Annotated in this window: 110 protein-coding genes and 2 tRNA genes (2 of these 112 cut by a window edge); 69 read left to right on the top strand and 43 right to left on the bottom strand. The window is 64.2% G+C overall.

Annotation, left to right across the window (positions count from 1 at the left end; translation table 11 throughout):
• The 4 genes in view from ABIC09_RS21125 to ABIC09_RS21110 are tightly spaced (at most 25 nt apart) and all read left to right on the top strand, a layout consistent with a single transcriptional unit that may run on beyond the window.
• A protein-coding gene (locus ABIC09_RS21125; RefSeq protein WP_354110422.1) for a fumarylacetoacetate hydrolase family protein crosses the window boundary here: on the top strand, positions 1-224 show its end. It extends 637 nt beyond the left edge of the window; the window shows 224 of its 861 coding nt (coding positions 638-861); its start codon lies beyond the left edge, outside the window; it ends in the stop codon at positions 222-224.
• Between the two features lie 3 nt (positions 225-227).
• Positions 228-1,031, top strand: coding sequence for a 2-oxo-hept-4-ene-1,7-dioate hydratase (gene hpaH, locus ABIC09_RS21120; RefSeq protein ID WP_354085691.1), 804 nt, complete (start codon positions 228-230; stop codon positions 1,029-1,031).
• Positions 1,032-1,056: 25 nt separating this feature from the next.
• Complete coding sequence (locus ABIC09_RS21115; protein WP_148749884.1) at positions 1,057-1,449, top strand: RidA family protein; 393 nt, start codon at positions 1,057-1,059, stop codon at positions 1,447-1,449.
• A gap of 14 nt (positions 1,450-1,463) precedes the next feature.
• Positions 1,464-2,339: an amidohydrolase family protein gene (locus ABIC09_RS21110; RefSeq protein WP_148749885.1), complete on the top strand. Its 876-nt coding sequence runs from the start codon at positions 1,464-1,466 to the stop codon at positions 2,337-2,339.
• Positions 2,340-2,514: 175 nt separating this feature from the next.
• On the opposite strand, the gene ABIC09_RS21105 is transcribed toward ABIC09_RS21110, so the two are convergent.
• Complete coding sequence (locus tag ABIC09_RS21105; RefSeq protein WP_354110421.1) at positions 2,515-3,522, bottom strand: LLM class flavin-dependent oxidoreductase; 1,008 nt, start codon at positions 3,520-3,522, stop codon at positions 2,515-2,517.
• A gap of 284 nt (positions 3,523-3,806) precedes the next feature.
• On the opposite strand from ABIC09_RS21105, the gene ABIC09_RS21100 reads away from it, so the two are divergent.
• The 3 genes from ABIC09_RS21100 to ABIC09_RS21090 are packed head-to-tail and all read left to right on the top strand — an operon-like array spanning position 3,807 to position 5,477.
• Complete coding sequence (locus ABIC09_RS21100; protein WP_148749887.1) at positions 3,807-4,310, top strand: peptidase associated/transthyretin-like domain-containing protein; 504 nt, start codon at positions 3,807-3,809, stop codon at positions 4,308-4,310.
• Between the two features lie 35 nt (positions 4,311-4,345).
• Positions 4,346-4,948: a ferric reductase-like transmembrane domain-containing protein gene (locus tag ABIC09_RS21095; protein ID WP_502916395.1), complete on the top strand. Its 603-nt coding sequence runs from the start codon at positions 4,346-4,348 to the stop codon at positions 4,946-4,948.
• A 40-nt stretch (positions 4,949-4,988) separates the two neighbouring features.
• Entirely contained in the window at positions 4,989-5,477 is a 489-nt protein-coding gene (locus ABIC09_RS21090; protein ID WP_354110454.1) for a cyclic nucleotide-binding domain-containing protein, read from the top strand.
• A 1,008-nt stretch (positions 5,478-6,485) separates the two neighbouring features.
• Here ABIC09_RS21090 and ABIC09_RS21085 read toward each other — a convergent pair.
• Positions 6,486-6,560 (bottom strand) — tRNA-Thr (locus tag ABIC09_RS21085).
• A 315-nt stretch (positions 6,561-6,875) separates the two neighbouring features.
• Here ABIC09_RS21085 and ABIC09_RS21080 point away from each other — a divergent pair.
• From ABIC09_RS21080 to ABIC09_RS21060, 5 genes are all read left to right on the top strand, one after another.
• A complete protein-coding gene (locus ABIC09_RS21080) occupies positions 6,876-7,082 on the top strand; it encodes a hypothetical protein (RefSeq protein WP_354085685.1) in 207 nt (68 codons plus the stop codon).
• A gap of 39 nt (positions 7,083-7,121) precedes the next feature.
• Entirely contained in the window at positions 7,122-8,828 is a 1,707-nt protein-coding gene (locus ABIC09_RS21075; protein WP_354110453.1) for an FAD-dependent oxidoreductase, read from the top strand.
• A 179-nt stretch (positions 8,829-9,007) separates the two neighbouring features.
• Positions 9,008-9,316 carry an EthD family reductase gene (locus ABIC09_RS21070; RefSeq protein WP_148749892.1) on the top strand — a complete coding sequence of 103 codons (309 nt, stop codon included), beginning with the start codon at positions 9,008-9,010 and terminating at the stop codon, positions 9,314-9,316.
• 196 nt (positions 9,317-9,512) lie between these two features.
• Positions 9,513-10,022: a hypothetical protein gene (locus ABIC09_RS21065; protein ID WP_148749893.1), complete on the top strand. Its 510-nt coding sequence runs from the start codon at positions 9,513-9,515 to the stop codon at positions 10,020-10,022.
• Positions 10,023-10,050: 28 nt separating this feature from the next.
• Positions 10,051-10,875: an alpha/beta fold hydrolase gene (locus tag ABIC09_RS21060; protein ID WP_354085684.1), complete on the top strand. Its 825-nt coding sequence runs from the start codon at positions 10,051-10,053 to the stop codon at positions 10,873-10,875.
• A 9-nt stretch (positions 10,876-10,884) separates the two neighbouring features.
• Here the strand turns inward: ABIC09_RS21060 and ABIC09_RS21055 are convergent, their stop codons facing one another.
• Positions 10,885-11,538: a TetR/AcrR family transcriptional regulator gene (locus tag ABIC09_RS21055; protein ID WP_354110420.1), complete on the bottom strand. Its 654-nt coding sequence runs from the start codon at positions 11,536-11,538 to the stop codon at positions 10,885-10,887.
• Positions 11,539-11,622: 84 nt separating this feature from the next.
• Here ABIC09_RS21055 and ABIC09_RS21050 point away from each other — a divergent pair, with 84 nt between their 5' ends.
• From ABIC09_RS21050 to ABIC09_RS21010, 9 genes are all read left to right on the top strand, one after another.
• Complete coding sequence (locus tag ABIC09_RS21050) at positions 11,623-12,561, top strand: SDR family oxidoreductase (protein ID WP_354110419.1); 939 nt, start codon at positions 11,623-11,625, stop codon at positions 12,559-12,561.
• Between the two features lie 26 nt (positions 12,562-12,587).
• Positions 12,588-13,247: an NAD(P)H-binding protein gene (locus tag ABIC09_RS21045; RefSeq protein ID WP_354110418.1), complete on the top strand. Its 660-nt coding sequence runs from the start codon at positions 12,588-12,590 to the stop codon at positions 13,245-13,247.
• Positions 13,248-13,329: 82 nt separating this feature from the next.
• Positions 13,330-13,779 (top strand): DUF2948 family protein, encoded by a 450-nt coding sequence (locus ABIC09_RS21040; RefSeq protein WP_187434694.1) that lies wholly within the window; start codon positions 13,330-13,332, stop codon positions 13,777-13,779.
• Between the two features lie 158 nt (positions 13,780-13,937).
• Complete coding sequence (hisD, locus tag ABIC09_RS21035) at positions 13,938-15,233, top strand: histidinol dehydrogenase (RefSeq protein WP_354110417.1); 1,296 nt, start codon at positions 13,938-13,940, stop codon at positions 15,231-15,233.
• Positions 15,230-15,727: a UPF0262 family protein gene (locus ABIC09_RS21030; RefSeq protein WP_354085679.1), complete on the top strand. Its 498-nt coding sequence runs from the start codon at positions 15,230-15,232 to the stop codon at positions 15,725-15,727. The genes hisD and ABIC09_RS21030 overlap by 4 nt, the downstream gene beginning before the upstream one ends.
• 6 nt (positions 15,728-15,733) lie before the next feature.
• The gene (locus ABIC09_RS21025; RefSeq protein WP_148749901.1) at positions 15,734-16,201 is read left to right on the top strand and encodes an arsenate-mycothiol transferase ArsC; all 468 of its coding nucleotides are present in this window, start codon (positions 15,734-15,736) and stop codon (positions 16,199-16,201) included.
• Positions 16,202-16,359: 158 nt separating this feature from the next.
• On the top strand, positions 16,360-16,989 hold the full coding sequence (locus tag ABIC09_RS21020; protein ID WP_148749902.1) for a Maf-like protein: 630 nt from the start codon (positions 16,360-16,362) through the stop codon (positions 16,987-16,989).
• 136 nt (positions 16,990-17,125) lie between these two features.
• Positions 17,126-17,308: a DNA gyrase inhibitor YacG gene (gene yacG / locus ABIC09_RS21015; protein WP_354110416.1), complete on the top strand. Its 183-nt coding sequence runs from the start codon at positions 17,126-17,128 to the stop codon at positions 17,306-17,308.
• 184 nt (positions 17,309-17,492) lie between these two features.
• A tRNA-Phe gene (locus ABIC09_RS21010) sits at positions 17,493-17,568 on the top strand.
• A 97-nt stretch (positions 17,569-17,665) separates the two neighbouring features.
• Here the strand turns inward: ABIC09_RS21010 and eutC are convergent.
• The 6 genes from eutC to ABIC09_RS20980 all read right to left on the bottom strand — a co-directional run bounded on the left by eutC (position 17,666) and on the right by ABIC09_RS20980 (position 24,074).
• Positions 17,666-18,463, bottom strand: a complete 798-nt coding sequence (eutC, locus tag ABIC09_RS21005; RefSeq protein WP_354110415.1) for an ethanolamine ammonia-lyase subunit EutC — start codon at positions 18,461-18,463, stop codon at positions 17,666-17,668.
• Complete coding sequence (locus ABIC09_RS21000) at positions 18,463-19,860, bottom strand: ethanolamine ammonia-lyase subunit EutB (protein ID WP_354110414.1); 1,398 nt, start codon at positions 19,858-19,860, stop codon at positions 18,463-18,465. Before ABIC09_RS21000 ends, eutC begins: the two co-directional genes overlap by 1 nt.
• 11 nt (positions 19,861-19,871) lie before the next feature.
• Positions 19,872-20,699 carry an ABC transporter permease gene (locus tag ABIC09_RS20995; RefSeq protein WP_354032525.1) on the bottom strand — a complete coding sequence of 276 codons (828 nt, stop codon included), beginning with the start codon at positions 20,697-20,699 and terminating at the stop codon, positions 19,872-19,874.
• Positions 20,700-20,704: 5 nt separating this feature from the next.
• Complete coding sequence (locus tag ABIC09_RS20990) at positions 20,705-21,916, bottom strand: ABC transporter permease (protein ID WP_148749906.1); 1,212 nt, start codon at positions 21,914-21,916, stop codon at positions 20,705-20,707.
• A 65-nt stretch (positions 21,917-21,981) separates the two neighbouring features.
• Positions 21,982-23,031 carry an ABC transporter substrate-binding protein gene (locus ABIC09_RS20985; protein ID WP_354110413.1) on the bottom strand — a complete coding sequence of 350 codons (1,050 nt, stop codon included), beginning with the start codon at positions 23,029-23,031 and terminating at the stop codon, positions 21,982-21,984.
• Positions 23,028-24,074, bottom strand: a complete 1,047-nt coding sequence (locus tag ABIC09_RS20980) for an ABC transporter ATP-binding protein (protein ID WP_502917686.1) — start codon at positions 24,072-24,074, stop codon at positions 23,028-23,030. Before ABIC09_RS20980 ends, ABIC09_RS20985 begins: the two co-directional genes overlap by 4 nt.
• Positions 24,075-24,453: 379 nt before the next feature.
• Here ABIC09_RS20980 and ABIC09_RS20975 point away from each other — a divergent pair, with 379 nt between their 5' ends.
• The 6 genes from ABIC09_RS20975 to ABIC09_RS20950 all read left to right on the top strand — a co-directional run bounded on the left by ABIC09_RS20975 (position 24,454) and on the right by ABIC09_RS20950 (position 32,115).
• A complete protein-coding gene (locus ABIC09_RS20975) occupies positions 24,454-25,839 on the top strand; it encodes an aminotransferase-like domain-containing protein (protein WP_354110412.1) in 1,386 nt (461 codons plus the stop codon).
• A gap of 6 nt (positions 25,840-25,845) precedes the next feature.
• A complete protein-coding gene (locus ABIC09_RS20970) occupies positions 25,846-27,093 on the top strand; it encodes an NAD(P)/FAD-dependent oxidoreductase (protein WP_354110411.1) in 1,248 nt (415 codons plus the stop codon).
• Positions 27,094-27,574: 481 nt separating this feature from the next.
• Positions 27,575-28,240 (top strand): response regulator transcription factor, encoded by a 666-nt coding sequence (locus tag ABIC09_RS20965; protein WP_354032521.1) that lies wholly within the window; start codon positions 27,575-27,577, stop codon positions 28,238-28,240.
• 173 nt (positions 28,241-28,413) lie between these two features.
• Positions 28,414-28,698, top strand: a complete 285-nt coding sequence (locus tag ABIC09_RS20960; protein WP_187434695.1) for a circadian clock KaiB family protein — start codon at positions 28,414-28,416, stop codon at positions 28,696-28,698.
• Complete coding sequence (kaiC, locus tag ABIC09_RS20955; RefSeq protein ID WP_246229703.1) at positions 28,695-30,188, top strand: circadian clock protein KaiC; 1,494 nt, start codon at positions 28,695-28,697, stop codon at positions 30,186-30,188. Before ABIC09_RS20960 ends, kaiC begins: the two co-directional genes overlap by 4 nt.
• Positions 30,189-30,213: 25 nt before the next feature.
• Positions 30,214-32,115, top strand: a complete 1,902-nt coding sequence (locus tag ABIC09_RS20950; protein ID WP_354110410.1) for a response regulator — start codon at positions 30,214-30,216, stop codon at positions 32,113-32,115.
• A gap of 111 nt (positions 32,116-32,226) precedes the next feature.
• Here ABIC09_RS20950 and ABIC09_RS20945 read toward each other — a convergent pair whose 3' ends face one another.
• Positions 32,227-33,000, bottom strand: coding sequence for an SDR family NAD(P)-dependent oxidoreductase (locus ABIC09_RS20945; protein ID WP_354110409.1), 774 nt, complete (start codon positions 32,998-33,000; stop codon positions 32,227-32,229).
• A 79-nt stretch (positions 33,001-33,079) separates the two neighbouring features.
• Positions 33,080-33,460 carry a winged helix-turn-helix transcriptional regulator gene (locus ABIC09_RS20940; RefSeq protein ID WP_148749915.1) on the bottom strand — a complete coding sequence of 127 codons (381 nt, stop codon included), beginning with the start codon at positions 33,458-33,460 and terminating at the stop codon, positions 33,080-33,082.
• Between the two features lie 149 nt (positions 33,461-33,609).
• Between ABIC09_RS20940 and ABIC09_RS20935 the strand changes: the two genes are divergently transcribed.
• The 3 genes from ABIC09_RS20935 to ABIC09_RS20925 all read left to right on the top strand — a co-directional run bounded on the left by ABIC09_RS20935 (position 33,610) and on the right by ABIC09_RS20925 (position 36,002).
• Complete coding sequence (locus ABIC09_RS20935) at positions 33,610-33,999, top strand: DoxX family protein (protein WP_354110408.1); 390 nt, start codon at positions 33,610-33,612, stop codon at positions 33,997-33,999.
• Positions 34,000-34,222: 223 nt separating this feature from the next.
• Positions 34,223-35,083 carry an SDR family NAD(P)-dependent oxidoreductase gene (locus ABIC09_RS20930; RefSeq protein ID WP_354110407.1) on the top strand — a complete coding sequence of 287 codons (861 nt, stop codon included), beginning with the start codon at positions 34,223-34,225 and terminating at the stop codon, positions 35,081-35,083.
• A gap of 7 nt (positions 35,084-35,090) precedes the next feature.
• Positions 35,091-36,002 carry an NAD-dependent epimerase/dehydratase family protein gene (locus tag ABIC09_RS20925; RefSeq protein WP_354110406.1) on the top strand — a complete coding sequence of 304 codons (912 nt, stop codon included), beginning with the start codon at positions 35,091-35,093 and terminating at the stop codon, positions 36,000-36,002.
• A 119-nt stretch (positions 36,003-36,121) separates the two neighbouring features.
• Here the strand turns inward: ABIC09_RS20925 and ABIC09_RS20920 are convergent, their stop codons facing one another.
• Genes ABIC09_RS20920 through ABIC09_RS20900 form a run of 5 tightly spaced genes read right to left on the bottom strand, consistent with a single transcriptional unit; the run spans position 36,122 to position 42,987 of the window.
• Entirely contained in the window at positions 36,122-38,434 is a 2,313-nt protein-coding gene (locus tag ABIC09_RS20920; protein WP_354110405.1) for a TIM-barrel domain-containing protein, read from the bottom strand.
• A 20-nt stretch (positions 38,435-38,454) separates the two neighbouring features.
• Positions 38,455-39,534 carry an ABC transporter ATP-binding protein gene (locus ABIC09_RS20915; protein WP_354110404.1) on the bottom strand — a complete coding sequence of 360 codons (1,080 nt, stop codon included), beginning with the start codon at positions 39,532-39,534 and terminating at the stop codon, positions 38,455-38,457.
• 18 nt (positions 39,535-39,552) lie between these two features.
• The gene (locus tag ABIC09_RS20910; protein ID WP_148749920.1) at positions 39,553-40,608 is read right to left on the bottom strand and encodes a carbohydrate ABC transporter permease; all 1,056 of its coding nucleotides are present in this window, start codon (positions 40,606-40,608) and stop codon (positions 39,553-39,555) included.
• Positions 40,609-40,618: 10 nt separating this feature from the next.
• A complete protein-coding gene (locus ABIC09_RS20905) occupies positions 40,619-41,659 on the bottom strand; it encodes a carbohydrate ABC transporter permease (protein ID WP_502916394.1) in 1,041 nt (346 codons plus the stop codon).
• A gap of 35 nt (positions 41,660-41,694) precedes the next feature.
• Positions 41,695-42,987 (bottom strand): ABC transporter substrate-binding protein, encoded by a 1,293-nt coding sequence (locus ABIC09_RS20900; RefSeq protein ID WP_354110403.1) that lies wholly within the window; start codon positions 42,985-42,987, stop codon positions 41,695-41,697.
• On the opposite strand from ABIC09_RS20900, the gene ABIC09_RS20895 reads away from it, so the two are divergent.
• Complete coding sequence (locus tag ABIC09_RS20895) at positions 42,986-44,320, top strand: LacI family DNA-binding transcriptional regulator (RefSeq protein ID WP_354110402.1); 1,335 nt, start codon at positions 42,986-42,988, stop codon at positions 44,318-44,320. The two genes, ABIC09_RS20900 and ABIC09_RS20895, sit on opposite strands and share 2 nt — an antisense overlap.
• A gap of 69 nt (positions 44,321-44,389) precedes the next feature.
• Here ABIC09_RS20895 and ABIC09_RS20890 read toward each other — a convergent pair whose 3' ends face one another.
• Positions 44,390-44,887 (bottom strand): cupin domain-containing protein, encoded by a 498-nt coding sequence (locus ABIC09_RS20890; protein WP_148749922.1) that lies wholly within the window; start codon positions 44,885-44,887, stop codon positions 44,390-44,392.
• A gap of 151 nt (positions 44,888-45,038) precedes the next feature.
• On the opposite strand from ABIC09_RS20890, the gene ABIC09_RS20885 reads away from it, so the two are divergent.
• Both ABIC09_RS20885 and ABIC09_RS20880 read left to right on the top strand, forming a co-directional pair.
• Positions 45,039-45,431, top strand: a complete 393-nt coding sequence (locus tag ABIC09_RS20885; RefSeq protein ID WP_354110401.1) for an adenylate/guanylate cyclase domain-containing protein — start codon at positions 45,039-45,041, stop codon at positions 45,429-45,431.
• Between the two features lie 211 nt (positions 45,432-45,642).
• Positions 45,643-46,863, top strand: a complete 1,221-nt coding sequence (locus ABIC09_RS20880; protein ID WP_354110400.1) for an ABC transporter substrate-binding protein — start codon at positions 45,643-45,645, stop codon at positions 46,861-46,863.
• Between the two features lie 58 nt (positions 46,864-46,921).
• On the opposite strand, the gene ABIC09_RS20875 is transcribed toward ABIC09_RS20880, so the two are convergent.
• The 4 genes from ABIC09_RS20875 to ABIC09_RS20860 all read right to left on the bottom strand — a co-directional run bounded on the left by ABIC09_RS20875 (position 46,922) and on the right by ABIC09_RS20860 (position 51,798).
• Positions 46,922-47,242: a helix-turn-helix transcriptional regulator gene (locus ABIC09_RS20875; protein WP_354110399.1), complete on the bottom strand. Its 321-nt coding sequence runs from the start codon at positions 47,240-47,242 to the stop codon at positions 46,922-46,924.
• Between the two features lie 6 nt (positions 47,243-47,248).
• Complete coding sequence (locus ABIC09_RS20870) at positions 47,249-47,911, bottom strand: AraC-like ligand-binding domain-containing protein (RefSeq protein WP_354110398.1); 663 nt, start codon at positions 47,909-47,911, stop codon at positions 47,249-47,251.
• A 176-nt stretch (positions 47,912-48,087) separates the two neighbouring features.
• Positions 48,088-49,464 (bottom strand): SagB/ThcOx family dehydrogenase, encoded by a 1,377-nt coding sequence (locus tag ABIC09_RS20865; RefSeq protein ID WP_354110451.1) that lies wholly within the window; start codon positions 49,462-49,464, stop codon positions 48,088-48,090.
• 93 nt (positions 49,465-49,557) lie between these two features.
• On the bottom strand, positions 49,558-51,798 hold the full coding sequence (locus ABIC09_RS20860; protein WP_354110397.1) for a TOMM precursor leader peptide-binding protein: 2,241 nt from the start codon (positions 51,796-51,798) through the stop codon (positions 49,558-49,560).
• Between the two features lie 924 nt (positions 51,799-52,722).
• Here ABIC09_RS20860 and ABIC09_RS20855 point away from each other — a divergent pair.
• Together ABIC09_RS20855 and ABIC09_RS20850 are read left to right on the top strand one after the other, a co-directional pair.
• The gene (locus ABIC09_RS20855; protein ID WP_354110396.1) at positions 52,723-53,592 is read left to right on the top strand and encodes a VOC family protein; all 870 of its coding nucleotides are present in this window, start codon (positions 52,723-52,725) and stop codon (positions 53,590-53,592) included.
• Positions 53,593-53,752: 160 nt separating this feature from the next.
• Positions 53,753-54,001, top strand: a complete 249-nt coding sequence (locus tag ABIC09_RS20850; protein WP_354110395.1) for a hypothetical protein — start codon at positions 53,753-53,755, stop codon at positions 53,999-54,001.
• 8 nt (positions 54,002-54,009) lie between these two features.
• Here the strand turns inward: ABIC09_RS20850 and ABIC09_RS20845 are convergent, their stop codons facing one another.
• On the bottom strand, positions 54,010-55,152 hold the full coding sequence (locus ABIC09_RS20845) for a helix-turn-helix transcriptional regulator (RefSeq protein WP_354110394.1): 1,143 nt from the start codon (positions 55,150-55,152) through the stop codon (positions 54,010-54,012).
• 471 nt (positions 55,153-55,623) lie between these two features.
• On the opposite strand from ABIC09_RS20845, the gene ABIC09_RS20840 reads away from it, so the two are divergent.
• Genes ABIC09_RS20840 through ABIC09_RS20830 form a run of 3 tightly spaced genes read left to right on the top strand, consistent with a single transcriptional unit; the run spans position 55,624 to position 58,288 of the window.
• Positions 55,624-56,283 (top strand): FABP family protein, encoded by a 660-nt coding sequence (locus ABIC09_RS20840; protein WP_354110393.1) that lies wholly within the window; start codon positions 55,624-55,626, stop codon positions 56,281-56,283.
• Positions 56,284-56,305: 22 nt separating this feature from the next.
• Positions 56,306-57,010, top strand: coding sequence for a RibD family protein (locus tag ABIC09_RS20835; protein WP_148749929.1), 705 nt, complete (start codon positions 56,306-56,308; stop codon positions 57,008-57,010).
• Between the two features lie 9 nt (positions 57,011-57,019).
• Positions 57,020-58,288, top strand: coding sequence for a flavin monoamine oxidase family protein (locus tag ABIC09_RS20830; RefSeq protein WP_354085659.1), 1,269 nt, complete (start codon positions 57,020-57,022; stop codon positions 58,286-58,288).
• A gap of 34 nt (positions 58,289-58,322) precedes the next feature.
• Here the strand turns inward: ABIC09_RS20830 and ABIC09_RS20825 are convergent, their stop codons facing one another.
• The 6 genes from ABIC09_RS20825 to ABIC09_RS20800 all read right to left on the bottom strand — a co-directional run bounded on the left by ABIC09_RS20825 (position 58,323) and on the right by ABIC09_RS20800 (position 63,393).
• Entirely contained in the window at positions 58,323-58,640 is a 318-nt protein-coding gene (locus tag ABIC09_RS20825) for a hypothetical protein (protein ID WP_354110392.1), read from the bottom strand.
• Between the two features lie 110 nt (positions 58,641-58,750).
• Positions 58,751-59,326, bottom strand: a complete 576-nt coding sequence (locus ABIC09_RS20820; RefSeq protein WP_354110391.1) for a cysteine hydrolase family protein — start codon at positions 59,324-59,326, stop codon at positions 58,751-58,753.
• A gap of 331 nt (positions 59,327-59,657) precedes the next feature.
• Positions 59,658-60,236 carry a hypothetical protein gene (locus ABIC09_RS20815; RefSeq protein WP_354110450.1) on the bottom strand — a complete coding sequence of 193 codons (579 nt, stop codon included), beginning with the start codon at positions 60,234-60,236 and terminating at the stop codon, positions 59,658-59,660.
• Between the two features lie 214 nt (positions 60,237-60,450).
• Complete coding sequence (locus tag ABIC09_RS20810; protein WP_354110390.1) at positions 60,451-61,764, bottom strand: tetratricopeptide repeat protein; 1,314 nt, start codon at positions 61,762-61,764, stop codon at positions 60,451-60,453.
• A gap of 15 nt (positions 61,765-61,779) precedes the next feature.
• Positions 61,780-62,802, bottom strand: a complete 1,023-nt coding sequence (locus ABIC09_RS20805) for an aldo/keto reductase (RefSeq protein WP_354110389.1) — start codon at positions 62,800-62,802, stop codon at positions 61,780-61,782.
• A gap of 165 nt (positions 62,803-62,967) precedes the next feature.
• Complete coding sequence (locus ABIC09_RS20800; RefSeq protein ID WP_354110388.1) at positions 62,968-63,393, bottom strand: PaaI family thioesterase; 426 nt, start codon at positions 63,391-63,393, stop codon at positions 62,968-62,970.
• Positions 63,394-63,460: 67 nt separating this feature from the next.
• Between ABIC09_RS20800 and ABIC09_RS20795 the strand changes: the two genes are divergently transcribed.
• Positions 63,461-64,087, top strand: coding sequence for an NUDIX hydrolase (locus ABIC09_RS20795; RefSeq protein WP_354110387.1), 627 nt, complete (start codon positions 63,461-63,463; stop codon positions 64,085-64,087).
• Positions 64,088-64,156: 69 nt separating this feature from the next.
• Complete coding sequence (locus tag ABIC09_RS20790; RefSeq protein WP_354110386.1) at positions 64,157-65,377, top strand: hypothetical protein; 1,221 nt, start codon at positions 64,157-64,159, stop codon at positions 65,375-65,377.
• A gap of 131 nt (positions 65,378-65,508) precedes the next feature.
• Here ABIC09_RS20790 and ABIC09_RS20785 read toward each other — a convergent pair whose 3' ends face one another.
• On the bottom strand, positions 65,509-65,811 hold the full coding sequence (locus ABIC09_RS20785) for a hypothetical protein (protein WP_354110449.1): 303 nt from the start codon (positions 65,809-65,811) through the stop codon (positions 65,509-65,511).
• Positions 65,812-66,005: 194 nt separating this feature from the next.
• Here ABIC09_RS20785 and ABIC09_RS20780 point away from each other — a divergent pair, with 194 nt between their 5' ends.
• The 5 genes from ABIC09_RS20780 (at position 66,006) to ABIC09_RS20760 (ending at position 71,091) form a co-directional block, all read left to right on the top strand.
• Complete coding sequence (locus ABIC09_RS20780) at positions 66,006-66,485, top strand: hypothetical protein (protein ID WP_187434699.1); 480 nt, start codon at positions 66,006-66,008, stop codon at positions 66,483-66,485.
• A 186-nt stretch (positions 66,486-66,671) separates the two neighbouring features.
• A complete protein-coding gene (locus tag ABIC09_RS20775; protein ID WP_354110385.1) occupies positions 66,672-67,619 on the top strand; it encodes a TAXI family TRAP transporter solute-binding subunit in 948 nt (315 codons plus the stop codon).
• Positions 67,620-67,781: 162 nt separating this feature from the next.
• Entirely contained in the window at positions 67,782-69,893 is a 2,112-nt protein-coding gene (locus tag ABIC09_RS20770) for a TRAP transporter permease (protein ID WP_354110384.1), read from the top strand.
• Positions 69,854-70,273: a DUF1850 domain-containing protein gene (locus ABIC09_RS20765; RefSeq protein ID WP_354032493.1), complete on the top strand. Its 420-nt coding sequence runs from the start codon at positions 69,854-69,856 to the stop codon at positions 70,271-70,273. The genes ABIC09_RS20770 and ABIC09_RS20765 overlap by 40 nt, the downstream gene beginning before the upstream one ends.
• A gap of 11 nt (positions 70,274-70,284) precedes the next feature.
• Complete coding sequence (locus ABIC09_RS20760; protein WP_354110383.1) at positions 70,285-71,091, top strand: SDR family NAD(P)-dependent oxidoreductase; 807 nt, start codon at positions 70,285-70,287, stop codon at positions 71,089-71,091.
• 200 nt (positions 71,092-71,291) lie between these two features.
• Here ABIC09_RS20760 and ABIC09_RS20755 read toward each other — a convergent pair whose 3' ends face one another.
• Positions 71,292-72,869 (bottom strand): cation:proton antiporter, encoded by a 1,578-nt coding sequence (locus ABIC09_RS20755; protein ID WP_354032491.1) that lies wholly within the window; start codon positions 72,867-72,869, stop codon positions 71,292-71,294.
• 70 nt (positions 72,870-72,939) lie between these two features.
• Here ABIC09_RS20755 and ABIC09_RS20750 point away from each other — a divergent pair, with 70 nt between their 5' ends.
• The 4 genes from ABIC09_RS20750 (at position 72,940) to ABIC09_RS20735 (ending at position 77,561) form a co-directional block, all read left to right on the top strand.
• A complete protein-coding gene (locus ABIC09_RS20750; protein ID WP_354110382.1) occupies positions 72,940-73,704 on the top strand; it encodes a tetratricopeptide repeat protein in 765 nt (254 codons plus the stop codon).
• A 68-nt stretch (positions 73,705-73,772) separates the two neighbouring features.
• Entirely contained in the window at positions 73,773-75,149 is a 1,377-nt protein-coding gene (locus ABIC09_RS20745) for a tetratricopeptide repeat protein (RefSeq protein ID WP_354110381.1), read from the top strand.
• Positions 75,150-75,304: 155 nt separating this feature from the next.
• Positions 75,305-77,227 (top strand): propionyl-CoA synthetase, encoded by a 1,923-nt coding sequence (locus tag ABIC09_RS20740; RefSeq protein WP_354110380.1) that lies wholly within the window; start codon positions 75,305-75,307, stop codon positions 77,225-77,227.
• Between the two features lie 64 nt (positions 77,228-77,291).
• Positions 77,292-77,561, top strand: coding sequence for a hypothetical protein (locus ABIC09_RS20735; protein WP_354110379.1), 270 nt, complete (start codon positions 77,292-77,294; stop codon positions 77,559-77,561).
• A 142-nt stretch (positions 77,562-77,703) separates the two neighbouring features.
• On the opposite strand, the gene ABIC09_RS20730 is transcribed toward ABIC09_RS20735, so the two are convergent.
• Positions 77,704-78,399, bottom strand: coding sequence for a DUF1013 domain-containing protein (locus ABIC09_RS20730; RefSeq protein ID WP_187434702.1), 696 nt, complete (start codon positions 78,397-78,399; stop codon positions 77,704-77,706).
• Between the two features lie 264 nt (positions 78,400-78,663).
• Between ABIC09_RS20730 and ispH the strand changes: the two genes are divergently transcribed.
• Genes ispH through rnhA form a run of 3 tightly spaced genes read left to right on the top strand, consistent with a single transcriptional unit; the run spans position 78,664 to position 81,083 of the window.
• Complete coding sequence (ispH, locus tag ABIC09_RS20725) at positions 78,664-79,632, top strand: 4-hydroxy-3-methylbut-2-enyl diphosphate reductase (protein ID WP_148749947.1); 969 nt, start codon at positions 78,664-78,666, stop codon at positions 79,630-79,632.
• 6 nt (positions 79,633-79,638) lie between these two features.
• Positions 79,639-80,622, top strand: coding sequence for a homoserine kinase (locus tag ABIC09_RS20720; RefSeq protein ID WP_148749948.1), 984 nt, complete (start codon positions 79,639-79,641; stop codon positions 80,620-80,622).
• Positions 80,619-81,083 (top strand): ribonuclease HI, encoded by a 465-nt coding sequence (gene rnhA, locus ABIC09_RS20715; protein ID WP_354032487.1) that lies wholly within the window; start codon positions 80,619-80,621, stop codon positions 81,081-81,083. The genes ABIC09_RS20720 and rnhA overlap by 4 nt, the downstream gene beginning before the upstream one ends.
• A gap of 175 nt (positions 81,084-81,258) precedes the next feature.
• On the opposite strand, the gene ABIC09_RS20710 is transcribed toward rnhA, so the two are convergent.
• The 5 genes from ABIC09_RS20710 to ABIC09_RS20690 form a co-directional block, all read right to left on the bottom strand.
• Positions 81,259-81,744 (bottom strand): peroxiredoxin, encoded by a 486-nt coding sequence (locus tag ABIC09_RS20710; protein WP_148749950.1) that lies wholly within the window; start codon positions 81,742-81,744, stop codon positions 81,259-81,261.
• A 206-nt stretch (positions 81,745-81,950) separates the two neighbouring features.
• Positions 81,951-83,636, bottom strand: a complete 1,686-nt coding sequence (locus ABIC09_RS20705) for a long-chain fatty acid--CoA ligase (protein ID WP_354110378.1) — start codon at positions 83,634-83,636, stop codon at positions 81,951-81,953.
• Between the two features lie 195 nt (positions 83,637-83,831).
• Positions 83,832-85,316: a D-alanyl-D-alanine carboxypeptidase family protein gene (locus ABIC09_RS20700; protein ID WP_354110377.1), complete on the bottom strand. Its 1,485-nt coding sequence runs from the start codon at positions 85,314-85,316 to the stop codon at positions 83,832-83,834.
• 188 nt (positions 85,317-85,504) lie between these two features.
• Complete coding sequence (locus ABIC09_RS20695) at positions 85,505-87,313, bottom strand: glucan ABC transporter ATP-binding protein/ permease (RefSeq protein WP_148749953.1); 1,809 nt, start codon at positions 87,311-87,313, stop codon at positions 85,505-85,507.
• A gap of 90 nt (positions 87,314-87,403) precedes the next feature.
• Positions 87,404-88,444: an ABC transporter substrate-binding protein gene (locus tag ABIC09_RS20690; protein ID WP_354085647.1), complete on the bottom strand. Its 1,041-nt coding sequence runs from the start codon at positions 88,442-88,444 to the stop codon at positions 87,404-87,406.
• Between the two features lie 227 nt (positions 88,445-88,671).
• On the opposite strand from ABIC09_RS20690, the gene ABIC09_RS20685 reads away from it, so the two are divergent.
• From ABIC09_RS20685 to ABIC09_RS20655, 7 genes are all read left to right on the top strand, one after another.
• Positions 88,672-89,049: a hypothetical protein gene (locus tag ABIC09_RS20685; RefSeq protein ID WP_354110376.1), complete on the top strand. Its 378-nt coding sequence runs from the start codon at positions 88,672-88,674 to the stop codon at positions 89,047-89,049.
• A gap of 101 nt (positions 89,050-89,150) precedes the next feature.
• Positions 89,151-89,555 (top strand): phosphoribosyl-ATP diphosphatase, encoded by a 405-nt coding sequence (hisE, locus tag ABIC09_RS20680; protein WP_148749955.1) that lies wholly within the window; start codon positions 89,151-89,153, stop codon positions 89,553-89,555.
• A 56-nt stretch (positions 89,556-89,611) separates the two neighbouring features.
• A complete protein-coding gene (locus tag ABIC09_RS20675; RefSeq protein WP_148749956.1) occupies positions 89,612-90,193 on the top strand; it encodes a YqaA family protein in 582 nt (193 codons plus the stop codon).
• Positions 90,194-90,274: 81 nt separating this feature from the next.
• Positions 90,275-90,796, top strand: a complete 522-nt coding sequence (locus ABIC09_RS20670) for a hypothetical protein (protein WP_148749957.1) — start codon at positions 90,275-90,277, stop codon at positions 90,794-90,796.
• Positions 90,797-90,823: 27 nt separating this feature from the next.
• Positions 90,824-92,224, top strand: coding sequence for an aspartate ammonia-lyase (locus tag ABIC09_RS20665; RefSeq protein ID WP_148749958.1), 1,401 nt, complete (start codon positions 90,824-90,826; stop codon positions 92,222-92,224).
• Between the two features lie 261 nt (positions 92,225-92,485).
• On the top strand, positions 92,486-93,454 hold the full coding sequence (locus ABIC09_RS20660) for an NAD(P)H-dependent flavin oxidoreductase (protein ID WP_148749959.1): 969 nt from the start codon (positions 92,486-92,488) through the stop codon (positions 93,452-93,454).
• Between the two features lie 11 nt (positions 93,455-93,465).
• Complete coding sequence (locus ABIC09_RS20655; RefSeq protein ID WP_354110375.1) at positions 93,466-94,239, top strand: thioesterase family protein; 774 nt, start codon at positions 93,466-93,468, stop codon at positions 94,237-94,239.
• A gap of 342 nt (positions 94,240-94,581) precedes the next feature.
• Here the strand turns inward: ABIC09_RS20655 and ABIC09_RS20650 are convergent, their stop codons facing one another.
• Complete coding sequence (locus ABIC09_RS20650; protein ID WP_354110374.1) at positions 94,582-96,144, bottom strand: AMP-binding protein; 1,563 nt, start codon at positions 96,142-96,144, stop codon at positions 94,582-94,584.
• Between the two features lie 124 nt (positions 96,145-96,268).
• Between ABIC09_RS20650 and ABIC09_RS20645 the strand changes: the two genes are divergently transcribed.
• The 9 genes from ABIC09_RS20645 (at position 96,269) to ABIC09_RS20605 (ending at position 104,826) form a co-directional block, all read left to right on the top strand.
• Entirely contained in the window at positions 96,269-97,234 is a 966-nt protein-coding gene (locus ABIC09_RS20645) for an NAD(P)H-dependent flavin oxidoreductase (RefSeq protein ID WP_354032477.1), read from the top strand.
• Positions 97,235-97,357: 123 nt separating this feature from the next.
• Entirely contained in the window at positions 97,358-97,606 is a 249-nt protein-coding gene (locus ABIC09_RS20640; protein ID WP_354032476.1) for a hypothetical protein, read from the top strand.
• A gap of 133 nt (positions 97,607-97,739) precedes the next feature.
• Positions 97,740-98,474 (top strand): hypothetical protein, encoded by a 735-nt coding sequence (locus ABIC09_RS20635; protein ID WP_354110373.1) that lies wholly within the window; start codon positions 97,740-97,742, stop codon positions 98,472-98,474.
• 87 nt (positions 98,475-98,561) lie between these two features.
• Positions 98,562-99,236 carry a hypothetical protein gene (locus ABIC09_RS20630; RefSeq protein WP_354032475.1) on the top strand — a complete coding sequence of 225 codons (675 nt, stop codon included), beginning with the start codon at positions 98,562-98,564 and terminating at the stop codon, positions 99,234-99,236.
• A gap of 132 nt (positions 99,237-99,368) precedes the next feature.
• The gene (locus ABIC09_RS20625; protein WP_354110372.1) at positions 99,369-101,111 is read left to right on the top strand and encodes an alpha-amylase family protein; all 1,743 of its coding nucleotides are present in this window, start codon (positions 99,369-99,371) and stop codon (positions 101,109-101,111) included.
• 10 nt (positions 101,112-101,121) lie between these two features.
• Positions 101,122-101,586, top strand: coding sequence for a hypothetical protein (locus tag ABIC09_RS20620; protein WP_354110371.1), 465 nt, complete (start codon positions 101,122-101,124; stop codon positions 101,584-101,586).
• Between the two features lie 2 nt (positions 101,587-101,588).
• Positions 101,589-103,478, top strand: a complete 1,890-nt coding sequence (locus ABIC09_RS37460; protein WP_502917685.1) for a PQQ-binding-like beta-propeller repeat protein — start codon at positions 101,589-101,591, stop codon at positions 103,476-103,478.
• 247 nt (positions 103,479-103,725) lie between these two features.
• On the top strand, positions 103,726-104,568 hold the full coding sequence (locus ABIC09_RS20610; RefSeq protein ID WP_148749968.1) for a hypothetical protein: 843 nt from the start codon (positions 103,726-103,728) through the stop codon (positions 104,566-104,568).
• Positions 104,569-104,634: 66 nt separating this feature from the next.
• Positions 104,635-104,826, top strand: coding sequence for a hypothetical protein (locus ABIC09_RS20605; RefSeq protein WP_148749969.1), 192 nt, complete (start codon positions 104,635-104,637; stop codon positions 104,824-104,826).
• Positions 104,827-104,896: 70 nt separating this feature from the next.
• Here ABIC09_RS20605 and ABIC09_RS20600 read toward each other — a convergent pair whose 3' ends face one another.
• A complete protein-coding gene (locus tag ABIC09_RS20600; RefSeq protein WP_148755344.1) occupies positions 104,897-105,118 on the bottom strand; it encodes a cysteine rich repeat-containing protein in 222 nt (73 codons plus the stop codon).
• 234 nt (positions 105,119-105,352) lie between these two features.
• Between ABIC09_RS20600 and ABIC09_RS20595 the strand changes: the two genes are divergently transcribed.
• On the top strand, positions 105,353-105,637 hold the full coding sequence (locus ABIC09_RS20595) for a hypothetical protein (RefSeq protein WP_148755343.1): 285 nt from the start codon (positions 105,353-105,355) through the stop codon (positions 105,635-105,637).
• A gap of 136 nt (positions 105,638-105,773) precedes the next feature.
• Here the strand turns inward: ABIC09_RS20595 and ABIC09_RS20590 are convergent, their stop codons facing one another.
• The 5 genes from ABIC09_RS20590 to ABIC09_RS20570 all read right to left on the bottom strand — a co-directional run.
• Complete coding sequence (locus ABIC09_RS20590; RefSeq protein ID WP_354085636.1) at positions 105,774-107,690, bottom strand: sensor histidine kinase; 1,917 nt, start codon at positions 107,688-107,690, stop codon at positions 105,774-105,776.
• Positions 107,687-108,358: a response regulator gene (locus ABIC09_RS20585; RefSeq protein WP_354032471.1), complete on the bottom strand. Its 672-nt coding sequence runs from the start codon at positions 108,356-108,358 to the stop codon at positions 107,687-107,689. Before ABIC09_RS20585 ends, ABIC09_RS20590 begins: the two co-directional genes overlap by 4 nt.
• Before the next feature lie 78 nt (positions 108,359-108,436).
• A complete protein-coding gene (locus ABIC09_RS20580) occupies positions 108,437-111,130 on the bottom strand; it encodes a T6SS phospholipase effector Tle1-like catalytic domain-containing protein (RefSeq protein WP_354110370.1) in 2,694 nt (897 codons plus the stop codon).
• Positions 111,131-111,385: 255 nt separating this feature from the next.
• Positions 111,386-111,637 carry a GCG_CRPN prefix-to-repeats domain-containing protein gene (locus ABIC09_RS20575; RefSeq protein WP_354032469.1) on the bottom strand — a complete coding sequence of 84 codons (252 nt, stop codon included), beginning with the start codon at positions 111,635-111,637 and terminating at the stop codon, positions 111,386-111,388.
• 26 nt (positions 111,638-111,663) lie between these two features.
• A protein-coding gene (locus tag ABIC09_RS20570; RefSeq protein WP_148755338.1) for a hypothetical protein crosses the window boundary here: on the bottom strand, positions 111,664-111,869 show its 3' portion. The gene runs 37 nt beyond the window's last position; only the last 206 of its 243 coding nucleotides appear in the window; the start codon falls outside the window, past its right edge; it ends in the stop codon at positions 111,664-111,666.

Genomic DNA, 111,869 nt, shown 5'->3' with positions numbered 1-111,869 from the left:
GGCAGCAGGACACGACCGCGCGGCTGATGTTCCCGTTCGATGTCCTGATCTCCTATCTCTCGACCTTTGCGACCCTGAAGCCCGGCGACATGATCGTGACGGGCACGCCGACGGGCGCGGGTGCCCGCTTCGATCCGCCGCGTTGGCTGAAGATTGGCGACGTCGTCGAGGTCGAGTCCAGCCGCATCGGCGTGCTCAGAAACACCGTGGCCGCGGAGCAGTAAGTGATGCTTGATACCGTCACGATCGAGCGCCTTGCTGGGCGCCTCGATGAGGCCGAGCGCACCAAGGCGCTGATTCCAATGTTCTCAAAGGACTATCCCGGCTTCAGCATCGAGGATGCCTACGCCGTCCAGCGCGCCTGGACAAAACTTCAGCTCGGTCGCGGCCGCGTCATCAAGGGCCACAAGATCGGCCTGACCTCGAAGGCGATGCAGAACGCGGTCGGCATCTCCGAGCCCGATTACGGCGTGCTGTTTGCCGACATGTTCTATGCTGATGCCACGCCGATTCCGTTCGATCGCTTTCACGCGCCACGGATCGAGGTCGAGCTCGCCTTCGTGCTGAAGGCGCCGCTGCGCGGTCCGGATTGCACCATCTTCGACGTGCTCAACGCTACCGATTACGTCACGCCCGCGCTCGAAATCCTGGAGACGCGCATGCATCGCGTCGATCCCGAGACCGGCAAGGCGCGCAAGGTCGTCGACACCATCTCGGACAACGCCGCCAATGCCGCGCTGGTGCTCGGCGGCCGGCCGTTCCGCCCGCTAGACGCGGATTTGCGCTGGATCGGCGCACTCTTGTTCCGCAACGGCGAGGTCGAGGAGACCGGCCTTGCCGCCGGCGTGCTCAACCATCCCGCCAACGGCATCGCCTGGCTCGCCAATCGCCTGGCACCGCATGACGAGCATCTCGCCGCCGGCGAGGTGGTGCTGGCGGGATCGTTCACGCGTCCGGTCGATATCCGCCGCGGTGATACCTTTCATGCCGACTATGGCGCCTTCGGCTCCGTGTCGTGCCAGTTCGTCTGAACCAATAAAAAAGGAGGAAGCGCACATGACAGGCCCAACGCGGCGCAAGAGCATCCATATCGGCGGCTTCAAGCACGCCAATCCGATCCCGAACGCCTGCCGCATCGGCAATCTTGTGATGTCGGGCGTCATCCTCGGTCGCGACGGGGCTGGCACGATGCCGGAGAGCCTGGACGCCCAATGCGCCAACATGTTCGCGCATATGAAGGCGACCGTGGAGGCTGCGGGCGGCACGACGGACGACATCATCAAGATGACGGTGTGGTTGAAGGACCGCACGCAGCGCGGCCCGGTCAATGTCGAATGGCTGAAAATGTTTCCGGACGAGCATTCGCGCCCGGCGCGTCACGCGCTGCCGATGGACAACATGGACGGCGGCGCACTGGTGCAATGCGATTTCACCGCCGTGATCGACTGAGGGAGTTTTTGCACATGCCGACCTATCTGCCGTTCGATCCGAACCCGCGCCGTCCGGTCAAGGCGCCGCCGCCGAAAACCGTCGACAGCCAGTTTCACGTGCTCGGCCCCGTCGACAAATATCCGGAACGTCCGGGCGCGGCCTATCGGATGCCCACGGCCACCTGGGAAGCGGCATTGCGCATGCACAAGACGCTCGGTATCGAGCGCGGCATCATCGTGCAGACAACGACCTACGGCGCCGATCATTCCGTCGTGCTCGACGGTCTCGCCGCGATGGGCCCGAACTATCGCGGCTGTGCCAATGCCTTGGTGTTTGCTGAAGCGAACGATGCTTATCTTGCCAAACTGCACGACGCCGGCGTGCGCGGCGCGCGCTTCAGTTTTCGACAGGAGCTGGGTGCCGTGCTGTCCGATGCCGATTTCGCCCGGGCGATTGCACGAATCCGCGAGCTCGGTTGGTACGTCAAGATCCAGCCGGAAAAGGACGGCATCGTCTCCAGCGTCGCCAAATACGAAAATCTCGACGTGCCCGTGTTGATCGACCATATGGCGCGCCCCGACCCCTCGCGCGGCAAGGACGATCCGAACCTGCGCAAGATGCTGGAGCTGCTCAAGAAGGGCAATTTCTGGGTCATGCTCTCGCTCGGCGAGAAGACCTCGCAAGCGGGCCCGCCCTATGACGATGTCATTCCGATCGCGCGCAGCTATATCGAGGCCGCGATCGACCGCTGCGTCTGGGCCAGCGACTGGCCGCATCCGGTCTCGGTGAAGCAGCCGCCGAACGACGCCGATCTGCTCGAATTGATGTTCCGTTACGCGCCCGACCAGGCGGAGCTGGAGAAGATCCTGGTGCACAATCCGGCGAAGCTGTTCGGATATACGGATTAGAGCGCTCGAGGCCTGCCACCAATGCATTCCTCTCCCTCTCCCGCCTGCGGGAGAGGGGCGGGGTGAGGGCTCTCTCCTCTTGGAGATTGTCCCATCGCGGATACACCCTCTCCCCAGCCCTCCCCCGCGAGCGGGGGAGGGAGCGCACCTTCATCGTCGCAACAATCGGGCCTGATCACAGCACCGGCTGCTTAGCCAGCCGATCCCGCACCTCGGCTGCGATCTCGAACGAGCGCAGCCGGGCGGCGTGATCGTAGATCTGGCCCGTGGTCATCAGCTCGTCGGCTGCGGTGTCGGCAATCAGCGCCTTCAGCTTCTCTTCGACGACCGCGGGCGAGCCGACTGCGGAGCAGGCCAGCGATTGCGCGACGCCTGCCTTCTCGGCCGGCGACCACAGCGCGTCCATGTCGTCGACCGGCGGCGGCAGCTGGCCGGGCGTGCCGCGGCGCAAATTGATGAACTGCTGCTGCAGCGAGGTCAACATGCGCTGTGCCTCGCCGTCGCTGTCGGCGGCGAACACATTGACGCCGACCATCGCATAGGGCTTGTCGAGCTGCGCCGATGGCTCGAACCGCGCGCGGTATTCGCGCAGCGCCGGCATCATCATCTGCGGCGCGAAGTGCGAGGCGAATGCGAAGGGCAGCCCCAGCATGGCCGCGAGCTGCGCGCCGAACATGCTCGAGCCGAGGATCCAGAGCGGCACTTTCGTCCCCATGCCGGGCACGGCACGGATCGCCTGGTTCGGCTGCAAATCGCCGAGCAGGGCTTGCAGCTCCAGCACGTCATGCGGAAAATTCTCGGCAGCCGTCGCCAGATCGCGCCGCATAGCCCGCGCCGTGAGCTGGTCGGTGCCCGGCGCGCGGCCGAGCCCGAGATCGATCCGCCCGGGATAGAGCGACTCCAGCGTGCCGAACTGCTCGGCGATCACCAGCGGCGAATGGTTCGGCAGCATGACGCCGCCCGAGCCGACGCGGATCGTCCTGGTCCCGCCCGCGACATGCCCGATCACCACGGATGTCGCAGCACTCGCAATGCCCGTCATGTTGTGGTGCTCGGCCAGCCAGAAGCGCTTGAAGCCCCAGGCTTCCGCATGCTGGGCGAGATCAAGCGAGTTGCGAAACGCCTGCGCGGCGTCAGCGCCCTGCCTGATAGGCGCGAGGTCGAGGACTGAGAAGGGGATCATGTGGGGGGGACCGGAATGAAGGATCTGCGCATCTGGAACATCACATGTAGTGTCAGCGCGTAGGATGGGTAGAGCACTTGCGAAACCCATCGTGCTTCGTCATCGCGCAAAGCTCGATGGGTTTCGCTCCCGCTCTACCCATCCTACGAAGCTGCTCGAGCGGCCTGCACTCCCGTTCACAACCCTGTTATTGCGACCCATGGCGCCCTTCGTCTCAACTGGGCCTTTCGCGCCTGTTGTTGTACCCTCCGCGGGTCCACCGCACCGTCGCAGGAGGAATCGACATGACCATCGTCGTACTCAGCCGCCGCAATCTCCTCGCCGCCGGCGGCACCGTCCTCGCAACCGGAGTTTTGACAGTCGGGGCTTCCAGACTCCTGCTGCCGGCCCGTGCGGAGGGCCTCGCGCCGACTGAGTCGATGACGGGCGGGGCGAACAACTACCGCAAGGGCGCGGCGGTCGTGGAGCGGATCGGCAAGGGCGGCTTCTGGATGAGTGGCACCGTCCGCCGCGCCGGCGACGGGGCGCCGCTTGCCGGGCAGCGCATCCAGATCTGGGCGCACACGGTCGAAGGCCAGGAGCACGAGCCGCAGAGCCACGGCGCCACGCTCACCGACAAGGATGGCGCGTTCCGGCTCGAGATGCCGCAGATCATTCCGATCTTCGGCCAGCCGCACGGCCACCTCGCCTATGACAGCGGTGAGTTCAAAACCGTCTTTCTGCGGCCGATCATGCGGAGCGCGAAGGAAACCAGCCTCGAGGCGCACTTCGTGCTTCAGCCGGCTTGACCGCGTTGCAAGTGAAGGCGTGGAGATCGGCCCGGGTGCCCTTGATCTGGGCCGCCCTTGCTTTGGCCATCGGCGTGCCGATCGCGCTCGCTGCGGCAAGCGAGCAGCTCGCATGGCGCGGTCCTGTCTACATCCTCGCTGGATTCGCAGGCATCGTCGCCCTCGGTCTCGTGCTGGTTCAGCCTTTGCTGATCGGCGGATATTTGCCGGGCCTGTCGGCCTATCGCGGGCGGCGTGCACACCATTGGATCGGCGGCGCGCTGGCCTTCGCGGTGGTGATCCATGTCGCCGGCCTCTGGATCACCAGTCCGCCTGATATGATCGACGCCCTGACCTTCGCGTCGCCGACGCCGTTCTCCCCCTTTGGCGTGATCGCGATGTGGGCCATCTTCGCTGTCGCGCTTCTGGCGCTGCTACGCCGGCGGCTGGGCCTGCGACTGCGAACCTGGCGCATCGTCCATCTTCCGCTCGCGATCGTCATCGTCGCCAGCGGCGTGGTCCATTGCCTGCTAATCGAGGGGACGATGGAGACAATCTCGAAAGCGACGCTCTGTGCATTTGTCCTCGCTGCAACCGCCAAGGCGATGATTGATCTCCGGCGAAAGCGGGCGTTGCGCGGCGAGAGCATTGCGAGGTAGTGAACCGGGCAGAATTGATTGCGATTTGCGGGTTGGCGCGATGACTGAAAGTTCTCCCGATCTGAAAGCATTCCTGCTCGCGACGCCGTTCTTCGGCGGTCTCACGGACCCAAGTCTCGACCTCCTGCTATCGATGCTGGTCGAACGCAGCTTCGACGTCGGCGCGACCGTCGTGGCGGAAAGCGAGCCGGGACGCTCGATGTTCATCGTCAAATCCGGTCGTCTCGCGGTGAGCAAACGGGCGAATTCGGGGGACGCCATCCCGATTTCCACCCTTAGGCCCGGCGATTTCTTCGGAGAGATGACGCTGATCGAAATGCAGAACCGCTCCGCCACGGTGGTCGCGGAGGCTCCGACCGTGCTGTACGAGCTGACCGCGCAAAAGCTCTACGCCTGCTACAAGGCCGATATCCACGCCTATGTGATCGTCCTGCAGAACATCAATCGCGAGCTGTGCCGGCGCCTGCGCCGTTCCGACGATCGCCTCACTAGGCATCGAATGGATGAAGAGGGAAACTCTGCGAATTGAATGGTGCGTCCCGGCGATGCCGCGAGTTCGTAGCCCGTAGCCCGTAGGATGGGTAGAGCACTTGCGAAACCCATCATGTTTCGTCACCGGGGAGGGAAGGCCTTGATGGGTTTCGCTTCCGCTCTACCCATCCTACGAGCTACAGCAACGCCAATGAGTGCAGCGAATTTCTATGAAGCCCGAAGGCAACCAAGCCGGAGAGAAGCAGCGCAGTCCCAGTTACGATCAGGCAAAACGCAAACACTATTGAAGCCTTTGGTTCGTCACGAATGACAAGGACGATAATAGATAAAATTTTACCGACAATCGAAAGGAAGAATTAACCTTACTTGCGCCGATCTAACCCGTCGGGCAAAACACCCGGCTCCCACCAAAATCCCGTCAACCCTCCTTCATAAAAATATTCCACTTTACCGAAATTCGGATTTGCGGCACACTCCCACCATCCTGACCCCTGGAGAGGGGCGATCGTACGTCGTCACGAACGTGGGTTGGGGGGCGGTGGACGCGGCAGCGCCGGCGCGGATGTAGGAGCAGGGCGGGGAGAGGATTGAGCCGAACCCCGTGAGCTCTCTGCAAGCCGTGTCGAACGAACGGCGCCTGTATCCCGCGAAGCCCTTGGGCGAAGCGGGATCGCTGCGTACGGCTAAATCGTGTGGTCCTGGCTGTCGTCGCTACAGCCAAGCTTTCGCGGAGGTGTGGAGCGCCCAACCGGGTCAACCACATCGTCAATTCGCTGAAAGCGAGGGAGGCCAGAAGGAACTCGGCTCCCGGGAGAGCGCGGCATACGCCGTCAACCCATCGCGCAGGGAAGGCCGAGTGTTCGGCGTCACCTGTATGCTGCTGTGCGGTCTCCTTGCGCTACACTTTCGCGCAGCGGACCGCGGGTGCCCGTCGGCACCCGGTCTTCCCTGCGCCCTCTTCACGGAGGAGGGCGACGGAAAACAGCAAAACTCGGGCGTTTCGTGCCGCGAGAATGCTGATTCATGCGTACTTCGAGAGATGAAATGGTGCTGCCAGACAGGATTGAACTGTCGACCTCTCCATTACCAATGGAGTGCTCTACCACTGAGCTACGGCAGCATGTGCTGGGATAAGAATCGGCCGCCCGAGGGGCCTACCAAGCGGGCCGATATCTGCCACAGGCCTCCCCGCTGTGCAAGCTTGCAGGACCCGCCAAAGCGAGAAAATCGGGGCGATATCGGGGGTATCACGGCTGCTTTGGCCCGAAACGACCGACTTTCCGTCGATTTTGGTTCCTACTCCCCCGGCCAACTGGCCAGTTGGCCGGTGCGGCGGATTCGACCCATTTTGAGTTTCCACGATCGGGACCGCACGGCCCTCTTGAGCTGCCGCATTCTCCGGGCATGTTATCGCCAACCGCTGTATGGACCCGTGATGGCTGACGAGAACGACAGAAGCGCGAGACAGGCGAAGGGATCGCGGGACGACCGCCTGAAATCGGCGCTGCGAGAGAATCTGAAGCGGCGGAAGCTGCAGGCGCGCGAACGCGCCGCAAGCGCCGACCCCTCGCAAGTCGACGATGGTTCCCTAGATGAGGGGACCGTCGGCAAGACTGGACCAATAGACAGGACCGGCCGCTAAAATCGAGCGGCCAGAATTTTTGGAGTGCATGCAGTGACCATGGGGCAGGACAACTCACACCAAACCGAACGCGATGCGATGATGTCGCGCTTCACCCGCCCCGAGCAGACATTTCCCGCGCTGACATCCGCCGAAATCGAGCGCATGAGACATTTCGGCGAGCTCTGCACCTACACAGACGGCGAGCTGCTGTTCGAGACCGGCAAGCCGGGGCCGGGCATGTTCGTCGTGCTGAAGGGCCATGTCGCCATCACCCAGCGCGACGGGCTCGGCAATATCACCCCGTTAATCGACCAGGGACCGGGGCAATTTCTGGCCGAGCTCAGCCAGCTCTCGGGCCGTCCGGCGCTGGTCGATGGTCGCGCCAAAGGCGATGTCGAGACGCTGCTGTTGCCGCCGGAGCGGCTGCGCGCGTTGCTGGTTGCCGAGGCCGAGCTTGGCGAGCGCATCATGCGCGCGCTGATCCTGCGCCGGGTCAATCTGCTGCAGGCCGGCGTCGGCGGCCTTGTGCTGATCGGTCCGTCGCATTCGGCCGGCGTGGTCCGCTTGCAGGGCTTTCTCACCCGCAACGGCCAGCCGCATCATTTGCTCGATCCCGAGCGTGACCGGGATGCCGCCGAGCTGATCGCGCGCTATTCGCCGAAACCTGAGGATTGGCCGCTGGTGGTCACGTCCGACGGCGCGGTGTTGCGCAATCCCGGCGAGACCGAGCTTGCGCGCGCCATCGGCATGATCGGCGGCCCGCGCAACGACCGCATCTACGATGTCGCGATCGTCGGCTGCGGACCGGCCGGGCTCGCGACCGCCGTGTATGCGGCCTCCGAAGGCCTCTCGGTTGCCGTGCTCGACACCCGCGCTTTCGGCGGCCAGGCCGGCGCCAGCGCGCGCATCGAAAACTATCTGGGTTTCCCGACCGGCATTTCCGGTCTGGCGCTGACGGCGCGCGCCTTCAACCAGGCGCAAAAGTTCGGCGCCGACATCATGATCCCCGTGACGGTGAAGTCGCTCGACTGCACACGCAAGGACGGTGCGTTTTCCGTCGCGCTCGACGGCAGCGATCCCCTGCGCTCGCGCTCGATCGTGGTCGCGAGCGGCGCGCGCTATCGCCGGCCTGACATCGAGAACCTCGACAAGTTCGAGGGCCGCGGCGTCTGGTACTGGGCCTCCCCGGTCGAGGCGAAGCTGTGCGCCGGCGAGGAAGTGGCGCTGGTCGGCGCCGGCAATTCGGCGGGGCAGGCGGCCGTGTTCCTGTCGGGACACGCCAGACGCGTGCTGATGATTATCCGCGGCGGCGGCCTGGGCGCCAGCATGTCGCGCTATCTCATTGAGCGCATCGAGGCGACGCCGAACATCGAGCTTCTCTTCAACACCGAGATCACCGCGCTCGAAGGCGACGAGGCCACGCTGCTGCGGCGGATCCGCTGGAAGAGCCGGCTGTCCGATGACGAGGATTCCGCCGACATCAAGAATCTCTTCTTGTTCGTCGGCGCCGATCCCGCCACCGGCTGGCTCGATGGCTGCGGCGTGACGCTCGATCGCGGCGGCTTCGTCGTGACAGGCGCGCAGTCCGAGCTGAACCAGGGCAAGCTGGTGGCGCCGCTGGAGACCTCCGTGCCCGGCGTCTACGCCGTCGGCGACGTCCGCTCCGGCTCGGTCAAGCGCGTCGGTGGCGCCATCGGTGAAGGCGCGCAGGTCGTGGCCTCCCTGCACGGCTATCTCGGCGACGCCGCAAAACCGGCGCTTTAAAGCACGATCCGGAAAAGTGTGAAGCGGTTTTCCGAAAAGATCGTGCTCAAACGATAAGTCAAGGACAAGACAAGCGAATGGCAAGCCGATTGTGACTTGCCATCCAGCCGTGTCCCACGGACTATCGCCTCGTCGCGACCAATCGCGCGTGGAAGAAAAGATTCACAAGGGAGGACTAAATGGCCGAACTCGTCGTGCTCTACAAGACGCCCAAAGACGTTGCCGCCTTCGACAAGCATTATGCCGAGACCCACATTCCGCTCGCCAAGAAATTGCCCGGCCTGAAGAAATACGCCGTCAGTACGGGCGCTGTCGGCTCGCCGGCCGGACCTTCAGGCGTCCACCTCGTTGCCATTCTCTCCTTCGACAGCGTGGGCGACATCCAGAAGGCCTTCGGCAGCGAAGCGGGCAAGGCTGCCGCCGGCGACGTGCCGAAATTCGCCAGCGGCGGCGCCGACCTCTTGATTTTCGACACCAAAGAAGTGTGATCGCGACGATCGATTCAACTTTCGTCGAAAGCTGCCATCGTTTGTGACAGCGCTGCAAAAAAATCAGCCATGCGTTTGTCGATTCGCACGATGACGCATGGCTGCGCCCGCATATGTGACGTCAGCGCAGGTGGCAATCCGATGAGGAGCGTAATAACAATACTCTGATCTCAATGCAGAGAGTAGGAGAGATGCCATGGTTCTCGGGATGAGCCTGCAAGCCTTCACACTGGTCCATGTCATCATCAGCCTGATCGCCATCGCCGCCGGCCTGATCGTGATGTTCGGCTTGCTCGGCTCGAAGCCGATGCCCGGCCTCACCGCGATCTTCCTCCTCTTCACCATCCTGACCAATGCGACGGGCTTCCTGTTTCCGTTCAAGGAGCTGCTGCCCTCGTACATCATCGCTGGCATCTCGCTGGTGCTGCTCGCGATCGCCTGCATCGCGCTGTACGGCATGAAGCTCGCGGGCGCGTGGCGCCCTGTCTATATCGTGACCGCGATGATCTCGCTCTATTTCAACGTCTTCGTGCTGGTGATCCAGTCGTTCCTGAAGGTGCCGGCGCTGGCCGCGCTCGCGCCGGCCGTGCCGCCCGCGCCGCCGTCGGGCCCTGTGTTCGCCGTGGTGCAGGGCATCGTGCTGGTGTTCTTCGTGCTGGTGACCATCGGCGCCTGGCGCCGCTACAAGCCGATGGCGTTCGCCTGATCGTTTCTGACTAAAGGAGTCCCCCCCAATGCCCATCATCACCACCAAAGACGGCGTCGAGATCTTTTACAAGGATTGGGGTTCGGGCCAGCCGATCGTGTTCAGCCATGGCTGGCCGCTGTCGTCCGACGACTGGGACGCGCAGATGATGTTCTTCGTCACCCGCGGCTATCGCGTCGTCGCCCATGATCGCCGCGGCCACGGCCGCTCGGCGCAGGTCGCCGACGGTCACGACATGGATCACTATGCCGACGACCTCGCGGCGGTGAGCGCGCATCTCGACCTCAAGAACGCCATCCATGTCGGCCATTCCACCGGCGGCGGCGAGGTCGTGCACTACATCGCGCGCCATGGTGAGAGCCGGGTGGCGAAGGCCGCAATCCTCTCCGCGGTGCCGCCGCTGATGGTGAAGACCGAGGCCAATCCCGGCGGTCTGCCGAAGAGCGTGTTCGACGGCTTTCAGACGGCGCTCGCGGCCGGCCGCTCGGCGTTCTACCGCGACGTCGCCGCTGGCCCGTTCTACGGTTACAACCGTCCCGGCGCAAAACCGTCGGAAGCGGTGATCCAGAACTGGTGGCGCCAGGGCATGATGGGCGGCGCCAAGGCGCATTACGACGGCATCGTCGCGTTCTCGCAAACCGACTTCACCGAGGATTTAAAGAAGATCAACGTGCCGGTGCTGGTGATGCACGGCGACGACGACCAGATCGTGCCTTACGCCGATTCCGCGCCGCTGTCGGCCAAGCTGCTCAAGAACGGCACGCTGAAGACCTACAACGGCTTTCCGCACGGCATGCCGACCACGCACGCCGAAACCATCAACGCGGATCTGCTGGCGTTCTTCAAGGGCTGAGCGGATCGCTCACGCCAGGATCGCCCTGATCGCGTCGAAGGTCCGCTTGACGAAGGCCTCCGGCTTGTCGCGCGTGCCTTCGCTGAGCCAGCTCTCGCCGCCGACGCGCATCGCGCCGGTGGCGATCATGGCGACGAGGCGGGCGTTCAGCCGGTCCGACTTGTGCCCCGAGCGTTGCGCAAGTCCGTCCGCGAGCGCGCGCTCGAGCTTTTCGTATTTGAGCTGGTCGCGGGCCTGAAGCGCGGGATTGTCGCGCTTGAGCCGCGACATCGCCGCTGCCTCGGTCGGGTCGATCCGCTTGACCGCGGCTGCGATCGCGTTTTCCGCCGCCGTGAGCATGGACTCATCCGCAGGCCGCGCGAGGATCCCGGCGACCAGCGCGGCGGCCGCATCCTCCTGCCAGGCGGCGACGACGTCCTCCTTCGACGCGAAATAATGGAAGAAGCTCCGGCGCGAGACGTCGGCAGCGGCAGCGATGTCATCGATGGTCGTGGCCTCGAAGCCGCGCTGCAGGAACAAGCCCATTGCCGCGCGCTTCAGCCGCTCGCGGGTTTCCTGCTGCTTGCGCTGGCGCAGGCCGGGGCTGGCAGCGGATTTTGCTCGTGCCGGCAATGGCTTGGCGGCTTTGCTGGCCGATGTCGCGGCGGGCTTCGAAGCCTTCAAATCATTTCACCTCTTGCAAACTTGCACTCAGTGCACATTTAGACCCGTCGCTGGCCTCATTCCAGCCCTGAACGGAGATATGGCATGACCGACTGGACCACGGCAGACATCCCCTCGCTCAGCGGCAAGACCGCCGTCGTCACCGGGGCCACCGGCGGCCTTGGCTACGAGACGGCGCTGGCACTGGCGGGCGCCGGAGCCATCGTCATACTCACCGGGCGCAACGACGCAAAGGGTCTGCGGGCGATCGAGGGCATTTGCGCCCGGTTTCCCAACGCCCTGATTGCCTATGAACATCTCGACCTCGCAAGCCTTGCCTCCGTGGCCGATTTCACCCGGCGCTTTGCCGCCAGCAACGAGCAGCTCGATCTCCTCGTCAACAATGCCGGCGTGATGGCGCTGCCGAAGCGGCGGCAGACCGAGGATGGTTTCGAGCTGCAGCTCGGCACCAATTATCTCGGCCACTACGCCCTGACCGCCCGCCTGTTGCCACAGCTTCGCCGTGCGAAAGCTGCGCGCGTTGTTAATCTCTCCAGCCTCGCGCATCGCTCCGGCGCGATCAATTTCGACGATCTGCAGAGCCAGCGGTCCTATCGTCCCTGGCGTGCGTACTGCCAGTCCAAGCTCGCGATGCTGATGTTCTCGCTCGAATTGCAACGGCGTAGCGATGCGGCGGGCTGGGGCTTGCGAAGCGTTGCTGCGCATCCCGGCTACGCGCGCACCGATCTCATTCCGAACGGACCTGGCACCAACACCCTGCAATGGCGAGTTGGTCGGTTGCTCCAGCCGTTGATCAGCCAGTCCGCTGCGGAAGGCGCGCTGCCCACGCTATTTGCGGCGACGTCGGCGGCCGCTGAGCCCGCTGGCTATTACGGCCCGAACTGGTTCTACGAATTGAAGGGGCCGCCCGTGCCGGCGCGGATCATGCCGCAGGCGAAGGATTTCGCTTCGGCGACCATGCTGTGGGATGTCTCGGCGACGCTGACCGGTGTATCCTTCGACGAGATCGCGGCCGCCGCATGAGCCGTGACTCCGGTGGGGACGTCCCGATGCATGTCATCATTTTCGGCGCGACCGGCATGGTCGGGCAGGGTGTGTTGCGCGAGTGCCTGGTCGATGCCGGCGTCGAGCGCGTGCTGGTGGTCGGGCGCAACCCGACCGGCGTGCGCAACGGCAAGCTGACCGAGATCATCCACGACGATTTCACCGATTATTCGGCGATCGAGGCGCAGCTCTCAGGCTTCGACGCCTGCTTCTTCTGTCTCGGCGTCTCCTCGATCGGCATGAGTGAAGAGCGCTACCGCCATCTCACCTACGACATCACGCTCGCCGCGGCGACGACGCTGGCGCGGCTCAATCCGCAGATGACCTTCACCTATGTCACCGGCGCCGGCACAGATTCCACCGAGCAGGGCTCGCGGATGTGGGCGCGCGTCAAGGGCAAGACCGAGAACGATCTGCTCAAGCTGCCGTTCAAGGCCGCCTATATGTTCCGGCCAGGCGCGATCCAGCCTCTGCACGGGATCCGCTCGAAGACGCCCTGGGTGCAAGCGGTCTATGATGTGACCTGGCCGCTGTGGTCGGTGCTGCGCCGGATCTCGCCTGGGCTCGTCACCTCGACCGAGCAGATGGGCCGCGCCATGATCCATGTCGCCCGGGTCGGCTATCCCAAGAAGCTGCTGGAGATGAAGGATATCAATAGCCTCTAGTCCGCGTGATCGCTAGCTTGCGCGGAAATTTCGGCAGCCCGGCGCGTTGAGCCATATCAGCCCTCGAGGAGAAGAGTCGGTGATGTCTCCCCAGCTCAAACTGATCGCGCTCGATGCCGACGATCTCGCGGTGATCTCGACCCATGTGCAGGATGCCCGCGTGCAGCCTTCCGACATCATCTGGCGGCAGGGCGAGAAGCGCCTCGTGGTCGGCATGAGCCGGCTAGACTGGGAGCAGACGCTGGCGGGCGAGACCGGGCCGCGCCGGCTGGTCTCAGCGCTCCGCTTCGACCGCGTGCTCGCCTGCAAGTCGCGCAACATCGATCTCGCGACACCCGAGGCGGTCCTGGACCTCGTCGGCATCGAGTTTCATCCCCGGGACGGCCGCGATGAGGAGCCCAGCGGCAGCGCGCTCTTGCTGTTCGCCCAGGGCGGCGCCATCCGGCTCGACGTCGAATGTCTGGAATGCGAGCTGACCGATCTGGGCGCGGACGAATTGGGAACGGGGCTGGGGATCGAGGGGGAGGGGTGAGGTTGCCTGTATACCTACCGAACCGGCTCAGGCCCTCGCCGGAACGGTAGCTTCCAAAGGGGGCTGCCAAGGGTTGACGCAGCTTCCCCGCCGCGCCATTGAGCAGGGGGCCGGTGAGCCAGACGGCGCCCCATTGACCAGCAGAAGCCAAGCCCAAAATGCCCGTTCGTCTCGACCGCAGCAGCGCCGATTTTGACCAGCGATTCGCGGCCTTCCTCGCCGCCAAGCGCGAGATCTCGGCCGATGTCGAGGCCGCCGCGCGCACCATCGTCGATGACGTGGCCAGGCGCGGCGATGCCGCCCTGCTCGAGGCCACGGCAAAGTTCGACCGGCTGACGCTGGATGCTTCCGGCCTTCGCGTCTCGGCCGACGAGATCGAAGCCGCGAAAAAGGCCTGCGATGCCACGACGCTGGATGCGCTCAAGCTCGCGCGGGATCGCATCGAGACCTACCATCATCGCCAGCTGCCGAAGGACGAGCGCTTCACCGATCCGCTCGGTGTCGAGCTCGGCTGGCGTTACACCGCAATCGAATCCGCCGGCCTTTACGTGCCCGGCGGCACTGCGGCTTATCCGTCGTCGGTGCTGATGAATGCGGTGCCGGCGAAAGTCGCCGGTGTCTCGCGCCTGGTGATGGTGGTGCCTTCGCCCGACGGCAAGCTCAATCCGCTGGTGTTGGCGGCAGCGCATCTCGGCGGCGTCACCGAGATCTACCGCGTCGGCGGCGCGCAGGCTGTGGCCGCGCTCGCTCATGGTACCGCGACGATTGCGCCGGTCGCAAAGATCGTCGGTCCCGGCAATGCCTATGTCGCCGCCGCAAAACGGCTGGTGTTCGGTAAGGTCGGCATCGACATGATCGCGGGCCCCTCCGAGGTGCTGGTGATCGCCGACGACACCGGCAATGCCGACTGGATCGCCGCTGATCTGCTGGCGCAGGCCGAGCACGACGCCAGCGCGCAATCGATTCTGATCACTGACTCGGCGCGGCTCGCCGCCGATGTCGAGACGGCGGTCGAGGCGCAGTTGAAGACGCTGCCGCGCGCCGCAATTGCCGGCAAGTCCTGGGCCGATTTCGGCGCCATCATCATGGTGAGCTCTCTCGCCGACGCCATTCCGCTCGCGGACGCGATCGCTGCCGAGCATCTCGAGATCATGACCGGTGATCCCGACGCGCTCGCCGCTAAGATTCGCAACGCCGGCGCCATCTTCCTCGGGGCGCATACGCCGGAGGCGATCGGCGATTATGTCGGCGGCTCCAATCACGTGCTGCCGACGGCGCGCTCGGCGCGATTCTCCTCGGGCCTCGGGGTCGCCGATTTCATGAAGCGGACCTCGATCCTGAAATGCGGCCCGGACCAGCTGCGTGCGCTGGGGCCGGCTGCGATGACGCTCGGACAAGCGGAGGGGCTGGATGCCCATTCGCGCTCGATTGGATTGCGCCTCAATCTGTCATGACCCAGCCGCCCGAACAGGACGCCTCGACCAATCGCATCGTCGCGGTCACGCTCGACGAGGACTCGATCGGCCGTTCCGGGCCCGACATCGAGCATGAGCGCGCGATCGCGATCTACGATCTGATCGAGCAGAATTTGTTCGCTCCCGAGGGCGCCGACGGCAAGGGCCCGTTCACGCTGCATATCGGCATCACCGGCAGCAGGCTGATGTTCGACATCCGCCGCGAGGACGGCACGCCCGTGGTCGCGCATCTGTTGTCGCTCGGACCGTTCCGGCGGATCGTGAAGGACTATTTCATGATCTGCGACAGCTATTACCAGGCGATCCGCACCGCGACCCCGGACAAGATCGAGGCGATCGACATGGGCCGCCGCGGCATCCATGACGAGGGATCGCGCACGCTGCAGGAGCGGCTGAAGGGCAAGGTGCGGGTCGATTTCGAGACCTCGCGCCGGCTGTTCACGCTCATTACTGTCCTTCATTGGAAGGGTTAAAAGGGGATGGCTGCGCCCCCACGCGCACGCGATCCGCAATCGGTGCTGTTCGCTTGCGCGATGAACAGCGTGCGCTCGCCGATGGCCGAGAGCCTGCTGCGGCACATGTTCGCGCAGGGTCTCTACGTGAAATCGGCCGGTGCGAGGAAGGGCGAGCTCGATCCGTTCGCGATCGCCGTGATGGCCGAGCTCGGCCAGGACATCTCCACCCACAGGCCGCAGACGTTTGAGGAACTGGAGGACTGGGAGGGGCTGAATTTCGACCTCATCATCACGCTCTCGCCCGAGGCACACCACAAGGCGCTGGAGCTGACCCGCACGCTTGCCGCCGACGTCGAATACTGGCCGACGCAGGATCCCACCACCATCGAGGGCAGCCGCGACCAGAAGCTCGCCGCCTATCGCGAGGTCTGCGACCAGCTCCTGATGCGGATCCGCCGGCGTTTCGCCAAGGTCGGCGCGGCGAGCGGGTAGAATTTGGCGCCCGTAACACCCGCGTCACAGACCAAGGGCACAGGCATATCGGACACCTCGAATCGCCAAAGTCAGGGTTCCCGGGTTGTGAAATCAGCCCCCTTCCGATAGGTTCCGCGCGCAATTCACCCCCTGCCTCGTCTCCCAAAAATCACCTGATGCTCGGCCGCCCCAAATTCGTTCTTGCCTCCGGTTCGCCGCGGCGCCTGTCGCTGCTCAACCAGGCCGGCATCGAGCCGGACGCGCTCCGGCCGGCCGATGTCGACGAGACGCCGAAGCGGGGCGAGCTGCCGCGTGCCTGCGCCAATCGCCTTGCGAGGGCCAAGGCCGATGCGGCGCTGAAATCGGTGCAGCTCGATGACGAGCTGCGCGGCGCCTTCATCCTGTCCGCCGACACGGTGGTGGCGGTTGGCCGCCGCATCCTGCCCAAGGCCAATCTCGTCGACGAGGCCGCGCAGTGCCTGCGGCTGCTGTCGGGCCGCAACCACCGCGTCTACACTGCGATTACGCTCGTGACACCGCGCGAGGCCTTCCGCCAGCGTCTGGTCGAGACCCGCGTCCGCTTCAAGCGGCTGTCGGAAGACGACATCCAGGCCTATATCGGCTCCGGCGAATGGCGCGGCAAAGCCGGCGGCTATGCCGTGCAGGGCATCGCCGGCTCCTTCGTGGTGAAGATGGTGGGCTCCTACAGCAACGTGGTCGGCCTGCCGCTCTACGAGACCACGACGCTGCTCGGCGGCGAAGGCTTTCCGATCCGCTTCGGCTGGCTCAACGCCACGGCCATCTGACCGCGGCCCGACAAAAATCTCGAAAACAACCCCATGCACAGTAGAATCGGCAGGCGGCGCGCCTGCGCCTCCGCCGCAGGAACCCGTTTGCCGAGAGGCTCTTGAACCCTTTCACCTCGTGTAAGTTGCCGCCATCATGGACGACCACATCAAAAAGCCCGCAGCGCCCCTCAAAACCTGCCCGATCTGCGGCAAGCCGCAGGCGGAGGCCACCCGTCCGTTCTGCTCCTCGCGCTGCCGCGACGTCGACCTGAACCGATGGCTGAAAGGGTCCTATGTCATCCCCGGCCGCGACGACGAGACCGATGGCGAAGAATAATAAATAATATCAGTAGCTTATATGGAAGTTCGATGCATCGCGCGCCAGCCGCGGCAACGGCGCCCGACCTTGTACACAGCCGGGCCGCGTCTGGCGAAGCCTGTTGGCGAAGCCGGGTGGACAGGCCGCTTCCAGCCCACTATAAACCGCCCGCTCGATGGGCTTTGGCCCCTCTTTGGAGCACGCCCAGGTAGCTCAGTTGGTAGAGCATGCGACTGAAAATCGCAGTGTCGGTGGTTCGATTCCGCCCCTGGGCACCATTCCTGAACAGATTTACGAAACCTCGCAATGGCTGGAGTGCCGGTCTCGGTTGCTCGGTCATTTGCCAATGACTAGATAGGACATCTTCGTTCGCGCCTATTCTCGCGGCCCGACCGCGCTGATTGCTTCTGTTCCCCGCAAATCGTTGAGTCGGACGCCCGTCGTGGCATGCTTGAACGCCAGCTCCACCACACCGACGATCTGCGCAGCCGCGTCTTCCGGCGACAGTCCAGCGGGACGGATATTGGATATACAGTTCCGGCTCGAATCCATCATGCCGACCCGCGGCCGCCACGTGATATAGGCGCCGAGCGAGTCGGCTGCCGACAGACCCGGACGTTCGCCAATCAGGACGACGGCTAGCTTTGCGCCTAGCAATTCACCGATCTCGTCACCGACCGCGACGCGTCCCTGCCCGACAAGAACAAGTGGTCCCATCGTGAGGCCTTGAGCCAACAAGAGCCGGCGCAGCTGATCGACCAACGGCAGAAGGTTGATCTCGATAGCCGATGCGGAGAGGCCGTCGGCGGCGACGATCGCGACATCGCTGCCGCGTTGCTGGCCAACGATGGCCAGACGCCCTGCGGGCGATAGGCGGCGTCCCAGATCCGGGCGGCGCAGATATTCGGCGCGATCGGCCGCGGTGCTCTGGACATGGACGACGCGCCAGTCTCGCTCGCGAAGCGATTGCCCGATGGTGTCGAAATCAAGCGCGGCGTGAACGGCGTCACGCGCGCGCGCATGATCGAGCATGAACCGAAGGCCCGTGGCCGTCAGTTGCCCGGATCCGGCGCGCCCGAGCGCGATGCGCGCCGGCGTGAAGCGTCGCAGGCGCGCGAGTTTGTCGGTCACTGCGAGCTGGTTGTTCCGATCTGGCGGCTCGTCCGGCATCATCAGGCTTCCATCGTCTCGATCAGCGCAATGGCCGGACCGATCGCTCCAGACGCCGCTTTCTCAAGCAAACGGCCGTCCACGTCGGCGAGGCCCGTCCGCTGCAGCCAATCCTCGAACTCCGGAGCGCATCGCCGACCGAGAGTCTGACGGACGTAGAGGATGTCGTGAAACGCCAGACTCTGATAGTTCAGCATGACGTCATCGGCGCCGGGAACCGCAATGACGAAGGTGACGCCTGCGGCGGTCAGCAGCGTCAGCAGCGCATCCATGTCGTCCTGATCGGCTTCGGCATGATTGGTGTAGCAGATGTCGCATCCCATCGGCACGCCGAGCAGCTTGCCGCAGAAATGGTCCTCAAGCCCGGCCCGCGTGATTTCCTTGCCGTTGTAGAGATATTCGGGACCTATAAAGCCGACGACCGTGTTGACGAGCAGCGGCTTGAAGCGCCGCGCGATCGCGTAGGCGCGCGCTTCCATCGTCTGCTGATCGATTCCAAAATGCGCGTCGGCGGACAGTGCGCTGCCTTGCCCGGTTTCAAAATACATGACGTTCCGGCCGACCGTGCCGCGAGCCAGCGAGAGCGCGGCGTCATTGGCCTCCGCCAGGACGGATAGGTTGATCCCGAACCCTCGATTGGCTTTTTCAGAGCCAGCTATGGATTGAAAGACGAGATCGACCGGGGCGCCGAGATTGATGGCCTGGATCGCGGTGGTGACATGTCCCAGACAGCAGGTCTGGGTCGGAACTTCGAGGCGCTCCCGGACATTGTCGAGCAGGCTGACGATGCGCACATAGTCTTGCAAACTATCGGTCGCGGGATTGACGCCGATCACCGCGTCGCCGACGCCGAACAAGAGTCCGTCAAGAAGGCTGGCGGCAATTCCACGGGAATCGTCGGTCGGATGGTTTGGTTGCAGGCGCGTGGAGAGCCGGCCGGCAAGCCCGATCGTATTGCGGAAAGCTGTAACGACGTTGCATTTGGCCGCGGCCACGATGAGGTCTTGCACGCGCATGATCTTGGACACGGCGGCGGCCATTTCCGGGGTCAGGCCGGGGACCAGCGCGGCCAGATGGCTGGTCGTTGTCCGCGTGTCGAGCAGCCATTCGCGAAATCCGCCGACGGTCAGATGGGACACCGGTTCGAATGCCGTCAGATCATGGCTATCATGGATCAGACGAGAAACCTCGTCCTCCTCATACGGCACGAGATCGATATTCAGGAAGGTCTTGAGAGGAAGATCGGCCAGCGCCATCTGGGCAGCAACACGCTCGATGGCGCTCTGCGCCGCGACGCCGGCTAAAACATCACCCGAGCGGGCTGGCGATGCTTTGGCAAGCAGCGTCTTGAGATCGTGAAAGGTCCAGCGTGTACCGTTGATTGTCGTGTGATAGCACATGCAACAATGCCTCACTCGGCCAGGGCGCTGGCGCTTTGCCGCGATCGACGGGCGAGCAGATTGGCTACGATCAACAACAGGATCGACAGGCCCATCATCAAGGTGGCGGCCGCCGTGATCGCCGGACTCAATTGCTCTCGCAGGCCCGTGAACATTTCGAGTGGCAGGGTGCGCTGCTCGGCGTTGGCGAGGAATTGCACCACGACCACTTCGTCGAACGACGTCACAAAGGCGAAAGCGGCGCCTGACAATACGCCTGGCAGGATCAGCGGCAGCATGACCCGAATGAATCCGGTCAGCGGTCTCGCCCCGAGAATGGACGTCGCTCGCATCAGGTTGCGGTCGAACCCCGTGAGGCTTGCGCCGACGGTCACCACGACAAAGGGGCTCGCCAGAACGGTATGCGCGAGGATGATGCCGAAATAGGTATTGGCGAGCCCGACGCGGGCATAAAACAGATAGGTTCCGACCGCCGTCACGACGACCGGGACGATCAGGGGCGAAATCAGCAAAGGCACGACGAACCGCCGCGCCGGGAATTTCGGATCCGACAGGCCGATCGCGGTCAGCGTTCCCAGCACGGTCGCCAGCACGGTCGATCCCAATCCGATCAGCAGGCTGTTGCCGATGGCGGCGCGCCAGCGCGGCGTCCCGAGCACGACTTCGTACCACCGCGTTGAAAGCCCGGCGAGCGGGAAGGTGAAGAATGAACCGCTGTTGAAAGACAAGGGCACCGGCACGAAAATCGGCACGACGAGGAAGATCAGCACCAGCACGCACCAGAACCAGAGCGCGGTGACGCGGACCCATTCGGCGGTCGTTGGGTATGGCGACAACATGGCGTTCATCCCATCTTGAAGAGATCGAGACCGAGGTACCGCGTCAGGGTGACGTAAAGGCCGAGGGTAGAGGCGAGCAGCACGAAGCTCAACGCCGCCGCCATCTCCCAATTGAGCTCGACGTTGACGTAGTTGGCGATGAAATTGCTGATCAACTGGTCGCTTGCCCCGCCGATTAGCACCGGCGTGATGTAGTAGCCGAGGCACAGGATGAAGGTGAGCAGGCAACCGGCGAGAACGCCGGGCATGACTTGCGGCAGATAGACCCGCCAGAACGCGGTGAAAGGCCGGGCTCCAAGTGATTGGGCGGCTCTGACCAGCGAAGGCTTGACCGAGCGCATGACGCTGTAGATCGGCAGCAGCGTAAAGGGCAGCTGGATATGCGTCATCGCGATGATGAGCCCGGTGCGGCTGTACATCAATTCGAGGCGATCCGACGTCAGGCCGAGCCAGAGCAACAGGTCGTTGAGCAGGCCGAATTTCTGCAGGATCACGGTCCAGGCGGCGGTACGCACAAGGATCGACGTCCAAAACGGCAGCAGCACCAGAACGAGGACCATGCCGGCAACCGCGGGGCGCAGGTTGGTGATTACGAAGGCGAGCGGAAAGGCGAGCGCCAGCGTTGCGAGCGTGACGATCGTTGCGATCAGAAACGTCCGGCCAAAGACCCGGAGGAAGACCGCCTGGTCGGCCGGAACCGCGCCGATGGTCCCCCGCTCGGTCCATCGCAGGTCAAAGGCGCTGAGGAGATAGAACGAGGTGAAGCGGTTTGTGCCGGTGCGAATAGCCGCCCAGCTTTGCTCTTCGCCGAGCAGCGGAGCCGCCTTGATCATCGCCTCCTTGCCCGTCGCCTGATCCTGCGTGGCGATGCGCGCTACGCGGAGCACCTGGCTGCGGGCGCCGGGCAGGCGGGTGTTGAGGGCCTTGGCGAATTCATAAACGGCGCCTGCCGCCTGCGCCTGCTTCAAATCGGCCGCCAAGGCGAGGAAGACGGGCTCGCCGGGCACGCCGGCGCCGCTGTCCTGCCGGAGCGCCGCGATGGTGTGAGGCAGCGCATTGGCAATTGTCGGCTCGTAGACGGCCCGCGACAGCAGCGCGACGATCGGCGCGCCGAAACTGAACAACAGAAGCAGCAGGAGCGGGGCCGCCAACGCAAGCGGACGCAGGCCGTCCCATCGGTCCGTTGTGCCGATTTTCGGTAAGGCGATCGATGACATGAGGCACCCCTCGCGTGGCGTTAGGACCGGGTGGTGCCCGATCGGCGTTCTCGTCGCGGCCTATTCTATTGGGCGAGCCAGGCGTTGAAGCGCTTGACCAAGTCCTCGCCATGGTCACCCCAGAATTCGACGTCGCCGACCAGGTAGCTCTTCATGTGATCGGGCGCGGTGGGGAGTTTCGGCAGGACCTCCTTGGGAACGAACGGCGTCGCATCCGTCAGCACCGGACCATAGGGAATGAAGCGGCCGAGCCGCGCGCCGACTTCAGGATCGGCCGCATAGGCGAGATATTTGTAGGCGAGGTCGAGGTTCTTGGCGCCCTTCGGAATCGCGATCATGTCATATTCGACGATCTGGTTGTCCCAGACGATCGCGAAGGGGCGCTTGTCCTGGTCGATCGCGTTTTGAATGCGCCCGTTCCACGCGGTCGTCATGACCACCTCCTTGGAGGCAAGCAGTTGCGGCGGCTGTGCGCCGGCATCCCACCAGACGATATCCTTCTTGATGGTGTCGAGCTTCTTGAAGGCGCGGTCGACCCCGGCCGAGGTTCCCAGCACTTTGTAGATGTCGGCGATCGGCACGCCATCGGCCATCAGAGCCCATTCCAGATTCTGCGCTGGCGCCTTGCGCATGGCGCGCTTGCCGGGGAATTTCTTGGTGTCGAAAATATCGAGCACGGAAGTCGGCGCCGCTTTCAGCACGGTCGTGTCATAGGCCAACACGTCGCCATAGACATCGATGCCGACGCCGCAATCGAGCGCCGTGCCTGGCAGGAATCGCGAACGATCGGCGACCTTCGAATAATCGAGGCGGATCAGAACGCCGGCGTCGCAGCCTTGCAGGACCGTCGAGGTTTCGACCGTCACGAGGTCGATCGGCACATTGCCGGTCTCGACCATCGCTTTGATCTTGCCGAGCTCGCCGGTATATTCCTGCTCGTTGAACTTGATGCCCATCTTCTTGGCGAACGGCTCGAACCAGGCCTGCCGCAGCGCCGCCTGCCACGCGCCGCCGGTGGCCATGACGGTGAGTTCTTCGGCGCTGGCGGGTTGAAGCTGGCCAACGATCGCGGCGCTCGCCAAGGCAAGCAAGGTCGTCCTGGATACTCGCTTCATGAAACGCTCCCTATGTTCGCTGAGCTGCCGTCCGGGACGGCGCCTGCCGGAAAAGCCCGGCAATCGGATATAGGCCAGCAAAGGTCGATCGCTTCGCCCGCCGCCATCGTTGCTTCAGGTCCGACTTTTACAGTCAGGATCTGCCCGCTCGCCAAACGCGCGAGTACGCGCTGATGGTCGCCGTGATAGATTCGGCCATCGACCGTCGCCTGAAACCGGTTGTCCGAATCCGCGCCGGCGCCCGACAGCCCGATCCGCTCGGGCCGGATCGTCAGATGGACCGGCGCGCCCGGACGAATATCGCCGATCGCCATCGCGGTCGTCTTCAATCCTGTTGGCAGCGCGACCAGACATTGATTGCCGACGACGCGTTCGACGACACCATCCAGCGCATTGTTTTCGCCAATGAAGCCTGCGACGAACGCAGTCGCCGGCTTATTGTAAAGCTCGTCCGGCGTTCCGATCTGATCGATGGCGCCGCTTTCGAAGATGGCGACGCGATCCGACATCGTCAGTGCTTCGCTCTGGTCGTGCGTCACGTATACGATGGTGACGCCGAGCATCTGATGGATCTGCATCAATTCGATCTGCATGTGCTCGCGCAGCTTCTTGTCGAGAGCGCCGAGGGGTTCGTCCATCAGAACGAGGGTCGGCTGGAAGACGAGCGCGCGGGCGAGCGCGACACGCTGCTGCTGACCGCCCGAGAGCTGCGCCGGCTTGCGGTCCTTGAAGCGCTCCAACTGCACCATTTCGAGGGCGCGCACGACGCGCGGCCCGATCTCCGCCCTCGGCAGCTTTCTCACCGACAAAGGGAAGGCGACGTTGTCCGCTACGCTCATATGCGGAAACAGCGCGTAGTTCTGGAACACCATGCCGATGTTGCGTTCATAGGGCGGCAGGCGGTCGACCGACTTGCCATCGAGCGTAATGACGCCCTCGCTCGGACGTTCGAAGCCCGCCAGCATGTTCAAGGTCGTGGTCTTGCCGGAACCTGAGGGACCGAGGAACGTCAAAAACTCGCCCCGGCCGATGCTCAAATTCAACCGGCGGACCGCATGAAAATTGCCGTACGATTTCTCGACGTCAATGAATTCGACAAATTTGGCGTCGCCTTGGCCCGTTGCGAGTCGCGCGCCTGCCGCAAGGGGACCACGAAGCGACGAACTTTGTCCGGTCGAAACCATCGCTCCACCTCCCAAGGTTGCCCACAATTATGTGACCACACAATAGACGATTGAGTGACCGTACAATGCGGAAATCTGAGCGTCAAGGCTATCAAATGATGCAATTTACGGCGTCGACCATGTCATATAATAGGCAGTTGAAGCCGTAAGGAATGCATACAAGTCGGATTGTCCGATTCTTTTCTCCATGTTAAGAATGCCTTGGCCAAGACAAGAACGCTCGGGGCACCCAGCCGAAATGCTCGAAAATCTGGAACTGCCGGACAACGATCGACCGATTTATCAGCGTTTGGCGGATGCCATCGGTGAACGAATTGCTTGCGGCGAACTGGCTGAGGGCGACAGGTTGCCGCCACATCGAGAAATTGCGCGCCTGCTCGGCATCAATGTCACGACCGTCACCCGCGCCTTCTCGGCCTTGCAACAGCGCGGACTCGTTGAGGCGCGCCCCGGCCGCGGGACACTTGTCGCCGCGAAGGAGACGGAGGAAGGTGGATTCAAATCCGCGCCCAGCGATGAGGCCGGTCTGATCGATCTGTCCGTCAACAGGCCGGCGACGTTGGCTTATCGCGACGCGCTGGCGCTTCTTCTGCCGCACATCGCCAAAGATCGCCGATTTGGCGCGTTGCAAGACTATCATCCCCCGGAAGGTCCGCTATGGGCGCGCGCCGCGGCTGCGGATTGGCTCAATGGCGTAGCGGGCGATGGCGATGCCGGTCGCGTTGTCCTGACCGACGGCGCTCAGCATGGCCTTGCCTGCGTGCTACGGGCCCTGACGCAGCCCGACGATGTCGTCCTCGCTGATTCCATCACCTATCAAGGCATCAGCGCGCTTTGCCGGTCACAAGGTGTCGACCTGCGTGGGGTGTCGATCGACCGAGAGGGCATGCGGCCGGATGCTCTCGAGGCGGCTTGCGCGACCTTGCGCCCTCGCGCGGTTTTCCTCGTACCCAGCTTGCACAATCCGACAACGGTTACATTGAGCGAAGAGCGCCGCCGCGCGCTCGGGGCGATTGCGCGGCGCCATAACGTGCTGATCATCGAGGACGATGTCTACCGTCCGTTGCTCGATCGCGCCATTCCATCTTTCGCGGCCCTCGAACCTGAACTCACCGTCCACATCAGCGGCCTATCGAAATGCATCGCACCCGGCCTGCGCTACGGATTTGTGGTCGCGCCACGCGCAGTCTTGGGCAATGTCGCGGCGGCGCTGCGGATTGATTGCTGGAGCATCAGCCCGCTCACGGCATTGGTTGCCACCGTTTTGCTGGAAGAGGGGACCGCGAAGCGGATCATCGAATTCCAGCGCGAGGAACTGCGCCGGCGGCAGGCCATTTTGCGCGACGCCCTCGCGGCATTCGATGTTCAGACGGACGAGACGTCGCCTCACGCCTGGCTGCATTTGCCCGAACCGTGGCGAGGCGCTGCTTTCGCGCGCGCCTGCCGTCAGCGCGGCGTAGGCGTGCTTCCTGCGGACGCATTTGCGGTAGGACGCGAAACGCTCGCCCACGCCGTGCGCATCAATGTGGGCGCGGCGCCTTCAGCCGGCGAATTGCGGCAGGCGCTTTCGATCATGGCTGAACTGCTGAATGCCGGTCATCTCGAAATCTCGGGCGCGGTGTGAGGCGCCGTGGCGGAGTTGATCAAAACAGACGTCGCGATTGTCGGAGCCGGAATCATCGGCCTTGCGATTGCATTTCGGCTGGCGGGAGCTGGCCGTGAAGTCGTTGTCGTCGATCCGAACGAGGCAGGTTCGGGCGCCTCGTACGGCAATGCCGGGACATTGGCTCCTTACGCCTGTGCGCCGGTCGGCAACCCCGACGTTCTCTGGAATCTGCCGAACCTGCTTCTCAAGGCGGACAGCCCTCTCACCGTCAGGCTAGCCGCCTTACCCGCACTCGTTCCCTGGCTGTCGCGGTTCGTTTGGCAATCCGCGCCGGCTCGAGCGCGCCGCAACGGACACGCGCTTGCGGGCTTGCTCAAGGATGCGATGCCGGATTGGCGAGCGCTCGCCGAAGAGGCTCGACTTGCGGACCTGCTTCGCTATGAAGGCTGCCTCTATTACTATCGGGGAAAGCTTCCGCAAAAAGATAGCGAGTGGGGCGCCCGGCTGCGGAACGAGCTCAGCGTCCGACAGGAATGGCTGACGTCGGCAGAGGTCGCAAGGCTGGAGCCCGCGCTTCCTCCCGCGGCCGGCGGCTTTTTTTTCCCCGATGCGGCCCATACCGTCGATCCAGCCGTGATGACCCGCCGACTGGCGGCCGCAGCCGAGGCCAAGGGTGCTACGTTCGAACGCGCCCGCGTGGATCGGCTGGAGCCGCAGGACAGCGGACGCATCCGCTTGATCTGCCGCGACCGCACGATCGAAGCGCATACGGTCGTGCTCGCCGCCGGCGCCTGGTCGCAGTCTCTGGCTGCGCCAATTGGAGAGAATATTCCCCTCGATACGGAGCGCGGCTACCACATTGAATTCGCGATGGATGTCTGTCCGATCAACAGGCCCGTCAGCCCGGTCGATCTGGGCTTCTATATCACACCCATGGCCGGTCGTTTGCGGGTCGCGGGAACGGTCGAGCTTAGTGGCCTCTCGGCACCGCTCAATCAGAAGCAAATTGCTCTCCTGGAGCGAGGCGTCCGCAAGCTTTTCCCGAATCTCGGACCCGTTCAATCGCAGTGGCTCGGCTTTCGCCCCTCGCTTCCGGATTCGCTGCCCGTCATTGGACCGAGCCGACGCTATCCGAACCTGATCCACGCCTTTGGACACGGACACCTCGGCATGACCTTGGCCGGCGTAACCAGCCGCGTTGTTGTAAGCCTGATCGAAAGGCGCAATGATGTTCCGGACCTTTTCGCATTCCGACCTGACCGGTTTGGTTGAGTGATTTTTCGCGGCCGGGCTGTGTCTCGGAGCGCGCTGCACTCGCGACGACGCGAAATTATACAATTATTTCAATTTCGTAAGAGTTCGCAGTTTTATTCTGAATGGCGCACCAAAAGTACGATGCTCTGCGATTTCCTATCGGATCCCGCGATGCGGCTCGCAATCGAGCTCGATTTCCGTCGCCGGCGGATGATTGTCGTTGGTAACCCGAATCGACGAACTTCGCGATCCCGGGCCTCCACTGGCTGGCACCGGGCGAGGCAAATACTTCGCTCCAAAACCGCGCGCTGTCCACGGCTGCCGGCCTGGTGATGTCATCGATCAGGGAGGGCGGCCGAGCGCGCTGGCCGTTTTGATCCGAAATAGTGCTTTTCTACTAGCGGCTTAGTCGGGAGGAACCACACTTCTCGCACGGCGTTGTCAGGGCGAACATTTCAAAGTTCGTCAGCCCCATCACCAATCGCAAAGGGGAAACGCCATGGATGACGTGGTGAATGATCGTTCGCGCCCGCAAGAACAGCTCGAGCGCGTCGTGACTGCACTCGGAACAGGAGCGGTGCTACTCGATTCCAATCGCGAGATCGCGTGGATCGATGAGCGCACCCGCGAGCGCCTGAACGGAGGCATTGACGAGCTCGCCGCGTCGTTGCGCACGCTCGATGCCGGCGCCGCCGTTCATTGTTGTCTCTCTGCCCAACAGATCGTGATCAATGGAGATGCGGTCACGATATGCCTTATTCAGGAACGCGAGCCTTTCCCGGACGAGCATGGACGTGATGCGGTCACGGCACTGGAGGCCGCGTTGGCCGATCCATCCCGGTTTACGCGCTCGATCATCGAAGCGCTCAAGGCGTTCCGCAAGGCCAAGCCGGCGCCAAGAACCTCCGATCTTGACATTCTCTCCGATCGCGAGCGCGAAGTCTTGGGCCTGATCTGCGAGGGCCGCAGCGATACCGAAATGGGGACCATGCTCAATCTTTCACAGAATACGATCCGCAACCACATCGCCTCGCTGTATCGGAAGATCGGTGTGAACCGCCGCAGCGCCGCGATGATTTGGGCACGTGAGCGCGGCATCACGCCTCAGGATGCCTTGTCCGGACGGCGGCGGACATCGCCGCGCCCGAGTCCCTCGGTTGAATAAGGCTTACTAGAAGGTTGGTATTTCTCTCTCTCTTGCGCACGAGGCGAGGAAACGCTCTTACTTTGCGATCCATCGCGCGTGCGGATGAAATCGATCATCCGTACTGAAAGGGGTGGCAGCGGGTCTGCCGTCGCCCGCTGGCGCCCCGCGATGTGCAACCAGGGCCACGCCCCGTGATCGACCCAATTCTACGCCTCTACGTTGCCGGGACCTCGGCAACTGCCCGGCGGGCTGAGAAACAGCTTGCCGAGCTTCAGGCGCGCATCCATCCGGCGTGCAAGGTCGAAATCATCGACGTTCAGGAGAGGCCGGAACTCGCTGAAAAGTCAGGCATCCTGGCGACGCCAACGCTCGCGTACGAAAGCCCTGAGCGCTCGCGGCGCATCGTCGGCGATCTCGGCGACACCAGGCGTGTCCTGGATTTTCTCGGCATAGAACTGAAAGGGAAGTCCGCATGATCGCGCAAGACGAGGACATGGAGGTCTCGGATGTCCTGGACCGGGTGAAGACCGGTGTGAACGCCTTCGATGAACTGGTGATGGGCGGCCTGCCGCGTGGGCGCACGACGGTTGTCGGCGGGACGCCAGGTAGCGGCAAGACGGTGTTCGCGACGCAATTTCTCGCTCATGGCATTACTCACTACGGCGAAAACGGGGTTCTGGTGACGTTCGAAGAGCCGCCCGTCGATATCGAGGCCAACATGCGCAGCTTCGGCTGGGATCTTCCCGCCTGGCGCAAGGAGGGGCGTCTGGCCTTTGTCGATGCGAGCCCTTCGGCGAGCGACGAAATGGTGGTCGGCGATTACGATCTGGCCGGCCTGCTGGCGCGCATCGATCATGCGGTCAAAACCGTCCGCGCCCGTCGCGTGGTGCTGGATTCGCTGACGCAGCTCTTCGATCACTTCATCGGCGACCCGAAGATATTGCGCCGCGAGTTGTTCCGCATCAGCAGTGCCCTGAAGAAATCGAAGCTCGCGGTGCTGATGACCGCAGAGCGCAACAACGAATATGGTGAGATCACGCGTCATCGCCTCGAAGAGTTCGTTGCGGACAATGTCGTGATTTTGCGCAACGTGCTTCACCGCGAAAAGCGCCGCCGTACCATCGAAGTGCTGAAGATGCGCGGCAGCCATCACGCCGAAGGCGAGGCGCCGTTCACCTTACTGGAGAATCGCGGTGTCGTGGCCGTGCCTCTGTCGTCGCTGCGCCTCGAACAGCAGTCGAGCATGGTACGGGTGACCAGCGGCAATCCCGCGATCGACGAGATGTGCGGCGGCGGCTTCTTCCGCGACAGCGTCACGCTCGTCAGCGGCGCCACCGGGACCGGCAAGACGCTCTTGGTGACGAACTTCCTCGCCGGCGGCGTCGCCGCGGGCGAAAAGTCCATCCTGTTTGGATACGAGGAGAGCAGAGGCCAGTTGTTTCGCAACGCAAGCGGCTGGGGCGTGGACTTCGCGCAAATGGAGGCGGAGGGCAAGCTCAAGATCGTCTGCCTCTATCCGGAAGCGCAGGGCTTGCCGGATCATCTCCTCACCATCCAGGGCCTGGTCGATGAGTTCAAGCCGAGCCGGATTGCGATCGACAGCCTCTCTGCGCTGGAGCGAATCGCCCCCGACACGGGCTTTCGCGAATTCCTGATCAGCCTCACGTCCTTTATCAAGAAGCGTGAAATCGCCGGCCTTTGCACGGCGACCAGCAAGTCGCTGGTCGGTGGCGAAAGCGTCAGCGAACAGCACATTTCGACGCTGACCGACTCGATCATTCTGCTGCGCTATATCCAGGAGCAGGACAGGATGCATCGCGGTCTGATGATCCTGAAGATGCGAGGCAGCGAGCACGCCAAGGAGATTCGCCGTTTCACCATCGACAACACCGGCATGCATCTCGGTGATCGTTTCGAGGACGCACCCAACGTGTTCACCGGCGGCGATCCCGAGTACAGACGCTGAGGTCCGGACCGTCGAATAATACCCCATGCGAGACATCACGATGAATGCGGCAAGTCCCCGAGGAAGCGGTGGTATCGATCAGGCGGACATCCGCTTCCTGGTCGAGAAGAATGCCGACGGAATCATCGTTGTCGACGAAAACGGCACCGTGTTGTTCGCCAATCCGGCAGCGGAACAGATTTTCGGCCGCGCGCGCGAGACGCTGACCGGTTCGCCGATCGGGATACCTCTGATCGGCGGCGACACGACCGAGATAGCGATTCATCGTCCGGGCGGCGGTTCGATCGACGCCGAGATCCGAGTTGTCGATACGACGTGGGACCGCCGCCCGGCGCTTCTGGCGAGCTTGCGCGATATATCGGCGCGAAAGGCGATGGAAGAGCGGATGAGGCAGTCGGCCAAGATGGAGGCGGTCGGCCGGCTGACCGCCGGCATCGCGCATGACTTCAACAACCTGTTGACGGTCGTGCTTGGAAACCTGGAAAGCGCGCGGCGGCAGTCCGCCGTGGCGACGACCGAACGGGCTCAGGCCCTTGACAACGCGACGCGCGGCGCACGCCGGGCCGCAGTTCTGACAGAACGGCTGCTTGCCTTCGCGCGTCAAAAGCCGCTGGAGCCGGTCCTCCTCGATGTCAACGAAATCGTGTTGAGTATGTCCGATTTGCTTCAGCGCACTCTGGGCGAGAGCATCAATGTCCGTACCGTGCTCGATCCCGAAGCCTGGAACATCGAGACCGATCCGACCGAACTGGAAGCAGCGATCCTGAATCTCGCCGTCAACGCGCGTGATGCGATGCCGAATGGCGGTGAACTCGTGATTGAAACCTCGAATGTCGAGCTTGAAGCCGCCTATGCCGCAGCCAACGCCGATGTGACGACCGGACCGAATGTGATGATCGCGGTCTCCGATACAGGCACGGGAATGACGGCCGATGTCCTCAAGAAAGTGTTCGAGCCGTTTTTTACGACCAAACCCGACGGCCGCGGGACCGGTCTCGGACTCAGCCAGGTCTACGGCTTCGTGAAGCAGACCGGCGGCCACCTGAAGCTATATAGCGAGCCCGGGATCGGAACGACTGCGAAGATTTACTTCCCAAGAGCATCGGAAGCGCCGCGCAGCCCTAAAGTCGATGGACCCAAAAAGCTGGACCATGTTCCACTTGCCCGCGAGGGCGAAGTCATCCTTGTGGTCGAAGATGACGAGGATGTTCGCAACTACACCGTCAGCAGCCTGCGCGAACTCGGCTATGTCGTGTTTGAAGCCATCGATGGGACCTCTGCGCTCGAGATCGTAGAACGCGAAGCACGAATCCATCTGCTCTTTACCGATCTCGGCCTTCCGGGCGCCATGGACGGAAGGGCGCTTGCGGACCGCGTTCGCGTCATCAGGCCCTCTTTGAGGACACTCATCACGACAGCATACGCCGGCAGTGTCCTTCTCAGCGAGGGAAGGCTTGCTCCTGGCGTCGAACTACTTAGCAAGCCTTTCACTTTGACCGCTCTGGCCATGCGTATCCGGGAATTGCTCGATCGGGACGAAGAAGGTCAGGGCGGACGCATTCTTGTCGTCGATGACGAAGTCCTGATTCGCATGTTGGTTGTGGATACTCTCGGGCGCGAAGGGCTGCAGGCTGAAGAAGCCGGCAGCTTCCATGAGGCTCTCGCGAAGATTCGAAACATCGGCGACAAACTGGTCGGGGCAATCATCGACCTCGGTCTTCCAGACAAGCCCGGCGATGGACTTGTCGCCGACATCAGGGCTTTGCAGCCACATTTGCCGATCATCTTGGCAACCGGCTATGCCAGGGAGAATGTCCGCCAGCGGTTTGCGCAAGATGCGTTGCTGCAGATCGTAGCAAAGCCGTTTGATATGGAAACTCTCATGGCTGCGCTGACAACGATGGGAGTACGAACGCGGAGGATCTGATACGATGCGTTGTCAGATGGCGCGAGAGCGCTCTAGGTGCAAAACCTGCGCTTCCTGGCCGCAGCTCCAACGTCACAAGCTCGCGACTACGCGGAAACACCGGGCGCGGTCCTAAGCCTGAGGAAGCGCGATGCCCGTTAGCTCCTCCAATTTGGCGATGAGCTGCTCCTGGAATTGGAGATCGAGGGCCTCACCGGCCGGCTGCTCCTGCCGGAGATGGTGCCAGTAGCGTCCGCTGACCATTGCAGCCGGTTCGTCGCTGATGGCAAGCCAGGTCTGGGTCCTTTGGCCGGTATCGAGGTCGACCGGCGCACCCGGGCCGCCCATTCTCGTGCGTGCCCAGCCGGGATCGACGGCATTGCTCAAGACCTGCGGCCAGCGTCGCGCCAGGGCGAAAGCGAGCGCGACGACCTGCAGCTTGCTTTCGGCGTAGGCCTTAGCCGGATCCCAGCTCCGCTTCGTCCAGTCAACGTCGCCCAGCGAACCCTCTCCGCCGCGGTGCAGGCCGCTGCTGAGGTAGACCAACCGACCGGGACGCTCGATCAGCGCAGTCAGGATGTACGGCGCCAAGGTGTTCACCGCCAACGTGGAGGCATGGCCCTCGGGCGTCGCGCCGCGACTGCGCTCCGTGTAGACGCCGGCGTTGTGGATGATCGCATCCATTCGCCCGATCGCGTTGACCTGATCCGCGATACCTCTGGTCTCAGCGGCGCTGCGGAGATCGCCGATGACGATTCCTGCGGCCCGCGAGGAGAGCTTGCCGATGGTCGCGACGCGATCCGCCGATCGGGCATGCAGCACCACGCGGTGTCCGTGGTCGAGAAGCGACTCCGCCGCCGCCTGCCCGAGTCCGTCCGTGCTGCCCGTAATAAAAACAATCGCCACTCGCTCCTCCTCTCGATGTCCAGAAGCTCCCAGGATCGCCGCCCTCACGCCAGACCGACGCAAGGCAATGTGTTCGCATTCAGCTGCCCTTGGCTTTCCGCCCGCGGCCGCTCGGCTTTACGGGCACGCTCTTTCCGTGCTCCTTCCACCAGGCGGTCAGTGCCTGCATCATGGGACCGAGCCCCCGCGCCTTGGACGTGATCTCATATTCGACGCGGGGCGGCACTTCCGCGAATACGGTGCGTGACACCAGACCGTCCGCTTCGAGCTCACGGAGCTGTGCCGTCAGCATGTGCTGGGTGATGCCCGGGATCGCCTTTCGCAGCTCCCCGAAGCGGTAGACCCGCTGATTGAGCAGCCACATGATCTCCAGCTTCCATTTGCCTGAGAGCAGCGCGAACGCGCGCCGCATCTCTTCATGCATGTTGATCTGTTTATCGGCCATAGTCTGCTTTTCCATACTAGCAACAGGTTATTCATCCTACTTGCGAATACAGATCTTAGCCGACATTTTCGATGTGCGCTGCGGATGCAGAGACAATCACGCATTTCGAGCAGCCGCGAAGTCGAAGGAGCTGTTGCTGCCGCAACCGCGCTCAGGAAGAGATCATGGCATCGGTCTACATATATTGGGTCAGCACCACGCTTTTGTGCCTGCTGTATCTGACCTCGGGCTACATGTACGCAACAAGAGGGGACTGGGTCCGGAAGGCACTCGCCGACCTCGGTTACCCAGCCTACCTCGTGCCGTTCATGATCGTGGTGAAGATCGCAGGCCCAGTCGCCATCGTGTCGCGTTTCAACGTGGCGCTCAGCGATCTCGCCTATGCCGGTGTCTTCTATCACCTCCTGCTGTCTGGAATGGCGCACATCGGCGTGCGCAGCCTCAAGGGCGCTCTGCCGGCGGCCATTGGGCTGATCTTGCTGGCCGCTTCCTTCGCAACGCAGAACGTCGCTCGTGAAGTCCCGTCACCCTACGTGCAAGCGGCGATGCTCTGACGCACCAGGAAAATATCGAGCACACCATCGAATCGAGACAAGAACGCACGACGGAGCATTCTGGCAGGTTCGCAACGTCAGCGAGCTCGCCCAAAAAATCGGGGACGCGGGAATACCCGCACTTCTCCGGAGCCGCAACGGACGCAATAGGCGCAGAGCTCGTTCGAGCTGAGGCGCGTCATATCGTCATAAACAATTTGTTCTTACCGAAAGAGGATCACTCATGAATGAGCGACGGGTATCTGGCGGCAATTATGTGTTTTTCGGCGGTTCCACCGGCATTGGTCGTGCTGCGGCCGTGGAGCTGGGGCGCCGCGGCGCGAACGTGCTGATCGTCGGTCGGGGTCGAAAGGCCGGCGAGGCGGCAGTCGAGGCCGTTCGCGCAGCGGGCGGCGCGGCCGCCTTCCTGAGCGCCGACCTATCGACCCTCAGGGGCGTCAAGGCGGCGGCCGAGGAGGTCATCGCCTGGCGACCGGTCCTGCACGGGGTGATGCACACCGCCATGGCCGCGTTCAAGGGCAAGACCTTGACGGCTGACGGTCTGGAGTTCGCCTTCGCCCTGCAATACATGGCGCGCGCGGCGCTCAATCGGGCGCTGGCCGAACCGCTCGCCGCCTCGGGCGATGGACGCATTGTTAGCATCTCGGGCAATGTCCCGTTGTCATTCATGCCCGAGCTGGATGACCTGCAATTCGAGCGCCGCAAGTGGAGCTTCTACAAGTCGATCCTGGGTACGCACCTCCTTGGTCATCTGCATGTCCAGGAAGCTGCGCGGTTGTGGCGCGACCGTCCTGTGACCATCGCGGCGGCCTGTGTCGGTTCCACCAAGACCAAGGTCATGGCCGATCCGCTTATGCCCTTGAGTATGAAATTGCTGGGGCTGTTCGGTACAACGCCCGAGGTTTCCGCAGTCAACGCAGTCCGCATTTTGACCCAGGCCTCGCCGGCCGACTTCGATGGAGTCGTCCTGCGCAACCCCAAGCGTTTCGAGCCGGAGCCACTTGCAATGAACTCCGATGCCGCCAGGAAGCTATGGGCCCTGACGGGCGACATTGCGGCCAAGCACGGCTTGTCGTTGGAATAACGAGCCAATGAAAACGAATGTCATCGTAGGGGCCAGTGCTGTCGGAAGCGCTGTCGCGTCCCTGCTCGCTGAACGCGGCGAGAACGTCCGGCTCGTGACACGCAGAGGCGGCGGCCCAACTCATCCTTTGATCGAGCGCATCGCGGCGAACGCGGCCGATGCCGATCGGCTGAGCACAATCGCCGAAGGTGCAGCCGCTCTCTTCAATTGCGCCAGCCCGGCCTATGATCGTTGGCTGATCGGCTGGCCGCCGATCAGTGCGGCAATATTGAAGGCTGCGGAGCGCAGCGGCGCGGTCCTCGCGACACACGCCACGCTATACCCCTATGGTCCGGGCTCCGGCGTCATGTCAGAAGCCACGCCGCTCGCTGCCACACATCCCAAGCTACGCATGCGCGGCGAGATGTGGCAGGAGGCGCTCGCGCTGCACCGGGCCGGCCGCATCCGCGCGACTGAAATACGCGCCAGCGATCATATCCAGCCCCAATCGTTGGTCAGTCTGGCGATGTTCAGACCCATGCTCGCCGGCAAGCGCGTGAAATCGCCGGTACCTGTCGACGTGCCTCGAACCTGGACGTCGACCGGGGATGCGGCCCGCCTTCTGTCGACTGTGGCAGCCGACAAACGCGCTTGGGGCAGAGCATGGCACGTGCCGAGCCATGAGCCGATGACGGCACGCGAGCTCCTCACCCGGTTCGCGAAAGCCAACGGTCTGCCGGAACCGAAGATAACGGTCATACCCTGGGGCTTGGTCTGGACTGTCGGCATTTTCGTCCCGATGGTTCGCGAACTCCGCGCGACACGCTATCAGTTCACCGACCCCTTCATCATGGACTCTCGTATCGCCCGAGAGACTTTCGGGATGGAGCCGGAACCGCTGGAGACCGCGTTGCGCGATGCCGCGCGGATGCTGGAGTGAGATCTCCTTTCGCGCCGGAAACCGTACGCTCTCAAATGCGTCGAGAAGACAGTCGCCGGATCGCGCTCAATCCGTTAGCGGCGGGTGCGATCGAGACCGGCTTCGGTCGCGCGCGCGGCTCACTCTGCCGTGCCGGCAAGACGCAGATTCGGCACGCCGACGCCGCGGGCACGGATTGGTGCGGCCAACTTTCCTCCGCTGACATCGAGAACGAAGCCGGTATCGTCGGGGCGCAGGCGCAATTCAATGGCCATGCCGGTCTTGCGCCAATCTGCCGTCTCGCCATCGTCGACATAGAGGAGGCCGAAGCCACCATGATCGGGCGCTCCGAACGCGATCGCCGTCAGCCCCTCCTTGTCTTCGACCGGAACGATCGCGCCCGCGCGTGCGAAGAGCGGTAGCCGGCCCAGAGGCGCTGCGACAGTAATGGTTCGCCCGCCCTCGAATGGCGTCCCGTCATGCCAGTCGTACCAGCCACCGGGATGGGCGGGCAGGTAGACTTCGCGCGTCGTCGCGCCTTCTTCCAGCACCGGAGCGACGAGGAGATCGGGGCCAAGCATGAAAGCATCCTCGACGGCTCCGGCGGTCGCGTCGGACGCGAAATCCCACAACAGCGGGCGCACCGCCGGCACGTCGTCGGCCGCCGCACGCCACATCTGGGTGTAGAGATAAGGGATGAGGCTGTGACGCAGGTTCATGGCGGATCGGACCTGCGGAACTACGCCCGGATGCATCCAGGGCGTGTTGACGATGCCGCTCGTCTTCCAGGAATTCATCACCATGCGCGGCCACAGTGCGCAGAACTCGACAAACCGGCAGAGCAGCTCCGGGCCTGGCGACGGGCCATGGAAGCCACCGACGTCGTGGCCGATGTTGTAAAGCCCCGACAGGCTCATGTTGAGCCCCTGGGTCAGGTTGTAGCGCAGCGTCTTCCACGAGGTTTCGTTGTCGCCGCTCCAGGTCTGGCCGTAGCGGGCGATGCCGGCGCTGCCGGCGCGCGTGATGGTATAGGGGCGTTTGTCCGGTGCCTGTGCGGCCTGGGTCTCGTAGGCGAGCTTGTGCATCAGGAGCGCCTGCGCGGGACGGGCGAGCCCTTGCGGAAACGGCCGCCCGTCGCCGTCGCAGACCGCATCCTCGTCCCAGATCTCGTATTCGTTGTTGTCGCTCCACACCGCCGTGACCCCATAGGCGAGCAGCGCGTCGCGGATGCCGTCCGCCCACCACTGCCGGCCCTTCGGGTTGGTGAAGTCGACATGAAAGCCGAGGCCGTCCCAGAATTGCGCGACCGCCGGATCGCCGGTCTCGCCGTCAGCGACCAGAATGCCGCTCGCCCTGGCTTCAGCGAGCCGTGGATGATCGTCGAGCAGGCAGGGCTTGATGTTGGTGACCGGCTGCATGCCGGCCGCCTTGAGCCGCGCCATCGTCGCCGACGGATCCGGGAATTTCTCGCGGTTCCAGTTGAAGACGTAGCGACGGTCGCCGATCGAGGTGTAACCCGAGCCGAAGTGAAAGCTGTCGCAACGAATGCCGTAGCGTCTGCAATCCTCGATGAAGCCGGTGATGCGCGCGTCCGCATCCGGCGCGTCGGCAATCGTCATTGTCGTCATCGCGAATCCGAGCGTCCAGCGGGGCGCAAAAGCCTGTCCGCCGGTCAGCCAGGAAAACCGGCGCGTGACTTCCGGCACGGTCGGGCCGGCGAGCACGTAATAGTCGAGGTCGCCGTCCTCGGCGCGATAGCTGCGGAACAGCCCATGGTAATTGTCGAGCGTGCAGCCGAGGTCGACCGAGCCGAGGGCGAGATTGTCGTAGAAGATGCCGTGCGCGCCGCGTGGGCCATCGACGATGAAGAACGGCAGCATCTTGTACAGCGGATCGGAAAGCTCGGCATCGTAGCCGCAGGGGTCGACAGCGTCGATCGCGAAGCGTCGGCCTGTGCGATCGAGCGGACCGGCCTTATCTCCGAGGCCGTAATGGCGTTCGTCCTCGTGCCGTTCCATCGCGTGCAGCGACGCACTGGTCTTGCGCGACAGCAAGTAGGCCTGGGTCGGACGGTCCCGCAGCAATGGCCGATCCTCGCCGTCGCGGTACCAGGCGATGCCGAACGGATCAAGTCGCACTTGCGCGCTGAGACCCGCGGCGGCGAGCGTGACGATGCCGCCGGCCTCCGACACCGTCGAAGCCGGATTGGCAAAGCCGGAGAAATCGTCGCGCAGCCGTCCTTCGAACGGCGGCTCGGTGCGACCAGGCGCGATCGCCCAGCCGCGGTCGAGGCGATAGCCATCCTGCTGGCGCAGGGTGACGCGGCCGATGTCGCTCTCCAGAATTGCGACGCGCAGCGTCGCGAGCGGAGCCGCCGCCGGTCCGGTCGCGAGGTCGAACAGCGCGGCTTGGCCGTCGAGACCGCGGAAGCGGCCGTGGGTCAGGGCTTTCATGAAATCAGGCTCCGGGTCGATCAGGGCCGGGCGAGGGTTGCGCCGGCTGCGTCGAAGATGTGCAGGTGGTCGGCGGCGAAGCGGATCGCGACCGCATCGCCGCGGTGGAACTGTGACTGGCCATCCTCGCGCAGCGTGATCTGCGGCAGGCCGGGGGCCGAGGCATAGATGAAGGTCTCGCCGCCAAGCCGTTCGACGAGGTCGACTGTTGCTGTGAGCATGCCCGTGTCGGGCGTGGCGTCGATATGCTCGGGCCGGATGCCGAGCGTCACGGTCGCGCCGGCGGCGAGGCCGGAAGGGGCGCGAGGTAACGCGACGTCACGTTCGCCGACCGTGAGGCGGAGCATGCCGTCGTCGGAAACCACCACAGCCGGCAGGAAGTTCATCCGGGGCGAACCGATGAAGCCGGCAACGAAGGCGTTCGAGGGGTGATTGTAGAGCTCGAGGGGCGTGCCGATCTGCTCGATCCGGCCAGCTTTCAGCACCACGATCCGGTCGGCAAGTGTCATGGCTTCGACCTGATCGTGGGTGACATAGATCATGGTGCCGCCCAGCTTGGCATGCAGCGCGGCAAGCTCCTTGCGCGTCGCGACGCGCAACTCCGCGTCGAGGTTCGACAACGGCTCATCGAACAGAAAGATCTTCGGATCGCGCACGATGGCCCGGCCGATGGCGACGCGCTGGCGCTGTCCGCCGGAGAGCGCCTTGGGTTTGCGGTCGAGATAGTCCGTGAGCCGCAGCATGGCGGCGGCGCGCTCGACCCGCTCCTCGATCTCCGCAGGCTTCAGCCTCATGTTCTCGAGCGCAAAGGCCATGTTCTTGCGCACGCTCATGTGCGGATAAAGCGCATAGGACTGGAACACCATGGCAAGCCCGCGCTCGGAGGCCGGCAGATGGGTGACGCGCTCGCCGTCGATATGGACCTCGCCGCTGGTTACGTTTTCGAGGCCGGCGATGACGCGCAGCAGCGTCGACTTTCCGCAACCGGACGGTCCGACGAAGACGACGAATTCGCCATCCTTCACGGCGAGATCGATGCCGTGCAGCACGTCGATGCTGCCGAAGGATTTGCGTGCGCCCGTGAGTTTCAGTTCAGCCATGGTGATAGCCCCGATCGGTCATTTCATTCCGGTCGAGCCGATGCCCGTCGTGATGAAGCGCTGGAGGAACACGAAGACGAGCGCGACGGGAATGAGCGTCACGACCGTCATCGCAAGCAGGTAATGCCACTGGGTCTGGAGCTCGCCCTGGAAGGCATTGAGCGCGATCTGCAGCGTGTAGACCTCGGTCTTGGTCAGCACCGCGAGCGGCCACAGGAATTCGTTCCAGCGCCACATGATCGAGAAAATTGCCAGGACCGCCAGCGCCGGCAGGGTCAACGGCATGACGATGCGCCAATAGATCTGCCACTCGGACGCCTTGTCCATGCGCGCGGCCTCGATCAGATCCTTCGGCAAGGTCAGCATGTATTGCCGCAGCAGGAACACGCCCGTCGGCGTCGCGGCACCCGGCAGGATCACCGCCCAAAGCGAGTTGGTGAGGCCGAGCTCGGTCACCACCAGATAGACCGGCACGAGGATGATGGTCACCGGGATCATCAGCGTCCCGATCACCGCCAGGGTGGCCGCCTGCTTGCCGGGGAACTGATAGACGGCGAGCCCGTAGGCGGCCATGGAATTGATCAGCAGCGTGATCAGCGTGGCGATCACCGTCACGAATACCGAATTGTACAGGAAGCGCAGGAAGGCGAAGCGCTGCAGCGGCTCGCTGTAGTTCTCGGTCGCAAGCGCGACGCGGCGCACCGGTTCGCGCTTGTCGATCGCGACGCGGAACTGTTGCGAGGGATCGGCGGGATCGACCATCTGGGCAATGAGCCCGATGCGTCGGACCTGCGCCAATTCGCGGACCGTGCCGTCGGGAAGCTTGGCGCGGAACAGCGGCAGCTTCTGCGGCTGACCTGATACCGTCACTTCGACCTGTGCGAACGGGAGCAGCGACGGGGGAAATTCCAGCAGCGCGCTCTGGGTCTTGAACGATGACAGCACCAGCCATAGCACCGGTCCGAACATCAGGACGACACCGAGCGCGAGATAGACGTAGGCCGCGATGTCGGTCCAGTGCAGCGGACGTCCGGGCCCGTTGCGACGCTGACCGAGCATGCTTGAAAGGCGCATGGTTGCCATCTCAAACCTCTTTGCGCCGCGCGGCGGCGAATTGCAGGAGCGTCAGGACAAAAAGCACGACACCGAGCACGACGGATGCCGCGGCAGCGAGGCCGAAATTCTGCACCTGGCTGGAGAACGCGGTCTCGTAGATGTACTGGACCACCATCAGCGTCGCGGTGCCGGGACCGCCGCCGGTCAGCACGAAGACCTCGTCGAAGGTCTGAGCGCCCTTGATGAGCGCGAGCACGATGACGACGATCATGTTCGGCCACAGCAACGGCAGCGTGATGCGTAACAATACGCGCCAGCGCGGCGTCGCGTCCATCTCCGCCGCCTCGTAGAGATCGGCGGGTATAGCTTGCAGGCCGGCGAGCAGGATCAGGGTGTAGAAGCCCATATGGGCCCACACCGAGACGAATACTGCCCAGAACATCGCCCAGCCCGGATCGACGAAGAACAGGATCTTCTGACCGCCGAGCGTGGTGATGGCGGCGTTGAGGAGCCCGTCGCGCTGCAAGATCCATTTCCAGATCAGTGCGACCACCACGGGCGACAGCAGCACGGGAAAGAAATAGACCGCCCGGAAAAAGCCCCTTCCACGGATCTTCATGTTGAGGACGAGCGCGGTGACGAGCGAAAACAGCACCATCGCCGTCACCTGAAAAACGACGAACTTTGCGGTATTGGCGACGCCGCGCCAGAAGTGGTCCTCGCGGCAGCTCGATGGATCGAGATAGGAGCCGCAGTCGAGCAGATAGGCGAACTGGTCGCCGCCGACATAGGGACGCTGCGAGGGAAACAGCGCCGTACCGCCGGTCACCGAGAACACGACGTTGATGCCGATCGGCAGGAATACGAACAAGCCGAAGAAGACGAAGTTGGGAAGCAGGAACACGTACGCCATGCGCCGCGCACCGATCATGCGCTGCATCCATCGCATCGGCGGATCGAGCAGCCGCAGCGCGACGCCAACCGGCAGGACCGCGACCTGTCCGAGCCGGGCGAGCGCGCCGGTTGCTATGCCGCGCTCAGGTCGGATCGTGGACGAGATGCCCGACATCACACTGATCCTCCGGCCCGATGAAGGCGTTGCCGTCACTTCTTGTTGCGTTCGGCTATCTGCTGCGCGACGTCGGCGGTGATGCGCTTGTAGGCGTCCTCGAGCGTCGTCTCGCCCGAGACCGCCTGCCCGAGCCGGCTGATGACGGCGTTCAGGACGATTCGGCTATTGCTATAGCCCTGGATCCGGTAGGCGATCGGAGAAATCTGGGCCGCGCTTGCGGTGAAGACCTTCAGCGCGGCGGCGGCTTCCGGGCTGGCCGTCGGATAGTCGAGGCCCTTCTTCGCGAGCCCGAGGTGGCCGGGCACGAACAGCGAGCGCGAGTAGAACTCCGCCAGCACCGGTTCGCTCGCGAGATAGTCCATCACCCGCGCGACTTCTTTGGGATGCTGGGTCGTCTTGAAGGCCACAAGACCGGCGCCGCCCGGCATGCTGCTGCACCCGCCCGGCCCGCAGGGGTTGGGGACTGCCACCCAGTCGAAGGCATCGCCGACGGTCTTGGCGAACTGACTAATCTGCCACGATCCGGACAGATACATCACGACCTGCGCATTCTTGAATTCGTCGTTGGCGCCGCGATAGGCCGTGCCGGAGACCGAGCCCCACAGCTCCTTCGACATCACGCCGGACTTATGCCAGTCGTAGACCAGCTGCGCCGCGCGCTTGAAGCCTACGTCGACGACATCGGGCTCGCCATTCGCCCCGAACACCTGCGTGCCTTGCGAGACCGCCAGTGCATAGAAACGATGGCCCGAGCGGTCGAGCGCCAGCGGGAACGGCGCCTGGACCTTGTCCGCCACCTGCTTCGCCGCCTTCGCCCAGTCCTCCCAGGTCGACTTCTCGCCCGGCATCGCGACCCCGGCCTGCTCGAACAGGGTCTTGTTGACGAACGGACCGGTGACGGTGAGCTGGGTCATGAAGCCCGGGATTGCCTTGGTATCGCCGGCCGGGCGCATCCATTCGAGGAAAGGGCCGAAGTTCGTTTCCCAGTAGCCGGGGTCCTTGAGAAAGGGGCGCATGTCGAGGGCGAAGCGCGACAGGCCGCCCATGTCGACGACGCGCGCCATGTCCGGGCCCTGGCCGGAGGCCAGCTGCACCGGCAAGGTCTCGTTGATGGCCTTGAAGGGCACCTGATCGAGGACGATTTCGATGTCCTTGTTCTGCTCATGAAACCGCTTGAGCAGGTCGGCCATCACCTCCCCCTCGTTGCCATCCGAATACCAGGTCATGCGCAGCGTGGTGGTCTCGGCCGCGGCCGGCCCGCCGAACGCAGTGGCGGCCAGCAGGGACAGTGCAAAGGACGCGATGACGGGCGTGGCGGCACGCATGGTCGAATCTCCTCTCCGCTCGCTGACCCGATGCGGGTCCGCGCGAGATCTGGCGCATGGGTCCGTTCTCGGACGGATCCTCAGCGCTGGCGTTTCCTTCAATATCGGCACCTGCTCAGGCGAATGCCTTACTCACGAATTGGGGCGCGTTATCCACAGACTGGGCAGCAGGTGGATAAACCGACATCCCCTTCCGCAAGAGCAAAAACATCTTTGGCAAACGTTTGCCAATCTGTCAATCTTCGTTTTGACGGCCTCCTTGCTTTCGGGGGACGCCCGGGGGGAACCTCGACAGCGGACACTGCGGATGACTATGAAAAGACAGTCGGATCAGACCCTGGGGAGGCCGATGCGGGAAGACGTCTCACTTGCCACCGTTGCGGCCCGCGCCGGCGTTTCGGTTTCGACCGTATCGCGGATCGTCAACGGCCAGACGCGACGCGCCTCCCCGGCCACGGTGGCGCGGGTCCGCGACGCGATCGAGGCGGTCGGCTACCGGCCAAATCCGGTCGGACGCGCGCTCCAGCGCGGCCAAAGTCAGCTCGTGGCGATGATCGCGGCCAATCTCGACAATCCGGCGATGGCGACCATCGCAAGTTCGACCGAAACCGCGCTGCGCGAAGCCGGCTACGTGATGATCCTCTGCGACACGCACGACCGCGCCGAACTTCAGGACGAGTATCTCTTTGCGATGCGGGCCCAGATGGTGCGCGGCTATGTCCTCGTCGCGGCGGTGCCTAGCCCCGGATTAAGCGAACTTTCCACCTCGGGCGCGCCGACAGTGTTCGTGAATCGTCGAAATCCGAGCGGCAGCGGCCCGTTCGTCGGTATCGACGATGCGGCAGCGGGTGCTGCCGTCGCCGACTATTTCGCCGATCTCGGTCGGCGCGTCCCCGCCGTTGTTTTTCCGCGGCTGAGCTCGTCCGCATCGCGGGACCGTGTATCGGGCTTCGTCGCCAGGCTGCGGGAGCGCGGATGGTCCGACGAGGCGATCGTCCGGGCCGACGGGGAGGGACGATCGCACCTCCAGGTCGGCTACGATGCCGGCGCGCGAATTTTCGACGGCCGCGACAGGCCGGACGCCATTCTCTGTGTGAGCGACCAGATTGCCTATGGCGTGAATCGTCGCGCGCTCGAATGCGGCCTGAAAATCCCTGGCGATTGCGAACTGGTCAGCATCGACGGCACGCCACTCAACAAGTGGGTCGCGCCCTGGCTGAAGTCGATCGAAATTCCCTACGCCGTCTACGGGGCGGAGATCGTCTCGGGCTTGCAATTGATCTGGCGAGGCGAACCCTTTGGCGAACGCCTGCTGCCCTGCAAGTTCGGCTGACATACGACCGTTCACGGGGGAGATTTGGCTGCATCTGCGAGCGGCGCGGTCGTGCCGCCTTTCGTCCGCTCAATCAGCCGGCGGATGGATAACGACACCGTACTGCTCGGCAATTGCAGCAATGGTCTCGATTGCCGGCTTATGTCCGCTCCGTTTTCCCAGCTCGTCGAAGGCGGCGAACATCCGATCGAGACCGCCGCCTGGCATCGCCAACACCAGGAGGCGCGCCGTATCGGTGCCCACATTGCGATAGCCGTGACGCCGATGGCGCGGGGCAAAGAGAAATGCGCCGGTGCCGAGACGCAACGGATCGGTCGCGCCTTCGACCTCGACCAGCACTTCGCCACTCAGCACATAGAATGCTTCGTCCTCACGGGTATGCGTGTGCGCCGGCGCGCCGCGGCCCGGCGGCACGATCGATTCCCATACCGAGAATTGCTGACCGGTATCGCTCGCCATTGCCTTGTAGCTGTGCGTCACACCGAGCACGTCGAGCGTAGGTCCGGTGCCGGGCGCCCGAAAGAGCGGGCTCAATCGCGAAAAATCGCGGCTTGCATCGCTGTTCATGGCAGTTCCCTCCGCGATCGGGTTGCGATGCGTTGTCGTCAAGTGGCAGTGAACCCGCCTGACGCGGCAACGTTCCTCGCACAAAGGATGTGATGCGCCTGCTGAGGTTGCGCGATGGTGGAACCGGCCTTGCCCCTTGCTGGAGCACCACTTGTCGCAGCTGCAGCACCTACCAAATGAACGGAGGTGGTCGCACCTGCGCATCGGTATCCATACTGGGCCGGTCATTTCCGGTGTCGTCGGCAACCGAAGGATCACCTTCGATATCTGGGGCGATGCGGTTAACACCGCGTGGTTCATGGGAGCGTTCGGAGTCGCGGGGCGGATCAACGTCTCGGAAACTGTGGCCGGACACGGCCATGGGCTATTCGAACTCGAGTCGCGCGGTCCGATCGAAGCCAAGCACGAACGCGCGCACGAAATGTTCTTTCTCAATGGCTTGACGAAGGAATATTCGCGCAATGGAGACGGCTATTTGCCGAATGACCATTTTTTTGCCGAGTATAACCGTATCGGCGGTTCGCGGTTGGCCCCGGATTGGTGAGGGCCATCACCGTCCCAACGCTGCTGGTTGTTGCTGAGCGCAGGCTTGCCGAAGATCGGGAAGATTTCCCAACGCGCTGTGGGCATGGCTCCTTGGACTGCGCTTGTCCGCTCTGATCCAATCCGGTCGACACTTTCGCGCGGGCTGCGTGATGAGCTCGGTCCTCAGCCAGCGAAGGAGCAAGTTCCGCTCCAGTGACGAGGTTGCAGCGATGAGCAGGAGCTTGCGCACGAATGCTGCCAGAGCGGCAATCCTCGCTGCCGGACTTTTCGTCACGGCTCCTTTGCTCGCGAGTGATCGTCAGCACGGTCAAGGCGCAAGCGATACCGAGATCAGGATCGGCCAGACGATGCCCTATAGCGGCCCGCTTTCGGCATCCTCCGTGATCGGCAAGGTACAGGCAGCCTATTTCCGCATGATCAACCATCATGGCGGCGTCAATGGACGCAAGATCAATTTGATTTCCTACGACGATGCGGCGACGCCGTCCAAGACCGTCGAGCAGGTCCGCAGGCTCATAGAGAGCGACGAAGTGTTGTTCACATTCCAGACGCTTGGCAATGCCTCGAACATCGCGGTCCAGAAATATCTCAACGACCGCAAGATACCCCAGCTTTTCGTGGCCGGGCGGTCGACGCGTTTCGAGGATCCGGTCAACTTCCCCTGGACGACGGGATTTGCTCCCAATCTGCGCACGGAGATTCGCATCTACGCGCGCTTCATCCTGGATAACTATCCGAATGCCCGAATCGGCCTGCTCTATCAGAACGATGAGAGCGGCAGGGATTATCTGAACGGGTTGAAGGAAGCGCTCGGCACAAGAGCAGCCGAACTCATCGTCAGTGACGTTTCATACGATGTGTCGGACCCGACCGTCGACTCGCAGGTCGTGCGCCTCAAGGCGGCCGGTGTCGACGTCCTCGTCAACATGGCTGCCTCGAAATTCGCCGCCCAGGTCATCAGAAAGATGGCAGAGCTCGATTGGAAGCCCGTTCACCTCCTTGGCGTCGGCTCGTCCTCGATCGACGCGGTCCTGAGCCCCGCGGGCATCGAGAACGCAAAGGGCATCATCTCGGCGAGCTCGTTCAAGGAGGCCGATGATCCGAGCTGGCGTGATGACGAAGGCATGAAGCGATGGAGCGCCTTCATGGACGGCTATTATCCGGGAGGCGACCGGAAAAGCATCTTCACGGTCTACGGCTATAGTGCCGCCGAGCTGCTGGTGCAGGTCTTGAAGCAATGCGGCGACAATCTCTCGCGCGAGAATGTCATGGCGCAAGCGACGAGCCTGAAAAACGTGAAGCTTGATCTGCTGCTCCCGGGGCTCTCCGTCAACACCGCCCCGACCGACTATCGTGTGGTCAAGGAGTTTCGAATGATGCGTTTCACGGGCGATCGATGGGAGGCGTTCGGACCGATCGTCACTGATTGATCCGCGCGGCTGCGAGCGATCGCGGTTCGCGCGATGTCCCGGCGATTGCCGCAGTATTTCATGCGTCGCTTTCGCGACGAGCCCGCTCTCTTGCGTCTGATGGGGTCATGCAGAAGCGGCGGCGGAAGGTGCGCGTGAAATAGGAGAGGTCGCCGAAGCCAACCTTGAAAGCGACGTCGGTGATGGCGCGATTGGAAAAACGGGGATCGCTCAGCATCCGGTTGGCTTGGACTAACCGTTGTTCAAGGACATATTCCGTGAACGTGGTGCCTTCGCTCTCGAACAGCTTCTGAATGTAGCGCGGCGTGACGCTATGGTGCAAAGCGACATAGGTGATCGACAGCTCGCGCCGGCCGAGATTTTCGACAATGTTCGACATGATTGCTCACAGCCTTGCCGAGCGTATCCCACGTCCTTCAACGAGAATTGCCGCGTCCTGTGTGGCGCCGAGTGCGGATGCAAGCAGGTCGTGGATATGCGTGACAGCGAGGCGCTGTAACTCGGGGTCGCAAAGCTTGTCAGCTTCGTTGACAATGCCGAGATAGCTCGTGAGCAGCCGCAGCGCTTCGCTGTGCTTCGAAATCGGACGGACGAGCATTGAACCCGCCTCGACGACCATCGGCGATATGGCGTCGCGCGGCACCGAGAGGGTCAGAAAGCGACCTCCCGAATGCAAGGTGCAAATGCTTGGTTCGGTCGCCGACATCAGCAACGCTTCCCCTACTCCTATGGTGGCTTCGCGGCCTCGTTGCGAGATGATGCCCACGCCGTTCGTGACCACGGCAAAGATGAGATTGTCGGCGGATTTGGTTGCGAGCTCGCGCGTCATGCGGTAGTGCGAGTCCGACCTGTGGCCGGCAGCCACTCCCAATCCCGGAAGCGAGCGCAACGTCACGCCCGCGCGAAACGGAGTGTCGTTAATCGGCTCGATGTCGAATTTTGCGATCGTGCGGCCATAGATCTCGCGCCACATCGCCAGACGCCGATGAACCGGAAAGGCGTCGGTCGAAATGTGCATGGGCGCGAACGGGACTGGCGCGTCGGTCATGGCCCTGTTTGTTACATAAGATCGAGCGGGGAGCGAGCCTTCCGAAAGGGCCGTCGGGTATTGAGGCGTCACCACCCGTGTTGCAGGATAGCACCACGCCGCTGGGGAATGACTGCGGGTACGCAGGGGTCCAGACGTCATTCGCTCCAGACCAAGCCGAGCCTCCGCCGGGGCTGCTAGCTTGAGATTGCCGCCTTCCTCCCACGCCCGAGCGCAAACTGCCCGACCGGCCCCTCGACATAAAATTCCAGCCCCGTCATTTTTGCGAACAGATCGATATTGCCGGTGCCGATGGCGCAGCCGCCGAGGCCCATGTCGGTGGCGGCCAGGTAGAACGTCTGGATCAGGCAGCCGACGTCTTTCAGGATCAGCGAATAGGCGATCGAAGAGTATTTCCAGGAGATCCGGCCGAAGCGCGCGGCGATCGTGATCAGGATCTGCGGCGGACCGGATGCTCCCATGGCAAATTCGGCGGCCATCGAAAGCGCCTGGAGTTGATTGGCGGAGGCGTCGATTGCGACCAGTGCGTGGCCGCCGGCGTCATAGTGATAAAGCCCGGGCGCAAGGCCCTCGCAGTTCGAGACCGTCAGGTACAGCTCCAGCTCATAGGCGCTGCCTGCGCCCGGATACGGTCTCGAGCTGTAGGTGACCTCCGGGCCGCCGTCGACATCGGCGCCGCTCTTCCATTCCGACAGCACGCGGGCGGTGGCGTCGAGAAACCGCGCGAGCTCGGCGAGCGTGACGGGATGCTGATCGTCGAAATCCCGTGTCGAGTGGCGCGCGCGTAGCAGTTTTGCGAAGGGCGACGCGGGCTCCGGCGTGGCGAATTTGCCGAGGGAGATTTTCTTGCCGCGCCAGGGCGGGCGCACGGCAGGCAGCGGCGGAATAGCCCCCGCATGCGCGTACGTGCCGCCAACCGGATTGGCGTGCCGGCCCTCCGTGCTCCGCGCGTGAAACACGAGGTCGTGGAAATCCCAGAGAGCGAGGTTGCTGTCGCCGTTTTCCAGGCGAAGGCCGTCTCCGTCTTTCGTGTCGCGCTTGATCAGGATCTCGCTGTCGAGCAGCAGTCCGAGCAGATCGAGGTTCAGGGAGGCCATCTGCTTGCGAAGCTTGCCGATCATTTGCGGTTGCGACAGGGCAGCCAGCGTGGCGGCGATGGCGGGATCGCAAATCCGGAACAGCGCGCCGGCGCGCGGCGATTCCAGCACCATCTCGTTGCCGCGCCGGCGCAGATAGGCGAAGCGCGACAACACGATCGTGTCGGCGCTCGATAGCTTGGCGCGTTGCGGCCAGTATCCGGCGATCTGGGGCTCGATGACCACCAGGTCTTGCGCGTCACGGGGAGAGAACAGGCGATAGTCGAGCAGCCCATGCTGCGCCAACCGCCGCACCAGAGCACGAAGCTGCCGCGCGAGGGTGCTCTTGCCGGCAAGGGAGGTGAGCGGCAGGCCGGTGGCCAGATGCCCCGCGCGCGCGATTGCCGCGGCGCTGAATTGTCCGAGGCTGACCGAATAATCGCCCGAGACCGCGGCAATGCTTCCGTCGGCCTGCATGTGAAGCGAGAAGCGGCCGTTCAGCCGGGCGGCGATGATGGGCGCGATTGTCCTGCTCGGCTTTTTCCGGGGAACGCGCAACGAGACCAGCCTTCAGGTGTGTGGCAGGAACGGAGTGAGCTCGCTTTCCAGCCGCGGGCGGTCCAGCAGCCCAAGCTTCACCGGGACGTCGTAAAGCCGGCCGGGCCCGAAGCGGCGATAGAAATGCCGCAGGCCCGGAACGAGCACCCTGACGACGGGGACCTCGACGTCGGGCCGCGTCTGGTCGAGCACGAGAAAATCATATCCTGCGCGGCCCGCGATCTCCACGCAGGCATTGACCTGGTCGCGCGTGTTGTCGTGAACTGTGATCCCAGGCGCCGGCGGGAGCAGCGGATTGTCGCTGGGGGTCAGGAACGGATAATCGTCCAGCCGCAGCGGTGTGACACCGTCAAGCGACGGCTTCTCGCCGCTGCCGCCGCTCATCATCCCGATCGACATGAACTGGGTCAGCTCGGTAAGCGAACGCAGCAAGGCGATGCGGCGATCGAAATGCGAGCCGGACCCGAACTCGATGTTCTCGTGTCCGTTCTGCATCCAGTGCATGATCGCAACATAGGAGGGAATGCCGAGATCGCTGGTGATGTCGAGCACCCAGAGCCGGCGCCCCGCATCGGCAAACTGGCTCTGGAGATCCCGCACGTAGGAATCCTCGAATTGCGAGAGATCGAGTTCGGCACGCTGCACGCGGTTGTACCACCAGATCGCGTAGGCATCGCGTTCGACCAGTTCGAGGAAACCTTGAACGATGGCCTCCTCGCGGGTGTTGCCGGCAGCGCATCCGTTCGAATCGGTGTGGAAGCCGCCATAGAAGAAATACAGCAAGCCGGTCGGAAGATATTTGAAACGCTTGTCGCGTAACGACCAGACCGGCGACCACTCGGTTTTGGTCGCGGGATCGAACGGCTCGGGAACCGGATGTGAATCGTCCGGCAGCGGGACATGCCTGTTCTGAAACTGCGTGTCACTGAAGAACTGGACGTCGTTGGGAAGAAGCGCGTCACCGGGAGCGAAATCGGCAAAGCGGCGCGTCGTCCTGATCTCGTCGCCCTGGAAGATGCCGGAATAGCGCTCGATCGCCTCCATCAGTGCACTGGCCTCGCCCTGCTCGGCCGTGGAGCCCTTGCCGAAGCTGCCGCCGCTCAGGCCGGACCTGAGCTGGTCGACGTTCCAGGCCGGCGCGGAGAAATTGTGGTGCGCAAAAAAATTGGTGTTCATCGGCAGGTCGACCTCGATCCGCTCGAGCCGCGACACCACGCCGGTCAGCGGGCTGACGTGCTTGCGGAACCGCGCCACGGTCGCTCGCGACGTCACGGTGCGGTATCCGCCGCTGGTCATGACCAGCTTTCTGCCCTCGGCAAGCTCGATCGGCGCTGCTGTTCGTCGCGGATTCCTGAGCTTCCTGCTGCCGCAGGTCGCGCATTGCGGGCGCTTCGCGACGTAGTGCTTGGCGATGGCCGCCCCGGTCAAATCGAAGCTTGCGATGTGATTGGTGAGATCGGTGCGAAATCCGGAGGCGATCGCCTTCGCGATTTCAATAGCAGCGAAATGGATCGCGGTCTCGCCCACGGTGTCGCTGACCAGCGGCGATATAGCCACCGCTTGCGCCGCGCCGCGGTCCAGAAATCCCTTGATCTCGCGATTGCGGATCATGCGATCATGCAGGCAGGTCCAGCAGGCGCTCTCGCCCGGCTTGAACACGGGCCCCACCAGCGGAAACGCGCCGGACGGCTGGACCAGCAGCCAGGGCGTCCCGTCGGCGACGCGCTGGCCGTTCAGTTCGGCGAGCTGCCGTTCGAGGTAGTCGTTCACAAGCGTGATGATGAGCCTGGGCGATCGCCTGGTGATGTGAACCCCGAGCTTGCCCAACGCTGCGCTCAGTTCGCTCGCGCCTTTGACGTCGATTGATTCGACCCGCACAGGCCAATTGCGCAGGTTCTCTTCGGCGACCTCCGGAGGCAGGCCGAGGCTTGCCCAATATCCGGCGACGGCGCCTGCGTGCGATGCTCCGTTGACGACGTAGCGGCGCTCCAGCAGCCGCCTGATTGCTTCCTCGATCCCGGTGACGGGAAAACTCTTCGAGAGCTGGCGGATGATCTCCGGCGCCGTCTTGCCGTTCTTTCCGATTGCGCTTGCCACGGCGCAATAGAGATCGCCGTGCAGGAAGAACTTGCGGTTCTCGGAATAGAGACAGACCGCATTGGGAGGAAGCAGATAGGCGGTGAAGTTTGGTGCGAATCGCAAAATGTCCTTGCGGGTCTGCTTCGCAGCGTTGCTCTTTCGCTTGACTGTCATCGGGTCAGCACGCGGATCCTGTTCCCGTCATGTCCGATTGCCGGCGCACGACGGAGCTTGAAGCGGCCCGACTTGTGCGCCGAATTCGACCGGCCTTCTTCGAACAAGTTGGAACACACTCGCTCGCCATCGGCAAGCTAAGGAGCCGGGCGAAACGAATCCTGTGGCGACAACAGCAAATTGGCCGGGGTCGTTAGCGAACCCGGCCAATGAAATCGCGACCTGTCGATGTCCGGTCAAGAAGCGCCAGCGCCTAGCACCAGCGGCAGCGGCCCCATGATGCGCAGCATCCTGTGCATGCCACCGGCGCAACAACGGCGCAGCCAATGCCAACGCCACAACCGACGCCGCAGCGACAGGCTCTGCAGCCTGCGCAGCCTCGGCAGCCACCGCAACCTCTGCAACCACCGCATCCTCTGCAGCCGCCGCATCCGCGCGCAAGCAGCACGCCGCTGAGAGTCTTCTCGTCACTAGCGAGATGGAAGGTGGCGAGATTGACGTCGGCGAGCTCTTCCTCGCTGAGCGCAGAGAACTGGCCAGGCGAAAAATTCACTCGTTGTTGAGGCTCGTCCGCCGGCACTGCGGACGCCATCGCGCTTCCCGCCATCGAAAAGGTCAGTCCGGCAAATCCGAGCGCCGGTACTGCAGCTTTGGTCATTCGCTTCTTTTTCGAAGCTTGCTTCGCTCGCTGCACGGCTGCATCCTCCATGGTCGGAAGAACGATCTTCTACAATCATCCTACGCCGAGCAATCAAAGCGGGCAAGATTCGCGTGAACACGAAATGTAATGGCGCTGGTTCAGATTGCATTCATCTTCATGAATGGCATTGCCACAAATTCCTGTCCAAATTCCCTATCGATGACACGGGCTGCGGCGCATGATGCAGTGCGCAACCGTCTGTCCGCGCGAACGGGGACACTAGCTTGGTCGTTCAACTCGGACGCTTCGTTTGGTATGAGCTTCTGACGACGGATATGCCGTCGGCGGCTGCTTTTTACGCCGGGGTGGTCGGCTGGGCTGTGAAAGATGCCTCGAGCCCGGAACTGGCTTACACGCTGCTGGCTGCAGGCGACGCTCCGGTCGTCGGGCTGATGGATCTCCCCGAAGAAGGGGTGCGAATGGGAGCAACACCGAGATGGCTCGGCTACGTCGCCGTCGATGACATGGATGCGCGGGTCGCGCAGATCCGCCGGCTTGGAGGCGCGATCCTCGTCGCGCCGACCGACAGCAACATCGGCCGCATTGCGGTGGTCGCCGATCCGCAAGGAGCGACGTTTGCGCTGGTCACCGGGCTGACATATGGCCAATCGCAGCAGAGTGGGTTGGACCAGCCCGGGCGCGTGGGCTGGCACGAGTTGCTGGCTGAAGACCGAAGCAAGGTCTTTCCGTTTTACGGCAAGCTTCTCGGCTGGCAACAGGCCTCCACTGAGGCCGACCCGGCAAGCGTGTACGAATTGTTTTCGGCGGCCGGGCAGACGATCGGCGGCATGCTCACCAAGCTTCCGAGCGTACCGCAGGCGTGTTGGCTCCATTACTTCAATGTCGAGGACGTCGGGGTGGCGGCCCGGCGGGTCGATGCCGGCGGAGGCCGGGTTCTTCAGGAGCCGATCGAGTTGCCCGATGGTTGCTGGATCGTGCGATGTGTCGATCCCCAGGGCGCCCTGTTTGCACTGCAGGGGGCGTGGGATCAAAAGGGCATCGCGCGTTCCTCCGCCCCGGAGGTCACCTGGTCCGCCAAATGGGGTGACATTGCTTCACAGGGCCGGATGGTGCTTCACAAGACGAAGCGCTAGGACGAGACGCTTCGCGGGTCATCGACCTGGTTGTTTCAGGCGCACTTGGCGGGACCGGAGCCCTGCTTTTCGGATCGCGCCCGCTTCCTGGCACTCCGCTTGCTCAGTCAGGGCCAAAGCCCGGCCTCAACTGGGGGGCCGTTTCAGGTTGAGGCAAGCGATGCAGGAAGTGTCCCGTTCTGGTGCAGCTGGAGAGCTCCGGCTTGATGCGTTGATCGCCGATTTGTGGTGGCGTGTCCGGCTGCTCAACACCGACATTCTCGAGGAAGAGGCCCGGGTCGGGGTGTTCGACGCGCAGCAGCCGACCTATCCGCCGCGCGCGGCGAACCTACGCGCGCGCCGCGACAATCTGGTCTCGACGATCGGCATGCTCGAGCAGCGCGCCAAATCGACGTCCGAAGCGGCTTGAGAGCCGCCTCATACCGGAAATATCAGTGATCTCGCGAGCCTGACCAGATCGACTTGGCGGCGGCAGCCTGTCTTTTCGAACACATGAAGCAAATGGCTCTTCACGGTGGCGACGGACACGCCGAGCAGTCCTGAGATCGCGTCGCGGGTATGGCCCTCGCAGATGAGCTCGAAGATGCGAATCTCGGCTGGCGTCAAATCGTAGAGCTGGTTGAGAGCGACGTGAGACATCTGCGGCGGTCCGGAGGCTGACGCCACGAACAGGGCGGCGGCAGCGCGCTGGATCAGGCCGGCGCGCATGTGACCGCGTCGCAGCGGCAGAACGTGGATGACGAGCGGGTCGCCGCTTCCGCGAAGGATCGGGATGCCAATGCCCTTCTGGCCAAGTGCCGCCTCGTCCTTCGCGGCCTGCACGATGGCCGATTGCAATGAAGTGGTCGTCGTCGCCGACTGAACCGCGATGCGGCCATGTCGCGTCAAGATCGGATCGCCGGCCGCGAGCATCGCGGTAGCGACGGCGTTGGTGTGAACGATCTGCGACTCCTCGTCCACCAGGACGACACCGACCGTCAGGGTCTCCACGGTCTCGGAGAATGCCGCGGCTTCGACCGTCTTCATGTCGAACAGATTGCTGATGGTCACGGCGCGGCGGATGTGAGGTGCGAGCAAGCGTAATCCGTTGAGCTGCGCATCGCCGATGGCGCCGGCGGACTCGTGCTGGCTGAAGATCGCGTTGCCGACCATCGTCCCGTCGCGCACGAGGCCGACGGCGACGGCGTCGAACAGGCCCTTGGGCAAGGCCCATTCACGATAGTAGCGATTGCTGGAAATGATGTCCTGCCGGACGGCCTGGGATTGAACGATGGGTTCTCCGAGCGGGTATTGCTGAATGCGCTCGGCGCCGCCCCAGAGCTCGATGATGTCGGGCCCATAGCCGATCGCATTTTGAGACATCTGGGTCAGGTCGGACCCGGAGACGGCATTGACGACGGCCTTCATGTTGGTGAGGCTGGCCACTGAAAGCGCGCCGGTGGCGAATCCGAACTCGGTGCATACCTCGTCCAGAACTCCGGCCCACCGTTCAGGTGCGATCACACAGTCATAGACAGCACCGATGAGATCCGAGAATTTCTCGACTGAAACCCGCTGCATTCCAAACTACTCACTTGAATATCACCGGCGTCAAAATCACCGACGTCGCTTGAAAATCGCTCCCGAGCCGATCGATCCGCCAATGGCGAATGTCTCAGCTGTTGGCTCATGGTCTTACCACCGCGATTCCGCGGCGCAAAAGGGGTACTCCGAGCACAAACTCTTGTGACGCCTTTTGGCCGGATGCCGTGGCTTTCGTGAATGCCGGGAGATCTGCGCTCGACGGCGGAGATCCTATCCTCGGTCTGTGGGATGTCCTGAGTAAAACTTCGGCAGATGTCGCGCTGCGTATGCAGACTAAATCGAGTTGCAGCAGTGGATGATGCAAAAGTCCTTCCTGAAAATGCCATTGAATGATGGCGGGCAAATGACTCAAGGGCTCGCAACGCGCCGGTCCCCTTCCGGTTCCATTCCGCTCGATTCACGCCGCCCTTGTGCTATTGCTGTCCTGCGCAACGATGCGAGGTTTCCATGCTCCCCATTCCCGCTGACATTTTCACCGAGCCCGAGGACGTCTCGCCCGACAGTCTTGCCAATCTCGGGCCGCTCCGCCGGCTCGCCGGCACCTGGCAGGCGGACAAGGGCATCGATATCAATCCGAAGGCGGAGGGGCCGGAGCGGCGGACCTTCATCGAGCACATCCGGATGGACCCGATTGATCCGCAGGCCAACGGGCCGCAGCTGTTCTACGGGCTGCGCTATCACATTCACATCAACACGCCCGAGGAAGACATCACCTTCCACGACCAGGTCGGCTACTGGCTCTGGGAGCCCGCGACCGGGTTGATCATGCAGACGCTTGCGATCCCGCGCGGGCAGGTGCTGCTGGCCTCCGGCCAGGCCAAGCCGGATGATAAAAAGATCTCCGTCACGGCGAAGCGCGGCGACACCGCTTACGGGATCTGCTCGACCGACTTCCTGGAACAAGCCTTCCGCACCGATAGTTACCGCTGCGACATCAGCTTCAACGACGATGGCAGCTGGAGCTACGAGATCCAGACCGAGTTGTTCGTCCGCGGGGCGCCGTTCAACCATCATGATAGTAATACGCTTCTGCTGGTCGCGCCGCCAAAACTCAATCCGCTCGCGGTGATCGTGAACAATCGCGCCAAGGATGGTAAGCCGGCCTGACGAGCGGGCACGGAGAATTTGCATGAAGCCTTACGTCATTTGCCTGATGCACGCGAGCCTCGACGGCCGCACCCATCCCAGCCGCTGGCGCCCGAAGGGCGCCGGCACCGACTGGTTCGAGAAGATCCATGACGAGCTCGGCGGCGATGCCTGGGTGATCGGCCGCGTCACCGGCTCCGAGTTCGCCAAGGGCAAGCCCTATCCCGGGACGGCGCGCGAAATACTCCCGCGCGAAAACTGGTTGGCGCGGCGCGATGCGGAAACCTATGGCGTGGTGCTCGACGCGCACGGCAAGATCGGCTGGGGCCGCTCTGACATCGGCGGCGATCCGATCGTCGTGGTGCTGACCGAGAGCGTACCGGATTCGCATCTCGCCGGCCTGCGTGGCGAGGGCGTGTCTTATATCTTCGCCGGAAAGTCCGAGATCGACCTCGCATTGGCCATCGAGATTCTCAATCGCGAGCTGGGCGTCAAGCGCCTGCTGGTGGAGGGCGGCGGCGTCGCCAATGGCGCGTTCCTCCGCGCCGGCCTGATCGACGAATTCAACCTGATCCTCAGCCCCGCGATCGATGGTGCCAGGGGTGCACCCTTCGTGTTCGATTCGACGGACGCCGACAGCGACAAGCGCGCGCCGCTCGCCGCGATGACGCTGGAGAGCACGCGGCAGCTCGGCGGCGGCGTGCTGCTGCTGCGCTACCTGATCCAGAACGACGCCGCGCGCCAATAAGCAACGGCAATGTCGAACAAGTCAGAGCATATCGTCATCGTCGGCGCGGGCGCGGCCGGCTTGATGGCCGCGCGCGAGCTTGCGCGGGTGGGGAAACGCGTCACAATTCTGGAGGCGCGCGACCGTTGCGGCGGACGCATCCATCCGCTGCCGGCGTCGGCGTTCGGCTATCCCGCCGATGGCGGCGCCGAGTTCGTCCATGGCGAAGCGCCGGTCACGCGCGGTCTGCTGAGCGAGGCGGGGCTGTCGCTGCAGGCCATCGAAGGCACGCAATGGAGCTTTGACGGCACAAAACTCTCGCGTGAAGGCCGGGACAATCCGCATGAGGCCGAGCTTCATGCCGCGCTGAGGGACCTGAAGGACGACCTCACCGTCGCCGAGTTCCTGCACCGACATTTTGCAGGCGATCAATATGCGCGGATGCGGCACACGATCGAACGGATGGTCGAAGGCTACGACGCCGCCGAACCCGAGCGCGCCTCGACGCTGGCCTTGCGTGCGGAGTGGATGGACGGCGGGCACCATTCGCAGGGGCGCGTCGTCGGCGGCTACGGCGCGTTGATTGCGTTTCTGGCGGCCGAATGCTGCAGGCATGGCGTTGTGATCCACCTCAATTGCGCGGTGGTGGCGATCGAAGAGGGCACCACCGTTGCGGTCCGTTGCGCGGGCGGCGAGGCGTTCACCTGTGACAAGGTGATCCTCACCGTACCGCTACCGCTGTTGCGCGAGATCGCGCTGCCGCAAGCCGCGCGCGAAAAGGCGGCCGCGGCGGCCGACATCGGCTTCGGCAATGTCATCAAGATCCTGCTGCGCTTCACACGGCCATGGTGGCGCGACAGGGCGGCGGATCTCGCCGATCTCACCTTTCTGCTGTCGGACGAGACGATCCCGGTGTGGTGGACGCAGAATCCATCCGAACTTCCCGTGCTGACTGGCTGGTTCGGCGGGCCGCGCACCGCCGCGCTGGCCGGACTCAATCGACGGGGCTTGATCGACGCCGGTATCGACTCGCTCGCCGCGATCTTTGGACTTTCACGCAATGATCTCGTAGGCGACCTCGTGGCGGCGGAAGCCGCCAACTGGGCGCGCGATCCCTTTGCGCGCGGCGCCTATTCCTGGGCGACGCCGCAGACGCGGACGGCGCAGGAGAGTCTCGCGCGCGCCGACGGGGTGGTGTTGTTCTCCGGCGAGGCGCTCTATCGTGGCCGCGATATGGGCACGGTGGAGGCGGCACTTGCGAGCGGCTTGGAGACGGCTGGCCTCATCCTGCAGCGTTGAGAAAGAAGGCCCGCATCTCTGCGGGCCTCCCATCTCACCAGCGATTGGCGCCGAAGCCAAACGTCACGCTGGGACCGCCGCCGCCATAATAGCCGTAGGGTCCGCCGCCGTAATAACCTTGGTGTCGCGGATAGTAGCCGTAGCTGCGATAGTGCGGCCGATAGTAGCCGTGATGATGAGGGTGCCAGCGATGATGGCGATGGCCGTAATGGCCGTGCCTGTGCTGCGCGCTGACGTCGGTCGATTGGCTGACTTGCGCGTACGGCTTGGCCTTGCCGCCGCTTGCCGCGTTGGCTGCGGACGCGGTGAGCGCAGCCGCACCGATGGCCATCGCGACAAAAAGATACTTCATGTCATCACTCCAGTTGAGATGTCGAGTGACAACAGATGGGCGTTTGTTGCGTTCCGGCGAGTGCGGGCGTCGAAACGACGCAGACGATCAACGCGCAATCGCGCTGAGATTTATTGTCGCACCGCTGCGAGCGAGCAGATCACGTCGTTCGTGGTCACGATGCGGGCAAATTCACCGTTCAGGTTCGACAGCGTCATCGCGTGGATGGATTCGGCCGAGTGCGTGTCGCCGTCGGGGCCGACGCGATCGAATGTCCAGGTCGCGTCGCGCACGAGGGCCGCTTCGAAGCCGAGATTGCCGGCCATGCGCGTCGTCGTTTCGACGCAATGATTGGTGGTGGCGCCGCAGATCACGAGCGTGGCGATGTCGCTCGCGCGCAGGCGCTTCTCGAGGTCGGTGCCGATGAAGGCGCTGTTGACGCGCTTGACGATCACAGGCTCGCCGGCTTGCTCGCGCGCCTCGTCCTTGACGGCGTAGCCGGTGCGTGAGGGCAAAAACGTCGAGTTCGGCTTGGTGCCTCGGTGGCGGATGTGGAAGATCGGCGCGCCGCTGGCCCTGAACGCCGCGAGCAGATCAACAATGCGCGCCACCGCATCCGGATTGTTGCGCCGCTTGCCCGCTGCCTCCCATTCGTCGAATGCGCGCTGGACGTCGACGACGATGAGGGCGGGGAGGGCATGAGGCATGGCGTGCGGATTCCGGAGCTTGTTTGCTGGGTCAAATATGTCGGGCGATCGGGAAAGAGCACAATGCCAATCTTCCCTCGTTTCGCGACGCTTCTCGTGCCCCGGACGCAGCGCAGCGTCTCTTCGACGGTGCGCCGCAGGGCCTGGGCCCATGTTTCCACGAGTACTCTTTGCAGCCTGGGTCCCGGCTCTGCGGAGCAGCGCTACGCGCTGCACCGCGTCCGGGACACGAGAGTGGATTGCGCGGGCAGCGCCCCCTCATGGATGCGGATCGGGAAAGCCATGCCGCTCGGACAGGGCAGCGAGAATGGCGTCTTTCTCGGCGATGCCGCTACTTGAACGGATCCTGGATCGACGGCGAGGACTGCCTGATGCGGCGCACGCTCACTGGCTTGCCGTCGGAGACGAACAGCAGCTCGTATTTGCGGCCCTCGTTGTCGGTGGCAGAGCAGGTGACGTCGTTGACCTTCTTCGCAGCGAAATTGCCGGTCTGGCGGCAGGTGCCGGTGGAGGTCTGCTCCGCCGGCACCGGCAGGCCGTCGACCTTCGGCCGGGTCTTGGAGTTGAGCAGCATGCGGTCGATCGGCAGCTCATAGGAATTGTCGTCCGCCCGCTTCCCGTTCTCGCCGGAGAACGACACGACGTGGTTCTCGTCGGAGGGATCGTCGACGGCGACCGCGAAATTGACTCGGCCCTTGTCGTCATGGGCGTATGCCACGGTCTTGCAGGCAAAGGCGCGCCCGGCAACCCTGAGCGTTTTGCAATGGCCCGACATCAGCGCCAGCATGTCGATGAAATTATTCAGCCGGATCGGCGGATTGTTCACCGGGATCGTGCTGGAAGATCCGGCAAAACAAGGGCTTGCGAGGGAGAGGAAGAGTGCAGCCAGAACCGGCCGGCTGAGGCGCATCGTCAGGATCATGTGCCAGGGGGCCACGGACAGGCGAAAGTTCCGCCCAATCACCATCGAATCGCAAACTGGTTGCGATCCCGTTTGCACCGCCAAGCGTTCGACAAAGCCCGTCTGGAATACCACCGCGCCACCCATCGGCGATTCGCCCCAATCGCTCCAATCCGTCCCGGCAGGCACTTGCCGCCAGGCCGGTGTTTTTTTCGTGGCAGAATTAGGCCGTCGCCGCCTGCCAGCGCCTATCGCGCAAGGACGGCCGGCGATGCAGGCGGGCGCCGAGCAGGCTGCGGGCACGCGGCAGCTCGCCGCTGCGCATCAGGGCGACAAGGAAAGTGTCCTCGATCAGCTCGCGCTGGGCATGGCTGCCGCCAATGCGCACGACCTCAGGGAGGACAGGCGCGAGCTCGCGCACGCAAACCGCGTAATTCTCGTCCGCGAACGCCGCGAGCGCGCGGCAGATCGCCGGCACCACGGGGCCGGCAGGCAGCATGCCATCGGCAAGGCGCTGCTCGATCACGGTCAGGCGTGCTGCGAGCGCCGCGCGATTTTGCGTCGCGGCCGCAAACAGCGCCATGTGGACGTCGGCGAAGGGCAGGCTCGACTTCGGGAAGAGTTTTTGAGCCGTGGCGTCGGCCTCGACCCAGAGCGCCCTTGGCACGGCGTGGCCGTACGCCGACAGGCGCCAGAGCAGCGAGGCGCCGTCGGTGATGACGTTGAGCGGCGGCGCCTGCGTGGCGGAGGGCTGCAGCACGTCGTCATAGATTTTGAGCGCGCGGGCCGCATCGCCGTGCTCCAGCGCGCCGAGCGCCTGATGCCAGAGGATATGGCCGTGCAGGATGCCGGCGCGGTCGTAAGTCGGAAGCCATTCGTCGACGAGACGGTCGGCGGCCTCGATCGAGCCGTCCTCGAACATCGCATGCAACACGGCATGTGCGGCGTGGGCGTTCGCGCGGCGCAAATTGAAGCCGCGCTCGGTGACGGCGCGGCCGCGGGCGACGTCGCCATTCTCGGTCATCGCCCAGCCGGACATGGTGAGAAACCACCAGTCCTCGCCATAGTGATGCGCGACGCGTTCGCAGAGCTCATGCCGCGCGCGATCGTGATCGGCCATGCCGGAGAAGGCGAACAGGCCGAACGCGCCGAGCGGTAGCGACAGCACCACGGCATCGCGCGGCCAGCTCTCGACATGCTTGAACATCGCGGCGATCGCGTCGGGCCCGCGTCCCTCGATAGCGAGTGCCAGCGTCTCGACATGCGAGCGCTCGCGCTCCGTGCCGCGTCTGGCCACAAGCTCGCGCGCCAGCGATGCCTTCTGCCGTGCAAGATCGCCCTGCTGGTAGAACGCATGCACGCGAGCGCGAGCGATGTGGGCCAGCGCGAAATCCGGATCGGCGGCGATCGCGCGCTCCAGCGTCTCCGTCGTGCCAGTCCAGCCGGCGAGCATAAGATCGATGCCTTCACGATAGGCGCTTGCTGCCTCGTGCGAGGTGGTGGAGAGCGGCAGTCCGTAGCGGTCTTCAAGCGCCATCGTTGTCTCCGGAGTTCAAGCCGTCCACGCGCGGCGTCCCTCGATCGGATAAGCGGGGTCGTTGTAGCCCGGCGTCGATGGATGGCCCGGCACGACCAGGCGGTCGATCAGCGCTTCATCCTCCGCAGTGAAGCTGTAGTCGAGCGCGCTTATGTAGCCGTCCCACTGCTCCTCGGTGCGCGGGCCTGCGACGATCGACGAGACGAAGGCGGAGTTGAGCACCCAGGCCACCGCGAACTGGCCGGCGGTGATGCCGTTCTTCTCGGCGTGGCCCTTTATCTCCTGCGCGAGCTGGAGCGATTCCGGCCGCCATTCGGTCTGCATCATGCGGGTGTCGTTGCGGCCCGCGCGCGTTTCCTTGTCGGGGGCTGCGTCCGGCTTATACTTGCCGGTGAGCACGCCGCGCGCCAGCGGGCTATAGGGCACGATGCCGAGGCCGTAATAGGCGCAGGCCGGAAAGTGCTCGACCTCGGGCATGCGGTTCATCGCGTTGTAATAGGGTTGGCTCGCCACCGGACGGTCGATGCCGAGCCGGTCGCAGATGTTGCAAATCTCGGCGACGCGCCAGGCGCGGTAGTTGGAGACGCCGAAGTAGCGGATTTTGCCGGCGCGGATCAAATCGCCCATCGCGCGCACCGTCTCCTCCAGCGGCGTCGCGTGGTCTTCCTTGTGCAGATAGTAGATGTCGATGTGGTCGGTGCCGAGCCGCTTCAGGCTCTCGTCGGCGGCCTGCAACACCCAGCGCCGCGACAGCCCGGCGCGATTGGGATCGTTGCCCGTCCCAGTGTTCATGGGATTCGCGAGCTTCGTCGCAAGCACCCAGGCGTGACGGTTGTTGCCGATCGCGCGGCCCACGACCTCCTCGGAGCCGCCCTTCGAATAGGCGTCCGCGGTGTCGATGAAGTTGATGCCGGCGCCATGTGCCTTGGCAATGATCCGCGTTGATGCCGCTTCATCCGTTGGCCCGCCGAACATCATGGTGCCCAGGCAGATCGGCGACACTTTCAGGCCGGAGCGGCCGAGCTGGCGGTATTTCATGGGGCCTATCCTTGCTGCTTTTTGTGGGCGTCAGCATATCCGCCTCGCTCCGTCATTGCGAGCGCAGCGAAGCGATCCAGAGATGCGTCCGCGGAGAGATTTCTGGATTGCGTCGCTGCGCTCGCAATGACGCGGAGAGGGCGGTGGCAGCCTGACAGCGCAGGACTACTCCGGCCCCTTCAAAATCTTGAACACACCGTTCGCCATCACGACGCAACGGTCGTCGACGGTGACTTCTGTGCTCATGAAGATCAGGCTGCGCGTCGCGCGCACCACGCGGGGGCGGGAGATCAGGATGTCGCCGATCTTGCCCGCTTCCACGAAATGCGTGTCGAGCTGCACCGTCGCCATGTACTCCTTGCCGGAGACGTAGCGGGCGGTCATGCCGCATGTGCGGTCCGCGAAGGTCATCATCACGCCGCCCTGGACCATGCCGCGGCGGTTGTGGTGCTTGTCTTCGGTGGCGATTGCGAATTCGTATTGGCCGTCGACCTTGCGTTCCCACAACGGGCCGACCAGGTGCATGAAGCCCGTGGTCTCGAGGATGGTCCAGCCGTCTGATTTGAGCTTCGCGGCGGTCTTGCTGGTCATCGCTCCGTCCATCCTTGCAACGCTTGATCTCGTTTCATCGAGCGCGGTCCTGGTGTAGTCAAGCATCATGAGAGCTCTCGGCGATGCCACCAGACGGAATATCGCACAGGCCTGCGCGACATTCGCGCGGCTGCCCGATGCGGCCGAGCCGTCGACGCTGAAGCGCGCCGCGGTGGTGCTGGCGCTGATGGCATCCCATGACGGTGACGACACCGCGTTTCTGCTGACCAAGCGCGCATCGAGCTTGCGCGCGCATCGCGGCCAGTGGGCGTTGCCGGGCGGACGCTGCGATGCCGGCGAGACGCCGGTCGAGGCGGCGCTGCGCGAGCTCGACGAGGAACTCGCGCTCAGGCTTCCGGTCGACGCCGTGCTCGGTCTGCTCGACGACTATCCGACGCGCTCCGGCTATCTGATCACGCCGGTCGTGGTCTGGGCTGCCGAGAGCAATGCGATCACGCCGAACCCGGACGAGGTCGCCTCCGTCCATCGCATCTCGCTCGACACGATCGAGCGCGATGATGCCTTCGATTTCACGGATATCGCCGAAAGCAACCGTCGCGTGATCCGCTTCCATCACCAGATGAGCCTGATCCATGCGCCGACGGCGGCGCTGATCTACCAGTTCCGCGAGGTACTCGCGGGGCGGCAGACCCGCGTCGGCGACCTGGAACAGCCGGTGTTCGCCTGGAAGTGACGCAAGCAACAAAAAGAGGTAAACGGTGCGTTAACGTGACGGTTACCGGATGCCTGCTAAAAGGGCAGCATGCATCATTCGATTCGAAAACAACTGGCGCTGGTTCCACTGGCGTTTGTCCTGCTCATCCCCGCCGCGCGTGGCGGCGAGTCCGATGCGCTGCCGCCCGCCGTCAGCAATGCCAACGCCCAGCTTCTGTCGCAGTTTTTTGCGCAAAGCGGAGGCGGCGCGTCGCCGGCGGTGCTCGAATATCGCCGCAAGCTGGCCGAGTATCAGCAGATCCGCGGCGCCTTCGATGCCGAGGCCGGCGCCTATTGGGGCCAGGTCACGGAAAAGCGCCGCGGCCGCAATGCCAAGCGGCGCGGCGGGCAGCAGATCACGCTCGACGATTACGTGCTGGACCAGCCGCCGGTCTATACCGGGCCGAAGCGGCCGGTGAACCCCGAGCCCGAGGAAACGCCGGAGCGCCCCACGCGCAAGCCGCTTCCAGTGGCCTCCGATCTCTTGCGCGCCGCACAGGATCTCTATCAATTCACGCCGCAGCGTCCGACCAACGAGGTCGAGTTCAAGCGCGCCTATGCGCGCTACGCGCTCTCCTCCGGGCTCACGCGCGAGCAGGCAGTGCGGGTCTATTCGTTCGAGACCGGCGGCACCGGCAATTTTGACGTGCAGGCGGGCATCGAGCACGGCGGCAAGCGCGCGATCTCGACCGCGATGGGCTACAACCAGCTGCTCACCACCAACAGCGTCGAGCTGCTGGCCGAGCAGGGCCATGAGTTCATCCGTGCGCTCTCCGACAAGGTGGCGCGCAGCTCAGGGCCGGAGCGCCAGTCGCTCGAGCACAAGCTCGGCGTTCTGAAGAAGATGGTGGCGCATGCGAAATCGGTGCCTGACACCTGGTCGGAGCATGAGAAGATCGGCGACACCACGCAGGGTTGGGCCATGCATGCGATGGTGCTGGACATCGACATCGGGCCGATGCTGCAGACCCACAAGCTCTTGACCTCGGTGCTGTTCGCACGCGCCAAGGGCTATACCCGTCCGCTCACCGCCGCCGAGCTCGAGATGATGAACCTCACCGGCGACGGTACCGGCCTCGACATGGTGACCATGCCGCAGGCGATGCGCGAGCAGGTGCCGACATCGAACTTCTTCCAGCGCGGCGGCTACGAGCGCAATCCGGTCGCGATCCGCCACAACACGGTGGCGAAGCTGCTCGCGGTGACGGATGCGCGGATGGACAGCAACAGCAACAATTCCGGCGCGCGGGAGCTGACGGCGGCGTTTTGATTCAATTGCTGTCATGCCCCGGCTTGACCGGGGCATCCAGTACGCCGCCGCTTCTCCGTATCCCATCGCTGTCTCGGGAATACTGGATCGCCCGGTCGAGCCGGGCGATGACATCGGATATGTGGCCCGCCCTACCGATCCGACCCGAACTTGAACCTGCCGTCGCCCTCGAGATACTGCCCGCTGCGCATGTAGAGCTGGCCGTTCTGGCCGATGAAGAACAGCGTGCCTTTGGGCACCTTCCTGGCGCCCTTCAGCAGCTCGCCGGCATTGCTGGTACCCATCTTGTAGGAAAACGTCTTGCCTTCCTTGTCATAGGCATAGCCGGTGTCCGGCTTGAGCTCCCACGGCGTCGCCGCGGTTTGCGCGCACGCGGGGGCGGCGAGCGCGCCCAGCGCGGCTGCAATTGCAAATGTCTTGATTGAAAATGCCATCATCCATCCTCCCCGTCGTTGAGGTGCTCTGCTTGAACAAATCACGAACGACGTTTCCGCGTCAATCCGCGATGACGCCGCAGCGCATCACGTCTTGCCCAGCAGTTTGTGATTTTCCCTTCGTCCCCTCGCGACTATGTTCCGCTTTCAGTCTAGAACGCAACACGACAAAGATATTGGTGGGGATGATTCGAATGCGCCATGTCATTAAATTTTGCTGGATTGCCGGGGTGTCGCTGACGGCGCTCGCGCCGGCCGCCCGGGCCGATGATTACCAGCTCAGCCACAACCAGCGGATTTCGTGCAGCCGCGGCCTTGCGCCGGGCAAGCTCAACACCGCGACCTGCAAGTCCTACACCTATCTCTTCAATACCAAGACCTCGGAATATTTCCGCTGTCAGGTCTCGCTGGCGCTGACCCGCGACAACAAGGAAGTCATCAACGTCCAGACCGATGGCGGCTGCACCAAGAAGCCGCGCATCTTCGAGACCGACGGGCACTATGATTTCGACGCGACCGAGACCGAGCCGCCGAACACCAACTCGTTCTTCGGCCCCGGCGGCTACTCGATCTGGGCCGCCGACATGGCCGCGCAGAAGATCCGCGGCTGCATCACCATCTCCTCCGGCCTCGGCTCCGACATCTCCAAGTGCCTGGACATGACCTTTCAGTAACGGCTCTCGAATGACGGCGAGCCGCGGTCCAATGACCCGGCTGCGCCATGTCGCCGCACCTGCCGAGTTCCCTGAAAAATCAAGGCGAATCGGCCGTTTACCGCAGTCCTGTTTTGCCTTTTGGATGGGTTGACCCGCTCCCCTCATCCGGCCAATTTCGCCGCCGGTTTGGGGAGTGAAACAACCATGAAACGGACGATTTTCGGCGTGGCCGCGGCTCTTGCTCTGGCGGCGTCGGCACCTTGCGCGCATGCGCAATCCTTCATCAACGTGCTGACCGGCGGCACCTCCGGCGTCTACTATCCGCTCGGCGTCGCGATCGGGAAGATCTACGGCGACAAGATTCCGAACGTGAAGACGCAGGTGCAGGCCACCAAGGCGTCGGTCGAGAACCTGATCCTGCTGCAGCAGGGTCGCGGCGAGCTGGCGTTCACGCTGGGCGACTCGCTGAAGGCCGCCTGGGAAGGCGACGAGGAAGCCGGCTTCAAGACCAAGCTGGACAAGCTGCGCACCATCGGCGCGATTTATCCGAACTACATCCAGATCGTCGCGACCGCCGAGAGCGGCATCAAGACGCTCGCCGACCTCAAGGGTAAGAGCCTGTCGGTCGGCGCGCCCAAATCGGGCACCGAGCTGAACTCGCGCGCCATCCTTTCGGCCGCCGGCATGACCTACAAGGATCTCGGCAAGGTCGAATACCTGCCGTTCGCCGAATCTGTTGACCTCATGAAGAACCGCCAGCTAGGGGCGACGCTGCAATCGGCCGGCCTCGGCGTCGCCTCGCTGAAGGATCTCTCGAGCTCGAGCGCGATCAATGTGGTGGCCGTGCCGAAGGCGACCGTCGACAAGATCGGCCCGCCCTTCATCTCGACGATCATTCCCGCCAACACCTATACCGGGCAGGACAAGGACGTCCCGACCGCGGCCGTGGTGAACTATCTCGTCACCAGTTCAGCCGTGTCCGACGACCTTGCCTATCAAATGACAAAGCTGGTCTACGAGTCGCTGCCCGAGCTTGCCAACGCGCACGCGGCCGGCAAGGAGATCAAGCTCGAGACGGCCGCCACCGGCAGCCCGATCCCGCTGCATCCCGGCGCGATCCGCTATTACAAGGAAAAAGGGCTGATCAAGTAAGGCGCGCCTTCTCCGTCGACGTCTTGCCCGGGCTTGTCCCGGGCATCCACGTTCTAGGATGAGCTTTAAGCCGTGGATGGCCGGGACGAGCCCGGCCATGACGGTCCGGGTGGATCGTGTTGCTGCTATAGATTGAATGGGCTTGGACTGGGGCGATTTGTAATGCTGGAAAAGGCGGAGAGCTCCGCGGAGCCGATCAAGGTCGAGTTCGACAATTTCGAGCACGGTTTTCCGGAAGGCTTTGGCCCGGGCTGGTGGGGCACGCTCGCCTACTGGATCGGCATCGCGTTCGCGACCTTCCAGCTCTATGTTGCCGCCTTCAACTATCTGCCGAGCCAGGTGGTGCGCGGCGTCCATGTCGGCTTCCTTGTCCTGCTCACGTTCGGCCTGATCGCCAACTTCACCGCGAAGAGCAGTCTTGGCCGCGCGCTCGGCTGGGTGATCGGCGGCGCCGGTTTCTTTTGCGGGCTCTATCAGTGGATCTTCTATGCCGACCTGATCGCGCGCGACGGCGATCCGACCAGGCTTGACCTCGCCGTCGGCACGCTGCTCGCGGTGCTGATCTTCGAGGGCACCCGGCGCCTGATGGGCGCGGCGCTGCCGCTGATGTGCGGCGCGTGTCTCGTCTACTGGTTCTTCGGGCAATATCTGCCGTCGCCGCTGAACCATCGCGGCTATGATTTCGACCAGATCATCACGCATCTCGCCTACGGCACCGAAGGCTTTTACGGCGTGCCGATCTATGTGTCGGCGACCTACATCTTCCTGTTCATCTTGTTCGGCTCGTTCCTGGAGCGCGCCGGCATGATCCAGCTGTTCACCGACGTCTCGCTCGGCCTGTTCGGCCGCACCCGCGGCGGCCCTGCGAAAGTCGCGGTGTTTGCCTCGGGGATGATGGGCACGATCTCGGGCTCGGGCGTCGCCAACGTCGTCACCGTCGGCCAGTTCACGATTCCGCTGATGATCAGGTTCGGCTATCGCCGCGCATTTGCGGCGGGCGTCGAGGCCACGGCCTCGATGGGCGGGCAGATCATGCCGCCGGTGATGGGCGCGGTCGCCTTCATCATGGCGGAGACGCTCGGCGTCCAGTATTCGGAGATCGTCAAGGCCGCCGCCATCCCTGCGGTGCTCTACTTCGCCTCGGCCTTCTGGATGGTGCATCTCGAAGCCGGCAAGCACGGCCTCGTCGGCATGAAGCGCTCGGAAACTCCCAGTGCCTGGAACGCACTGGTCAAGGGCTGGTACCTCGTGCTGCCGCTCGCGGCCCTGGTCTACATGCTGTTCGAGGGCTTCACGCCGCTCTATGCAGGCAGCATGGGCCTCGCGCTGACGGTCGGGTTGATCCTCGGGATCAGCATCGCGGCCGGTGCCTCCTCCATGCTGATCCGCACCATCTTCTGGATCGGTCTTGCGCTCGTCGTCGCCGCGCTGTCGCACGACGGGTTGAAGATCGTGCCGGTCGGCTGCGTCGTCGTCGCGCTGATCGTGATCACGGCTTTCATCCGTGGCGGGATGGCGGCACTGCGCTCCTGCCGTGACTCGCTTGCGGAGAGCGCAAAATCCGCCATCACCGTCGGCATGGCCTGCGCCATCGTCGGCGTCATCATCGGCATGATGTCCCAGACCGGCGTCGGTACCATCTTCGGCGGCTGGGTGATCGGGCTCGGCGAGAAGAGCCTGTTCCTGGCGCTGATCATGACCATGCTGCTGTCGATCCTGCTCGGCACCGGCATCCCGACGATCCCGACCTACATCATCACGGCTGCGCTCGCAGCGCCCGCGCTGGCGAAACTCGGCGTGCCGCTGATCGCGAGCCATATGTTCGCGTTCTATTACGGCATCATGGCCGATCTCTCGCCGCCGGTGGCGCTGGCCGCACTGGCGGCAGCGCCGATCGCGAAGGAGAACCCGGACAAGATCGGCTGGGAAGCGATGCGCATCGCGCTCGCCGGCTACGTCATCCCCTTCATCTTCGTCTATTCGCCGGCCTTGATGCTGCAGGCCGGCGATCCCATGGCCGCGAAGCTCGGCTTCTACGGCGCGGTCGCGCTCGCAAGCTTCAAGGCGCTGGTGGCGATCGCGCTGTTTGGTATGGTCGCAATCGGGTTCCTATTCACGCGACTGACGCTACTCGAGCGCCTGGTGGCGCTCGGCGCCGCGCTGTGCCTGCTCGGCGATTTTCCGTTCAGCGACACCGCGGGCTTCGTTCTCTCGGCGGCGCTGGTGCTGTGGCAATGGCGGCAGCGTCCGCCGGCCGTGGTCGAGGCGGTGTGAGCCTCTGCCTCGCAACAGCCGGGGCTGTGAAGGCGCTGGCGCTGTCCGCGTTCACGCTTGCATGGACGCATTCGATCGCGAAGGTCGAGTGGCAGGAAGACTGGCGCGTCACGCCTGCAGGCCTCGAACTGATGCAGGCCCGCGTCAAGGGCACCGGCCCCGGCATGGAGCCGCCGCCGGAAGCGCGGCTCGTCGACGGCTGGTTTCAGTGGAGGCCTGCGCGCGCGCCGATGCCGGAGGTCGTGCTCGGCAATTCGGGCGCTGCCGGCGAATGGCGGCTATGCCATGACGCGACGTGCCGGACGCTTTCCGAGATTGTCGGCCATCCCGTCGGTGCTAACGTCACCAGGATGAGCATCTGCGACGAACAGCAGAGATAAGGAGACACGCGATGGACCGGCTCAAGGGCAAGGTTGCGATGGTGGTGGGGGCCGGCTCGATCGGGCCCGGCTGGGGCAACGGCAAGGCGGCGGCGGTGACCTTTGCGCGCGAGGGCGCGCAGGTGTTTTGCGTCGACCGCAACGGCGCGGCCGCCGAGGAGACCGCCAAGATCATCACCGGCGAGGGCGGCAAGGCGACCGCGTTCACCGCGGACGTGTCGCGGCCTGCCGAGATCGAGGCGATGGTCGCAGCGTGCCTCGGGGCCTATGGCCGCATCGACGTGCTCGACAACAATGTCGGCATCGCCGAGATGGGCAGCGTGGTCGAGGTGACCGAGGAGAGCTGGGACCGCGTCTTCAGCATCAACCTCAAGAGCGCCTATTTCGCCATGAAGCACGTCATTCCCGTCATGGTGACGCAGGGCGGCGGCTCGATCATCAACATCTCCTCGATCGCCTCGATCCGCCACATGGGCATCTCCTACGTCACCTACGGCGCCTCCAAGGCCGCGATGAACCAGATGACGCGCACCACCGCGATCGAGTTCGCGCGGCACCATGTGCGGGTGAATGCGATCCTGCCCGGCCTGATGAAGACGCCGATGGTGGAGCATTCCGCCGGCCTCGCCAACAGCTACGCCAAAGGCGATGTCGAAGCGATGTGGCGCGCCCGCGATGCGCAAGTGCCGATGGGCCACATGGGCGACGCCTTCGACGTCGCCAACGCCGCGCTGTTCCTGGCGTCGGACGAGTCGAAATATGTGACGGGGATCGAGCTCGTGGTCGACGGCGGGATCACCTGCAAGGCGGGGGCGTAAGCATCGCCTCAAACTCCCTGTCGTCCGGGGCGCGCACAGCGCGAGCCCGGGATCCATAACCACAGGCTGTTGTAATGGGCACGCTGGTGGCTCCAGCTTGGTATCAACAACTGACTTTCGGGGTTATGGGTCCCGGATCGGCGCGCGCTTTGGGCGCGCTTGTCCGGGACGACGAGGAGTTTGCGGGCGCATCGAGCGCATCATCCCCCCGCACTCAACTCCGCCCGATCCAGCTCCTCCTCGAGCCGGTGAAACGCGTCGTCACCGATCACCTCGGTGGCGCGCAGGCTGAAGATCGATTTGCGCGCGGCCTCGATGGCGCGGCGGCGTAAGGGATCGGCGGGCAATTCGCCGTTGGCGATGCCGCCGTGCGGATCGTCGTCGGCCTGCATCAGGATGGCGCGGTATTCGAGCCGCAGGATTTCGGCCTCCTCCGACGGATCGTCCTCGATTGCATCGAGCGCGGCGCGATAGGCGATGGCGCGGGCGCGCGCGACCTCGATGCCAACGGGATCGTCATCCTTGAGGCCGAAAGCGAGGATCAGCGGCCGCAGCGTCAGGCCCTGGATCACCAGCGAGCCCAGCACGACCGCGAAGGCGATGAAGACGATGAAGTCGCGATAAGGAAAATTCTCCGGCAGCGCGAAGGCGGTCGCGAGCGTGACCAGGCCGCGCATGCCGCACCAGGAGATGATGAGGCCGCCCTTGGGCGAAGCGACCTGCTTCGGATCCTTGGGGTGATAGATGCCATGAGCGATCAGCACGCGCAGGGTCGTGCGATAGAATGTAATCCAGAGCAGCCGGACCAGAATGACCGTGAGCAGGATCCACGCCGCAGCCACGCAATATTCCCAGCGCACGTCCGCGTTCAGCTTGGTCCAGATCGGCCGCATCTGCATGCCGATCAGCATGAAGGCGAGCACGTTGAGCACGAACACCGTGGTCTCCCACACCGCGTAGGACGGCACGCGCAGCCGCGCCGGCATGCGCGCCGGCGCCGTCTGCGCGATCGTGATGGCGTAGACGACGATGGTGAGGATGCCGGAAAGGCCGAGATGCTCGGCGGCGATCCAGATCATGAAGGTGGTGGCGAACTGCACGATGATCGCGCTCGGCACTTCCCTGACGCGCTCCATGATGGGCGGGATGATGCGCCCCGCAAGAAGGCCGGCCAGCACGCTGCCGACCAGCGCCAGCGCCATGGTCGGCGCGACCTCGCTCCACGTCAGATGCTCGGTGACGACCGCGCCGACAGCGATGCGGTAGATCAGCAGCGCGCTGGCATCGTTGAGCAGGCTCTCGCCCTCCAGCACCTTCACCATGCGGTAGGGCAGCTTGACCTGGCTCAGGATCGCGACCGCCGCTGCCGCATCCGGCGGCGCCACGATCGCGCCAAGCGCCACCGCGGCGGCCCAGGGCATGTCAGGAAAGAGCCGGTGCGCGACAATGGCGACGCCGACCGTGGTCAGGCCGACCGCGGCCACAACCAGGGTCGAGACCGGAACCCAGTTGTTGCGGAGATCGCGCAAGGAAGTATCGAAGGCGGCGTCCAGCAGCACCGGTGCGACAAAAAGCGCCAGCGCCAGGTCCGGCTGCAGCGCCCAGGTCGGGCTGTTCGGCACGAAAGCGATCAGCGCGCCGCCGACGGCGAGAAAGGTCGGATAGGGGACCTTGATCCGCCGCGCCAGCGCCGATAATGCAACGGCGCCGAGCAGGAGCGCGATGATCCATTCGAATGTCGACACGACGATCCCCGAAACCGATGTGAGCGGCGCCACAAGCTAGCACCAATCCGGCCGTATGATGGATAGTACGGCCTCATGGCAAGACTTTCCGGCTGCAGCGAGCATGCGTTTTCAAAAGCTTCTTCAATTGTCCGGAGCCGTGGCGCTCTCAATGCTTTCGCTCGGTGCCGCTTGGGCCGCGACCGGGGGCGAGCCGGCCGCCACCGCGCAGATCGACGTCGCGGCATGCCTGTCCGCAACCGCGGCCGATGACATGGACAAAGCGGGCCCGGCCTGCGCCGCCGTCATCGACAACGAGAAGACGGCAAAACCCGATCTGATCAAGGCCCTGATCGCGCGCGGTGCGCTGCTGGCGCGGCATGACCAGATCGACCGGGCCATCGCCGACGACAGCCGCGCGTTGTTGCTCGATCCCACGCTCCCCGACGTCTTCAATGCGCGCGGTGAGCTCTGGCTGAAGAAGGGCGACAAGCCCAAGGCGGTGCAGGATTTCGGTGCGGCGCTCCGGATCGATCCCAACCACGAAAAAGCCAAGGCCAATCACCAGGCGATCGCGCGTGAGCTCGAGCGGATCGGCGCGCAGATGGCGGTCGCTGGTAAGCCCAGCTTCAATTGCGCAGGCGCGCGCCGCCCGGTCGAGAAGGCGATCTGCGGAAACCGCGAGCTCGCCGACCTCGACCGCGAGGTCTATGCAGCCAATGCGCGCGTGCTGCGCGAGGCGCACGACACGGGCGAGGCAAGGAAATTCCAACGCGAGCAGGATGATTTCATCGCGCGTCGCAATGCCGGATTTGGCCGGCCGGGGTATGATTTGAAGAAGGCCATGCAGGATCGGCTGCAGCGGCTGAACGGGGTGGACGGATACTAGCCGGCATTTGAACCCTATCCCCGGCCGCCGCGACAATGGTGAACACCTGATGTTACGGAGCCTTCCTCATGTGCGGCACGCGTTCTCCCGCGCAAACATCCAAAATCCCGCTGCGCGCGCTTCTGCTAGGCGCTGCAATGAGCCTGGTTCTCGTTGGCCCAGCCTCAGCCGGCGTCGATTGCGTGGCCGGCAGCAAGGCCGCCCCAGCCGAGCTGATCCCGGCATGCAGCGCCATCATCGACCAGGCCGCAAATCCAAATCCCGAGCGCGTCGCGGCGCTGCTGGTTCGGGCCGATGCCAATGCGCGGACCTCCGGCGGTCTGACGCAGGCGCTGCGGGATATCGACCGCGCCATCGCGCTCGACGGCAAGAACGCCCGCGCCTGGCGCCTGCGCGGCGACCTGTTGCGCGAGGCGGGTGGCGATCTCAACCGCGCCACGTCCGATCTCAGCAAGGCGATCGAGCTCGATCCGCAGGATGCCGAAGCCTATGAGCTGCGCGGCGTGGCCTATACCAATCAGCGCCGGCTCGACCGGGCGCTTGCCGATTACGACCAGGCAATCAAGCTGAAGCCGGATTATGCGCAGGCCTGGTCCGACCGCGGCGCAACCTATTATCTCAACGGCGACAACGACAGGGCGGTGAGCGATCTTAGCGAGGCCTTGCTGCTCGATCCGAACCGGGCGCGCAGCTACACCAATCGCGGTGCGGCCTACAAGAAGCTCGGCCAGCTCGACAGGTCGATCGCCGACGACAGCGAGGCGATCAGGCTCGATCCGAAGGTGCCGGAACATTACGACAATCGCGGGCTCTCCTATGCCGCGATGAAGGACTACGACAAGGCGATCGCCGATTACGACCAGGCGCTGCGGCTGGCACCGCGGCCGAATTTCTTCACCAACCGTGGTGATTCCTACCAGTTCAAGGGCGAGTTCGGCGCGGCGCTCAGCGACTACAACGACGCGCTGAAGCTCGATCCGAATTTCGCCAAGACCTACAACAACCGCGCCGTGCTCTATACCAAGATGGGCGACCGCAGGAAGGCGCTGGCCGATTACGAGACGGTGCTGCGGCTCGACCCCGGCAACACCAACGCCGCGGACGGCCGCCGCACCATGATGGCGGAGATCGAGAAGTTCGGCGCCGGGTCACCGCAGCCGTTGGCTGCGAATTCCGGCAACGGCCCGTCATTCGATTGCGCGGATGCGAAGCGCGAGGTGGAAAAGGTGATCTGCGCCGATCCGCAGCTTGGCATGCTCGACCGCCAGCTCGCCGAGGCCTATGAGCGCGTGCTGAAGTCGATGAGCCGGCGCTCGGCCGCTGATCTGCGCAAATCCCAGCATGATTTCCTCGCCACCCGCGACGCCAGCTTCCGCCGCCCCGGCTACGATTTGAAGAAGGTCATGCTGGACCGGTTGCAGCGGCTGAATGCGATGGAGGGCTAGGAAGGGGGCGACGTCCATCCTTTTCAGCTTGAACCGCGGCCCGTTCCCGGGAAAATACCCCTCAAGCAAGGCCGGCACTTGATCCCTGTCATGGCGGGACTGACATCCCGCGGTCAGGTCGAGGCGAGGCCAATAAAGGGAACGGGAGCGCGGGAATGAATGTCCGAGGAAACGCCGGCGGAAAGAGCCTTTATCACGAGGTCCATGCGCGCTCGCTGGCCGATCCCGAGGGCTTTTGGGCCGAGGCGGCGAAGGAAATCGACTGGATCGAGCCGCCGAAGACAATCTTCGACCCCGCGCAAGGCGTCTACGGCCGCTGGTTCAGCGGCGGCGTCGTCAACACCTGCTACAACGCGCTAGACCGCCACGTCGAACGCGGCCGCGCCGAGCAGGTCGCGCTGATTCATGATTCGCCCCTGACCAACTCGGTGACCAAATTCACCTATGCCGAGCTGCTGGCCGAGGTGCAGGCGCTCGCCGCCATCATGCAGGATTTTGGCGTCGCCAAGGGTGACCGCGTCATCCTCTATATGCCGATGGTGCCAGAGGCCGTGGTCGCGATGCTCGCCTGCGCGCGCATCGGTGCGGTGCATTCAGTGGTGTTCGGCGGCTTTGCCGCAAAAGAGCTTGCGACCCGCATCGACGATGCGCAGCCAAAACTCATTCTCTCCGCAAGCTGCGGCGTCGAGCCGGGCCGCATCGTGCAGTACAAGCCGCTGCTCGACGAGGCGATCAAGCTCGCGTCTGCGAAGCCCAAGGCCTGCATCGTGCTGCAGCGTCCGCAGCTGATCTGCGATCTCACGCCAAAGCGCGACTATGACTGGGCGAGCCTGCGCCGCAAGGCGATGAACGACGGCAAGAAGGCGCCTTGCGTGCCCGTTGCCGCCACCGATCCGCTCTACATTCTCTATACGTCAGGCACGACCGGTATCCCCAAGGGCGTCGTGCGCGACAATGGCGGGCATCTGGTCGCAGTGAAATGGTCGATGTTCAACCTCTATGGCGTCAAGCCGGGCGAGGTCTGGTGGTGCGGCTCCGACATCGGCTGGGTGGTCGGCCACAGCTACATCATCTACGGCCCGCTGCTGCACGGCGCGACCTCGATCATGTATGAGGGCAAGCCCGTCGGCACGCCCGACGCCGGTGCGTTCTGGCGCGTGATCAGCCAGCACAACGCGATTGCCTTCTTCACCGCGCCGACTGCGTTCCGCGCGATCCGGAAGGAGGATCCGGAAGGCAAGTTCATCCGGCAATACGATCTGTCGAAATTCCGCACGCTGTTCCTCGCGGGCGAGCGTGCCGATCCGCCGACAGTGGAATGGGCGGAGCAGCAGCTGAAGGTGCCTGTCATCGACCATTGGTGGCAGACCGAGACCGGCTGGTGCATTGCCGGCAATCCGGTGGGGCTGGGCCAGCTGCCGGTGAAGCACGGCTCGCCGACGGTGCCGATGCCGGGCTATCAGGTCGATGTCGTCGACGACGCGGCAAAACCCGTCGGTCCCAACACCATGGGCTCGATCGTCATCAAGCTGCCGATGCCGCCGGGTTGCCTGCCGACACTGTGGAATCAGGATGCGCGCTTCAAGGAAGCCTACCTCAGCGAATTCCCCGGCTACTACAAGACCTCGGATGCCGGCTACAAGGATGAGGACGGCTATGTCTTCGTCATGGGCCGCACCGACGACATCATCAATGTCGCCGGCCACAGGCTCTCCACCGGCGGCATGGAGGAGATTCTGGCTTCGCATCCGGATGTCGCCGAATGCGCCGTGCTCGGCGTCAAGGACGCGATCAAGGGCGAGGTGCCTTGCGGCTTCCTGGTGCTGAAAGCCGGCGTAAAGCGCCCGCCCGCCGAGATCGAGAACGAGATCGTAGCACTTGTGCGCGACCGGCTCGGCCCCGTGGCCGCCTTCAAGCTCGCCATCACTGTCGCCCGCCTGCCCAAGACGCGCTCGGGCAAGATCTTGCGCGGCACCATCAAGAAGATCGCCGACGGCGAGGTGTGGGCCATGCCCGCCACGATTGAGGACCCCAAGGTGCTTGACGAGATCGGGGAGGCGCTGAAGGGGCGGGTGTGAGCGTGCTGTGACTTATATTCTCCGTATTCCGCGCTAAACAGGGCGGGCCAACAGGGGACCTCGTATGCCACTCGCCACCGCACCGCGCCTGCTTGCAGCCGTCCTGCTCGCCATCGCTCTCTCCGCCTGCTCGGCGCGTTACCAGACGCCGACGGCGATGGGCGGAGACGACGATGATGCGGTGTGCCAGAGCCGCGGCTATGCGTCGGGATCGCCCGAATATGTGGCCTGCCGCAAGGACCGCGACGTGCAGCGCAGTGCCGCCACCTCACGCGCCGATCGTCGCCAGCGCGATCTCGGCGAATACATGCTGAACCATCCCGATCGACCGTAAGGCGGAGCGCTGTCTCGCCTGCAATGTGGTGATGGAGGCACGGTATTTTCCCAAGGACGACACCGGAGAGATCACGCACAAAAAAACGCGGCAAGTCTCCTTGCCGCGTTCTGATGGCGTTCGATAACTGAAAGAGCGAGGCCTACTCCTCCTCTTGCTCCTGCTTCTTGCCGCCGAGGGTCTTCAACTTGGCGAAGACGGCATCGACGTTGAGGTCGTCGCCCGACTTCTCCGACGGCTCGAACTCGTCCTTCTTGGTGGTCTCGGAGGCCGGCAGCAGGGTGGCGCCGCCATAGGCTGCGTCGATCGGCTTTTCCTTGGCCGCACGCGCCACTTCGAAATCGAGCTCGATCTGCGAGCAGAGGCCGAGGGTGACCGGGTCGATCGGGGTCAGCTGCGAGGTGTTCCAGTGGGTGCGGTCGCGGACGCTGGCGATCGTGCTCTTGGTGGTGCCGACCAAGCGCATGATCTGGGCGTCCTTGAGCTCCGGATGGCTGCGCAACAGCCAGAGGATGGCGCTGGGGCGCTCGTGGCGGCGCGACACCGGGGTGTAGCGCGGGCCCTTGCGCTTGGGCTGGGGCGGCAGCACGACCTTGCTCTCCTGGAGACGGAGCCGGTAGTCCTGGTTCTTCTCGCCCTTCTCGATCTCCTCGCGGGTCAGCTGGCCGTTGGAGATCGGATCCATGCCCTTGATGCCTTGCGCGGCGTCACCGTCGGCGATCGCGCGCACCTCGAGAGGGTGCATCTTGGTGAAATCGGCGACCTGGTCGAAGGTCAGCGCGGTGTTGTCGAGCAGCCAGACGGCGGTCGCCTTGGGCATCAGAGGTGCGTTGCTCATGGCAAATCTCCTTTGTGCTTCGCCCACCCCTCTGGAGGCGAAACCGGTGGTCATCAGCGATGACAGGGAATTCGCGCTATATAAGCCCGGAGGGGGTAGCCACGCAATGGTTCTGCTATAGATAGTGCCTTGACAGCGCCCGAAAGGGGGCCCAATTCCCTCTCAAGTCGCTATAAGTCCAAGCAGACCGTTTCAGGCCCTTTTCCATCCATCGACCGTCCCCCGCCAGAAGGCGAGTGGGTGATTCGGTCCCGAGATCGCTCAATGTCAGCCAAACCAGACCTCAAGTTAGTGCTTTGTTCTCCCCGCGGCTTCTGCGCTGGGGTGGTTCGGGCGATCGACACCGTGGAACGGGCGCTCGATAAATACGGCGCCCCCGTCTATGTTCGCCATGAGATTGTGCATAACAAATACGTCGTCGACGGGTTGAAGAAGAAGGGCGCCATCTTCGTCGAGGAGCTCGCCGAGATCCCGGAAAACACCACCGCGCCGGTGGTGTTCTCGGCCCATGGCGTGCCGAAGTCGGTTCCGGCCGACGCCACGTCGCGCAATTTGTTCTCGCTGGATGCCACCTGTCCGCTGGTGACCAAGGTGCACCGTGAGGCCGCGATCCACTTCAAGCGCGGCCGCGAGATCTTCCTGATCGGCCATTCGCATCATCCCGAAGTGGTCGGCACGCTCGGCCAGCTGCCGGTCGGCGCCGTCACCCTGATCGAGACCGCCGAGGACGCCAAGACCATCGCTCCGAAGGACCCCAACAACCTCGCCTTCGTGACCCAGACCACACTGTCGATCGACGACACCGCGGAGATCGTGGCGCTGCTCAAGGAGCGCTTCCCGAACATCAACGGGCCGCACAAGGAAGACATCTGCTACGCCACCACCAACCGCCAGCTCGCGGTGAAGAAGGTGGCGCCGGTGGTCGACGCCCTGATCGTGGTCGGCGCGCCGAACTCGTCGAACTCGCAGCGCCTGCGCGAGGTCGCCGAGCGCGAGGGCTGCAAGGTTGCGGTGCTGGCGCAGCGCGCTGCCGACCTCGACTGGACGCGGTTCGAAAACATCACCAGCCTCGGCATCACCGCGGGCGCGTCGGCGCCGGAAGTGATCGTCGAGGAGATCATGGACGCGTTCGCCGAGCGCTACACGCTGCACGTGGAAACGGTCTCGGCCGCCGAAGAGAACGAGTTCTTCCCGCTGCCGCGCCAGGTGCGCCCCGAAGCCGCCGCCGAGTAAACCTGCATGGCGGTCTACACCGACGTTGCCGCCGACGAGCTTGCGGATTTCCTGAGGCAATACGATCTCGGCGAGTTGCTCTCCTACAAGGGCATCGCCGAGGGCGTCGAAAATTCCAACTTCCTCCTGCACACCACCCAAGGCTCGTTCATCCTCACGCTCTACGAGAAGCGCGTGGCGAAGAAAGATCTGCCGTACTTCCTCGCGCTGATGACGCATCTCGCCGAGCACGGCGTCAGCTGCCCGCTGCCGGTGAAGGCGAAGGACGGCGAAGCGTTGCGCGAGCTGTCGGGACGCCCCGCGGCGATCATCACCTTTCTCGAAGGCGTCTGGCCGCGCAAGCCGAACGCGACGCATTGCGCCGGCGTCGGCGAGGGCCTCGCCCGGATGCATCTGGCCGGCGCCAATTTTGCGATCAAGCGTGCCAATGCGCTGTCGGTCGCGGGCTGGCGGCCGCTGTTCGATGCGGCAGCACACCGTGCCGACGAGGTGCAGCCGGGCCTGCGCGCATTTCTCGCGGCCGAGCTCGACCATCTCTCGGGTGGCCTCTGGCCGAGCAATCTGCCCGAGGGCGTGATCCACGCCGATCTCTTCAACGACAACGTCTTCTTTCTCGGCGACAAGCTCTCGGGGATCATCGACTTCACCTTCGCCTGCAACGACATGCTGGCCTACGACGTCGCGATCTGCCTGAACGCCTGGTGCTTCGAGCCGGACCATTCCTTCAACGTCACCAAGGCGCGCGCCTTCCTGAACGCCTATGGCCGTGTGCGAAAGCTCTCCGAGGCGGAAGAGGCTGCGTTGCCGCTGCTGGCGCGCGGTGCGGCGATCCGCTTCCTCCTCACGCGGCTGGTCGACTGGCTCAACGTGCCGCCGGGCGCGCTGGTCAAGCCGAAGGATCCGCTCGAGTATTTTCGCAAGCTGCGCTTCCACCAGAGCGTCTCCAGCGCGCGCGACTATGGGCTGCTGCCGTCAGGACTGGTCGCGTGAGCGAGCTTCCCAATGTCACGATCTATACCGACGGCGCCTGCTCGGGAAATCCCGGGCCCGGCGGCTGGGGCGCGATCCTGAAGTTCGGCGACAAGGAAAAAGAGCTGAACGGCGGCGAACGCCACACCACCAACAACCAGATGGAATTGATGGCGGCGATCTCGGCGCTCGAAGCGCTGAAGAAGCCGTGCATCGTCGATCTCTACACCGACAGCCAGTATGTCCGGCAGGGCATCACCGGCTGGATCCACGGCTGGAAGCGCAACGGCTGGCGCACCGCCGACAAGAAGCCGGTCAAGAATGTCGAGCTATGGCAGCGCTTGGATGCCGCGCTGAAGGCGCATGAGGTACGCTGGCACTGGGTGAAAGGCCACGCCGGGCATCCCGAGAACGAGCGGGCCGATCAACTGGCGCGCGACGGGATCGTCAAGGCGCGGTTGCAGCAGCGGGTCGCAGAGTAGGGGCATCGACGTCGTCGCCGACGCGACCTCATTCTCAACCGTCATCGCCCGGCTCGACCGGGCGATCCAGCACGCCGCGGCGGCTGTAATGAATCTCGACGTCTCTGGAATACTGGATGCCCCGCTTTCGCGGGGCATGACAGCGTCATTTGTGGCTGAGAGCGGCGCCTCAAGCTCAGAGCTGTCCCAGCAGCGTATCGCCGCCGGATACCTCGACCTTGCCGGGCATCGCCTCCAGGTTCAGCTTCTTGACCACGCCGTCCTCGACCAGCATCGAATAGCGCTTGGAGCGGATGCCGAGGCCGTTGCCGGAGGCGTCCAGCTCCATGCCGATCGCCTTGGCGAAGTCGGCGTTGCCGTCGGCGAGGAAGATCGCTTCGTCGCGCTGGTCGGTGTCGCGCTTCCAGGCGTTCATGACGAAGGCATCGTTGACGGAGACGATCGCGATGGTGTCGACGCCCTTGTCCTTGATGGCATAGGCGTTGAGGAAGATGCTCGGCAGATGCATCTTGTGGCAGGTGCCGGTGTAGGCGCCGGGCACCGCGAACAGCGCCACCTTTTTGCCCTTGAAGATATCGTCGGTGGTCTTCACCTGCGGCCCTTCCGCCGTCATCACGCGGAATTTCGCCTCGGGCAGCTTGTCGCCAATCTGAATGGTCATCGTGAATTCTCCGTGGAAAGGGGCGGGGCTGTTCTAGAGCATTTTACCGACGGAGGGAAACGGCTTCACAGCGGTGTGATGAGCAGTGGCTGCCAATTTTCTCGTCATTGCGAGCGGAGCGAAGCAATCCAGAGCTGTCGCCGCGGTGACACTCTGGATTGCTTCGTCGCGAAGAGCTCCTCGAATGACGGCGGAGAGAGGCGGCACTACGCCGCCTGAGCCTTCTTCTCGTCGCGCAGTTCGCGGCGCAGGATCTTGCCGACATTGGTCTTGGGCAGGTCGGCGCGGAATTCGATCTGCTTGGGCACCTTGTAGCCGGTAAGCTGCTCGCGGCAGAACTTGATGACGTCCTCCGCCGTGAGGTTCGGGTCCTTCTTCACCACGAACGCCTTCACCGCTTCGCCGGACCCGCTGTCGGGAACGCCGATCACGGCGCATTCCAGTACGCCCGGATGGCTCGCGATCACTTCCTCGATCTCGTTCGGATAGACGTTAAATCCGGAGACCAGGATCATGTCCTTCTTGCGGTCTACGATCTTGGTGTAGCCCTTCTCGTCCATGATGCCGATGTCGCCGGTGCGGAAATAGCCGTCCGCGGTCATCACCTTCGCGGTCTCCTCCGGCCTGTTCCAGTAGCCCGACATCACCTGCGGGCCCTTGGCGCAGATCTCGCCGGGCTGGCCGAGCGGGAGTTCATTGCCGTCGTCGTCGCGGATCGAGATCCAGGTCGAGGGCACGGGAATCCCGATCGATCCCGAGAATTCGGTTGTGGTCGCGGGATTGCAAGTCAGCGTCGGCGCAGTCTCCGACAGGCCGTAGCCTTCGGCGATGAAGCAGCCGGTCACGGCTTTCCACTGCTCCGCCACCGGGCGCTGTACCGCCATGCCGCCGCCGTTGGAAATCTTCAGCTTGGAGAAGTCGAGCTTCTTGAAGTCGGGATGGTGCATCAAGCCGTTGTAGAGCGTGTTCACCGCCGGGAAGCTGTTGACCTGGTATTTCGCGAGCTCCTTGACGAAGCCGGCGATGTCGCGCGGGTTGGGGATCAGGAGATTGCAGCCGCCGGCGCGCACCGCGAGTAGGTAGCAGGCCGTCAGTGCGAAGATGTGATAGAGCGGCAGCGCACAGACGACCATGAGCTGATCGACATGCGGCGGCGTGGTCATCGCCGGCTGCAGCCAAGCATCGTTCTGCAGCACGTTGGCGACGATATTGCGATGGAGCAGCGTGGCGCCCTTGGAGACACCGGTGGTGCCGCCGGTATATTGCAGGAAGGCGACGTCGCCGGGCGACAGCTTTGGCTTGTTGAGGGTTGCACCCCGGCCGGCCGAGAGCGCATCGTTGAACGAGACAGCGCCCGGCAGCGACCAGGTCGGCACCATCTTCTTGACGCGGCGGACGACGAGATTGACGATCACGCCCTTGAAGCCGAGCAGGTCGCCCATGCTGGCGACGATGACGTGCTTGACCTGCGTCTTCGCGATCACCTGCTCGACGGTGTGCGCAAAGTTCTCCAGCACGATGATCGCTTCGGCGCCGGAATCCTTGAGCTGATGCTCGAGCTCGCGCGGGGTGTAGAGCGGATTGACGTTGACCACGACAAAGCCGGCGCGCAGCACCGCGGCGGTGGCGACCGGATATTGCAGCACGTTCGGCATCATGATGGCGACGCGCGCGCCGCGCTGCAGGCCGCGTCCCTGCAGGTAAGCAGCGAGCGCCAGCGACATCTGGTCGAGGTCGCGATAGCTGATCGCCTTGTCCATGCAGATGAACGCCTTGCGGTCGGCGAACTTGGCAAAACTCTCCTCAAGGAGGTCGACCAGCGACGCGTATTGAGTCGGCTCGATATCAGCGGGCACGCCGGGCGGATATTGCTTGAGCCAGATGCGCTCCATGGAAACTCCCCTCTCTTGCACCAGAGCCCGTTGTGTCTCGGGCTTGCCTCATTGCCGGCAGTATCGAGCCTGCCGGAACGGCTGGCAAGGCGGTCGAGGCTTAGGGCAAAGGCTGGAGAGTGGCTACTGGAATCGTCGCAGATCGCTGCCGCAGTGCGAAGTGCGGGCGTAGCCAGGCGGGCCTTGAGCCTTAACCTAGCTGTTGTTGGGCGCGGGCTTCGGCTTGGTGGCGGCTTTGGGCTTGGCCGGCTTGGCAGTCTGATCGCCACTCGCCGCCGGCTTCTCCGCAGGCTTATCAGAAGGCTTGGCCGCCGCATCAGACTTGGCCGCGGCACGCTTGCTCGCCGCCGGCTTTGCCGCGCTCTTGGTGTCACTCTTCGCGGCCGCGTCGGGCTTGGTGGCGGCCGGTTTCGCCGCGGCAGTCTTGGTGTCAGTCTTGCCGTCAGTCTTGGCGTCGCTGCCGGCGTCGGGCTTCTTGGCGACGCGCGACTTCTTGCCACGCGCCTTCGGCGGGGTCTGCTGATCGGTGTCGGCTGCGACCGCCGCGACCAGGGCCGCGCCGGTGCGGGTCGGGCCGGTATAGACCACCATGGGCTCTGCGGCTGCAGGCGCCGAGGCCATCAGCTCGGACGCCCTCATCAGCGGCGGCTGGAGCCCTGCGGTGAAGAACGTCACCTGGGCTTCGCCGCCGGTGGCAGACCCGGTCGTGCCGCCGCCGTTGGTCGCGATCAGCGCATCGTCGTCGTCACTGGCCGGCCGCTTGCGGTGACCGCCGCACATCTCCTCGCGCAAATTCGGCGGCGAGGCGTCGACGGGCACGAGGTTCTCGACGGTGCCGAGCGAGGGCCGCAGCCACGACAGATTATCCTGGCTGAAGCCGCGCTCGAGCAGCTGCGCCGCCTTCACCGCACGCGCGGTGCCGGAATTGGCGCCGAGCACCACCGCGATCAGGCGGCGGCCGTTGCGCGTGGCGGAGGCCACGAGGTTGTAGCCGGAGGCGCAGATGAAGCCGGTCTTGAAACCGTCGGCGCCGGGATAGCGGCCGATCAGCTTGTTGAAATTGCCGGTGACGCGCTTGCCGAAGCGGATCGCCGGGATATGCACGAAATATTCGTATTCCGGCAGGTCGCGCAGGAACGAGCGCGCGAGAATCCCGAGGTCGCGTGCCGAGGTGACGTGTCCATCTGCAGGCAGGCCGTTCGGATTGACGTAGTTCGTCTGCGTCATGCCGAGCTTCTTCGCGGTGTCGTTCATCATCACTGAGAAGCCGTCGATCGAACCGCCGAGGCCTTCGGCGAGCACCACGGCCATGTCGTTCGCCGACTTGACCATCATCATCTTCAGTGCGTTGTCGACGGTGAGCTGTGTCCCCGGACGGAGGCCCATCTTCGAGGGCGATTGCGAGGCGGCCGTCGGCGACACCGTCAGCAGCGTGTCGAGCGTGATCTTGCCGTCCTTCACCGCCTTCAGCGTCACATAGGCAGTCATGATCTTGGTGACGGAGGCCGGATACCAGGGAATGGTCGCGTTGTCCGCTTGCAGCACCTTGCCGGTGTCGGCTTCGATCAGAAGCAGCGCTTCAGCATTTGCGACGCGCGGTACGAGCAGCGCACCGACTGCGAGCGCTGCGGCGAACAGGTTGAACAGAGACTTGCGAAGCAGCGGGCGAAAGGCGTGCACTATCCGATTCCGGTCCTTGGAGATCCGCCAGTTCGGACGGTTCTCGTGATCTGATGTTCGGTTCTGAAATCCAGCGCCGCCGCTTGCGGCAGCGCAAACCTATACCGGCTCGTGCGTCGAGAACAGGGGTTTCGGCTGCGTATTCCGCGATGAAATAGGCTGAATTTCGACGGTGCTACGGGGACTTGTTAAGGGGATTTGGCGGCAGAGGCCGCGGCCTCGGCGGCACCCGCGCTGGGCCGCGCATTTGCCTGAGCACTTTCCTGCACCATGAACTGGGCCTTGGCGAGTTCGGCAAAATGGCCGCCTTTGGCCACGAGTTCATCGAAAGTTCCGCTTTCGATCACCCGTCCGTCCTCGAACACCAGGATCCGCGTGGCATTGCGGATGGTGGAGAGGCGGTGGGCGATCACGAAGGTGGTGCGGCCCTTCATCACTTCATCGAGAGCGGCATTCAGCTTGGCCTCGGTGATGGCGTCGAGCGCGCTGGTCGCCTCGTCCAGGATCAGGATCGGCGGGTCCTTCAGCAGCGCGCGTGCGACCGACAGCCGTTGCCGCTCGCCGCCGGACAGCATGCGGCCGCGCTCGCCGGCATTGGTCTCGAAACCGCCGCTACGCTCGATGAACTCGAGCGCCTGTGCGCGCTCGGCCGCCTTGCGCATCTCGGCGTCGGTTGCGTCCGGCTTGCCGACGCGCAAATTCTCCGCGATCGAGCGGTTGAACAGCAGCGCTTCCTGGAACACGACGCCGATATTCCGCCGCAGCGAGGTCAGCGTCACACCGCGCACGTCCATGCCGTCGATCTTGATGAAGCCGGACTGGGGATCGAAGGCGCGATGCAAGAGCGCGATCGCGGTCGACTTGCCGGCGCCGGTCGGGCCGACCAGCGCAATGGTCTGGCCGGGCAGCGCGGTGAAGGAGAGATCCTCGACCGCCGGCCGCTTGCCGTCATAAGAGAACGTGACGTCATTGAACTCGACCAGGCCGGAGAGCCGCCCCGCATCGATCGCGTCGGAGCGGTCGTGCACCGCGGGCACGGCGTCGAGAACGTTGAAGAACTCGCGCAGGCGCGGCGCTTCCATGAATACGCTGTTGATGAAGCTCACGACCTGCTCGAGCTTCTGGATCAAGAGCGTGGCGAAGCTCACGAACATCACGATCTCGCCGACCGAGGTCAGGCCCTGGTCGTGCAGAGCGATGCCGAGCGTGAAGATCGCGAGCACGGTGATGGTGGTGGAGGCGCGTGTGATCACAGTGACGAGCGCCCACCATGACAGCACCGGCATTTGGGCCGCGAGCAACTGATCGGCGACGGAGCGCAGGCCCTGCACCTCGGACTCGACGCGGACGAAGCTCTGCACCAGCGCGACGTTGCCGAGCGCGTCGGAGGCGCGCGCCGAGAGCTCGCTATATTGCTCCTCGACCGCCATCTGCATGCCAAAGGTCCTGCGCACGACGAAGGTCGTCAGTGCGGTGAAGACGATGCAGAGTACGAACAGCAGGATCGCGAGTCGCCAATTCAGATAGAGCGACAGCGGCAGCAGCACTACGACCGAGAGGATCGCGGCAAAATGCTCGCGGAAGAAGCCGAGCCACAGCCGCCACAGCGCATCTGTGCCGTTCAGCATGACCTTCATCAGCCGGCCCGAATGGGTGCCGGAGTGGAAGGTCAGGGGCAGTTGCAGAATGTGCTCGAAATAGCTGGTCAACACCGCCTGGCGCTGGCGGTGGGAGAGCCGGTCGGCCTGCAACGCCACGAGCGCGCTGCAGCCGATGGTGAACAGCCCGAACGCGACCCAGGCGATCAGGAACGGCCAGGCCGAGCTTGAGCCGGCTACCGTCTTGCCGGAGAGCACGTCGACGATGCGGCCAAACAGCACCGGTTCGGCGAATTGCGAGGCGGCAAGCAGGAGATTAGCGACTGCCAACAACCAGCCCAGCCGCGCTTCTTTTCCGAGCAGCTCGAGAACACGGGTGTAGAGGCTGAAAATGGACATGCGAGGTCGGACTCTGGCGGATCAAACGGGACGAGCGGATATTCTAAGCAGGGATCGCCCGCGAGATACAGCAGAAGCTGCCGGTTTTGCTCAATTGATGAGCCGGCTTTCAACCGGCGGCAGGAACCGGCCATCGAAGATGTCGCCCGCCGCCGGACGCTTGTGGAATCTGAAATCCTCGGCGATCTGGTCGATCGAGCGCTCCAGGCGCGCCGGATCGACGCCGCCGAGGCCGTTGCGTCGGACCTCGTCGGTCAGGATGTTGTCGGCGAGCACGGTGCGCAGGCGCGCGAGCTCGAGGTCGCGGTCGCTGTCGTCGATGCGGCCGGCGGCCTCGTCCGCCGCGCGCGCCGGCTCCTTCGCGGTTGTGGTGATGCCCGCAATCAGCGCGCGGACAAAACCCTTCAGCGCGTCCGGCTTCGCCGTGGCGAAAGCGGGACTGGCGACGACGGCAAAACCGTAGGCCTCGCAGCCGTAATCGGCGTAACGCAGCACGGCGAGATCATCGGCCGGCACGCCGCGGTCGCGCAAATTCACCGCGGAGAGATAGGAGAACCCGGCGACGGCGTCGACCTGTCCCGCCGAGAGCACCGGCTCGCGCACCGCCGCACTCATCTTGAAGAATTTGACATGCGAGACGTCGATTCCGTTCTGCCGTGCCAGCGCCGGCCACAGCCGGATCGACAGATCGCTGTCGGCGACGCCGACGGCCTTGCCGTCGAGATCGGAGAGCAAATGGATGCCGCGGCTCTTGCGGGCGACGATTGCGTAGGGCGCGCGGTTGAACAGCACGAACACCGCCTTAACCGGCGGCGCATCGGCCTTGTCGCGAAAACGAATGAGCTCGTTGATGTCGACGAGCGCGAGCTCGCTATTGCCGGTAGCAACGCGCGCAAGTGCTTCCGGCGATCCGGCCGCGCTGTTGAAGGAGACGTTGAGGTGCTCGGCGCCGAACTTGCCGTCCTTTGCGGCCATGAAGAACGGCGCCATGCTCGCATCGACCGGACGGTCGAAGGTGACGTGGATCGCCACAGGCGGCGCCACGGTCTCGGCCGCGTCCACATGGCGCGCGGCAAGCACGATCGCGAGGACCAGCAGGCCGTGAGTGACGATCGTCTTGAATCCAACCATCGGTCGCGCCGGTTCCGCATTGTTGTGGTTTCGTGACGCTCGCAGCGCCGGCCGGCGACGAGTGTGTTCACATCAACATGAACGGCGGATGAGCGGTGGTTGCGTCACGATCACGCAACCACGTTCATCTTCTGTTGGGGTTGGGGAACCCAACATGGAATGCGGATGTTTGAAAGACATGAGCCTGTCTCGAGGCACCAATGCAGGTCCCAAGGAGGGTCCACGCCATGTTTGACCGATTTTCGAAGTTTACGGGCCGCAAGGCCGTTCTCGCCACCGCGGCGGTGCTGGCGCTGACCATCGCCGCCCCCAGCGCATCGTTCGCAGGCGGCCGCCACTGGCATGGGGGCGGCGGCGCGGCCTTTGCCGGTGCAGCCATTGCCGGCGCCATCGGCACCGGGCTCGCGATCGCCGCAACCCGCGATGCGTATGCCTATGATGCCCCGGCCTATTACGGCGGCGGCCCGGTCTATTACGATAACGGCCCGGCCTATTACGGCGGCCCGGGTTATTACAGGAGCGATCGCGAATACCTGGGCACCAATGGCAGTGGCAGTCGCGACCCCTTTGCCACCTGCAGCCGAGGCGGCGCGGGTTGTTGGTAAGTCGTTGACCACGAAAGGCCGGCGCGCTTGCCGCTCCGGCCTTTTGCCTTTTATTGTCAGGCGTTAACGCGTCGACCAATTGTTTAGAGTAGTTTTGCGTAATGAGTGATTCGCTTGAGCGGCTATATCTGGCTGTCCTCGCGGCCAGGGACCTTGATCCGGCAACATCGCGCACTGCCCGGCTGTTTCAGCGTGGGCCCTCCAAAATGGCGAAGAAGCTGGCCGAAGAGGCGATCGAGGTCGTGATCGATGCGGTCAACGGCGACGCCGAGGCCGTGGTCCGGGAAAGCGCCGATCTGCTCTACAATCTCACCGTGCTATGGGCTTCCGCCGGCGTGCGCCCCGAAGACGTCTGGCGTGAAATGTCGCGGCGTGAGGACATGTTGGGCATTGCCGAAAAGCTGCCGAAATCGCCGATGAAGCTGCCCAAAGTCGCGTCACCGCGTATTTCGGCCCGGCGGCCAATTGTCGCGCTCGAGGGCCGCGCGGCGCGCAAACGGCACTAAAGCGTCACAAAACTCCACGATGGACAAATCCGTCCCATGGTGCTTCATCGCGGCGCATGCTGAAACGTATCTACGATTGGTGCATCGACGCCGCCCACAAGCCTTACGCGCTCTGGATCATGGGTGCCGTGGCTTTCGCCGAAAGCTCGTTCTTTCCAGTTCCCCCGGACGTGATGCTGATCCCGATGTCGCTGGCGCGTCCGCAGCGCGCCTGGCTCTACGCCGCGATCTGCACGGCCACCTCGGTGGTCGGCGGTCTGCTCGGCTACGCCATTGGTGCGCTGCTGTTCGACTCGGTCGGCCATTGGCTGATCCAGGTCTACGGCCTCGGCGGCAAGGTCGATGCTTTCCGCGCCTCCTACGCGGAGTGGGGCGCGGTGATCATCCTGCTCAAGGGCCTGACGCCGATCCCCTACAAGCTCGTCACCATCACCTCGGGCTTTGCCGGATACAATCTCGTTCTTTTCATCCTGTGCTCGATTGTCGCGCGCGGCGGGCGCTTCTTCATCGTAGCGATCCTCCTCAATCGCTATGGCGACTGGATCCGCGAGCGGATCGAGCGGCATCTCGCCCTGTGGGTGGCGCTCGGCGCTGCCGTGCTGGTGCTCGGCTTCGTGGTAGCGATCAAGCTGATCTAGGACTTAGATTCCAGGATCTGGATTCCGGGAGTTGGATCCCCAACGCTTTCACGCCGCGCCGGCTTCGGCTACGGTTGCCCCATGATGGTTCGATCCGGAACTCCGGCAGTGCGGCTCGGGACGCTGATCTCGGCGGTGCTGCTGCTCCTGCCCGGTGCTGGCGGGACCGGGTGGGCGCAATCGGCGCCGCCGACGCTCGGTCTGCAGGAGCAGGGGCCGCAGGCCGCGCCGCCGCCATCGACGCCTGCAGCTTCGGAAAACCCCGGACTGATCAACGAAATGGGCAAGCTGTTCGACAAGCTGCCCTCGATCCTGCCGCCGATCAAAAGCCCGAGCGAGACCATGAACGATCTGTCGCGCCTGGCGCGGCCGTCCACCATGGTGTCGGGGCGTGCGGCCTGTCCGGTCTCGCCAAGCGGCGGGCCCGACTGCAAGCTCGCTGCCGATCAGCTCTGCCAGGGCAAGGGCTACAAGGAAGGCAAGAGCTTGAACACCGATTCCGCCGAGAAGTGCTCGGCCAAGGTTCTCATTCCGGGCAGGCAACGCAAACCGGATGATTGCCGCACCGATACCGTCGTCACCAGCGCGCTGTGCCAGAACTGAGGACGTCGCGCGACCAAAGGAGCGCCCATGAGCCGCACTGAGCAGGACTTCCTCGGACAGCGTGAGATCGCCGACGACATCTACTACGGCGTCCAGACCATCCGGGGTAAGGAAAACTTCCACATCACCGGCATTCCGATGAACCAGGAGCCTTACTTCGTGAAGGCGCTGGGTTACGTGAAGAAGGCCGCCGCGATGGCCAATCGCGATCTCGGCGCGATCGACACGAAGGTGGCGGACGCGATCATCGTCGGCTGCGACCGCGTCATCGCCGGCGACATGATGGACCAGTTCGTCACCGACTTCATCCAGGGCGGCGCCGGTACTTCGACCAACATGAACGCCAACGAGGTGATCGCCAACCTCGCGCTGGAATCGCTCGGCTTCAACAAGGGCGATTACCAGCACGTCAGCCCGAACGACCACGTCAATTACGGCCAGTCGACCAACGACACCTATCCGACCGCATTCCGGCTGGCGCTGATCCTGCGGCTAGAGAGCTACATGATGGCGCTGCGCCAGCTCCGGGAGGCCTTCTTCGCCAAGGGCCGCGAGTTCGAACGCGTGCTGAAGATGGGGCGCACGCATCTCCAGGACGCGGTGCCGATGTCGCTCGGCGCCGAATTTCGCGGCTGGGGCACCACGATCGGCGAGGAGGTCGACCGCATCTCCGAGGCGCGCGCGCTGCTGCGCGAGATCAATCTCGGCGCCACCGCGATCGGCACCTCCGTGACGGCAGCGGTCGGCTACCCAAAACTCGCGGTCCGGCATCTCAGCGCGCTGACCGGCGTCGACTTCATTCTCGCCGGCGATCTCGTGGAGGCGACCTCGGACACCGGCGCCTATGTGCAGCTCTCCGGCGTGCTCAAGCGCACCGCGAGCAAGCTGACGAAAATCTGCAACGACATCCGCCTGCTCGCCTCCGGCCCGCGCGCCGGCTTCAACGAGATCAACCTGCCGCAATTGCAGCCGGGCTCCTCGATCATGCCGGGCAAGGTCAATCCTGTCATCCCCGAGGTCGTGAACCAGACCAGCTTCCTCGTCATCGGGCTCGACACCACGGTGACGCTCGCTGCGAGTGCCGGCCAGCTCCAGCTCAACGTGATGGAGCCGGTGATCTCGTTTGCGCTGTTCTTCTCGATCCGCACCATGGAGCGCGCGGTCAACAGCCTGCGCGAGAATTGCGTGGTCGGTATCACCGCCAACGAGGAACACACCCGCAACATGGTGCTGAACTCGCTCGGCATCGTCACCGTGCTGAAGCCGCTGCTCGGCTACAAGCAATGCGCCGAGATCGCGCGCGAGGGTTACAAGAGCGGCAAGTCGCTGCACCAGATCGTGGTGACCGAACGCAAGCTGCTGACGCAGGAAAAATGGGACGAGATGTTCTCGTTCGAGCGGCTGATCAATCCGGATTTGCTTGGGTGATGGTGCCCTTTCCCCTCGTCGTTCCGGGGCGCGCGTAGCGCGGGCCCGGAATCCATTTCGCTATTCGCGCCGACGCCCAATGGATTCCGGGCTCGACGCTGCGCGTCGCCCCGGAATGACGGACAAAAGAATTCCGCGCGTTGGAATTGCGGTAACGGCATCCGCCACGGCGTCAAAACGCAATACTTGACAGTGGAAAGATTGCCTTGTTGGTATGGCTCCCAACCTTCAATGCGTCTGCCAGCAAAGGATCGTTCCGCAATGTCCATGCCTGCTCTGTTCAAGGGACGCCTGTCGATCCCCGTGATCGGTTCGCCGCTCTTCATCATCTCGGTGCCCGACCTCGTGATTGCGCAGTGCAAGGCGGGCGTGGTCGGCTCGTTCCCGTCGCTGAACGCGCGGCCGCCGGAATTGCTCGACGAGTGGCTGGCGCGGATCACCGAAGAGCTCGCGGCCTACGACCGCGCGCATCCCGACAAGCCGTCGGCGCCGTTCGCGGTCAACCAGATCGTGCACAAGTCGAATAACCGGCTCGACCACGACATGCAGCTCTGCGCCAAGTACAAGGTGCCGATGATCATCTCCTCGCTTGGCGCACGCGAGGAGCTCAATCAAGCCGTTCACGGCTGGGGCGGCATCGTCTTCCACGACGTGATCAATCAGAAATTCGCCCACAAGGCGATCGAGAAGGGTGCCGACGGCCTGATCCTGGTCGCGGCCGGCGCCGGTGGCCATGCCGGCACCATCTCGCCGCTCGCTTTCGTAGCCGAAACGCGGAAATGGTTCGACGGCCCGATCGCGCTGTCGGGCGCCATCGGCAACGGCAAGGCGATCCGCGCCGCGCGCGTTCTCGGCGCCGACTTCGCCTATATCGGCTCGGCCTTCATCGCGACCAAGGAGGCCAACGCGGTCGAGACCTACAAGGAGATGATCGCGGGTGCGAGCGCCGACGACATCGTCTATTCCAACCTCTTCACCGGCGTGCACGGCAATTATCTGAAGCCCTCGATCCTCGCCGCCGGCATGGATCCGGAAAACCTGCCGACCTCCGATCCCTCCAAGATGAACTTTGGCACCGACGCCTCCGGCGAGCGCGCCAAGCCGAAGGCCTGGAAGGAGATCTGGGGCTCGGGCCAGGGCATCGGCAGCGTCGATGGCATCGTGCCCGCCGCCGAGATGATCGCGCGTTTCAAGAAGGAATACGACGAGGCGATCGATCCGCCGTTGTGATAGCTCTCGCAATGACCGCCATCTACCGCGTCGACGGCAACAGCGTCGTCACCAGCCCCAATGCCGCAGGGCCGTGGGACCGGCGCATGCAGCACGGCTCGGCGCCATCGGCGCTGGTGACGTGGGCCGCGGAGCGTATTCCGACACAGGTCGCGATGAACATCGCACGCGTCACCATCGACCTGATGCGCCCGGTGCCGGTGGCGCCGCTCACGATCGAGGCCGCGGTGCTGCGCGAGGGTCGCAAGATCCAGCTCTGCGAGGTCAAGCTGCTCGCCGACGGCGTACAGGTCGTCGGCGCCACCGTGCTCAAGATCAAGCAACAGGCGCAGCCGCTGCCCGATGACGTCAGGGAGTTGCCGGTCACGCTGCCGTCGCCCGAGGACTCGCTGGTCGAGGACGGTCACGGCGCGACCAGCCCGTTCGCGGGCATGGTCTCGATGCGCGCCGCACGCGGCCGCTTCGGCCAGGCCGGTGCCGGTGCGATCTGGTTTCGCCTCGACCATCCGCTGGTCGAAGGCGAGGCGGTCTCGCAGGCGATGCGGGCCGTGGTCGCCGCCGATTTCTCCAACGGCACCGCCTCGACGCTCGACTTCCGCACCTGGACCTACATCAACGCCGACCTCTCGGTGAGCCTGGCGCGCCAGCCGGTCGGCGACTGGATCTTGCTCGACGGCGAATCCTGGATCGGCCCGGATGGCGCCGGGCTTGCGATGTCGCGGCTGGCCGATCGCCAAGGCTATTTCGGCCGCGCGGTGCAGAGCCTGGTGATCGAGAAGCGGTGAGTGTGATGGCAGGCGACGTGATCGCTGCTTGTGCCACTTGAACGGCAGGCTTCCGCCGCCGCGGAAGGGATGCTTGGTCGTGTTCGACCAGGGCATCCTGCCTGTTCACACGCCGTAGAAGATCTTGATCTCCCACAGCACCACGATGATGGCCGTGATCAACGTGACCGCGGCGACTGCACTTTCCAGGGAAGCGACTCGCATGTCTTACTCCGCTTCCCAGCCCCATCAGCGGTCTAGTTGATTCCCTGATTCGCCGGCAATCGCGCGGCCCGCGCAGACGCGCACTCTGTCACGCATTGTGGTGCCGGGGCCACACGACCCCGTAGAATTCCGGGGTATTTACCCGACCATCCGGTCCCGTCCGCTCCAGAAGCCTGCGCGCAGCACCTTCTTGTCGACCTTGCCGACGCCGGTCATCGGCAGCTGCTTGACGAACTGGATCTGTTTCGGCGCATGCGCGGAACCCTTACGCCTCCGCACCAGATCGATCAGCTCGTCCGGATCGGGCTTTGTGCCATCGCGCGGCACGACGATGGCCGTGACCGCCTCGCCCCATTTCTCGTCGGGGATGCCGACGACGGCGACCATCGCAACATCGGCATGCTGCGACAGCACGTCCTCGATCTCGCGCGGAAAGATGTTGAAGCCGCCGGTGACGATCATGTCCTTCTTGCGATCGAGGATGAATAGGTAGCCGCGCTCATCCTGGCGCGCGATGTCGCCGGTGTGGACCCAACCGTTCTTCAGTGTCTGCGCGGTGATATCAGGCCGCTTCCAGTATTCCGTCATCACATGCGGCGCGCGCACGCAGATTTCGCCGGCGTCACCGGTCTTCACCTCTTGGTCGCTGTCGTCGAGAATCCTGACCTCGCAGGCCGCAATCGGGAAGCCGCAGGACAGAAACAGCTCCGGCGTCTTGGAATCGTGATCCCTCTTGCGCAGCACCGAGACCGGATAGCATTCGGTCTGGCCGTAGAGCTGCGAGAACACCGGGCCGATGCGCTCGATGCCTTCGATCAGCCGGCTCGGCGACATCGCCGACGCCCCGTAGAGCACAAGCTCGAGCGATGAGAGATCGGTCTTGCCGAGCGCGGGATGGTCGAGCAGCACGTAGATCATGGTCGGCACGAACAGCGTGAAATTGATGCGCTCGCGTGCGATCGTCGCCAGCACCGCCTCGGGATCGAACCCCTTCAGCATGTGCACGGTGCCGCCGCGCATCAGTGTCGGCAGCACCTTGGTGCCCGCGACATGGCTGATCGGGGCCACCGTGAGATAGCGCGCGGCGTCCGGGATCTCGAAATCGGCGAGGATCGCGCCGGCAGCGCCCGCGTTCTCGCGATGATGGCGCAGCGCGCCCTTGGACTTGCCGGTGGTGCCGCCGGTGTAGTTCAGCGTGGAGAGATCGTCGAGACTTGCGAGGCACCGCGCGCTGGCATGTCCCGCGCCCTCGATCGCCTGCAAGAGATCGACACCGTAGTCGGCCGGCCCCATGGTGAAGACCGCCTTGAGCCGCGTTGCTTTTGCAGCGAGCTCTCCACCGCGATCGCGGAAGGCGGCCACGTCGACCACCAGCACTTCGGCCTCGGAATCTTCGAGCTGGAACAGTTGGTCCGTCTCCGATCCCAGCGGATGCAGCCAGGTGATGCAGCATCGCGACAATTGCGCGGCGATACCGGCGCACCAGGTGTCGGCGCGGTTCGCGGTGAGGAAGGCGACGCGCGAGCCGGGCTGCAAGCCGAGCCGCATGAATACGCTCTGGAATCGTCCGATCAGGTCGAGCGTGCCTTGATAACTCAGCGATCCGCCGGGCCAGGCGAAAGCAATGCGGCCGGGGTAGCGCGCCAGGGCCCGTAGCGTCTGCGCACAAGTCGGGGACGATGCGTGGAGCGGATCGGACATATGTTTCCTCGTTGCTTTGTCATCGGCTTCTCACGTGCCAATGTTGCCGATGACGCTAGCACAGAGAATGCGGGATGGAACGGCAAAGCCCGCGCGCGGAGCCGAGAGTGATCAGGAGGCATGGTTGACATCCGATCGACTGCAACGTTTTCGCGATCGTCTCGGCCTGCCTTTGATCGCAGCGCCGATGTTTCTGGTCTCCGGTGTCGAGCTGATGGTCGCGGCCTGCCGCAACGGGGTGATCGGCAGCTTTCCAACCGCGAACTGCCGCAGCACGGAACAGCTCGATGAATGGTTCACCGAAATCGCAACGCGGTTGCGTCAGCACGAGGATCAAACCGGCCGCAAGGCCGCGCCGCTCTGTCCGAATTTGATCGTGCATCGCTCGAACGCGCGGCTGGAGCAGGATCTCGCCGTGCTGCTCAAGCACAAGCCTGAGATCGTCATCACCTCGGTCGGCTCGCCGGCGCCGGTGTTGAAGCCGCTGCATGGTGCCGGCGCATTGGTGCTGGCGGATGTGGCCTCCATCCGCCACGCCGAACGCGCGGCGGCAGCAGGCGCCGACGGCCTGGTGCTGCTCACCGCGGGCGCGGGCGGACAGACCGGCTGGCTCAACCCGTTCGCGTTCGTCCGCGCGGTGCGCGCATTTTACGACGGCATCATCGTGCTCGCCGGCGGCATCAGCGATGGCCGCGCGCTGCATGCGGCCGAAGTGCTCGGCTGCGATCTCGGCTATATGGGCACAAAGTTCATCGCTACGCGCGAGAGCATGGCGGACGAACGCCACAAGCAGATGCTGGTCGAGAGCAGCGCCGACGACATTCTGCTCACCACCGCGTTTACCGGCTTGCAAACCAGCATGCTGAAGCCGTCGATCGTCGCTGCGGGCCTCGATCCCGACGACCTCCCGGCACGCGGCGCCATCGACATCGGCAAGGACATCGATGTCGCCGCGCGCGAGAGCCGGCCCGAGCGCTGGCGCGACATCTGGAGCGGCGGGCATTCGACATCGGGCGTCACGGACGTGATGGCAGTTGCCGATCTCGTGACCCGGACGGTCGCGGAGTACCGCGACGCAACGGGGCGATAGCGTTCCGCGCCGCCCAGCACGGTTAATCCCGCATGGCTCCACAAGCCGGCGCTTAACGGCAGATTAACCATCGCCCGCCAAGAATCCCCTCACGGCCGCCAATCGGAACGGGAGGGACAGGCGATGGATTTCGATTTTCTCAACAGCAAGAGAGCCGTAACGCTGGACGAGATCCGCGTCCGCGTCGCTCATGCGCTGGCCCGCCACCCGTTCTGCCGCAATGTCCGCTTCGACATCCTCAGCGTCCCCCGCACCCGCCGGGGCGGCAATTGGACGGTGACGCTGCAATCGGTCGAGCCGCGGGCCGTCTGGGAGGCTTCCGAGATCGTCGCCGACATCCAGGACGCCTACGATCTGGCCGCAGCTGCCTGATTTCATTTGGCTCTTCGGCCTTGTCGTTGCAGGCAGGGTGATTGTCGCCGCAAAGGCACACTCGAGCCTTAATTCGTGCCCTTTTCCCGGGCACCGTTGACAACATCGTGAAGCGGTCCTTCCGGAGAGACGTTTGTCCAGAGCCATCACCATCATTGTGCTGACCTGTTTCCTCGTCCTCGGTGCCGCCACCACTGCCATTCTCGGCCGTGACAGCGTGCCCAGCGTCAGCGCCGAGATGATGACGCAGGCCCCGGCCAAGCCGGTCGCCGCCAACCGCGCCGCCAAGGCCGACCGGCTGGTTCCGACGCTGGCGCTGGCCTCGGCCGCGATCGATCCGGTGCAGGTTCCCGCTGACAGACTGTCTCAGGCCCCCGCGCTGATCGAACCGCTGCGCCAGGCTTTTGCTGCCGCCACCCCGTCCGATTTCCCGACGGCCAAGACAAGCGCATCGACAAATTCATCGCCGAACGTGAATGAGGCGCCCGCTGCGGCGGAAACTACCGCCGCCATCGAGGCTGCACCGAAGCCGAAGGCCGTCGCGAAGCCGCAGCCGCAAAAGACCTATTCGCTGCTCTCCGAGGTGCAGATATCCGGCATCAGGGATCGCCTGAAGCTGTCGTCGTCGCAGGAATATTACTGGCCCTCGGTCGAGTCTGCGCTGCGCAACGTCGCCCGCAAGATCTCGGCCAACAAGCTCTCCAATCCCAACGGGCCGAACGTGCAGATCGATCCGAACTGCGACGAGGTTCAGCAGTTGAAGTCGGCCGCGATGCCGCTGCTGTTCCAGCTGCGTGACGACCAGAAGGAAGAAGTGCGCAAGCTCGCCCGCATCATCGGACTCGAGAACGTCGCGCAGCAAATCTGAGGTTTGGGTTCCTTAGAGGAACCGCACTCTCGTCAGGAACATCCGGTAATCAACAGGCGTTGCCCGCTCCAAACAGGGAGTGGACCGATGCGCGCCTCGACAGCCTATTTCGTCGGCGCCGGATCGATTGTCGCCGCCATCGCCATTGGTCTCGGCGGCGGCATCGTCGCCGGCGATATCATGCAGCCGATCGCGCCCAAGCAGGGGCCGGATGCCGGCAAGATAGCGCAACACGCGGAAGCCGCCGCGCCGGTCACGACAAACGCGCCATCGGAGCGCGTGCAATATCTCACTGGATCGCAAAGTTTTGGCGCGATGATCGCGGCGCCCGCGCAGGCTGAAGCCAAACCCGACGTGAAGCCCGACGCTCAGAGTCCTCAGATCGATGCCCAGCCGGCCGCACCGCCGCCTCCCCAGGCAACGGCCGCGGTCGAGCCGCCCAAGCCGGTGCCTGCGTCGCCTCCGCAAGCGACAAAACCCATCGAGCAACAGGCCTCGACCGAACCGGCATCCTCACCTGACAGCGCCTATGCCAAGGCCAGGGATTCTGACGTGCGGCGCGCCGCGTCCGAGCGGCGACGTGCGGAGCGTCGTGAGCGCTGGGCCGAGCGACGCCACTATGACACGCGTGATGCACGCGGCGGGCGCGATCTGACCGACTGGGATGATGTCGCGCGCAACATTCGCGAGGATTCCTATGCGCGCGATGTTACCCGCCGTCCGCGCGGTGGCTTCATGCTGTTCGGCCCCGACGACGATTAGCACCTGACGCAGCGTCGCCGCGCACGCGAACGTGAGCGGCGGTTCGTTCTGTGGCAGCGCTTGCCGTAAATTTCAACTTCCGGATGATCTCCGTCCAAGGCATGATTGACGCCGCCAGACAGAGGCCGCGTCATGGGAGTAGCGCTGCTAGCTTGGGGACGCTTCTTCGGTCCGCACGGCGAACGCGTGACCGTGCCTGCGCCGGTCGACGGGCGCGGCGCACCCTGGCTGCTCGATTTCCTCGCAATGCATGTTCGCGCACTGCGCAATGTCGGCTTCACCGCAATCCAGCTGCCGCCGACGTCGAAGGCGCAAGGCGGTGCCGGGCCGGGCTGTGACGGCTATGGCGTGTTCGATCCCCGCGACATCGGCAGCAAGAGCCAGCAAGGCTCGGTCGCCACGCGCTACGGCACCAGGGCGTCGCTGACGCGTCTGGTCGCCGTCGCGCATGCCTGCGATATCGACGTCTATCTCGATCTCGTTCTGCATCAACGCAGCGGCGAGAATGGCGGCCCCGGCGTGTTCCGCTATCTCGGCGCGGACGGGCAGTCGCTGAACGGACGGCACGCCACCTCGCCCGGCTGGTTTCGCGGCGTGCCGCCGGACGATCTGCCCGATGACGACGTGCCGAGCCCGCCCAACGATTTTCCGTTCGGTCGCGAGCTGTCCTACCAGCGCTGCCGGCCGCCGCGCGTCACGATCGAGGATGCGCTCGACTTCGGCGAATGGGTGTTCCGCACCACCGGCGCGGACGGCGCACGCTTCGACGACGTCAAGGGCACCTGGGCGCCGTTCGTGCGCGAGTTCATGACCCATGGCGTGATGGCCTCGAAGTTCTTCTATTCGGAGTATTTCGACGGCAATCGCGCGATCCTCAACGGCTGGGCGACGCAGCCGCCGCTCAATGGCCGGTCGCTGGTCGCCGATTTCCCGATGCATTGGGCGCTGCAATCCGCCTGCGACGGCGGCAATGCGCGGGCCTTGGACGGCGCCGGCTATACGAGCTGGCGTCCCGATCTCACGTGCACCTTCGTTGACAATCCTGATACCGATACCTCGCCGGGTCAACAAGTCATCAGCAACAAGCTTCTGGCCTACGCCTTCCTGCTGTCGGTCGAGGGCTACCCGTTCGTCTACGGCAAGGATTATTTCCCGTCCAGCGTCTGGCCCGGCGCCTACGGGCTGAAGCCGTGGATCGACAATCTGGTCTGGATCCACGAGCACCTTGCCAATGGGCCGACCAGCGGCCGCTTTCTCGATGACAAGGTGATCGTGCTCAACAGGATCGGCGCGCCCGGCCTGCTGACCGCGTTGAACTTCGACACCATGAATGCGCGCACAATCAGCTGCCAGACCGCGTTCGGGGCCAACGTGCAATTGCACGACTATAGCGGTCATCACGACGATATCCGGACCGACGGAAACGGCGTTGCAAGCTTCACGATCCCGAGCAACGTCTTCAGCAAGGGCCAGAGCTATCTGTGCTTCTCGCGCGCGGGCCTGAATCTCGCGTCCATCCACCATCCCCGTCACACCACGCAAACGATCTTCGGCGCCGCCGATCTCGACACGCTGCCGGCCAGCAATGCCGAGACCGAGCCGGCGCGGATCTGGGTGGAGCAGGGCAGCAGGATCGTCATCGAGGTCAGCCTTGATCGCCACGGCGTGCCGGCAGATGGCTCGCTCAAGGTCACCGTCACCGATGCGCAAGGGCACAGTGTGGTCGAGGCCGTCTGCAGCGGCGACCATGTCAGCGCGGAAGGAACGGCCGGCGCGACCGGCGAGCATCATATTCGCGTCGCGGGCCGGCAGTTGCCGGAGCACGGCGCGCCGTTTTCCGTCGACGTCACCTACCTTGCTCCACAAATCGTTTGAGAGGATCCCAATGTCATTGCATCTGTTGTGGACGTCCGCCGACAGCCTCATTGCCGCCTTTGCGCTGTCTTTCGTCGTGCCGGGGCGGCATGTGCTGCCGCTCGCACTGATGTTCGGCCTGTGCGACGGGCTCGGCTCGGCACTCGGCGTCAGCCTGCCGCCCGCAGGTGGGCTTGCAGCGATGCTGCTGATGGCGAGCGGTGCGGCGCTTCTCGTCGGACTGCCCATCGCGCAACGTCTCGTGAATGCACCGGGATGGCTCTATGTGTTGCCGCCGCTGCTGGCGATCGACAATGTCGTGTCGCGCACGGGCGATGCGCCGGCCCTTGCGCTGTCGAGCGCGATCATGGCCGGACTCGGCTTTGCCTGCGGAGCCATCGTGCTGAGCTGGTGCCGCGCAGGCTCGCGCGATGCGCGACCACTTGCTGCGGCCAGCCTGATCGCGGCCGGAAGCCTCCTTGCCTGGGGAGCCTGACCATGGCCGCCTCCGTCACCACCCGTAGCTATAATCTGGCCAGGACCGGCGCGACCAATGCCGAGACGGTACTGACGGCGACCGCCGTCCGGACCAAGGGCATCGCAAAGCTCTTCAGCATTCCTATTCCCGACGATCCCCGGCTCGAGGCGCAGCCGCTCGCTGTCGGCGGCGTGCACACACCTGATGGCAAGACCCGCGACCTGATCTTCCAAGCCACCATGGGCAACTGGGTCTACGCCTTCGATGCGGTCACCGGCGAAAAAATCTGGGCGACGAATCTCGGCCGTCCCATCGTCGGAACGCCGGCCATCGACGGTCACATGACCAATGTCGATTGGGGGATCCTCTCGACCCCCGTGATCGACGAAGCCACCGGCATTCTCTATGCCTGCGCCTGGATCAGCGATGATGGCAGCGTTGCCAGGGCCCAGCATTTTCTCGCGGGCTTGCGGATCAGCGACGGCTCGAAGGTACATGACAAGCTGTTGAATCTGGAGGGCGCGGTCTACACCCCGCCGGGTGGCCTGCCCGTGCAGAAATTCGTCTCGATCCAGCGCAAGCAACGCAGCGCACTGACGCTGACGCAGAACCACGTGCTGATTCCCTTCGGCACGGTCAGGGAGACCTCGGCGGCGGCGCGGGGCTGGCTGATCGCGGTTGACGTCCATGACTGGCATATTGCGGCTGCATGGTGCTCCACCGTGACCGGCTCCGGCGGCGGGCTGTGGCAGAGCGGGGCCGGTCCCGCCATTGCCCCCGACGGCTCGATCTATGTCATCACCGGCAACGGCGCGTTCTCGCCGCACCAAGGCGATTTCGGCGAGAGTGTGGTGCGGCTGGCCTTGCACACTGGACCTCTCGCGCATTTCGAGGTGCTGTCGTGGTGGACGCCGTGGACAGATGCCAACCGGGTCGGCGCCGCGGCTGCGGCGCTGCTGGACGACGATGACGATGCGCACGCGCTGCCGTCGAATGTCTCGCTGACCGCGGTGATCGGCCATGCCAAGCGGATGGGAATGGCGCTCACGCCGCTTCATGCGCGCGAGACGGCGCATGTCGCGGTGACGTCCGGGCCCGACGCAATGGATGCACAGATCGCGCCGGTCGTGGCGCATCACCTGGCGGCGATGAAGGAATCGGCATGGAGCGACCAGGACTTTGGCTCGGGCGGGCCGGTCTATGTCGCATCGGCTCACGCCGTGCTTGCGGCGGGAAAGGACGGCATTCTCTACACCGGCAATGCCGCGGTGCTTGGGGACACGCAACCGGGCGATCTTCAGGCCGGTCACTTCGCCGCCAACTATGCCAAGCTCAAGATGCCGCCGATCCTCTATACGTTCTTCGATCCCACCGTGCCGCCGGCGCCGGCCTCGCCGATGGAGCTGAATCTGTGGCCGGGCGGCGCGACGCGGCATCTGCATGGCACGCCGCTGCTGTTTTCGTCCTCCATGCATGGCGTAATGCATGTCGTCGGCGGCGAGAACAGCGCGCTGCGGGCGTGGTCGATCGCGGCCGACGGGACCTCGACCTATCTCGCCGGATCCAACGAGATCGCCTCGCCGCAATCGCCGCGTCCATCGGGCGGCATGCCCGGCTGGAGCATCACGCTCGCGGCCAACAACGGCGCTGATGCCATCATCGTCGCAATGGTCCCCTACAAGGACAGCAACATGATGCTGAGCCCCGGACGTTTCCTGGTCTACGACGCACAGAATTTTGCGACGAATCCGGATGGCTCGAAGCGGCTTCAGGTGATCTGGGACAGCGAGAACTGGGGTCCAGAGCACGCCTTCATGCATCCCAAGTTCAACCGCCCGATCGTCTGGAAGGGCCGCATCTATCGCCCGACCTATAACGGCCAGCTCGACGTCTATGGGCTGACGAACTAGAGGGCCGCTCCAAACCGGTGCGCTTGTGCCGTCCGGTTCTCGGCGCGGATACGTCCGTTGTCCGTCGCAACTGTCCGGAGAGGGCAGCAAAGGCCGATTGCATCTGCTTGTGAAATTGAATATTATCTAGATGTTTCTCTATGGTTGTGCGGCGCACCCGCAGTATTTTCGGCGCAATGAATTTTAATCCTCTCGGAACGCCCCGCGCCTCCAAATTTTGATCGTAACGTACTCATTGGAGCCATTCATGCTGACAGCCCATGTTGCACTTGTTTCCGAAGAATCGAAGATCAAGCCGGCCGAGCTGGCTAAGGTCGCCGGCGCTCTGTCCAAGCAGGTTTCGCGCGATTTCGGGCCGATCTGGAAAATCAACGCCGATGTCGCCGCCTATGAACATCTGGAAGACGTGCCGCTGGATTATTGGCCGATCATCATCAAGGACGACATCGGCGATCCTTCGGCTGCGGGCTACCATGAGGACAAGCACGGCCAGCCGTTCTCGCTGGTCATGTACGATCGCTCCTGGTCGCTGACAGCCAGCCACGAATGCCTGGAGATGCTCGCCGATCCATTCGGCCGCCGCACGGTTGCCGGCGAGTCGCCAGTCAAGAGCCAAGGACGGGTCAACTTCCTGGTCGAAGTCTGCGATCCCTGCGAGGCGGCGGATTGCGCCTACACCATCAACGGCATCCAGGTCTCCGACTTCTATACGCCAAACTATTTCGATCCGATGCCCGCGGCGGGCGTCCGCTACAGCTACACCGGATCGCTGAAGGAACCGCGGCAGGTCCTGAAGGACGGCTACTTGAGCTGGTACGTGCCGTCGACAAAGACCTGGTGGCAGCGCAACTGGTTTGGAGGTGCAAAGGCGGCTGATGGACCGATCGAGGGCCTCAAGCTCACAGGCACCAACGTTCGCGCGGCCATCGACCGATGTACAGAGGCAAGTCGCGCCAAAGCGCTCGACAAGGGCAGCCCCAGCGCCAAACAGTCCATGCGCGCGCTCAAGGGCAAGCCGGCAAAGGACGATCCGTTCACGAGCCGCGCGGCCGCATTGCGGGAAGCGATCAAGGCGGTCAGCGGTTCCTGAGGCCTTGTCGGCGCTCCAGATGCCATTAGCTTGGTGTGAACTGGAGCGTCGATGGAGGTGACACGCATGAGCGCGGATGACGACGAGAAGGCCCGCAAGCGGAGGGCCGAAGAGTTGCGTTCGACGATCCGCGACGCGGAATCGGGCGCGAAGCCCGGCCGCGCGCCGACGCCTCGTGAGATCACCGATGAAGCGGCGCGCAAGGCGCGCGACGAAGCCAACAAGATCTCGCCGGAAAAGGATCGTTCCAACGGTTAGGGCGTGATTCCCACCGCGACGGCTACGTTGTTCACCCTCCCGCTCCTGGGAGGGTGAACCGCGGGCTCGCTCACCCCCCACGCGACTCCACCACCTTGCGGCAGCTGTCCGAAAGCTTGGCCTTGTTCTCGCGCAGGCAGGCGTTCATCTGCGGCGGCTTGCCGATGTGCTCGGCGCAGAATTTGCTGGCGTCGCCGCGGCAGGCCATCTGCTCCTGCGGCGTAGGGCCGGATTGCGCCGTGGCGGGCAGGGCGGCGGCGAGCAGCAGCGCGGCAAGAACTGAAGTCTTCATAAAGCACCTCTTTGGAATTGTGATGGATCCCGCTCGGGATCGGGCGCGCCGGACCATCTCGCGGAGATCCATGGCCGGTCCATGCCATGTTCATGGCATCGGCTCGGTGGCTCGGACGCCGCACCCCCATCTTCATGGCATGTCTTGGCGCGGTGTCTTTTGCCATTGAGGCTGCACGTCGGCTGCGAGACCCGGTGATTGCATCGGGCGCCGAACGGGAAGCAGGAGAGCAAGATGTCGAAAACAATGGGAGCGCTGAGCGCCGGGCTGACGATGATGATGCTGGCGGGCGCGGCAATGGTGTCGCTAGGCACGAGCCCGGCGCAGGCGGTGGTCTATTGCAAGACGGTCGGCGTGCCCAAGGGCTGCGTGGTGCGGCCGACCGCGGCGGTGGTGGTTGGAGCACCCGTTGCGGCTGCGGCCGTGGCAACGCCCGGCGTGGGCGCGCCCGGCGTCGGCATCCGCGCCGGCACGCCGATGAATCGCGGCGGCCCGGTCAATCGCGTCGGCGTGCGCTGACGGTCTCGTTCCATTGAGTTGATCGCATTCTTTCGGGCCAAGGGGGCCTGCGAACGAACCCCCCGTCCTTCGCAAGGCCAACATCCCGGCCCGATCCCTCTCCCCGCACGTCCCATGCGCCCGGGGAGGGGGCTTTTCAGCCCGTGGCCGCGTCGCTGTCGGGAAAGACCTGCGGCAATTGCAGCCGCACTCGCGTGCCGGAAGCATCCGAGCTCAGATCGAGCACGGCGCCGCAGCGCACGGCGCGGTTTCGCATGTTGCACAGGCCGCGCGCGGTCTGGCTCGCGCCTGCGGCTTGGCCATCGCCGCGAAGCGCAAAGCCGTGACCGTCGTCGGCGACGCTGATCACGCCGTACGGTCCCTGGCCGTCATCGCGCGTCTCGATGGCAACCGCGATGTGGCGCGCGGCGGCGTGCTTGACCGCATTGGTCACCGCCTCGTCCAGGATGCGCACGATCTGGATAATATGCCAGGGCCTGAGCTCGGGGTGCAGCGGCAGGCCCTGTGGCGTCGCCACGCGCCAGTCGAGCGCGATGTCATGCGGCCGCAACTGCATCGCGGCGCGCTCGCGCCAGGAGCCGAGCGCGAGCATGAGGTCGCCGCCGATGTCCTCCATGGAATCGATGACAAGGCGCAGATCCTTCAGCGCGGCGCGCGCCGCATCGGTGATGGTCGCGCCCTCCTGCCCGCGCTCGGAGAGCGCGACGATGCTGATCAGCTGGCCGCCGAGGCCGTCATGCAGGTCGCGCATCAGCCGCGTGCGCTCGTTGGCGAGGGCTGCGGCCCGCGCGCGTGCCTCCTCGCGGACAAAGCTCGCCTTCAACCGCTCCTCGGCCTCGCGCACGCGGGCGACGAGCTGGCCGGCAAAGCTGTCGACCTGGTTCAGCGCGCGGGCGAAGCGCCAGGTCAGCCCGGCGCCGATCGCGACCAGCATCGCCGAATAGGACAGGCGGGAGACGAAGGTGCGTTCATTGGTCACGATCTCGAATACCGACAGCATGTCGTGGACCCAGCAGGTGAGCACGATTGTCACGGCGCAGCCGATCGTGAAGCTCGCGGCATCCTGCCGCCGCACCAATGCGGCCGCGGTGACGTAGGCCATCAGGAACAGGCTGATCCCGACAGTGGGGATACCGAGCAACAGGAATAGGATACGCGGTAGCGGCGGACCAGCGATCAGGCCGATCACGAACACGACCAGCCCCGGCACGAACAGCAGCATGCCGTAGCGAGGCCAACGCCAGCCAAAGAACAACACGCCGAAGACGACGATCAGTGCGCTTTCGATCGGCGCCGAGGCGAGCAGCACCCCGGCGAGCCGCGACACGGTGGTCGGCGGCACCGGCGGCGGCATGAATGCCTGGATCACGCCCAGCACCATCGCGGCCGCCAACACGCCATAGACCGGCTCGCGCCGCCGCATCAGCCACATGATCGCAAGGATGACGGCGAGGATCGATTGCCAGGCCGAGAACGCCACCGGCAATGTGACGAACAGCAGCGTGCGGGTCTCGAAGGCTGGACGCAGGGCCGCGTCCGGCCCGACATAGACGGTGTCGAGAAAGCCCTTCAGCGGCCCCCACACGAACAACCGCACCGTGATCGCGTTGCTGCCGTCATACAGCAGCGAGGAGGGGATGGCAGCGATCTGCGGTGTGTTGCGGTCCGGCCGGTTGGCGTTGGCATCGCGGCGGGAGTCGAGCACGACAACGCCGTTGACGGCGACCTCCACGGCGTTGCTGAAGCGCGGCAAGAACACGGACCATCCGGCATCGCCGCTTTTGAAGGTGAAGGTACCGGTGTAGAGCGGAGGATCTGCAAGCGAATAGCGCGATGACGTGAAATGCGGCAGCGTAACGGGGCGTGTTATGCCGTCCTCACTCAGTGAAAATCCGCTCAGCGCGAAATCTTCGGGGTCGCTAGGCTGGAGTAACCGTAGCCCGAGGAAGGTCGCGATCACGATCAACGCCTGAAGCAGCAGATAAGGCACGAGGCGTGACATGAGCTGCCGGCGCCTGGTGTGCGTGGGTGCCTTCGCGGCAATCTCGCTCACAGCTTGATCAGGCCCTGCTGCACCGCCTCGAACACGGCTTCGCTCCGCGTGTGCACCTCGAGCTTGCGATAGATGTTCTTGATGTGGCCGGGCACGGTCTGCCTGGACAGGCCGAGATGGCTCGCGATCTCGGCGTAGCTGAAGCCTTTGGCGATGCCCCAGAGAATGTCGATCTCGCGCGGCGTGAGCTTTGCGGTGTTGAGCGCGGGCCCGGGCGGCGGCTCCGCCGAGTTCTGCGTTCGCCGCACGATGAAGCGCGCGATCGAGGCCGAGATCGGCGAATGCCCGGCGACGAGATCGCGCACCGTGGTGGCGATGTCGGTCGGGAAGGCGTCCTTGAGCAGATAGCCGGTGGCGCCGACGGTGATGGCGGAGATCACGCTTTCCTCGTCGCCCAGCGCGGAGATCACCATGATCTCGGTGTCCGGAAAGCGCCGTCTTGTCTCGCGGATCAGCTCGACGCCATGGCCGTCGGGCAGCCGCAAATCAGTCAGCAGCACGCGCGGCGCGCTAGCGGCAAGCGCACTGCGGGCCTCACCGAGCGAGCCGGCCGTGCGCACCTCGTAAGCAGCCTTCACCAGCGCGTCCTGAAGACGCCAGCAGGTCGGTGCGTCGTCCTCGACGAGGAGGATGGTGATGGTTTCACCGGTCTCGCCCTGGTCCGTCATGGTCGTGGTCCCGGCCGCGTGTCCCCCGCGGCGCGCGCGGCAAGCTTAGCCGCGGCGCTGCGGGCGCGACACCCATAATCATGGGGGCGGGGGCGCTGGCAACCGTTGGAGCCGGATCGTCGCCGTTCCGCTGTTGTTTTTATAGAACTGGACGCGCCGGCCCTGGACCGGCACCAGCCAGCGCGGCGCGAGCCGCGTGGAGATGAACCGCGGGAAGAGCTGGACGGCGTCGTTGACGTAGAAGAACAGCTCGCCGGCCTCGGGGGCCTCGAATTCCGCGACGAACAGCTCGGACAAGCCCTGCTTGCGCCAGAGCGCGCGCGCCGCCGGCAGCGCCGCGGCCGGGATCGGCTCGAAATCCCCGAACGGCTTCCAGACGCGATTCAATTCGCTGCCTTGTGTCTTGAACTCCGGGGAGTCCTCGACATGGATCGGGTAGTTGTCCTTGCTCTCGTCCTCATAGGCCGGCACCGTCGAATTGACCCGCCGCGGCAGCTCGTTTGCCGGCAGTCCGTTGATGGGCTGCAGCGGCAGATCGTAGGATCCGCGCGCGCCCACCCGCACGACCGGCTGGAACCAGTCGGCGCCCTGCAGCCGCAGGATCGGGACGGCGAGTCGATGGGTCGGATCCGGCGGCGTCTTGAAGCCGTTCAGGCCGGTCATGATGGTGCGGTCGAACCACGGATCGGCCATCTCGATCCAGACGCGGTATTTGCGGCCCTTCTCCACCGCGAGGCGGCTTGGCCAGCAGAAATCGCTGACGTCGAACAATTCGCCCTCGCGCGCCGTCACCGGCGTGTCACCGACGGCATGCGTCGATGCGCTGCTCTTGCAGAAGTCGCCGACGCCCGCGCGCCAGTCGAGATAGCCGCGCGACAGCAACAGCAGTCCCGAGCCGAAAATGGCGATGAGGAAGGCCGCCGGCATCAGGACGTTGGTGAAGGCCATGCGCACCGGCCAGGCATGCAGTCGCATCCAGCGGCCGATCGCGAGCAACCAGCCGGATTTGCTGACCCGGCTTCGCGATGCCATCCGGTCGGGCCGGTACCAGGCGAGGCGTGCGCGTTCCTGAATGCTGTCGCGCAGCGCCGCATTCCTGTTCCACGCGATCAAGATGATGATGACGAGGACCGTGGTGACGAAGGGATAATAGAGCGCGATCGCAAGCCATGGTGCCGCGTAGGACGGCAACACGCTCGCGAGCAGATCGGCGAACGGCTTGACGACCGTGCTAGTGCCGTTGTCGATCGCCGTGATCCATTTGAGCAGGGTGGTATCCTCAAGCCCGTGCTGCTTGGACGAGCCGACGACCGAGCGCGCGATCCAGGGCCATGCGGCGAAGATGATGAGCGCGATCAGCAGCGAGAAATAGGCGAAGCGGCGCCACCACACGGTGTCGAGGACCTGCCGCGCCATCTCGGGATTCGGCGGGCTCATCGCCATGAAGGCGTCGGCTTCGGCCGCCTTGTGACCATCGCCTTCCCGCTTCGCGTAGGCGGACCTCATGGCCTTGCGCGTTTCGTCCCGCGTCAGCGGCAGCACGTCTCCGTTCGGCAGCAGCACCTTGGCATTTGCCGGAAGCATCAGCGGCGCGTAATTGTCGCATCCGTGCAGCATGCGCTCGACTACGCCGAAGTGCACCACCGGCGGTCCGCCATCTTCCACGCGGTCGTGGATCGGCCGCGGGCCGTAGCGGTACAGCACGCCGGCGCCGCTGCGCGAATCGTGCATCGGTCCGATCGCCGACTGGTACTCGCGGAAGCGCGCGATCGTTCCGCCCTGGAAGCGGAGCTGGTTGCCGAACTGCTCGGCCATCCACACCAACGGCACGAAGGACAGCGTGGATTCCGGATAGCCGCCTCCGATGTCGGAATGGGAGCCCGCGAACCAGACCTCCTTGACGATCTGCTCCTCGGCAAGCCCGGCCTGGTCGATGCGCAACGGATGGAAGGTGGTGCGTTCGTCATCGAGCGCGAGCGCATGACAGGCGTGCTTCACCTTGTCGGAGAGCCGGTAGTTTCGAAACGAGATCGGCCAGATCGCCCAGTCGATCGCGACACGGAGCTCCTCGATCGGTACGCCGAATGCCTCGACCGTGTCGAACAGTCCGAGGAATTCGATCTTGACCTCCTTGCGGCCGTCCATGGCCTCGCGGACGCCGGCATAAGAGCGATGCCGGAAAACGAGATCGTAGAGATAGATCAGCACGTCGCGGATCCAGCGTACGACCCAGATCGTCGGCAGGCTGCGATAGCCGACCGATTGCTTGCGATACTCTCGCCAGGCGGCCGTCGTGTTGCGCTGCATCTCCGCATGCGACACGGCGATCTTGTCGATCACCGCCGGCACCAGCCCCTGGCTCGCGATCAGCGCTGCCAGCGTTCGCGCCGTGAAGGCGCCGCGGCTGAAGCCGAAGATGTAGATTTCGTCGCCCTCGCGCCAGTTCCAGCACAGGAAGCGATAGAGCTTGCGGACGTTGGCGGGCACGCCGATGCCGGTGGCGCCATCGAGCGCGGCGAGCGGCGCCCAGCCGGCGGTGCCGACGCCTTTGATGTAGTAGGCGATCTGATCGGGCTTGGTGTGATCGAGCGCCTCGTAGAGACGCCAGACACTGGATTCCTGGGTGGTGAAGGCGTTGCCGGTGCCGTCGGCGAACAGCACCAGCTTGCGCGGCGGGCGTGCCTCTGGTGCATTCCCTGCGGCATCTGGATGATCGTGCGTATGGTCCGGCTTGGCAGGACCGCCATGCAGCGCCGCCTCCTGGTGCGTCATGGACTCCTCCGAAAATTCAGTTGGGGATGCCTTAAGCCCCGCTCGGGCGGCATCCTTCAAATAGTGGTTGCATCAAGAAGTATTGGATGTATTTCGCCCACAATCGCGCTGAGGTAGCAAGCAGGATTGCGCCGTCCTGCTCCGGCTGTCTATGATCTCCGCCACAATCGGCAAAAGAAATGCCCGGAGCAGGCTCCGGGCATGACTCCTGTCTGCGAAGCGGCCGCTATTGCGAAGCGGCCGTGTGGCCGGCTCTTATTTGCCGTTGCCGCGGCAGCCACCGCCGGGGCCGATATGGTAGCCGCGCGGGCAGGCATGCGCGGCGGGGTTGGCGAAGTTTCGCAAGCAGCCGCCATAGGGCCCGCGGTGCCAGCCGGCGCCGCAGCCGCCCGCGACCGCGACGACATCGTCAACGCCCTGGGCGCCAAACGGCGCCAGCGGCATGGCCTGGGCCGAGCTGACGATTGCGCCGAGCGCGAGCGCCGCGGCAAACACGGTTCGTATCATGCGTCTTGCTCCCTGATGTCTGGGTGTCAGTGGGTGGCTGCGAAAGCGATGCCGGCGCGCACTTCGGTGATCGCCTGGTCGATCAGCCCCAGTGCCCGTTCGCGATGGCCGCCCTTGTTGGGCTCGGCCTTGACGAGCTCGGCGCGGGCCGATTGCAGGATCGCCACCGCCTCGTCCATGTGCGGTTGCGCGCCGAGCGCGTAGCCGATGCAGAGGCTGGTCGCGATGGCGC

Source organism: Bradyrhizobium sp. S3.12.5, assembly GCF_040548225.1.
Taxonomy (GTDB): Bacteria; Pseudomonadota; Alphaproteobacteria; order Rhizobiales; family Xanthobacteraceae; genus Bradyrhizobium; species Bradyrhizobium cytisi.
Note: the sequence above shows the minus strand (reverse complement) of the source record. Positions and strands in the feature narration are given on the sequence as shown.

Excerpts from the sequence above, each read along its gene's own strand:
- ABIC09_RS20605 (WP_148749969.1), top strand. The coding sequence starts at position 104,635 with ATGAGCGCGGATGACGACGAGAAGGCCCGCAAGCGGAGGGCCGAAGAG.
- hpaH (WP_354085691.1), top strand. The coding sequence starts at position 228 with ATGCTTGATACCGTCACGATCGAGCGCCTTGCTGGGCGCCTCGATGAG.
- ABIC09_RS20820 (WP_354110391.1), bottom strand. The coding sequence starts at position 59,326 with ATGCCTCATGCCCTCCCCGCCCTCATCGTCGTCGACGTCCAGCGCGCA.
- ABIC09_RS20940 (WP_148749915.1), bottom strand. The coding sequence starts at position 33,460 with ATGGAAAAGCAGACTATGGCCGATAAACAGATCAACATGCATGAAGAG.
- ABIC09_RS20740 (WP_354110380.1), top strand. The coding sequence starts at position 75,305 with ATGAATGTCCGAGGAAACGCCGGCGGAAAGAGCCTTTATCACGAGGTC.
- ABIC09_RS20640 (WP_354032476.1), top strand. The coding sequence starts at position 97,358 with ATGGATTTCGATTTTCTCAACAGCAAGAGAGCCGTAACGCTGGACGAG.
- ABIC09_RS20735 (WP_354110379.1), top strand. The coding sequence starts at position 77,292 with ATGCCACTCGCCACCGCACCGCGCCTGCTTGCAGCCGTCCTGCTCGCC.
- ABIC09_RS20585 (WP_354032471.1), bottom strand. The coding sequence starts at position 108,358 with ATGACGGACCAGGGCGAGACCGGTGAAACCATCACCATCCTCCTCGTC.
- ABIC09_RS20895 (WP_354110402.1), top strand. The coding sequence starts at position 42,986 with ATGGTCGAATCTCCTCTCCGCTCGCTGACCCGATGCGGGTCCGCGCGA.
- ABIC09_RS20875 (WP_354110399.1), bottom strand. The coding sequence starts at position 47,242 with ATGTCGAACATTGTCGAAAATCTCGGCCGGCGCGAGCTGTCGATCACC.
- ABIC09_RS20925 (WP_354110406.1), top strand. The coding sequence starts at position 35,091 with ATGAAAACGAATGTCATCGTAGGGGCCAGTGCTGTCGGAAGCGCTGTC.
- ABIC09_RS21045 (WP_354110418.1), top strand. The coding sequence starts at position 12,588 with ATGCATGTCATCATTTTCGGCGCGACCGGCATGGTCGGGCAGGGTGTG.
- ABIC09_RS20730 (WP_187434702.1), bottom strand. The coding sequence starts at position 78,399 with ATGAGCAACGCACCTCTGATGCCCAAGGCGACCGCCGTCTGGCTGCTC.
- ABIC09_RS21050 (WP_354110419.1), top strand. The coding sequence starts at position 11,623 with ATGACCGACTGGACCACGGCAGACATCCCCTCGCTCAGCGGCAAGACC.
- ABIC09_RS21075 (WP_354110453.1), top strand. The coding sequence starts at position 7,122 with ATGGGGCAGGACAACTCACACCAAACCGAACGCGATGCGATGATGTCG.
- kaiC (WP_246229703.1), top strand. The coding sequence starts at position 28,695 with ATGATCGCGCAAGACGAGGACATGGAGGTCTCGGATGTCCTGGACCGG.
- ABIC09_RS21040 (WP_187434694.1), top strand. The coding sequence starts at position 13,330 with ATGTCTCCCCAGCTCAAACTGATCGCGCTCGATGCCGACGATCTCGCG.
- ABIC09_RS20690 (WP_354085647.1), bottom strand. The coding sequence starts at position 88,444 with ATGGTTGGATTCAAGACGATCGTCACTCACGGCCTGCTGGTCCTCGCG.
- ABIC09_RS20655 (WP_354110375.1), top strand. The coding sequence starts at position 93,466 with ATGACCGCCATCTACCGCGTCGACGGCAACAGCGTCGTCACCAGCCCC.
- ABIC09_RS20600 (WP_148755344.1), bottom strand. The coding sequence starts at position 105,118 with ATGAAGACTTCAGTTCTTGCCGCGCTGCTGCTCGCCGCCGCCCTGCCC.
- ABIC09_RS20765 (WP_354032493.1), top strand. The coding sequence starts at position 69,854 with ATGGCGGCAGCGTCCGCCGGCCGTGGTCGAGGCGGTGTGAGCCTCTGC.
- ABIC09_RS20625 (WP_354110372.1), top strand. The coding sequence starts at position 99,369 with ATGGGAGTAGCGCTGCTAGCTTGGGGACGCTTCTTCGGTCCGCACGGC.
- ABIC09_RS21110 (WP_148749885.1), top strand. The coding sequence starts at position 1,464 with ATGCCGACCTATCTGCCGTTCGATCCGAACCCGCGCCGTCCGGTCAAG.
- ABIC09_RS20795 (WP_354110387.1), top strand. The coding sequence starts at position 63,461 with ATGAGAGCTCTCGGCGATGCCACCAGACGGAATATCGCACAGGCCTGC.
- ABIC09_RS20675 (WP_148749956.1), top strand. The coding sequence starts at position 89,612 with ATGCTGAAACGTATCTACGATTGGTGCATCGACGCCGCCCACAAGCCT.
- ABIC09_RS20835 (WP_148749929.1), top strand. The coding sequence starts at position 56,306 with ATGAAGCCTTACGTCATTTGCCTGATGCACGCGAGCCTCGACGGCCGC.
- ABIC09_RS20965 (WP_354032521.1), top strand. The coding sequence starts at position 27,575 with ATGGATGACGTGGTGAATGATCGTTCGCGCCCGCAAGAACAGCTCGAG.
- ABIC09_RS21080 (WP_354085685.1), top strand. The coding sequence starts at position 6,876 with ATGGCTGACGAGAACGACAGAAGCGCGAGACAGGCGAAGGGATCGCGG.
- ABIC09_RS20660 (WP_148749959.1), top strand. The coding sequence starts at position 92,486 with ATGTCCATGCCTGCTCTGTTCAAGGGACGCCTGTCGATCCCCGTGATC.
- ABIC09_RS20915 (WP_354110404.1), bottom strand. The coding sequence starts at position 39,534 with ATGGCTGAACTGAAACTCACGGGCGCACGCAAATCCTTCGGCAGCATC.
- ABIC09_RS20995 (WP_354032525.1), bottom strand. The coding sequence starts at position 20,699 with ATGTTGTCGCCATACCCAACGACCGCCGAATGGGTCCGCGTCACCGCG.
- ABIC09_RS21100 (WP_148749887.1), top strand. The coding sequence starts at position 3,807 with ATGACCATCGTCGTACTCAGCCGCCGCAATCTCCTCGCCGCCGGCGGC.
- ABIC09_RS21030 (WP_354085679.1), top strand. The coding sequence starts at position 15,230 with ATGACCCAGCCGCCCGAACAGGACGCCTCGACCAATCGCATCGTCGCG.
- ABIC09_RS20870 (WP_354110398.1), bottom strand. The coding sequence starts at position 47,911 with ATGACCGACGCGCCAGTCCCGTTCGCGCCCATGCACATTTCGACCGAC.
- ABIC09_RS20745 (WP_354110381.1), top strand. The coding sequence starts at position 73,773 with ATGTGCGGCACGCGTTCTCCCGCGCAAACATCCAAAATCCCGCTGCGC.
- ABIC09_RS20670 (WP_148749957.1), top strand. The coding sequence starts at position 90,275 with ATGATGGTTCGATCCGGAACTCCGGCAGTGCGGCTCGGGACGCTGATC.
- ABIC09_RS20610 (WP_148749968.1), top strand. The coding sequence starts at position 103,726 with ATGCTGACAGCCCATGTTGCACTTGTTTCCGAAGAATCGAAGATCAAG.
- ABIC09_RS20830 (WP_354085659.1), top strand. The coding sequence starts at position 57,020 with ATGTCGAACAAGTCAGAGCATATCGTCATCGTCGGCGCGGGCGCGGCC.
- ABIC09_RS20845 (WP_354110394.1), bottom strand. The coding sequence starts at position 55,152 with ATGCAGCGGGTTTCAGTCGAGAAATTCTCGGATCTCATCGGTGCTGTC.
- ABIC09_RS20770 (WP_354110384.1), top strand. The coding sequence starts at position 67,782 with ATGCTGGAAAAGGCGGAGAGCTCCGCGGAGCCGATCAAGGTCGAGTTC.
- ABIC09_RS20790 (WP_354110386.1), top strand. The coding sequence starts at position 64,157 with ATGCATCATTCGATTCGAAAACAACTGGCGCTGGTTCCACTGGCGTTT.
- ABIC09_RS20890 (WP_148749922.1), bottom strand. The coding sequence starts at position 44,887 with ATGAACAGCGATGCAAGCCGCGATTTTTCGCGATTGAGCCCGCTCTTT.
- ABIC09_RS20850 (WP_354110395.1), top strand. The coding sequence starts at position 53,753 with ATGCAGGAAGTGTCCCGTTCTGGTGCAGCTGGAGAGCTCCGGCTTGAT.
- ABIC09_RS20620 (WP_354110371.1), top strand. The coding sequence starts at position 101,122 with ATGTCATTGCATCTGTTGTGGACGTCCGCCGACAGCCTCATTGCCGCC.
- ABIC09_RS20685 (WP_354110376.1), top strand. The coding sequence starts at position 88,672 with ATGTTTGACCGATTTTCGAAGTTTACGGGCCGCAAGGCCGTTCTCGCC.
- ABIC09_RS21060 (WP_354085684.1), top strand. The coding sequence starts at position 10,051 with ATGCCCATCATCACCACCAAAGACGGCGTCGAGATCTTTTACAAGGAT.
- ABIC09_RS37460 (WP_502917685.1), top strand. The coding sequence starts at position 101,589 with ATGGCCGCCTCCGTCACCACCCGTAGCTATAATCTGGCCAGGACCGGC.
- ABIC09_RS21105 (WP_354110421.1), bottom strand. The coding sequence starts at position 3,522 with ATGATCCCCTTCTCAGTCCTCGACCTCGCGCCTATCAGGCAGGGCGCT.
- ABIC09_RS20800 (WP_354110388.1), bottom strand. The coding sequence starts at position 63,393 with ATGACCAGCAAGACCGCCGCGAAGCTCAAATCAGACGGCTGGACCATC.
- ABIC09_RS20900 (WP_354110403.1), bottom strand. The coding sequence starts at position 42,987 with ATGCGTGCCGCCACGCCCGTCATCGCGTCCTTTGCACTGTCCCTGCTG.
- ABIC09_RS20910 (WP_148749920.1), bottom strand. The coding sequence starts at position 40,608 with ATGCGCCTTTCAAGCATGCTCGGTCAGCGTCGCAACGGGCCCGGACGT.
- ABIC09_RS20990 (WP_148749906.1), bottom strand. The coding sequence starts at position 21,916 with ATGTCATCGATCGCCTTACCGAAAATCGGCACAACGGACCGATGGGAC.
- ispH (WP_148749947.1), top strand. The coding sequence starts at position 78,664 with ATGTCAGCCAAACCAGACCTCAAGTTAGTGCTTTGTTCTCCCCGCGGC.
- ABIC09_RS21070 (WP_148749892.1), top strand. The coding sequence starts at position 9,008 with ATGGCCGAACTCGTCGTGCTCTACAAGACGCCCAAAGACGTTGCCGCC.
- ABIC09_RS20580 (WP_354110370.1), bottom strand. The coding sequence starts at position 111,130 with ATGACGCACCAGGAGGCGGCGCTGCATGGCGGTCCTGCCAAGCCGGAC.
- ABIC09_RS21000 (WP_354110414.1), bottom strand. The coding sequence starts at position 19,860 with ATGTGCTATCACACGACAATCAACGGTACACGCTGGACCTTTCACGAT.
- ABIC09_RS20935 (WP_354110408.1), top strand. The coding sequence starts at position 33,610 with ATGGCATCGGTCTACATATATTGGGTCAGCACCACGCTTTTGTGCCTG.
- ABIC09_RS20920 (WP_354110405.1), bottom strand. The coding sequence starts at position 38,434 with ATGAAAGCCCTGACCCACGGCCGCTTCCGCGGTCTCGACGGCCAAGCC.
- ABIC09_RS20805 (WP_354110389.1), bottom strand. The coding sequence starts at position 62,802 with ATGAAATACCGCCAGCTCGGCCGCTCCGGCCTGAAAGTGTCGCCGATC.
- ABIC09_RS20750 (WP_354110382.1), top strand. The coding sequence starts at position 72,940 with ATGCGTTTTCAAAAGCTTCTTCAATTGTCCGGAGCCGTGGCGCTCTCA.
- ABIC09_RS20650 (WP_354110374.1), bottom strand. The coding sequence starts at position 96,144 with ATGTCCGATCCGCTCCACGCATCGTCCCCGACTTGTGCGCAGACGCTA.
- ABIC09_RS20840 (WP_354110393.1), top strand. The coding sequence starts at position 55,624 with ATGCTCCCCATTCCCGCTGACATTTTCACCGAGCCCGAGGACGTCTCG.
- ABIC09_RS20780 (WP_187434699.1), top strand. The coding sequence starts at position 66,006 with ATGCGCCATGTCATTAAATTTTGCTGGATTGCCGGGGTGTCGCTGACG.
- ABIC09_RS20810 (WP_354110390.1), bottom strand. The coding sequence starts at position 61,764 with ATGGCGCTTGAAGACCGCTACGGACTGCCGCTCTCCACCACCTCGCAC.
- ABIC09_RS20775 (WP_354110385.1), top strand. The coding sequence starts at position 66,672 with ATGAAACGGACGATTTTCGGCGTGGCCGCGGCTCTTGCTCTGGCGGCG.
- ABIC09_RS20785 (WP_354110449.1), bottom strand. The coding sequence starts at position 65,811 with ATGGCATTTTCAATCAAGACATTTGCAATTGCAGCCGCGCTGGGCGCG.
- ABIC09_RS20985 (WP_354110413.1), bottom strand. The coding sequence starts at position 23,031 with ATGAAGCGAGTATCCAGGACGACCTTGCTTGCCTTGGCGAGCGCCGCG.
- ABIC09_RS20705 (WP_354110378.1), bottom strand. The coding sequence starts at position 83,636 with ATGGAGCGCATCTGGCTCAAGCAATATCCGCCCGGCGTGCCCGCTGAT.
- ABIC09_RS20975 (WP_354110412.1), top strand. The coding sequence starts at position 24,454 with ATGCTCGAAAATCTGGAACTGCCGGACAACGATCGACCGATTTATCAG.
- ABIC09_RS20595 (WP_148755343.1), top strand. The coding sequence starts at position 105,353 with ATGTCGAAAACAATGGGAGCGCTGAGCGCCGGGCTGACGATGATGATG.
- ABIC09_RS20905 (WP_502916394.1), bottom strand. The coding sequence starts at position 41,659 with ATGTCGGGCATCTCGTCCACGATCCGACCTGAGCGCGGCATAGCAACC.
- yacG (WP_354110416.1), top strand. The coding sequence starts at position 17,126 with ATGGACGACCACATCAAAAAGCCCGCAGCGCCCCTCAAAACCTGCCCG.
- ABIC09_RS21065 (WP_148749893.1), top strand. The coding sequence starts at position 9,513 with ATGGTTCTCGGGATGAGCCTGCAAGCCTTCACACTGGTCCATGTCATC.
- ABIC09_RS21025 (WP_148749901.1), top strand. The coding sequence starts at position 15,734 with ATGGCTGCGCCCCCACGCGCACGCGATCCGCAATCGGTGCTGTTCGCT.
- eutC (WP_354110415.1), bottom strand. The coding sequence starts at position 18,463 with ATGATGCCGGACGAGCCGCCAGATCGGAACAACCAGCTCGCAGTGACC.
- ABIC09_RS21090 (WP_354110454.1), top strand. The coding sequence starts at position 4,989 with ATGACTGAAAGTTCTCCCGATCTGAAAGCATTCCTGCTCGCGACGCCG.
- ABIC09_RS20710 (WP_148749950.1), bottom strand. The coding sequence starts at position 81,744 with ATGACCATTCAGATTGGCGACAAGCTGCCCGAGGCGAAATTCCGCGTG.
- ABIC09_RS20865 (WP_354110451.1), bottom strand. The coding sequence starts at position 49,464 with ATGCAGGCCGACGGAAGCATTGCCGCGGTCTCGGGCGATTATTCGGTC.
- ABIC09_RS20825 (WP_354110392.1), bottom strand. The coding sequence starts at position 58,640 with ATGAAGTATCTTTTTGTCGCGATGGCCATCGGTGCGGCTGCGCTCACC.
- ABIC09_RS20815 (WP_354110450.1), bottom strand. The coding sequence starts at position 60,236 with ATGCGCCTCAGCCGGCCGGTTCTGGCTGCACTCTTCCTCTCCCTCGCA.
- hisD (WP_354110417.1), top strand. The coding sequence starts at position 13,938 with ATGCCCGTTCGTCTCGACCGCAGCAGCGCCGATTTTGACCAGCGATTC.
- ABIC09_RS20665 (WP_148749958.1), top strand. The coding sequence starts at position 90,824 with ATGAGCCGCACTGAGCAGGACTTCCTCGGACAGCGTGAGATCGCCGAC.
- ABIC09_RS20880 (WP_354110400.1), top strand. The coding sequence starts at position 45,643 with ATGAGCAGGAGCTTGCGCACGAATGCTGCCAGAGCGGCAATCCTCGCT.
- ABIC09_RS21115 (WP_148749884.1), top strand. The coding sequence starts at position 1,057 with ATGACAGGCCCAACGCGGCGCAAGAGCATCCATATCGGCGGCTTCAAG.
- ABIC09_RS20760 (WP_354110383.1), top strand. The coding sequence starts at position 70,285 with ATGGACCGGCTCAAGGGCAAGGTTGCGATGGTGGTGGGGGCCGGCTCG.
- ABIC09_RS20630 (WP_354032475.1), top strand. The coding sequence starts at position 98,562 with ATGCGCGCCTCGACAGCCTATTTCGTCGGCGCCGGATCGATTGTCGCC.
- ABIC09_RS20860 (WP_354110397.1), bottom strand. The coding sequence starts at position 51,798 with ATGACAGTCAAGCGAAAGAGCAACGCTGCGAAGCAGACCCGCAAGGAC.
- ABIC09_RS20695 (WP_148749953.1), bottom strand. The coding sequence starts at position 87,313 with ATGTCCATTTTCAGCCTCTACACCCGTGTTCTCGAGCTGCTCGGAAAA.
- ABIC09_RS20575 (WP_354032469.1), bottom strand. The coding sequence starts at position 111,637 with ATGATACGAACCGTGTTTGCCGCGGCGCTCGCGCTCGGCGCAATCGTC.
- ABIC09_RS20720 (WP_148749948.1), top strand. The coding sequence starts at position 79,639 with ATGGCGGTCTACACCGACGTTGCCGCCGACGAGCTTGCGGATTTCCTG.
- ABIC09_RS20950 (WP_354110410.1), top strand. The coding sequence starts at position 30,214 with ATGCGAGACATCACGATGAATGCGGCAAGTCCCCGAGGAAGCGGTGGT.
- hisE (WP_148749955.1), top strand. The coding sequence starts at position 89,151 with ATGAGTGATTCGCTTGAGCGGCTATATCTGGCTGTCCTCGCGGCCAGG.
- ABIC09_RS21020 (WP_148749902.1), top strand. The coding sequence starts at position 16,360 with ATGCTCGGCCGCCCCAAATTCGTTCTTGCCTCCGGTTCGCCGCGGCGC.
- ABIC09_RS20930 (WP_354110407.1), top strand. The coding sequence starts at position 34,223 with ATGAATGAGCGACGGGTATCTGGCGGCAATTATGTGTTTTTCGGCGGT.